This window comes from Xanthomonas sp. DAR 80977 (assembly GCF_041240605.1).
Taxonomy (GTDB): Bacteria; Pseudomonadota; Gammaproteobacteria; order Xanthomonadales; family Xanthomonadaceae; genus Xanthomonas_A; species Xanthomonas_A bundabergensis.
This window is the reverse complement of record NZ_CP162487.1, coordinates 794,402-909,744: the sequence shown is the minus strand read 5'-3', so window position 1 is coordinate 909,744 and position 115,343 is coordinate 794,402. Positions and strand designations below refer to the sequence as shown.

Annotated in this window: 90 protein-coding genes and 1 pseudogene (2 of these 91 running past the window's edge); 25 read left to right on the top strand and 66 right to left on the bottom strand. The window is 70.6% G+C overall.

The window, feature by feature from the left end:
- A protein-coding gene (locus tag AB3X10_RS03905; RefSeq protein ID WP_369979243.1) for a lipid A deacylase LpxR family protein crosses the window boundary here: on the top strand, positions 1-447 show its 3' portion. Its footprint begins 612 nt before the window's first position; the window shows 447 of its 1,059 coding nt (coding positions 613-1,059); its start codon lies beyond the left edge, outside the window; its stop codon occupies positions 445-447.
- A 104-nt stretch (positions 448-551) separates the two neighbouring features.
- On the opposite strand, the gene AB3X10_RS03900 is transcribed toward AB3X10_RS03905, so the two are convergent.
- From AB3X10_RS03900 to AB3X10_RS03835, 14 genes are all read right to left on the bottom strand, one after another.
- Positions 552-1,757, bottom strand: a complete 1,206-nt coding sequence (locus AB3X10_RS03900) for a D-alanyl-D-alanine carboxypeptidase family protein (protein WP_369979241.1) — start codon at positions 1,755-1,757, stop codon at positions 552-554.
- Between the two features lie 182 nt (positions 1,758-1,939).
- Positions 1,940-3,403, bottom strand: coding sequence for a septal ring lytic transglycosylase RlpA family protein (locus AB3X10_RS03895; protein WP_369979239.1), 1,464 nt, complete (start codon positions 3,401-3,403; stop codon positions 1,940-1,942).
- Positions 3,400-4,536: a lytic murein transglycosylase B gene (gene mltB, locus AB3X10_RS03890; protein WP_369979237.1), complete on the bottom strand. Its 1,137-nt coding sequence runs from the start codon at positions 4,534-4,536 to the stop codon at positions 3,400-3,402. The genes AB3X10_RS03895 and mltB overlap by 4 nt, the downstream gene beginning before the upstream one ends.
- A gap of 219 nt (positions 4,537-4,755) precedes the next feature.
- Positions 4,756-6,147 carry an NAD-dependent succinate-semialdehyde dehydrogenase gene (locus tag AB3X10_RS03885; RefSeq protein ID WP_369979235.1) on the bottom strand — a complete coding sequence of 464 codons (1,392 nt, stop codon included), beginning with the start codon at positions 6,145-6,147 and terminating at the stop codon, positions 4,756-4,758.
- 68 nt (positions 6,148-6,215) lie between these two features.
- Positions 6,216-7,622 (bottom strand): NAD(P)(+) transhydrogenase (Re/Si-specific) subunit beta, encoded by a 1,407-nt coding sequence (locus tag AB3X10_RS03880; protein ID WP_369979233.1) that lies wholly within the window; start codon positions 7,620-7,622, stop codon positions 6,216-6,218.
- Between the two features lie 4 nt (positions 7,623-7,626).
- The gene (locus tag AB3X10_RS03875; RefSeq protein WP_369979231.1) at positions 7,627-7,962 is read right to left on the bottom strand and encodes an NAD(P) transhydrogenase subunit alpha; all 336 of its coding nucleotides are present in this window, start codon (positions 7,960-7,962) and stop codon (positions 7,627-7,629) included.
- Positions 7,963-7,965: 3 nt separating this feature from the next.
- Positions 7,966-9,108: an NAD(P) transhydrogenase subunit alpha gene (locus AB3X10_RS03870; protein ID WP_369979229.1), complete on the bottom strand. Its 1,143-nt coding sequence runs from the start codon at positions 9,106-9,108 to the stop codon at positions 7,966-7,968.
- A 176-nt stretch (positions 9,109-9,284) separates the two neighbouring features.
- Entirely contained in the window at positions 9,285-10,703 is a 1,419-nt protein-coding gene (locus tag AB3X10_RS03865) for a glycoside hydrolase family 28 protein (RefSeq protein ID WP_369979228.1), read from the bottom strand.
- Positions 10,700-12,052 carry a virulence factor family protein gene (locus AB3X10_RS03860; protein WP_369979226.1) on the bottom strand — a complete coding sequence of 451 codons (1,353 nt, stop codon included), beginning with the start codon at positions 12,050-12,052 and terminating at the stop codon, positions 10,700-10,702. Before AB3X10_RS03860 ends, AB3X10_RS03865 begins: the two co-directional genes overlap by 4 nt.
- A 336-nt stretch (positions 12,053-12,388) precedes the next feature.
- Entirely contained in the window at positions 12,389-13,507 is a 1,119-nt protein-coding gene (gene rodA, locus AB3X10_RS03855; protein WP_369979225.1) for a rod shape-determining protein RodA, read from the bottom strand.
- Positions 13,504-15,564: a penicillin-binding protein 2 gene (gene mrdA, locus AB3X10_RS03850; protein ID WP_369979223.1), complete on the bottom strand. Its 2,061-nt coding sequence runs from the start codon at positions 15,562-15,564 to the stop codon at positions 13,504-13,506. The genes rodA and mrdA overlap by 4 nt, the downstream gene beginning before the upstream one ends.
- Position 15,565: 1 nt before the next feature.
- Positions 15,566-16,051: a rod shape-determining protein MreD gene (gene mreD, locus AB3X10_RS03845; RefSeq protein ID WP_145703047.1), complete on the bottom strand. Its 486-nt coding sequence runs from the start codon at positions 16,049-16,051 to the stop codon at positions 15,566-15,568.
- Positions 16,048-17,136 (bottom strand): rod shape-determining protein MreC, encoded by a 1,089-nt coding sequence (gene mreC / locus AB3X10_RS03840; protein WP_369979221.1) that lies wholly within the window; start codon positions 17,134-17,136, stop codon positions 16,048-16,050. The genes mreD and mreC overlap by 4 nt, the downstream gene beginning before the upstream one ends.
- Positions 17,137-17,305: 169 nt before the next feature.
- Positions 17,306-18,352, bottom strand: coding sequence for a rod shape-determining protein (locus tag AB3X10_RS03835; protein WP_128419354.1), 1,047 nt, complete (start codon positions 18,350-18,352; stop codon positions 17,306-17,308).
- Positions 18,353-18,612: 260 nt separating this feature from the next.
- Between AB3X10_RS03835 and AB3X10_RS03830 the strand changes: the two genes are divergently transcribed.
- Both AB3X10_RS03830 and AB3X10_RS03825 read left to right on the top strand, forming a co-directional pair.
- Positions 18,613-19,545 carry a carbohydrate kinase family protein gene (locus AB3X10_RS03830; RefSeq protein ID WP_369979218.1) on the top strand — a complete coding sequence of 311 codons (933 nt, stop codon included), beginning with the start codon at positions 18,613-18,615 and terminating at the stop codon, positions 19,543-19,545.
- A gap of 295 nt (positions 19,546-19,840) precedes the next feature.
- Entirely contained in the window at positions 19,841-21,826 is a 1,986-nt protein-coding gene (locus AB3X10_RS03825; protein ID WP_369979216.1) for a sigma-54-dependent Fis family transcriptional regulator, read from the top strand.
- Positions 21,827-22,228: 402 nt separating this feature from the next.
- Here AB3X10_RS03825 and AB3X10_RS03820 read toward each other — a convergent pair whose 3' ends face one another.
- The 12 genes from AB3X10_RS03820 to AB3X10_RS03765 all read right to left on the bottom strand — a co-directional run bounded on the left by AB3X10_RS03820 (position 22,229) and on the right by AB3X10_RS03765 (position 39,036).
- Entirely contained in the window at positions 22,229-24,625 is a 2,397-nt protein-coding gene (locus AB3X10_RS03820; protein WP_369979214.1) for a TonB-dependent receptor, read from the bottom strand.
- Positions 24,626-24,640: 15 nt separating this feature from the next.
- Complete coding sequence (locus AB3X10_RS03815) at positions 24,641-25,750, bottom strand: S-(hydroxymethyl)glutathione dehydrogenase/class III alcohol dehydrogenase (protein ID WP_145703057.1); 1,110 nt, start codon at positions 25,748-25,750, stop codon at positions 24,641-24,643.
- Positions 25,751-25,796: 46 nt separating this feature from the next.
- The gene (locus AB3X10_RS03810) at positions 25,797-26,825 is read right to left on the bottom strand and encodes a beta-propeller fold lactonase family protein (protein WP_369979212.1); all 1,029 of its coding nucleotides are present in this window, start codon (positions 26,823-26,825) and stop codon (positions 25,797-25,799) included.
- The gene (locus AB3X10_RS03805; protein WP_369979210.1) at positions 26,822-27,406 is read right to left on the bottom strand and encodes a c-type cytochrome; all 585 of its coding nucleotides are present in this window, start codon (positions 27,404-27,406) and stop codon (positions 26,822-26,824) included. Before AB3X10_RS03805 ends, AB3X10_RS03810 begins: the two co-directional genes overlap by 4 nt.
- A gap of 76 nt (positions 27,407-27,482) precedes the next feature.
- Positions 27,483-29,234: a quinoprotein dehydrogenase-associated putative ABC transporter substrate-binding protein gene (locus AB3X10_RS03800; RefSeq protein WP_369979208.1), complete on the bottom strand. Its 1,752-nt coding sequence runs from the start codon at positions 29,232-29,234 to the stop codon at positions 27,483-27,485.
- Positions 29,231-31,240, bottom strand: coding sequence for a methanol/ethanol family PQQ-dependent dehydrogenase (locus AB3X10_RS03795; protein ID WP_369979206.1), 2,010 nt, complete (start codon positions 31,238-31,240; stop codon positions 29,231-29,233). Before AB3X10_RS03795 ends, AB3X10_RS03800 begins: the two co-directional genes overlap by 4 nt.
- 1,119 nt (positions 31,241-32,359) lie before the next feature.
- Positions 32,360-32,986, bottom strand: a complete 627-nt coding sequence (locus AB3X10_RS03790) for an HAD family hydrolase (RefSeq protein ID WP_369979205.1) — start codon at positions 32,984-32,986, stop codon at positions 32,360-32,362.
- Complete coding sequence (locus AB3X10_RS03785) at positions 32,977-33,696, bottom strand: hypothetical protein (RefSeq protein WP_369979203.1); 720 nt, start codon at positions 33,694-33,696, stop codon at positions 32,977-32,979. The genes AB3X10_RS03790 and AB3X10_RS03785 overlap by 10 nt, the downstream gene beginning before the upstream one ends.
- Complete coding sequence (locus tag AB3X10_RS03780) at positions 33,693-34,682, bottom strand: alpha/beta fold hydrolase (protein ID WP_369979201.1); 990 nt, start codon at positions 34,680-34,682, stop codon at positions 33,693-33,695. The genes AB3X10_RS03785 and AB3X10_RS03780 overlap by 4 nt, the downstream gene beginning before the upstream one ends.
- Positions 34,683-34,887: 205 nt before the next feature.
- Positions 34,888-36,828: a M1 family metallopeptidase gene (locus tag AB3X10_RS03775; RefSeq protein ID WP_369979199.1), complete on the bottom strand. Its 1,941-nt coding sequence runs from the start codon at positions 36,826-36,828 to the stop codon at positions 34,888-34,890.
- Between the two features lie 134 nt (positions 36,829-36,962).
- Complete coding sequence (gene ubiE, locus AB3X10_RS03770; protein ID WP_369979197.1) at positions 36,963-37,724, bottom strand: bifunctional demethylmenaquinone methyltransferase/2-methoxy-6-polyprenyl-1,4-benzoquinol methylase UbiE; 762 nt, start codon at positions 37,722-37,724, stop codon at positions 36,963-36,965.
- Between the two features lie 163 nt (positions 37,725-37,887).
- The gene (locus AB3X10_RS03765) at positions 37,888-39,036 is read right to left on the bottom strand and encodes a porin (RefSeq protein WP_369979195.1); all 1,149 of its coding nucleotides are present in this window, start codon (positions 39,034-39,036) and stop codon (positions 37,888-37,890) included.
- A gap of 270 nt (positions 39,037-39,306) precedes the next feature.
- Between AB3X10_RS03765 and AB3X10_RS03760 the strand changes: the two genes are divergently transcribed.
- On the top strand, positions 39,307-39,762 hold the full coding sequence (locus AB3X10_RS03760; protein WP_369979193.1) for a nucleoside deaminase: 456 nt from the start codon (positions 39,307-39,309) through the stop codon (positions 39,760-39,762).
- A 20-nt stretch (positions 39,763-39,782) separates the two neighbouring features.
- Here AB3X10_RS03760 and AB3X10_RS03755 read toward each other — a convergent pair whose 3' ends face one another.
- Positions 39,783-41,969 (bottom strand): TonB-dependent siderophore receptor, encoded by a 2,187-nt coding sequence (locus AB3X10_RS03755; RefSeq protein WP_369979191.1) that lies wholly within the window; start codon positions 41,967-41,969, stop codon positions 39,783-39,785.
- 60 nt (positions 41,970-42,029) lie between these two features.
- On the opposite strand from AB3X10_RS03755, the gene AB3X10_RS03750 reads away from it, so the two are divergent.
- Both AB3X10_RS03750 and AB3X10_RS03745 read left to right on the top strand, forming a co-directional pair.
- Positions 42,030-43,196 carry a DUF1624 domain-containing protein gene (locus AB3X10_RS03750; protein ID WP_369979189.1) on the top strand — a complete coding sequence of 389 codons (1,167 nt, stop codon included), beginning with the start codon at positions 42,030-42,032 and terminating at the stop codon, positions 43,194-43,196.
- A gap of 81 nt (positions 43,197-43,277) precedes the next feature.
- A complete protein-coding gene (locus AB3X10_RS03745; protein ID WP_369979187.1) occupies positions 43,278-44,642 on the top strand; it encodes a DUF2252 domain-containing protein in 1,365 nt (454 codons plus the stop codon).
- Between the two features lie 237 nt (positions 44,643-44,879).
- On the opposite strand, the gene hslU is transcribed toward AB3X10_RS03745, so the two are convergent.
- The 9 genes from hslU to AB3X10_RS03700 form a co-directional block, all read right to left on the bottom strand.
- A complete protein-coding gene (gene hslU, locus AB3X10_RS03740) occupies positions 44,880-46,247 on the bottom strand; it encodes an ATP-dependent protease ATPase subunit HslU (protein WP_369979185.1) in 1,368 nt (455 codons plus the stop codon).
- Positions 46,248-46,347: 100 nt separating this feature from the next.
- The gene (gene hslV, locus AB3X10_RS03735; RefSeq protein WP_003465879.1) at positions 46,348-46,899 is read right to left on the bottom strand and encodes an ATP-dependent protease subunit HslV; all 552 of its coding nucleotides are present in this window, start codon (positions 46,897-46,899) and stop codon (positions 46,348-46,350) included.
- A 48-nt stretch (positions 46,900-46,947) separates the two neighbouring features.
- Positions 46,948-47,244, bottom strand: coding sequence for a DUF3079 domain-containing protein (locus AB3X10_RS03730; protein WP_369979183.1), 297 nt, complete (start codon positions 47,242-47,244; stop codon positions 46,948-46,950).
- A 39-nt stretch (positions 47,245-47,283) separates the two neighbouring features.
- Complete coding sequence (gene xerC, locus AB3X10_RS03725) at positions 47,284-48,114, bottom strand: tyrosine recombinase XerC (protein WP_369979182.1); 831 nt, start codon at positions 48,112-48,114, stop codon at positions 47,284-47,286.
- 140 nt (positions 48,115-48,254) lie between these two features.
- Positions 48,255-48,926 carry a DUF484 family protein gene (locus AB3X10_RS03720; RefSeq protein ID WP_369979180.1) on the bottom strand — a complete coding sequence of 224 codons (672 nt, stop codon included), beginning with the start codon at positions 48,924-48,926 and terminating at the stop codon, positions 48,255-48,257.
- Complete coding sequence (gene dapF, locus AB3X10_RS03715) at positions 48,923-49,777, bottom strand: diaminopimelate epimerase (protein WP_369979178.1); 855 nt, start codon at positions 49,775-49,777, stop codon at positions 48,923-48,925. The genes AB3X10_RS03720 and dapF overlap by 4 nt, the downstream gene beginning before the upstream one ends.
- Positions 49,770-50,021, bottom strand: coding sequence for an LPS translocon maturation chaperone LptM (gene lptM / locus AB3X10_RS03710; RefSeq protein WP_369979176.1), 252 nt, complete (start codon positions 50,019-50,021; stop codon positions 49,770-49,772). Before lptM ends, dapF begins: the two co-directional genes overlap by 8 nt.
- Before the next feature lie 84 nt (positions 50,022-50,105).
- Positions 50,106-50,489, bottom strand: coding sequence for a YbaN family protein (locus AB3X10_RS03705; protein ID WP_369979174.1), 384 nt, complete (start codon positions 50,487-50,489; stop codon positions 50,106-50,108).
- A 614-nt stretch (positions 50,490-51,103) separates the two neighbouring features.
- Positions 51,104-53,230, bottom strand: a complete 2,127-nt coding sequence (locus AB3X10_RS03700) for a S9 family peptidase (protein ID WP_369979172.1) — start codon at positions 53,228-53,230, stop codon at positions 51,104-51,106.
- A 170-nt stretch (positions 53,231-53,400) separates the two neighbouring features.
- On the opposite strand from AB3X10_RS03700, the gene AB3X10_RS03695 reads away from it, so the two are divergent.
- Entirely contained in the window at positions 53,401-54,624 is a 1,224-nt protein-coding gene (locus AB3X10_RS03695; RefSeq protein ID WP_369979170.1) for a pyridoxal phosphate-dependent aminotransferase, read from the top strand.
- Positions 54,625-55,149: 525 nt separating this feature from the next.
- On the opposite strand, the gene AB3X10_RS03690 is transcribed toward AB3X10_RS03695, so the two are convergent.
- Positions 55,150-57,255, bottom strand: a complete 2,106-nt coding sequence (locus tag AB3X10_RS03690; protein ID WP_369979168.1) for a prolyl oligopeptidase family serine peptidase — start codon at positions 57,253-57,255, stop codon at positions 55,150-55,152.
- A gap of 66 nt (positions 57,256-57,321) precedes the next feature.
- Positions 57,322-57,624 (bottom strand): hypothetical protein, encoded by a 303-nt coding sequence (locus AB3X10_RS03685; RefSeq protein WP_369979166.1) that lies wholly within the window; start codon positions 57,622-57,624, stop codon positions 57,322-57,324.
- Between the two features lie 132 nt (positions 57,625-57,756).
- On the opposite strand from AB3X10_RS03685, the gene AB3X10_RS03680 reads away from it, so the two are divergent.
- Positions 57,757-58,341, top strand: coding sequence for a lipocalin family protein (locus AB3X10_RS03680; RefSeq protein WP_369979165.1), 585 nt, complete (start codon positions 57,757-57,759; stop codon positions 58,339-58,341).
- 321 nt (positions 58,342-58,662) lie between these two features.
- Positions 58,663-59,079, top strand: a complete 417-nt coding sequence (locus AB3X10_RS03675; RefSeq protein WP_369979164.1) for a winged helix-turn-helix transcriptional regulator — start codon at positions 58,663-58,665, stop codon at positions 59,077-59,079.
- 92 nt (positions 59,080-59,171) lie between these two features.
- Here AB3X10_RS03675 and AB3X10_RS03670 read toward each other — a convergent pair whose 3' ends face one another.
- Positions 59,172-60,143, bottom strand: coding sequence for a helix-turn-helix transcriptional regulator (locus AB3X10_RS03670; protein ID WP_145703111.1), 972 nt, complete (start codon positions 60,141-60,143; stop codon positions 59,172-59,174).
- Positions 60,144-60,335: 192 nt separating this feature from the next.
- On the opposite strand from AB3X10_RS03670, the gene AB3X10_RS03665 reads away from it, so the two are divergent.
- Positions 60,336-61,124, top strand: coding sequence for a DUF481 domain-containing protein (locus tag AB3X10_RS03665; protein ID WP_369979162.1), 789 nt, complete (start codon positions 60,336-60,338; stop codon positions 61,122-61,124).
- A 215-nt stretch (positions 61,125-61,339) separates the two neighbouring features.
- Here the strand turns inward: AB3X10_RS03665 and hemC are convergent, their stop codons facing one another.
- The 5 genes from hemC to AB3X10_RS03640 form a co-directional block, all read right to left on the bottom strand.
- Positions 61,340-62,263, bottom strand: a complete 924-nt coding sequence (gene hemC, locus AB3X10_RS03660) for a hydroxymethylbilane synthase (protein ID WP_369979160.1) — start codon at positions 62,261-62,263, stop codon at positions 61,340-61,342.
- 157 nt (positions 62,264-62,420) lie between these two features.
- On the bottom strand, positions 62,421-63,149 hold the full coding sequence (locus tag AB3X10_RS03655; RefSeq protein WP_369981635.1) for a LytR/AlgR family response regulator transcription factor: 729 nt from the start codon (positions 63,147-63,149) through the stop codon (positions 62,421-62,423).
- 123 nt (positions 63,150-63,272) lie between these two features.
- Entirely contained in the window at positions 63,273-63,938 is a 666-nt protein-coding gene (locus tag AB3X10_RS03650; RefSeq protein ID WP_369979158.1) for an alpha/beta hydrolase, read from the bottom strand.
- A gap of 55 nt (positions 63,939-63,993) precedes the next feature.
- A complete protein-coding gene (mdoH, locus tag AB3X10_RS03645; protein ID WP_369979156.1) occupies positions 63,994-65,925 on the bottom strand; it encodes a glucans biosynthesis glucosyltransferase MdoH in 1,932 nt (643 codons plus the stop codon).
- 631 nt (positions 65,926-66,556) lie between these two features.
- A complete protein-coding gene (locus AB3X10_RS03640) occupies positions 66,557-67,855 on the bottom strand; it encodes a two-component system sensor histidine kinase NtrB (protein ID WP_369979155.1) in 1,299 nt (432 codons plus the stop codon).
- Positions 67,856-67,967: 112 nt separating this feature from the next.
- On the opposite strand from AB3X10_RS03640, the gene AB3X10_RS03635 reads away from it, so the two are divergent.
- A complete protein-coding gene (locus AB3X10_RS03635; RefSeq protein ID WP_369979154.1) occupies positions 67,968-68,342 on the top strand; it encodes a response regulator in 375 nt (124 codons plus the stop codon).
- Positions 68,343-68,406: 64 nt separating this feature from the next.
- Here the strand turns inward: AB3X10_RS03635 and AB3X10_RS03630 are convergent, their stop codons facing one another.
- On the bottom strand, positions 68,407-68,631 hold the full coding sequence (locus AB3X10_RS03630) for a hypothetical protein (protein ID WP_369979152.1): 225 nt from the start codon (positions 68,629-68,631) through the stop codon (positions 68,407-68,409).
- A gap of 372 nt (positions 68,632-69,003) precedes the next feature.
- Between AB3X10_RS03630 and glgA the strand changes: the two genes are divergently transcribed.
- The 7 genes from glgA to glgX all read left to right on the top strand — a co-directional run bounded on the left by glgA (position 69,004) and on the right by glgX (position 81,764).
- Positions 69,004-70,578 carry a glycogen synthase GlgA gene (glgA, locus tag AB3X10_RS03625; RefSeq protein WP_369979151.1) on the top strand — a complete coding sequence of 525 codons (1,575 nt, stop codon included), beginning with the start codon at positions 69,004-69,006 and terminating at the stop codon, positions 70,576-70,578.
- The gene (locus tag AB3X10_RS03620; protein WP_369979150.1) at positions 70,575-72,824 is read left to right on the top strand and encodes a 1,4-alpha-glucan branching enzyme; all 2,250 of its coding nucleotides are present in this window, start codon (positions 70,575-70,577) and stop codon (positions 72,822-72,824) included. The genes glgA and AB3X10_RS03620 overlap by 4 nt, the downstream gene beginning before the upstream one ends.
- A gap of 61 nt (positions 72,825-72,885) precedes the next feature.
- A complete protein-coding gene (treZ, locus tag AB3X10_RS03615) occupies positions 72,886-74,622 on the top strand; it encodes a malto-oligosyltrehalose trehalohydrolase (protein WP_369981633.1) in 1,737 nt (578 codons plus the stop codon).
- Between the two features lie 154 nt (positions 74,623-74,776).
- A complete protein-coding gene (malQ, locus tag AB3X10_RS03610) occupies positions 74,777-76,729 on the top strand; it encodes a 4-alpha-glucanotransferase (RefSeq protein WP_369979148.1) in 1,953 nt (650 codons plus the stop codon).
- Positions 76,726-79,347, top strand: coding sequence for a malto-oligosyltrehalose synthase (gene treY, locus AB3X10_RS03605; protein WP_369979146.1), 2,622 nt, complete (start codon positions 76,726-76,728; stop codon positions 79,345-79,347). Before malQ ends, treY begins: the two co-directional genes overlap by 4 nt.
- Before the next feature lie 44 nt (positions 79,348-79,391).
- Entirely contained in the window at positions 79,392-79,580 is a 189-nt protein-coding gene (locus AB3X10_RS03600) for a DUF2934 domain-containing protein (protein WP_145703133.1), read from the top strand.
- A gap of 9 nt (positions 79,581-79,589) precedes the next feature.
- The gene (glgX, locus tag AB3X10_RS03595) at positions 79,590-81,764 is read left to right on the top strand and encodes a glycogen debranching protein GlgX (protein ID WP_369979144.1); all 2,175 of its coding nucleotides are present in this window, start codon (positions 79,590-79,592) and stop codon (positions 81,762-81,764) included.
- 701 nt (positions 81,765-82,465) lie between these two features.
- Here the strand turns inward: glgX and cobA are convergent.
- The 6 genes from cobA to AB3X10_RS03565 form a co-directional block, all read right to left on the bottom strand.
- Positions 82,466-83,206: a uroporphyrinogen-III C-methyltransferase gene (gene cobA, locus AB3X10_RS03590; protein ID WP_369981631.1), complete on the bottom strand. Its 741-nt coding sequence runs from the start codon at positions 83,204-83,206 to the stop codon at positions 82,466-82,468.
- Between the two features lie 256 nt (positions 83,207-83,462).
- Positions 83,463-86,255, bottom strand: a complete 2,793-nt coding sequence (locus AB3X10_RS03585) for a molybdopterin-dependent oxidoreductase (protein WP_369979143.1) — start codon at positions 86,253-86,255, stop codon at positions 83,463-83,465.
- Entirely contained in the window at positions 86,255-86,635 is a 381-nt protein-coding gene (nirD, locus tag AB3X10_RS03580; protein WP_369979141.1) for a nitrite reductase small subunit NirD, read from the bottom strand. The genes AB3X10_RS03585 and nirD overlap by 1 nt, the downstream gene beginning before the upstream one ends.
- Positions 86,636-86,638: 3 nt before the next feature.
- Entirely contained in the window at positions 86,639-89,056 is a 2,418-nt protein-coding gene (nirB, locus tag AB3X10_RS03575) for a nitrite reductase large subunit NirB (RefSeq protein ID WP_369981630.1), read from the bottom strand.
- Between the two features lie 61 nt (positions 89,057-89,117).
- A complete protein-coding gene (locus AB3X10_RS03570) occupies positions 89,118-90,287 on the bottom strand; it encodes a nitrate/nitrite transporter (RefSeq protein ID WP_369981628.1) in 1,170 nt (389 codons plus the stop codon).
- Positions 90,288-90,738: 451 nt separating this feature from the next.
- The gene (locus AB3X10_RS03565) at positions 90,739-91,572 is read right to left on the bottom strand and encodes an oxidoreductase (protein ID WP_369979139.1); all 834 of its coding nucleotides are present in this window, start codon (positions 91,570-91,572) and stop codon (positions 90,739-90,741) included.
- Between the two features lie 91 nt (positions 91,573-91,663).
- Between AB3X10_RS03565 and AB3X10_RS03560 the strand changes: the two genes are divergently transcribed.
- Positions 91,664-92,626 (top strand): AraC family transcriptional regulator, encoded by a 963-nt coding sequence (locus AB3X10_RS03560; protein WP_369979137.1) that lies wholly within the window; start codon positions 91,664-91,666, stop codon positions 92,624-92,626.
- A 145-nt stretch (positions 92,627-92,771) separates the two neighbouring features.
- Here the strand turns inward: AB3X10_RS03560 and AB3X10_RS03555 are convergent, their stop codons facing one another.
- The 6 genes from AB3X10_RS03555 to AB3X10_RS03530 all read right to left on the bottom strand — a co-directional run bounded on the left by AB3X10_RS03555 (position 92,772) and on the right by AB3X10_RS03530 (position 98,152).
- A complete protein-coding gene (locus tag AB3X10_RS03555; protein ID WP_369979135.1) occupies positions 92,772-94,718 on the bottom strand; it encodes a PEP/pyruvate-binding domain-containing protein in 1,947 nt (648 codons plus the stop codon).
- A 189-nt stretch (positions 94,719-94,907) separates the two neighbouring features.
- Positions 94,908-95,423, bottom strand: coding sequence for a hypothetical protein (locus tag AB3X10_RS03550; RefSeq protein ID WP_369979134.1), 516 nt, complete (start codon positions 95,421-95,423; stop codon positions 94,908-94,910).
- A 124-nt stretch (positions 95,424-95,547) separates the two neighbouring features.
- On the bottom strand, positions 95,548-96,024 hold the full coding sequence (locus AB3X10_RS03545; protein ID WP_369979132.1) for a GNAT family N-acetyltransferase: 477 nt from the start codon (positions 96,022-96,024) through the stop codon (positions 95,548-95,550).
- A 3-nt stretch (positions 96,025-96,027) separates the two neighbouring features.
- On the bottom strand, positions 96,028-96,300 hold the full coding sequence (locus tag AB3X10_RS03540) for a DUF1778 domain-containing protein (protein ID WP_369979130.1): 273 nt from the start codon (positions 96,298-96,300) through the stop codon (positions 96,028-96,030).
- A gap of 162 nt (positions 96,301-96,462) precedes the next feature.
- Positions 96,463-97,572, bottom strand: a complete 1,110-nt coding sequence (locus tag AB3X10_RS03535) for a CmpA/NrtA family ABC transporter substrate-binding protein (protein ID WP_369979128.1) — start codon at positions 97,570-97,572, stop codon at positions 96,463-96,465.
- Positions 97,573-97,579: 7 nt separating this feature from the next.
- Positions 97,580-98,152, bottom strand: a complete 573-nt coding sequence (locus AB3X10_RS03530) for an ANTAR domain-containing response regulator (protein WP_369981626.1) — start codon at positions 98,150-98,152, stop codon at positions 97,580-97,582.
- Positions 98,153-98,245: 93 nt separating this feature from the next.
- On the opposite strand from AB3X10_RS03530, the gene AB3X10_RS03525 reads away from it, so the two are divergent.
- The gene (locus AB3X10_RS03525) at positions 98,246-99,232 is read left to right on the top strand and encodes an NAD(P)-dependent oxidoreductase (RefSeq protein WP_369979126.1); all 987 of its coding nucleotides are present in this window, start codon (positions 98,246-98,248) and stop codon (positions 99,230-99,232) included.
- Between the two features lie 33 nt (positions 99,233-99,265).
- Here AB3X10_RS03525 and AB3X10_RS03520 read toward each other — a convergent pair whose 3' ends face one another.
- The 9 genes and pseudogenes from AB3X10_RS03520 to AB3X10_RS03480 all read right to left on the bottom strand — a co-directional run bounded on the left by AB3X10_RS03520 (position 99,266) and on the right by AB3X10_RS03480 (position 110,252).
- Positions 99,266-100,534, bottom strand: coding sequence for an MFS transporter (locus AB3X10_RS03520; protein ID WP_369979125.1), 1,269 nt, complete (start codon positions 100,532-100,534; stop codon positions 99,266-99,268).
- Positions 100,535-100,705: 171 nt separating this feature from the next.
- The gene (locus AB3X10_RS03515; RefSeq protein ID WP_369979124.1) at positions 100,706-101,356 is read right to left on the bottom strand and encodes a hypothetical protein; all 651 of its coding nucleotides are present in this window, start codon (positions 101,354-101,356) and stop codon (positions 100,706-100,708) included.
- Between the two features lie 225 nt (positions 101,357-101,581).
- A pseudogene (locus AB3X10_RS03510) lies at positions 101,582-102,337 on the bottom strand (hypothetical protein); the annotation flags it as partial.
- A gap of 380 nt (positions 102,338-102,717) precedes the next feature.
- Entirely contained in the window at positions 102,718-104,055 is a 1,338-nt protein-coding gene (locus tag AB3X10_RS03505) for a sigma-54-dependent transcriptional regulator (protein WP_369979122.1), read from the bottom strand.
- The gene (locus AB3X10_RS03500) at positions 104,040-105,479 is read right to left on the bottom strand and encodes an ATP-binding protein (RefSeq protein WP_369979120.1); all 1,440 of its coding nucleotides are present in this window, start codon (positions 105,477-105,479) and stop codon (positions 104,040-104,042) included. Before AB3X10_RS03500 ends, AB3X10_RS03505 begins: the two co-directional genes overlap by 16 nt.
- An 83-nt stretch (positions 105,480-105,562) precedes the next feature.
- Positions 105,563-107,272 (bottom strand): ubiquinone-dependent pyruvate dehydrogenase, encoded by a 1,710-nt coding sequence (poxB, locus tag AB3X10_RS03495; protein WP_369981625.1) that lies wholly within the window; start codon positions 107,270-107,272, stop codon positions 105,563-105,565.
- 123 nt (positions 107,273-107,395) lie between these two features.
- The gene (locus AB3X10_RS03490; protein ID WP_369979118.1) at positions 107,396-107,836 is read right to left on the bottom strand and encodes a low affinity iron permease family protein; all 441 of its coding nucleotides are present in this window, start codon (positions 107,834-107,836) and stop codon (positions 107,396-107,398) included.
- Between the two features lie 200 nt (positions 107,837-108,036).
- Positions 108,037-109,164, bottom strand: a complete 1,128-nt coding sequence (locus tag AB3X10_RS03485) for a fatty acid desaturase family protein (RefSeq protein ID WP_369979116.1) — start codon at positions 109,162-109,164, stop codon at positions 108,037-108,039.
- Between the two features lie 11 nt (positions 109,165-109,175).
- Positions 109,176-110,252 (bottom strand): ferredoxin reductase, encoded by a 1,077-nt coding sequence (locus tag AB3X10_RS03480; RefSeq protein ID WP_369979114.1) that lies wholly within the window; start codon positions 110,250-110,252, stop codon positions 109,176-109,178.
- 95 nt (positions 110,253-110,347) lie between these two features.
- Between AB3X10_RS03480 and fabR the strand changes: the two genes are divergently transcribed.
- The 5 genes from fabR to AB3X10_RS03455 form a co-directional block, all read left to right on the top strand.
- Positions 110,348-110,995 (top strand): HTH-type transcriptional repressor FabR, encoded by a 648-nt coding sequence (fabR, locus tag AB3X10_RS03475; RefSeq protein ID WP_369979112.1) that lies wholly within the window; start codon positions 110,348-110,350, stop codon positions 110,993-110,995.
- A 298-nt stretch (positions 110,996-111,293) separates the two neighbouring features.
- Complete coding sequence (locus AB3X10_RS03470; protein WP_369979110.1) at positions 111,294-111,731, top strand: hypothetical protein; 438 nt, start codon at positions 111,294-111,296, stop codon at positions 111,729-111,731.
- On the top strand, positions 111,728-113,197 hold the full coding sequence (locus AB3X10_RS03465) for an RAD55 family ATPase (protein WP_369979108.1): 1,470 nt from the start codon (positions 111,728-111,730) through the stop codon (positions 113,195-113,197). The genes AB3X10_RS03470 and AB3X10_RS03465 overlap by 4 nt, the downstream gene beginning before the upstream one ends.
- 5 nt (positions 113,198-113,202) lie before the next feature.
- Positions 113,203-114,804: a diguanylate cyclase domain-containing protein gene (locus AB3X10_RS03460; protein ID WP_369979106.1), complete on the top strand. Its 1,602-nt coding sequence runs from the start codon at positions 113,203-113,205 to the stop codon at positions 114,802-114,804.
- Positions 114,805-114,930: 126 nt separating this feature from the next.
- A protein-coding gene (locus AB3X10_RS03455) for an SDR family oxidoreductase (RefSeq protein WP_369979104.1) crosses the window boundary here: on the top strand, positions 114,931-115,343 show its beginning. It continues 454 nt past the right edge of the window; 413 of the gene's 867 nt are visible here — the first part of the coding sequence; the start codon lies at positions 114,931-114,933; its stop codon lies beyond the right edge, outside the window.

The window sequence follows — 115,343 nt, the reverse complement described above, 5'->3', positions numbered from 1 at the left end:
GACGCGGCGGTCAACGCCGACGGCTGGGGCTGGGACGCGATCAGCCACTGGGGCGGCGCGGTCGGCACCCTGCAGACCCACGCCAACGCCGGCGGCGAAGTGCGCTTCGGCTGGAAGCTGCCCGACGATTTCGGCAGCTCGCCGCTGCGCCCGGCCGGCGAGAACACCGCCCCGCCGCGCTACGGCCTGGGCCGCGGCTGGTCGGCGCACCTGTTCCTGACCACCGACGCGAGCTGGGTGCTGCGCGACATCACCCTGGACGGCAACACCTTCCGCGACAGCCACAGCGTGAAGAAGCGTCCCTTCGTCGGCGAAGCCGGCTTCGGCCTGGCGGTGATGCGCGGCAAGTGGAAGTTCGCGCTGGCGCGCTACTGGAGCACGCGCGAATTCGACCTGCAGAAACAGACGCCGGTGTTCGGCAGCTTCACGATCAGCAGGCGGCTCTGAAAGGCCGGGATTGGGGATTGGGGATTGGAAAAGCGCTCCCGCTTCGGCGAATCCCCAATCCCCAATCCCAAGAAAAAGCCGGCGCAAGCCGGCTTTTTTTCAACTCACTCGGCTTCCCACCACATCCAGAAGCTGTCCCACAGGCGCTTGAAGAAACCGGCCTCGTCGACCGCCTTCAGCGCCACCAGCGGCGCCTGCGCGATCACCTTGCCGTCCAGCGAGACCTTCACCGTGCCGATCGCCTGGCCCTGCTTGATCGGCGCTTCCAGGGTCTTGGGCACGTCGATCGACGGCTTCAGTTCGTTGTAGCGGCCGCGCGGCACGCCGACCAGCAGCGGCTGCGCCACGCCCAGCAGCACTTCCTTCTCGGTGCCCTTCCACACGCGCTGCTGCGCGACCTGCTTGCCCGGCTCGTACAGGCGGTGGGTCTCGAAGAAGCGGAAGCCCCAGTTCAGCAGCGCCAGGCTGTCCTCGGCGCGCTGCTTCTCGGAGCTGTCGCCCATCACCACCGCGATCAGGCGCTGGTCGCCGCGCTGCGCGGAGCTGAGCAGGCAATAGCCGGCCTCGGAGGTGTGGCCGGTCTTGATGCCGTCCACGCTGGGGTCGCGCCACAGCAGCAGGTTGCGGTTCTGCTGGGTGATGTCGCCGACCCGGAATTCCTTGATCTTGTTGTAGGCGTAGGTTTCCGGATAGTCGCGCACCATCGCCCGGCCCAGCAGCGCCAGGTCGTAGGCAGTGGTGTGGTGGCCTTCGGCGGACAGGCCGTGGGCATTGACGAAGTGCGAACCGGTCATGCCGAGCTTGGACGCATAGTTGTTCATCAGCGCGGCGAAGGCTTCCTCGCTGCCGGCGGTGTGCTCGGCCAGCGCGATCGCCGCGTCGTTGCCGGACTGGATCGCCATGCCCTTTTCCATGTCCTCCAGGCGCGCGGTCTGGTTGACCGGGAAACCGCTGTAGCTGCCGTCGGTGCCGGCGCCGCCCTCGCGCCAGGCGCGTTCGCTGAGCATGACCTGGTCGTCGCGCTTGATCTTGCCCAGCTTCAGCTCGGCGGCGACCACATAGGAGGTCATCACCTTGGTGATGCTGGCCGGGGCCACCTGCACGTGCTCGTTCTCGCCGGCCAGCACCTGGCCGGTGGCGTAGTCCATCAGCACCCAGGACTTGGACACGGCCGGCTTGGGCGCCGGCGGGATCGCCACGGCGGCGGGCGCGGCAGCGGCAGGCGGTGCCGGCACCGGGCCGGGGGTCTGCGCGGAAACCAGGCCGACGGCGAAGGTCGCCACGGCGGCGACGGCGAAGCGGAATTTCATCTAAAACGACTCCTGGCGGGCCCGAGGGCCGATGGTAAACGAGGCATTGTAGGGCCAGCCGGCGCCCGCCCGGCCGCCATCGCGGCGCAGGCGGAAGGCGGCGTTAAGCGGAAGGCACGGAAAACGCGATTGCGTCGAGCGCACGCTGGCGCCTGCCGCAGGCCGCGCTGCCGCCCGCGGGCTCAGTCCTTGACGATCTGCGGGCGGCCGAAGCCCAGGCCGGCGATGCGGCTGGCCAGTTCGGCGGCGCGGCCATGGTCCTCGGCCGCGACCCGCAGCCGCCACAGCGTGCGCCCGCCGGACACGATGTCGCTGACGCTGGCGCCGACGATGCCGGCCGAGGCCAGTTGCGACAGCGCGCGGTTGGCGTTCTCGCGGCTGGCGAAGCTGGCCACCTGCAGCAGGATGCCGAGCGGGCCGCGCGCCGCGGCGTTGTCGGCGGCGGCGCGGGCCGCCGACGCGACCGGCGCGGCGGGCACCACAGCCGCCGGCGCCGCGCTGGCGACAGCAGCCGGTGTGGCGGCGGGCGGCGTCGCGCCGCGCCTAGTCTGGACCGGGGCGGCGGCCACGGGTGCGGCGACCTTGGCCGGCTTGCCGGTGGCCACGCGCACGCCGCGCGATTTCATCCAGTCGTCGAAATGATCGGCATTGGCCGCGGTATCGGCATCGGCCTGCACCCGGTAGCGCCAGCGCTCGCCTTCCGGCAAGGCGGCGGCCGCGGCGGTCGCGGTGGCGGCGCTGGGCGCGGCAGCAGTGGACGTCGCGGTGCCGCGTGCCGGCACGCTGGCCGCGGCGACGGTGGTGGCCGGTTTGGCCGGCAAGGCCTTGACCAGGTTGTCCATGTCGGTGGCGCGGCGCGCCGCGGCGGACTGCGCGGCGGCGCCCGCGCCCGCTGCGCTGGCCAGCGCGGTGCCGGTCGCGACCTGCTTGCCGGTGCGGCGCGACGCGAGCAGGTTGCCGTTGTCGGCCGGGGTCAGCCCGCGCACCTCGACCCGGCCGGTGCCCTTGCCGGTGATGCCGAGCTTGACCGCCGCCGCGTAGCTCAGGTCGATGACCCGGTCGTCGTGGAACGGGCCGCGGTCGTTGACCCGCACCACCACCGATTCGCCGTTGTCCAGGTTGGTGACCAGGGCGAAGCTCGGCAGCGGCAGGGTCTTGTGCGCGGCGGTGAACGCGTACATGTCGTAGACCTCGCGGTTGGAGGTCAGGCGGCCATGGAACTTGCTGCCGTAGTACGAGGCGGTGCCGCGTTCGACGTAGCTGTGCGGGTCGTCGATGATCTTGTACTCGCGGCCCAGCACCATGTACGGCGAACGGTTGCCGATCGCCGAGCGCGGCTCGTCGGTGACCAGCGGCTCGGGAATGCAGGCTACGTTGGGCACGTAGTCCGGGGTGCTGTCGCTGACGCCGGGCGCGTACAGGCCGCCGGCGGTGTAGTTGCCGCGCGTGGACGGGTCCTCCTTGGCCGGTGCGTACGGCGAGGTGGACGGGCAGCCGGTGGCGACGTGCGCCGGTCCGCGGCCTTCCACCCGGACCCCGGGCGCTGCGGCGGCGCCGCCGGCGGTCTTCTTCGGGGCGCTGCTGCAGGCGGCCAGCGCCAGCAGTGCGACGACGGGGACGATCCGGAGCAGCGCGTTCGGGTTCATGCCGGGGGTAACTCCTTGCCGGCGATGGCCTGGGACAGTTGGTACACGGCCATCGCGTACATCTTGGAAATGTTGTAACGGGTGATCGCGTAGTAGTTCTGGAAGCCCAGCCAGTACTGCTTGCCGGCGCTGCCGTCGAGCGTGATCGGGGTGGCGGTGGCGCCGGCCGCGACCGGTGCGGCCGGCTGGTAGCCGCGCGCGGCCAGGTCGGCCAGCGAGTAGCTCGGGGTCCAGTCGGTGGGATTGAATTCCTCGGCGCCGGGACGCAGCGTGGCCGGCACCGCCACCGCGCCGTCGCGCACCCAGCCGCCCTTCTTGACGAAGTAGTTGGCGATCGAGGAGAACATGTCGTCGTAGTCGGTGAACAGGTTGCGCTTGCCGTCGCCATTGCCGTCCACCGCGAACTGGCGGTAGCTGGACGGCATGAACTGGCCCAGGCCCATCGCGCCGGCGTAGCTGCCGACCAGGCTGGCGATGTCCAGGTTCTCCTCGCGGCCGAGCGCGAACAGCTGGCCCAGTTCGTCGCGGAAGAACAGTTCGCGGCGCACCTCGCGCTCGAGCTTGGCCGGGTCGCCGCTGCGCGGGTAGCGGAAGGCCAGCGTGTACAGCGCGTCGAGCACGCGGTAGCTGCCCGCGTTCTTGCCGTAGCTGGTCTCCACGCCGATGATCGCGACGATGATCTCGGGCGGCACGCCGGTGCGCGCCTGCACCCGCATGAGTTCTTCGCGATGCGTGGCCAGGAACGCGCGGCCGCCGTCGATGCGCGCCTGGCTGATGAACATCGGCCGGTATTCGTTCCACGGCTTGACCCGCTCGGCCGGGCGCGACATCGCCGCCACGATCGCGTCCTTGAACTGCGCCTGCGCCAGGGTCGCCTCGATCTGCGCCGGGTCCAGGCCGTACTTGGCCGCGGTGTCGCGGACGAAGTTGGCGCGGGCGATCTCGAACGGCACCGGGGTCAGATCGACCGGCGGCGCGGGCACCGCCTCGGGCGCCGTCCCGGCAGGCAGCGCCGGGCGCGGCGCGGTCTGCGGCAGCGCATTGGCCTGCGGCGGCGGCGGCGGTGCCTTGGGCTGGGTCGCGCATGCGACCAGGCCAAGCGTGATCAGGCAAATCAGCGAGCGTCGAATCATGCCGGCAGGTTAACAGAGTCCAGATGAATTTCCACCAATAACGCCATGAAACAAAAGAACTTTGCCGCCAGTCAAGCGTGCCATCGCATTCATCCGGTCCAGGCGCGGTGGCAAGCCGCGGCCTGAAGCCGCCACCGGCGGCGCCATCGCCAGCCGCACAACGCAAAGGCCGCCGCTGGTTGCCCAGCGGCGGCCCGGGGTCGCGCGCGGCAGCGACGCTCAGAACGGCGCGTCGATGTCCACCACGTCGATCAGCTTGTGGTTGACGAACTCCTTGATGCCCAGCCCGATCAGCTCGCGGCCGTAGCCGGAGCGGCGCACGCCGCCGAACGGCAGGTCGGCCTTGACCATGGTCGGATGGTTGACGAACACCATGCCGGTGGAGATGCGCCTGGCCACCGCCACGCCGCGCGCGGTGTCGGCGGTGAACACCGAGCCGCCCAGCCCGAACGGCGAGTCGTTGGCGATGCGCACCGCATCGTCCTCGTCGGCGGCCTCGAACAGCATCGACACCGGGCCGAAGAACTCCTGGTGGTAGGCCGGGTTGTCCGGGGTCACATTGGTCAGGATGGTCGGCTGCACGAACGCGCCCTGCGTCGGCACCGGCGGCCCGACCTCGGTGGCGGTGGCGCCGTGTTCGACCGCCGCGGCGATCTGCAGCTTGAGTTCGTCGGCCGCGCCCTGCGAGGACAGCGGCGCCAGCGTGGTCGCCGGATCCATCGGATCGCCGGCCTTCAGCGCCGCCACGCCCGCGCGGTAGCGACGCAGGAATTCCGCGTACACCTCCCGCACCACGATCATGCGCTTGGACGACACGCACACTTGGCCGCCGTTCCAGTGGCGGCCGAACACCGCCCACTTCACCGTCTTGTCCAGTTCGGCGTCGGCCAGCACCACGAACGCGTCGGCGCCGCCCAGTTCCATGGTCGACTTCTTCAGCGCCTTGGCCGCCTGCGCGGCGACGATGGCGCCGGCGCCCTCCGAGCCGGTCAGCGCCACGCCGTGCACGCGCGGATCGTTGAGGATCGTCTCCACCTGGGTGCGGGTGGCGTAGAGGTTGGCGAACGCGCCGGCCGGCAGGCCCGCCTCGGCCATCAGCGCCTCGAACCTGGCCGCGCACTGCGGCACGTTGGAGGCGTGCTTGAGCAGCACCGTGTTGCCCGCCGACAGCTGCGGGGCGATGATCCGCGCGATCTGGTAGTACGGGAAATTCCACGGCTCGATCGCCAGCAGCACGCCCAGCGGGTCGTGCACCACGATCGCCTCGCCCTCGGCCGGATCGGCCACCGGCAGCGCTTCCGGCGCCAGCAGGCGCTCGGCGTTGACCGCGTAGTACTCGAAGATGTCGGCCGACAAGGTCACCTCGGCCTCGGCCTCGCCGATCAGCTTGCCCATTTCCAGGGTCAGCAACTGGGCATAGCCGCGCACATCGGCGCGCAACAGCTGCGCCGCCGCGTGCATGACCTTGGCGCGCTCGGCGAAGGAGGCGTGCCTCCACTGCTGGAAGGCGGCATCGGCGGCGCCGATCGCGGCGAGCACCTGCGCGTCGGTGGCCTCGGGAAAGCTGGCGAGCAGTTCGCCGGTGTAGGGATTGCGGGTCGCATAAGCCATGGTGATGTCCTCGTGGGATGTGTCGGGAAGCGCAGGCGCGTCGCGCCACGCCGGATCGGATGGTTCGGTCAGACGGCCAGTTCCTTGACCGCCTGCACCATGCGGTTGAGCACCGCGGCGGCATCGCCGTAGACCATGTCGCAGTTGTCGCCGTAGAACAGCAGGTTCTCCACGCCGGCGTAGCCCTTGCCCTGGCCGCGCTTGATCACGTAGACCTGGTGCGCCTGGTCGGCGTTGAGGATCGGCATGCCGTAGATCGGCGAGGCCTTGTCGGTGCGCGCGGCCGGGTTGACCACGTCGTTGGCGCCGATCACCAGCGCCACGTCGGTGCTGGCGAAGCTGTCGTTGATGTCTTCCATGTCGAAGATCAGGTCGTAGGGCACGCCGGCTTCGGCGAGCAGCACGTTCATGTGCCCGGGCATGCGCCCGGCGACCGGGTGGATCGCGAACTTCACGTCCACGTCGGCGGCCTGCAGCAGCTTGACCAGTTCGTACAGCCGCGCCTGCGCCTGCGCCACCGCCAGGCCGTAGCCGGGCACGATGATCACGCTGGAGGCATAGCGCATCGCCACCGCCGCATCGCCGGCATCGACCGCGGTCATGCGCCCCTGCACGTCGCCCTGCGCCACCGCCGCGCCGTCGCCGAAATTACTGAACAGCACATTGGCCAGCGAGCGGTTCATCGCCTTGGCCATCAGCACGGTCAGCAACGTGCCGGCCGAGCCGACCACCATGCCGGCGATCATCAGCGCCGGGTTCTGCAGCGCGAAGCCTTCCAGGCCCACCGCCAGGCCGGTGAAGGCGTTGTACAGCGAGATCACCACCGGCATGTCGGCGCCGCCGATCGGCAGCGTCATCAGCACGCCGAAGCCGAGCGCGGCGACGAAGAACGCCAGCGCCGCCCAGCCGCCGCCGACCTGCGCCACGACCAGCGCGCCGAGCGCCAGCGCGGCGACGAACACGCCCGCGTTGAACGCGCTCTGGCCCTTGAAGCGCCAGGCGCTGTCGATGCGGCCGTCGAGCTTGGCCCAGGCGATCACCGAACCGGACAGCGAGATCGATCCGATCAACGCGCCGAGCACGGTCACCGCCAGGTGCAGGCCGCCGTGCTGCGGCTGCCGCGAGGTCAGCGCGACCGCGGCGACCGCCGCCGCGGCGCCGCCGCCCATGCCGTTGTACAGCGCCACCATCTGCGGCATCGCGGTCACCGCGACCTTGCGCCCGCTGCGCCAGGCCCAGGCGCCGCCCAGCGCCAGCGCCAGCAACGCCAGGGCGAGATTGGTCAGCGCATGCGGCCGCGCGCCCGGCTGCAGGTCGGCCAGATAGCCGAACGCGGCGGCGACCGCGACCAGCATGCCGATGCCGGCCAGCACGATGCCGCGCAGCGCGGTCACCGGCGAGGACATGCGCTTGAGGCCGAGGATGAACAACAGGGCGGCGGCGAACCCGCTCAGTTCCACCAGTAACTGCAGCATGGCGCTATTCCTTCGGGGTGGCGGAGGCGGAGGCGGAGGCGGGCTTGGCGCTGGGCTTGAACATCGCCAGCATGCGGTCGGTGACCACGTAGCCGCCGGCGGCGTTGCCGGCGCCGAGCAGCACGCCGACGAAGCCGATCGCCTGGCCGGCGACGCTGTCGGCGTTGAACAGCGCGTGCATCGCGCCGACCACGACGATGCCGTGGATGAAGTTGGAACCGGACATCAGCGGCGTGTGCAGGATCGACGGCACCTTGCCGATCACTTCGTAGCCGGTGAACGCGGCGAGCATGAACACGTACAACGCGATCATCCAGCTCATCGACAGGTCGAGATTCATCGCTCAGGACTCCTTGGCGGCGGGTGCAGGCGCGACGGCCTGCACGCTGGGGTGGCAGACGCGGCCGTCGCGGGTCAGCAAGGTGCCGGCCACGACCTCGTCGTCGAAATCCGGCGCCAGCGCGCCGTCGCGCACCAGCAGCTCGAGCAGGTTCAGCAGGTTCTTCGCGTACAGCTCGCTGGCGTGCTGGGCCAGCGCCGAGGGCACGTTGAACGGCGCGACGATGGTCACCGGCCCCACCTCGACGGTCTGCCCGGGCACGCCGCCCTCGCAGTTGCCGCCGCTGTCGGCGGCCAGGTCCACGATCACCGCGCCGGGCTTCATGCCGGCGATCTGCGCGCGGTCGATCAGGATCGGCGCGGTGCGGCCGGGCACGTTGGCGGTGGTGACGATCAGGTCGGCCTGCTGGATGTGCTGGGTCAGCACCGCGGCGGCCTTGGCGCGTTCGTCGGCGGTGAGTTCGCGCGCATAGCCGCCCTCGCCGCGCGCGTCGATGCCGGTGTCGACGAATCTGGCGCCGACCGATTGCGCCTGCTCGCGCGTCTCCGGACGCACGTCGTAGCCTTCGGTGACCGCGCCGAGCCGGTGCGCGGTGGCCAGCGCCTGCAGGCCGGCCACGCCCAGGCCCATCACCAGCACGCGCGCGGCGCGCAGCGAGCCGACCGCGGTGGTCATCATCGGCAGGATCCGCGGCAGGTGCACCGCGCCCAGCAGCGGCGCGTAGTAGCCGGCCAGCGCGGCCTGGCTGGACAGCACGTCCAGCGCCTGCGCGCGGCTGATCCGCGGCACGGTCTCCATCGCGAACGCGGTGATGCGGCGTTCGCACAACACGTCCAGCAAGCCCGGCACCTTGGCCGGATACAGCATCGCCACCAGCATGCTGCCCGGCCGCATCGCCGCCAGCGTCCGCAGCGAGGGCGCCTGCACCGCCAGCACCAGGTCGGCGCCGGCGACGACCTCCTGCGCGTCGTCGAGCACGGTGGCGCCGGCATAGGCCGCGTCGGCCAGGCGCGAGGCCATGCCGGCACCGGACTGCAGGCGCAGCTGCGCGCCCAGTTTCGCCAGCTTCGGCAGCACCGCGGGCACCATCGCCACGCGGCGCTCGCCGGCCTGCTCTTCCTTCACTACCGCTACGGTGAACGCCATGGATCGGTGCCTGTGGGGAACTGCAGGCACGGTGCGCTCGCGGCCAGGCGCGAACATTGATTGCGATCAATTGCGGCCGCCGCATTGGCCTGCGGTACAGGCGCTGGACGACGCCGGCGGCGACCAGGCCGGCCGGGGCCGGGGCCGGGGCGGCGCCGGCGTCGCGGCAACGGACCCTACAGCGCGGGAAACACCGGCTTGGCGCTGCACGCCGGCACCGCGCCGGACACCGAGGTCGCATAGGTGCTGGCCGTGCTGTCGGCGGTCAGTTGCAGGTTGGAGCGGTCCACGCCGATGCGCGCGTTGCTGGCCTTCAATGCGGTGACGTCCGCGGACACGTTGGCCAGCACCAGGTCCAGCGGCGCCGACGCGTTGTAGCCCTGCACCGCATTGCCCTTGCCCTTCGGCGAGCCCTGCGCCTTCAGGCCGTTGACCACGATCTTGGTGAAGGTCGGCACGGTGCCGCTGCTGCCGCCGCTGTACAGCGGGTTGATCACCAATGCATTGGCCACGCCGAACAGGCAGGTGTTGCGGTAGGTCACGTCGTTGACCGCGCCGCCCTTGGCCAGGCCGGTCTTGATCCGCAGGCCGTTGTTGTCGGTGCTGGGCGTGCCGTTGGCATCGCTGCCGACCACGCTGTTGCCGTCGACCAGGACATTGTCCACGCCGTACATCACCTCGCTGCCGATGGAGAGGCCGTGGGTGCCGTAGAAGCGCGAATTGCGCACGCTGATGTTGGCCGACCTGGAGGCGATGGTCTTGATCGCCACGCCGTCGTCGCCGCCCATCACGTCGTTGTCGTACAGGGTGGCGTTGCTGACGCTGTCCAGGTCCAGGCCGTCGGTGTTCGGGCTGCTGGCCGGCGCCTTGACCCGCACGCCCCAGATGGTGAGACCGTCGGCGATGTGCGCGAACAGGTGGAAGTACGGCGCGTTGATCAGATTGACGTGGTAGAAGCTCACGTCGCTGGAATTCTGCACCTTGATCAGGTCGGGGCTGTTCTGGGTCAGGTTGCTCGCCTTGGCCTTCTCGCCGAACTGCCACCAGCTGTCGCTGCCGCCGAGCATCGGCAGGTCGCCGCGGCCATCGATGGTGCCCTGGCGGCCGGCGCTGTTGCGCAGGCCCATCACCCCCAGCGACTTGCCCTTGAGGTTGATCAGCGCGCGGCAGCCGCCGCTGGAACCGGCGGCCTTGCCGCAGGCGTTGGCGCCGGCGACCTGGTAGTCCGACGGCTTGCGCGAGCCGAACAGGGTGACGCCGGCGTCGATCACCAGGGTCACGTTGCTGCCGATGGTCAGCGGCCCGCTGAGGAAGGCGTTGCCGGCGCCGGCACGCAACAGCACCGCCGTGCGGCCGCCGGCGGCCGCGCAGGTGTCCAACGCGGCCTGGATGCGCGCGGTATCCGGCGGGCTCTGTTCCTGTGCGGCGCTGAAGGTGCGATCGCCCGTCTGCAGCGCGGCGACGAGCGGCTGCCCGCAGACGCTGGGGACGGTCGGCTCGGCGACCATGCGCGTATCGCCGGTGGCGGCGGATGCGTCGAGCGTCGCCAGCGCCAGCAGGCAGCCGAGGACCGGGAAAGTTGTACGGGACGTCATTGCAGGGCTCCAGGTGGGGTACGCAGCGGCACGGGCTGTACCGCGGCTGCGCGAGAGTGCCTGAAATCGATTGCAGCAACAGGACGACCGGCGTCTTCCGCGAGTCGCCGCCAGCGATCGTCTACGATCGTCGCCAAGCCGGCCGGATGCTGGTCGAAATGGTGGCCGCCATGCAGCGCGACGATCTGCGCGCCGCTGTCGCGCAGCTCCGGGCACACCGTGTCCTTCTCCTTGTCGCCGTACACGCACAGCAGCTGCGACGGCGCGATGCGCGCGATCTCCGGCAGCACCGGCCTGGCGTCGTCGGCATCGCCCAGGTCCAGCCAGTTGCGCACGCGGATCTGGAAATCGGCCTTGTGGTCCACGCCGAACAAGGCCAGCAGGCCGACCTGCGCGCGCTGCGCCGGCGGCAGGCGGTTGTACATGAACGGCATCGCGGTGGCGCCGAAGGAATAGCCCACCAGCAGCACGCGTTGCGGGTGCCAGCGCTGCTGGTAGTGGTCGATGACCCGCGCCAGGTCGGCGCTGGCCTGCGCCGGCGGCTTGCTGCGCCAGAAGTAGCGCAGGCTGTCCCAGCCGACCACCGCGATGCCGCGCCGCTGCAAGGCCTCGGCCATGCCCTTGTCGATATCGCGCCAGCCGCCGTCGCCGGACAGCACGATCGCCAGCGGCGCGCCCGGCACGCGCACCGGCAGTTCGGTCAACGGCAGGTCGTCGAGCGCACCGCCGCTGCCCGGCACGTGCAGGTGCGCGGCCACGCGTGCGGCCAGCGCCGCCTCCGCCGCCGCTGCCGCAGAGGCCCCCGGTGCCGCCGGTGCCGCGGCGACATCGACGAAGCCCTGCGCGGCGTTGGGGTGTGCGGTGCCGGCGCAGACCCCGGTCGGCGCCGGCGCGACGCCGATCGCGCCGCCCAGGGTGGCCGCCGGCGCGGCGCCGACGATGCGCTCGGCCAGGGTCGCGCTGGCGCCGGTCCCGGCCAGCATCGGCAGGAAGTAGCGGTCGCCGCGCAGGTCGCGCTGCAGGTGCCGGCTCAGTTGCTCGGCATCGTGCCAGGCATGGCCGCATCCGCTGCCGGCGCGCTGCAGGCGCGCCAGGTAGCGGTCGCCATCGACCGTCGCCACCACCGCGCCGGTCGCGGCGATGCGCGCTGCCGCCGCCTGGCGCTGCGCGCGGTTGCCGCTGGCGAACAGGATCACCATGCCCTGCGGCGGCCCGGCCGGCTGGGTCAGCGCGACCCGTCCGTAGCCGTGGCTGTGCATGGCGCCCTTGGGAAAGTAGTAACGGATCAGCGCGTAGCCGCCCAGGCCCAGCACCACGCTCAGCAGCAACAGGTATCGCAGGAATTTCATCAACGCACATCCATGTCGGCAGGGCCGAGCGGACAGGAACCACAGGGGAGACGAGAGAGGGAATGACGCAGACGGACGCGGGGGAGCGAAACGGGCCGGGCCCGGATCGACGATGCGCTGCGTTGGCTCCCCTCGATGGACGCGGGCCGGCTGGGCGGCATCGACGCCGCGCATGGCTCACCCGGAACAGATCCTGCGCTCGCAGCGGGCCGGCACCAGCGGCGCCGCGACGTGGCATCGACGCGAATTGTGCGCAGCGCCGACACACGCCGCAATCGTTTGCCACATCACCGCATACTTGCGGTTAAGCCTGCGCGCGCCGGCCGCCGCCGCGGCTCAGTAGCCGTGCACCGGGCGGTGCGCCTTGACCGCCATGACCAGGCCCAGCCCCGCCAGCAGCGACACCGCGGAGGTGCCGCCATAGCTCATCAGCGGCATCGGCACCCCGACCACCGGCAGCAGCCCGGAGATCATGCCGCCGTTGACCAGCACGTAGACGAAGAACGCCAGGCCGGTGGCGCCGGCGAGCAGGCGCGAGAAGGTGTCGCGCGCCTGCGCGGCGATCCACAGGCAGCGCCCGATCACCACCAGGTACAGGGTCAGCACCGTGGCCACGCCGATCCAGCCGAATTCCTCGCTGAGCACCGAGAACGCGAAGTCGGTGGTCTGTTCGGGAATGAAGTTCAGGTGCGACTGCGAGCCCAGGCCCCAGCCCTTGCCGTGCAGGCCGCCGGAGCCGATCGCGATCTTGGACTGGATGATGTTCCAGCCCGCGCCCAGCGCGTCGTTCTCCGGATTGAGGAACATCATGATCCGGTCCTTCTGGTAAGGCCGCAGCAGCCACAGCCAGGCCACCGGCGCGGCCGCGGCGACGCCGCCCACCGCGATGCCCACCCACCACCACGGCAACCCGGCCAGCAGCAGCACGAAACCGCCGCTGGCGGCGATCAGCACGCCGGTGCCGAAGTCCGGCTGCAGCATGATCAGCGCGGTGGGAATGCCGATGATGACCGCGCTGACCAGCACCGTGGGCACGCGCGGCGGCAGTGGCACGCGGTGCAGGTACCAGGCCACCATCATCGGCATGCTGATCTTCAGCAGCTCGGCCGGCTGCAGGTAGAACACCTTCAGGTCCAGCCACTGCCGGCCGTACTTGCCGGTGCCCAGCGCGAACACCGCCAGCAGCGGCAGCATCGACAGCGCATAGATCAGCGGCGTCCAGGCGCGCAGGCGCAGCGCCGAGACCCGCGACAGGCCCCACATCGCCGCCGCGCCGATCGCGAAGCGGATCGCCTGCGCCAGCATCAGGTGGTTGCCGCCGGCCTGGCCGCCGGCGCTCTTGAGCACCGCCAGGCCGATCACCATCAGCGCGCCCAGGGCCAGGCACATCGGCCAGTCCAGGGTGCGGGCGAAGCGGCCGCCGAGATCGGCCAGCCAGCGCAGGAAATCCTTCATCGCTCGTCCGGGATCTCGTCGGGAATCGGTGGCGGCGCCGCCGGCAGCGGCACCGCGGCGGCCTCCACTTCGACCGGGCCGATCAGCACCGGGCGCTCGCCGGCGGCCAGCGCCACCGCGTCGGCGGCGCCGCGCGAGCCCGGGTCCTCGGCGTAGTACAGCTGGCTGCCGAACGCGGTGGCGCCGCGCAGGCTGTCCAGCGGCTCGATGCCGGCGGGCAGGCGCCCGAGCAGCCAGGCATCGAAGATCTTGCGCGCGATCGGCGCGGCGGTGCTGGCGCCGTAGCCGCCGCCCTCCACCGCCACCGCCAGCGCGATGGTCGGCTGCGCGGCCGGGGCGAAGCCTTCGAACAGCGAGCGGTGGCGCAGGTGCATCGGCAGGCTGCGCGGGTCCACCGCGGCCAGGCCCTTGCGGCTGACCACCTGCGCGGTGCCGGTCTTGCCGCCCATCTCGTACGGCGCACCGACGGCGATCGCATGCCCGCTGCCGCCCGGACGCATGGTGTCCATCATGCCCTCGCGCACCGCCATCAGGTTGCCGGGATTGTCGCTGATCGGCTTGCCCGGGCCGAGCGCGACCGGCGCCCACGGCTGGTCGAACGCGGCGCGCTGGGCCATCACCAGGTGCGGCGTGCGCAGCTGGCCATCGGCGATGCCGGCCACCGCGCGCACCAGCTGCAGCGGCGTCACCTTCCAGTCGCCCTGGCCGATGGCGATGTTGACCGTGTCGCCGGGATACCACGCTTCCTTGCGGCTTTTCGCCTTGTAGGCCGGCGACGGCACGATGCCGCCGATCTCGCCCATCAGGTCGATGCCGGTGGGCGCGCCGAAGCCGTAGCGGTTCATGTACTGGTCGACCTTGCCGATGCCCATGTCGACGGCCAGCTTGTAGTAGTACGTGTTGACCGACTGCGCGATCGACTTGCGCAGGTCGGTCCAGCCGTGCCCGCCGCGGTGCGAGTCGCCCCAGCCGCGGCTGACCCCGGGCAGGTAGAACATGCCGGTGGACAGGATCTTGTCCTCCGGCCGGCGCGTGCCGCTGTCCAGCCCGGCCAGGCCCATGAACGGCTTGATGGTCGAGCCGGGCGCCACCCCGCCCAGCACCAGGCGGTTGAACTGCGGCCGCGACGGATCGCTGTTGAGCGCCTGGAAGTCGGCATGGGAGATGCCGTTGACGAACAGGTTGGGGTCGTAGGACGGCAGGCTGACCATCGCCAGGATCTCGCCGGTGCGCGGATCGATTGCGATCGCCGCGCCCTGGTAGTCGCCGAACGCGGCGACCATCGCGCGCTGCAGGTCGGCGTCGATGGACAGGCGCAGGTCGGCGCCGGACTGCGCCGGGACCCGGCCGACGGTGCGGATCGCGCGGCCCTGCACGTTGGTCTCGACCTGCTCGTAGCCGACCTTGCCGCGCAATTCCTCTTCGTAATAGCGCTCCAGCCCGGACTTGCCGATGTGGGTCAGCGCGGCGTTGCCCTCGCCGAGCATCTCCAGGTCCTTCTCGTCGATGCGGCCGACGTAGCCGATGATGTGCGCGAACAGGTCGCCGTAGGGATAGTGGCGGGTCAGGTACGGCTCCAGCTCCACGCCCGGGAAGCGCCAGCGGTCCACCGCGAAGCGCGCGCGCTCCTCCTCGCTGACCCGCAGCTTCAGGGTCACCGGGCGGAAGCTGCGGCTGGCCTTGCGCGCGGCCTGGAAGCGTTCGATGTCCTCGGCCGACAGCGCGATGACCTTGCCCAGCTCGGCCAGCAGCGCGTCCATGTCGGCGACCTTGTCCGGGGTCACGTCGAGCCGGAACGCGGGCACGTTCTCGGCCAGCAGGCGGCCGTTGCGGTCGTAGATCATGCCGCGCCCCGGCACCACCGGCCGCGGCTTGATGCGGTTGGCGTCCGAGCGCGTGGCGTAGACGTCGTGGTCCAGCACCTGCAGCTTGAAGTACCAGGCGCCCAGGCCGATCAGCGCCACCAGCACGCCGAAGAAGCCCAGCGCCGCGCGGCGCCGGAACTGCTCGGCCTCGGCGTGCGGGTTCTTCTGCGTGCGGCGGGCGGTGAAGGCCACGCTACTTGCTCCGCCGGCCCAGCCGCAGCGCGTCCAGCAGCACGAACAGCGGCGGCCACAGCGCCATGCCCAGCAGCGGCGCCCACCAGTAGTTCCACGGCAGGGTCGGCTCGCCCACCGCCAGGTGCACGGCCGCGGCGACGATGCGGTCGTTGAGCAGCAGCCCGCCGATCGCCAGCGCCTGCTGCGACATCGGGAAGAAGCGGATGCGCGCGCGGAAGCGTTGCAGGATGAAGCTCAGGATCACCAGCCGCAGCGCCTGTTCGCCGAGCACCCCGCCGTACAGCAGGTCGGCGACCACGCCGATGGCGAAGGCGAAGCCCAGCCCGACCTTGTCCGGGGTCTCGATCACCCAGTACGCCACCACCAGCGCCAGCCAGTACGGGCGCAGCGGCTGCAGCACCAGCGGCAACGGCAGCAGGCCCAGCAACAGCGCCAGGATCACGCTGACCGGGAGCACCCAGCCTTTGCTGCGGGGGCGGCTCATTGGGTGGGCTCCTTCGGAGCCGGGATTGGGGATTGGGGATTGGGGATTGGGGAAGGCACTGGCTGCCTGGGGGCTGCGGACGTGGCCGCAGGCCGTGGACGCTGCTGGTCGCTGGTGGCCCGCGAAGGCGTCGCCTGCTGAGGGGAGGACACAGGCTGCGTGGTCGCCGCTGGCATTCCATGACCATCACCGACGCCATTGGCGCCGCTTTTCACCAATCCCGACTCCCGAATCCCCAATCCCGCTGCGGCGACCGAAGGTCGCAGCAGCAGCACATCCCGCCCCCGGTCCAGCTTCGCCGCCGGCTTCAGTGCGCCGACCAGGAAGGCGTGGGTGTCGTCCGGGCGCAGCGTGGCCACCGTGCCGACCGGGAAGCCGGCCGGGAAGCGCCCGCCCAGGCCGGAGGTGACGATCTCGTCGCCCACCTCGACCCCGGCGCTGAGCGGCACGTCGCGCAGTTCCAGGGTGTCGCCGCGGCCGTAGACGATCAGGCGCACGCCGTTGCGCGCCACGGTCACCGGCACCGCGTGGTCCGGGTCGGTCAGCAGCAGCACGGTGGAATGCAGCGGGGTCACCTCGATCACCTGGCCCATCAGGCCGCCGGCGTCGATCACCGCCTGGCCGACGTGCACCCCGTCGCGGCCGCCGGCGTCGAGCACCAGGCGCTGCCGGGTCGGGTCCAGGTCGATGTCCAGGATCGGCGCCAGCTGCACGTCCAGGCCGCGGCGCTCGGCCACGCCCAGCAGCTCGCGCAGCTGCGCGTTGTCCAGCGCCGCGGTCTGCAGCCGGGTCAGCCGCGCCTTGGCGATCAGCAGCTCGTTGCGCAGCGCGCGGTTGTCCTTGACCAGCTGCGCATGGCTGGCCGCGTTCTCCTGCACCTGCGAGCCGAGCCGGCCGGGCAACCCGGCCAGCGCCCACAGCGGCTGCACCAGCAGGTTGGTCTGGCTGCGCACCTGGGCCAGCCAGCCGGCCTGCGCGTCGAGCACGATCAGCACCACCGCCAGGGCCAGGTACGCCAGCAGGCGCGGCGTGCTGGCGGCTTCGCCCGGGCGGGCAGTGACGGGAGGACCGGCGTAGGGAGGCACAGTTAAAGCCGGGATTGGGGAATCGGGAATGGGGAATCGGAAAGCAACAGCGCATCCCCGGCTTGATCAGGCCGGGCCGCAGGCAAGGTAGCGGCGGCGGAGCCGGCAATGTCGGTGCGGAGGGGCCGTTCGATTCCCCATTCCCCACTCCCCATTCCCGGCTTCACGATCACTCCGGCGCGAAGAACTCGTTGCCGTGCATGTCCACCAGCTCCAGCGCACGGCCGCCGCCGCGGGCCACGCAGGTCAGCGGGTCGTCGGCGACCTGCACGTGCAGGCCGGTCTCCTCGGAGATCAGCCGGTCCAGGTCGCGCAGCAGCGCGCCGCCGCCGGTCAGCACGATGCCGCGCTCGGCCACGTCGGCGCACAGCTCCGGCGGGGTCTGCTCCAGCGCCAGCTTGACCGCCGAGACGATGCCCGACAGCGGCTCGTGCAGGGCCTCGAGCACCTCGTTGGAGTTGATCTTGATCATCTTCGGCACGCCCTCGGCGAGGTTGCGGCCGGAGATCTCCATTTCCTGCACCTCCGCCTGCGGATAGGCGCAGCCGATCTCCAGCTTGATCCGCTCGGCGGTGGCCTCGCCGATCAGCATGCCGTGGTTGCGGCGCACGTAGTTGGTGATCGACTCGTCGAAGCGGTCGCCGCCGATGCGCACCGACTGCGAGTAGACGATGCCGTTCAGCGAGATCACCGCCACCTCGGTGGTGCCGCCGCCGATGTCGATGACCATCGAGCCGCGCGCCTCGGTGACCGGCATGCCGGCGCCGATCGCCGCGGCCATCGGCTCCTCGATCAGGTACACGTCGCGCGCGCCGGCCTCCTCGGCCGATTCCTTGATCGCGCGGCGCTCGACCTGGGTCGAGCCGGCCGGCACGCACACCAGCACGCGCGGGCTCGGGCGCAGGAAGCGCGACTTGTGCACCTTCTTGATGAAGTGCTTCAGCATCGCCTCGGTGTAGGTGAAGTCGGCGATGACGCCGTCCTTCATCGGGCGGATGGTGGTGATGTGGCCCGGGGTGCGGCCGAGCATCTGCTTGGCCTCGGCGCCGACCGCGGCCACCGACCGGGTACCGCCGATCGCCCGGTCCTGGCGCACCGCGACCACCGACGGTTCGTTCAGCACGATGCCCTGGCCACGCACGTAGATGAGGGTGTTGGCCGTGCCCAGATCGATGGACAGGTCGTTGGAGAACATGCCGCGGAGTTTCTTGAACATCGGGGGATTGGGTCCTGGGGAGTCGCGTGCCGTCGCCGAATGGCGAAAAAATGGGCAGAAAACGAAGTCTGCTAGCGTAACAACCCACCTGGGTGCGAGCAAGGAAAATTCTCGCTAAAACCGCGCGTTGCGCGCCGCGCGCGACCGCCGCGCGTCGTGCGTCTGGCCCTGTCCGGCCGCAGCCGTTACCCTTTGCGCCGCGGCGACCCCGCACGCTGCCCGCCTGAATGCGGGCTCATCCCTCCGCCAAGGCCTGCCCGATGTCCGCACTGATCTGTGGTTCCCTCGCTTTCGACACCATCATGGTGTTCCCGGACCAGTTCAAGAACCACATCCTGCCGGACAAGGTGCACATCCTGAACGTGTCGTTCCTGGTGCCGCGGATGCGCCGCGAGTTCGGCGGCTGCGCCGGCAACATCGCCTACAACCTGCACCTGCTGGGCGGCGACCCGATCCCGATGGGCACGGTGGGCCAGGACTTCGGCCCGTACCGCGAGCATTTCGAGACGCTGGGCATCGACCTGTCGCGGGTCAAGGTGATCGAGGAGCTGTTCACCCCGCAGGCGTTCATCACCACCGACCACGACAACAACCAGATCACCGCGTTCCACCCGGGCGCGATGATGCGCAGCTACGAGAACCACGTGAAGGACGTGCCGGGCGTGACCCTGGGCCTGGTCGGCCCGGACGGGCGCGAGGGCATGATCCAGAACGCGGAGGAATTCGCCGCCGGCGGCATCCCCTTCATCTTCGACCCCGGCCAGGCGATGCCGCTGTTCAACGGGCCGGAACTGCGCACCTTCATCGAACAGGCCGACTACGTGGTGGTCAACGACTACGAGTCCAACCTGCTGCAGGAGCGCACCGGCTGGAACGAGCAGGACATCGTCTCGCGGGTGCAGGCCTACATCACCACCCAGGGCCCGAAGGGCGCGCTGGTGTACACCCCGGAGAAGACCTACGACATCCCGCCGGCGCACGAGCGCCGCGTGGTCGACCCGACCGGCTGCGGCGACGCGTTCCGCGCCGGCCTGATCTTCGGCATCCAGCGCGGCTGCGACTGGCTGACGATCGGGCGGATGGGCAACCTGATGGGCGCCTTGAAGGTGGAACACCCGGGCACGCAGAACCAGCGCTTCGACTTCGAAGAGTTCAACGACCAGTTCAAGCAGCAGTTCGGCTATGCGCTGTAAGGCCGGGATTGGGGATTGGGGATTGGGGATTCGTTGAAGGGCCGGGATTCGGGAGTCGGGATTGGGGATTCGTAAAAGCGGGGATCTGGTGCTTTGAGGCCACGGCTAACCGCGCGATCGCGCGGTTTTTTCGTTTTGGACCCAGCGCGGAAAGGGATCCGCCGCAGGCAAGCCGCTCTTGCCAATCCCCAATCCCGACTCCCCAATCCCGACTTTTGCTGCACTGCGGTTTGAGCCAAGGCCCGGTTTGTGCGTCACTGGCCGCCTGGTCCCGGGTGGGACCGAGGATGCGCACGTGTCGGAGTTGACTGTCGCCAACCTCTCCCAGGCCACGACCGGAGCGTCGTCCGCCGCCGAGGCCGAATCCGCGTTGCTGGCGCGGATGCGCCATTTCCGCCAGATCGAACCGCTGCCGCCGGCGCTGGCGCGCTCGTGGCAGCGCTGCCTGAACGAGTACGGGCTGACCCCGGAGACCACGCCGTCGCCGATGGTCCACGACGGCAGCGGCCTGCGCGAGCGCCAGCAGCGGCTGGAAGAGGTGCTGCGCATCGCCAAGGTGGAGATGGAGAACCTCTACGAGCAGATCGCCGGCGGCGGCTATGCGGTGGTGTTCGCCGACGCCGAGGCGACCTTGCTGCACAGCGTGCAGGACCCGGCGCTGCTGCGCGAGTTCCGCGAGACCGGGCTGTTCTGCGGCGCCAGCTGGGCCGAGCGCTACCAGGGCACCAACGGCATCGGCACCTGCGCGGTGGAGCGCAGCGCGCTCGGCGTGCACCGCGGCGAGCACTACCTGGTCCGGCACCTGCCGCTGTCGTGCAGCGGCGCGCCGATCCTGGACCCGCACGGGCAACTGCTGGCGGTGCTGGACGCCTCCACCCCGGACGCGCGCGACACCAAGCTGGTGCAGCGCCACACCAGCGCGCTGGTGCGCATGTCGGCGGCGCAGATCGCGCGTTCGTATTTCCTGGAGCAGTACCGGCACGCATGGATCCTGCGTTTCCACAGCCGCCCCGAGTTCGCCGGCCTGCTGCACGAGGCGCTGATGGCGATCGGCGGCGACGGCCGCGTGCTCGCGGTCAACGAGGCGGCGCTGGAACAGCTCGGCAAGGCCGACCGCAGCCTGCTGGTCGGGCGCGACATCTCGCAGGTGATGCAGCTGGACTTCGACACGGTGGAGCAGCGCGCGCGCAACGACGCCAGCACGCTGTGGTCGATCCGCTGCGCCTGCCACGGGCGCCGTTTCTTCGCCCTGGCGCAGCCGCCGCGGCACAGCGGCGCCGACGGCCGCGCGCGCGCCGCCAGCGCTGACAGCGGCGAAGCCGCGTACGCGCGCGAACACGTCGGTTCCGATCCGCGCATGCGCCACAACCTGGACAACGCGCTGAAGCTGGCCGCGCACCGCGTGTCGATCCTGCTGTGCGGCGCCACCGGCACCGGCAAGGAGGAATTCGCCAAGGCGGTGCACCGCGGCTCGCCGTGGGCGGCGCGGCCGTTCGTGGCGGTGAACTGCGCGGCGATCCCGGAAGCCTTGATCGAGAGCGAGCTGTTCGGCTACGCCCGCGGCGCCTTCACCGATGCCGCGCGCGAGGGCCGCCACGGCAAGCTGCTGCAGGCCAGCGGCGGCACCCTGTTCCTGGACGAGATCGGCGACATGCCGCTGCCGTTGCAGACGCGCCTGCTGCGCGTGCTGGAGGAACAGAGCGTGACCCCGCTGGGCAGCGACCGGGCGATGCCGCTGGAACTGCACGTGATCAGCGCCAGCCACCGCGACCTGGGGCAGATGGTGGCCGCCGGCGAATTCCGCGAGGACCTGTACTACCGCCTCAACGGCGTGGTGCTGCACCTGCCGCCGCTGCGCGAGCGCAGCGACAAGGCCGAACTGATCCGCACCCTGCTGCGCGAGGAGAGCGGCGAGCAGCACGTGCGCATCAGCGAGGACGCGCTGCACAAGCTGCTCAGCTACGCCTGGCCGGGCAACCTGCGGCAGCTGCGCAACGTGCTGCGCACCGCCGCGGTGCTGTGCGCCGACGGCACGATCCGCATCTCCAACCTGCCGCAGGAGATCGTCGATGCCGACAGCGGCCCGTGCCTGGTCAACGGCGACGCGGTCGCCGCCGACGACATGCCCGGGCGCGTGGCCCTGGACAGCGCGGAGCGCAGCGTGCTGCAGCAGCAGCTCGAACGCCACCGCTGGAACGTCAGCCGCACCGCCGACGCGCTCGGCATCAGCCGCAACACCCTGTACCGCAAGCTGCGCAAGCATGGGTTGGCGACGGCCTGAGCGCGGACGCGGCGCCGGTCGATCGCGCCCTCTCCCTGTACGCCCTCTCCCTGTACGCCCTTTCCTGGCATACGCCATCTCCTGGCATACGCCACCTCCCTGTAGGAGCGGCTTCAGCCGCGACACCGAAGCCGGAGACATCTCGGCTTCGGCGTCGCGACTGAAGTCGCTTCCACAACACGCCTTGGCCCGGCATGCCACTGCCTGAGCGGCGGATCCGCTCTCGTGTTCGACACAACGGCCACGTCGACGGCGATCTGCACGGCTTTTGTGGGAGGGACTTCAGTCCCGACTGCCGCCGAAGCCTGACACCCTGCCGCTTCGATGTCGCGGCTGAAGCCTCCTGCAAAAAGCATCCGCCTGGAATTGGTGGCGCGGCGCCGCGCACGATCGCCGGCCCGGCTAGAAGCGCCAGCGCAAACCGACCTGGTACTGCCGTGGCGCGCCGGGGGCGACGAAGCGCGAGGGGCCGTCCTCGACCGCGGCGTCCTGCGGGCGCGCCAGCGCGCCGTCGGGGAACAGGTCCTCGGCGATCGCCGCATAGGTCTCGTAGCGGCGGTCGAACAGGTTGTTGATGCGCAGGTACAGCGACAGGCCCTCGGCGATCTGCCAGGTGCCGTGCACGTCGATCAGCGCGTAGCCGCCGGTGGACAGGTCGTGGCGCTGCGGCTCCTCGCCTGCTTCCGGATCCTCGACCAGGCCGTCCTCGTTGCCGCTGGCCACGCGCCGCGAGAACGCGCGCAGGTCCGCGCCCAGCGCCAGCTGCGCCAGCGCCTGCCACTCCAGGCCCAGCTTCAGCGTGTTGCGCGGCAGGCCGGCGATGCGCATGCCCGGATGCAGGGCGATGGTGCGTTCGCCGGACAGCAGTTCGCCGTCGCTGCGGTAGGTGGCGTCCAGGTAGCTGTAGCCGGCGAACCAGCGCAGCGCGCCGTGGCTGGCGCGCCAGCTCAGGTCCGCGCCCTGGTAGCGGGTGCGGTCGACGTTGTCGAAGTAGCCCAATTGGGTGTTGGGCGCGCGTAGGAACAGGATGTCGTCGCGGTTGTCGGCCCGGTACAGCGAGGCGTTGAAGGCCTGCTCCGGCGACGGGTTCCAGCGCACCCCGACCTCGTAGGTGCGCGAGACGATCTGCTCCAGGCGCGGGTCGGCCTGCAGCCCGGTCGGCAGCCGGCACGGCTGCTCCGGATCGGCGCAGCCCAGTTCGATCGCGGTCGGCGCGCGGCTGTTCTGCGAGGCCGAGGCGAAGGCGGTGAAGCCGCCGCCCAGGCGCTGGGTGATGCCCAGCGACGGGTTGGCCTTGGCGAACACGAAGCGCTCGCGCGGCAGCGCGCCGTCCTCGGCGGTGGACAGCACGTTGCTGACCTCGACCCGGTTCCAGCGCAGCGCGCCGGTCACGTGGGTGGCCTCGCTCACCTCCCAGGTATCGGCGGCGAACACGCCCAGCGTGCTGCTGCGGCCGCTGACCCCGGAAAAGAATTCGCGCTCCTCGTCGGGATCGGCCACGACGGAACGGTCGCCCTCCACGAAGCCCTCCTGTTCGTACTGCCGGTAGCGCACCCGGTTGCGGTCGTAGGTGGCGCCCAGGCTGAGCGCATGCGCGCCGGCCTGGTGGCTGAGGTTCAGCGCCACGCCGGCGGCGGACTGGCGCATCTGCGTGGTATTGAGCACGCCGCTGTGCAGCGCGTCGGCGTCGGCGCGCGACACCGTGCACTCGTCGTCCAGCGGCGTGCCGTCGGCGGCATAGCCGTCGGCGCAATCGTCGACGAATGCCTCGTAGTCCTCGTTGATGTCGCCGTTGACCGTGTCGCGGCGGCCTTCGCGGTAATAGGCCAGCAGGTGCAATGCGGTGTCGGCGTCGAAGCGATGGTCCAGTTGCCCGGTCAGCAGGGTGTTGCGGTTGCGGGTCAGGTCCGGTGAGGTATAGACCGCGTCGCGGTCGGCCTCGTACAGGCCGGGTTCGATGCCGTCGTCGGTGTAGCGGGCGCCGGGCAGCAGGCCGTTGCCGATCAGGCGGCTGCGCCCGTGCAGCAGCGACACGTCCCAGTCGGTGCTGTCGCCCTGCCGCCCGGCCTTCGCGAACACGGTGCCGAGGCGGCCCTCGGACGCGTCGCGCCAGCCGTCCTCGTCGAAGCCGGTGACCGCGACGAAGGCATGCAGGCCGTCGCGCCCGGCATAGCCGTAGGACGCGTCCAGGCGCTTGCGCGCGCCGCTGCCGAACGACAGGTCGGCGCGCAGGCCCGGCGCGGTCAGGCCCGACTGGGTGGTGAACGCCAGCGCGCCGCCGAGCGTGTTGGGGCCGAACAAGGGGTTGGAGCCGGGCATCAGCGCGACGCTGCGGATCGCCGCCTCCGGCATCATGTCCCAGCTGACGATGTCGGCGAACGGCTCGTTCATGCGCACCCCGTCCAGGTACACCGACACGCCCTGCGAGGCGCCGGGCAGCGCCGAGGCGCGGAAGCCGCGGAAGGTGAGATCGGTCTGGAACGGGCTGCCCTGCACTTCGTTGGTGTCCACGCCGTTCATCTGCCGCAGCAGGAAATCGGTGAGGTTGCCGGCCTGGCTGCGCGCGATGTCGTCGGCGTTGGCGATCTGCACCGTGTACGGCAGGTGGTCGGCATCGATCAGGGTGCCGGGAATCGGCGTGGCGGTGACCTCGACCCGGTCCAGCGCGGTGATCTGCGCATCGCCGGCATTGACCGTGGTCTGCGCGGCGGCCGGCGCGGCGGCCAGGCCCACGACGCCGGCGATGGCCAGCGCCAGCGCGCTCGCCTGCGGGGAAACGCGTCCTTTGTTACTCGGCATGCCTGCTCCTTCCGTTCAATACAGTACGACCGACTTGATGCCCCGACCCGCGCGGATCGCATCGAAGGCGCGGTTGATGTCCTGCAGCGGCAGCGTCTCGCTGATCAGTTCGTCGATGCGGATCTCGCCGGCGAGGTAGCGCTCGGCGTAGGCCGGCAGTTCGCTGCGGCCCTTGACCCCGCCGAACGCGCTGCCGCGCCAGGCGCGGCCGGTGACCAGTTGCAGCGGCCGCGTGCTGATCTCCTGCGCGCTCGGCGCCACGCCGAGGATGATGCTCTCGCCCCAGCCCTTGTGGCAGCACTCCAGCGCCGCGCGCATCGCGCGCACGTCGCCGACGCATTCGAAGCTGTGGTCGGCGCCGCCGTCGGTGAGATCGACGATCACCTGCTGCACCGGCGCGCCGAAGTCCTTCGGGTCCAGGCAATCGGTGGCGCCCAGCGCGCGCGCCAGTTCGAACTTGTCGCGGTTGATGTCGACCACGATGATGCGCCCGGCGCGCGCCATCACCGCGCCCTGCACCACCGACAGGCCGATGCCGCCGAGCCCGAACACCGCCACGCTGTCGCCGGGCCGCACCCGCGCGGTGTTGAGCACCGCACCGATGCCGGTGGTGACCGTGCAGCCGAGCAGGCAGACCTTGTCCAGCGGCGCGGACGGATGGATCTTGGCCACCGCGATCTCCGGCAGCACCGTGTACTCGGCGAAGGTGCTGGTGCCCATGTAGTGCAGGATCGGCCGCCCGCGCAGCGAGAAGCGGCTGCTGCCGTCGGGCATCAGCCCGCGGTCCTGGCTGGCGCGGATCGCCTGGCACAGGTTGGTGCGCCCGGAGCGGCAGAACTTGCACACGCCGCATTCGGGCATGTACAGCGGGATCACGTGGTCGCCGGGGCGCACGCTGCTCACGCCGATGCCGACCTCCTCGACCACGCCGGCGCCTTCCTGGCCCAGGATCACCGGGAACGCGGCATCGGGATCGGCGCCGGACAGGGTGCTGGCGTCGCTGTGGCAGACGCCGCTGGCGACCAGGCGCACCAGCACCTCGCCGGCCTTGGGCGGTTGCAGGTCCACTTCCTCGATGGCCAGCGGTTGGTTCGCCGCCCAGGCCACCGCGGCTCGCGTCTTCATTCACCTCTCCCCGCATCGTGTCGCCGTGCCGCATGCGTTCCTCGCCTCATTGCGCGATGACCACACCCCAGGGCATGTCGCCCACTGCGATCTGCTTGACCTCCTTCATCGTCGTCGTGTCGATGACGCTCACGCTGTTGGAGCGGCCGTTGGCCACGTACAGCTTCTTGCCGTCGGCGCTGAGCGCCGGATTCCACGGGCGCTGCCCGACCGCGATCTCGGCCAGCGTGCTGCGCGCCGCAGGATCGATCACGCTGACCGTGCCGGCGCCGCCGTTGGAGGCGTAGACGCGGCTGCCGTCGCGCGAGATGGCGATGCCGGCGGTGCGCTGCCCGGCCGGGATGCTGGCCACGCGCCGGCGCGCGACCAGGTCGATCACGTCGACCACGCTGGCCGCCTCCTGCGCCACGTACACGGTGTTGCCGTCCGGGGCGAAGGCCATGCCGCGCGGATGGCCGCTGGTGGCGATGACGCCGCTGGATTTGCCCGCCTTCAGGTCGATCACGTCCAGGTCGTCGGAGCCTTCGTTGCTGGTCAGCAGCAGCGCGCCGTCGGGGCTGTACACGCAATGCTCCGGCGCCTGCCCCTGGGTGGCGATGCGCGCGCCGATCGCGAAGCTGGCCGGATCGATCAGCATCACCTGGTTCTGCCCTTCCACGCACACCGCGAACTGGCGGCCATCGGGCGAGGCGGCGACGCCCTCGGCGTTCTCGCCGATGTCCACGCTGCGCAGCACCTTGTCCTGCACCGTATCCAGTTCCAGCAGCCGGTGGCCCTGCGCGTCGATCACGTACAGATGCCCGGACGGTCCGGGCAGGATCTGCTGCAGGCGCTTGCCGAGCTGGCCCTGCGCGGACAGCGTGCGCAGCACCGCGTCGGTGCCGGTGTCGATCACCGAGATGGTGCCGTCGCGCTGGTTGGGAACATAGGCCAACTGCGCCGGCGCGGCGGGCGGCTTGGCGAGCGCCGCCGTGTCCGCGCTGCCGGCAGGCGCCGGCGCGCGCTGGCAGGCCGCGGCGGCCAGCAGCAGCGCCAGCGCGGCGACTCCCAGCATGCGCCGTGCCGCTTGTGTCATGGAGCCGCACCCGCGGTCTTGTTGATCGAATGGATGAAGGCCAGCAGCTTCTCGGTGTCGCCGTCCTTGAGCACCGGCGCGAACGGCGGCATCTGCCCCACCACCTTCTCGTGGCCGATGCGGACCTTGCCGTGCGCGGTCATGCCGGCGGTGCCTTCGCTGATCAAGGCGCGCAGCGTGTCGTCGTCGTGGCCGTAGACCCAGATGTCGTTGGTCAGCGGCGGGCACATGCCGCCGCCGCCGGTGCCGCCGTGGCAGGCGCTGCAGCCGGCCGACAGGAAGATCTTCTTGCCTTCGGCGGCGAGCTCCGGGGTCACCTTCACCGGCGGGCCTTTCGGAATCGGAGTGACCGCGGCCGGCGGCGGGGTCGCGGCAGCGGCGGCCGGTGCAGCCGCCGGCGCGGCGCCGGGTGCGGGTGCGGGTGCGGGTGCGGCGGGTGCGGCCGCAGCGGGCGCTGGAGCGGCAGCGGGCGCGGCAGGCGGCGCCTCCTTGCCGCAGGCGGCCAGGGCCAGGGTCAACGCGAGCAGGGACAGGTGCAGCAGTTTCGGGACGACGCAGGAACGGACGACGGCATTGCGCATGGAGAAGAACCTTTACGGGACGGTCTGTGGGGACATGCATGCCGCGGACGCGGCATGCGCAGGACGGGAACGGCGGTCATTGCGTGCGTCGGCGTTCGGCCTCCGTCAGCAGTTGCGCCAGCGGCGCATCGCCGCGCTGCCGCGCCAGCGCCGCCGGGGTCTTGCCGTCGGCGTCGCGGGTGCCGGCGTTGGCGCCGGCGGCGAGCAGGCGGCGGGTGGCGTCCTCGCGGCCGGCGGCGGCGGCCAGCATCAGCGGGGTCACGCCGGCGCGGTTGGGCCGGTCGGCCTCGGCGCCGCGCGCCAGCAGCGCGTCGAGCATCTTCGGATCGTTGCGCGCCACCGCGAACATCACCGGGGTGAAGCCGGCCGGATTGCTGCGGCGCACGTCGGCGCCGGCGCCGAGCAACGCCTGCACCAGATCGACATCGGCGTAGGAGATCGCCAGGTCCAGCGCGGTCCAGCCGTCCTTGGACACCGTGTCGACCTTGGCCCGGCGCGCCAGCAGTTGCTTGAGGCTCTGCGCGTCGTTGCCCCAGGCCGCCTTCATCAGCGGCGTCCAGCCGTTGCCGTCGCGGCTGTCGGCGTTGGCGCCGGCCGCCAGCAACTCGCCGACCAGCAGCGGCGCCTGGTTGCGGATCGCCTGGTGCAGCGGCGGTTCGCCGAGCAGGTTGGGCCGGTCGGCGCTGGCGCCGTGGCGCAGCAGCCAGGCCACGCGCACGCCGTCGCCGGCATCCAGCGCATGCGCCAGCTCCTGGTTGGGATCGGCGCCGCCGGCGATGCGCAGCTGCAGTTGCGCCAGCATCTCCGACGACGCCTGCGCGCTCGGCGTGGTGGCATCGTCGGCCGGCGCGGCGTAGCTGCCGTGCGAACGCAGATCGCCGTCGACGATGCAGTCGGCGCAGGCCACCAGCGGCACGTGGTACTCGCGCAGGATCGCGCCGATCTTGCCGGCATTGCGCTGCATCGCCGCGTCCAGCGCATCGCGCAGCGCGGCGTTCTTGCGCGACACCGCCCATGCCATCGAATACTCCAGCACTTCGTCGTCGATGACGTTCAGCGGCACCACGCCCAGGCCGCCGCGCGCGGCGTAGTAGCCGGCGACCGGGCCCCAGGATTCGGCGGCATCGAGCTGGCCGCCGGCGACGCGTTCGGCCAGCTTGCCCGGGTGGTCCTGCGGCGAGGTCGCCGAGTCGTAGAACAGGTACTGCACGTCGCCGGACACGCCGTGGTCGAACAGCGCCTGCCGCGCCGGCGAACTCTGGAACACGCCGATCTTCAGTTTCTTCAGCGCCGGATCGTCCAGCGACGCCGGCCGCAGCGCCAGGCCCTTGCGGGTCACCAGCACATAGGTGGAGCGGTACAGCGGGCGGGTGGGCAGGCCCATCTCGAAATCGCTGTTCATGTCCATCAGCACGTCGCAGCGCCCGGCGTTGATCGTGCTGCGCGCCAACCCACGTTGGTAGTAGGTGCGCCATTCGTATTCCAGGCGCCGGCCCATCGCCTCGGCGAGGACCTGCGCGATCTTGTTCTGGAAGCCTTCGCCGGCGCGATTGGACAACGGCATGTTGCCCGGATCGGCGCAGACCCGCAGCACCGCCGCATCGGCGGCGAGTGCGGGAGCGGGCGTGCCCGCAACTGGCTTGGCGGCCGCGGTGGAAGCGGCCTCAGGAGCGCGAGCCGTCGCGGACGACGGCTCGCGCGTGCAACCTGCGGCGACGAGTCCGAGGCTGCAAAGCAGCAACACGGCGCGCGCGCCCAGGTACAGGCGCCGCGAAACGCGCGTCTGCCGACGCGCGTCCGCAACCTGGGCGCGGCGCCGCCGGCTCATCGCGCGGTCTTGGCCGCGGCGGCCGGTGCGCCACCCGCCGCCGCCGTGGCGGTCGCGCTGGCGGTGACGGTCTTGCCGGTGCCGTCGATGCGGAAGGTATGCACCATGCCGCCCAACGGGATCTTGTCGAAGCCGTTGCTGAAGGCCAGCCCGGCCGCACCCAACGCGCCGTACGGATCGCCCGGATCCAGGCCGCCGGCGACCGGCAGGCCGATCCAGCCGCCGATGCCGGAGAACACCGCCACGTACTGGTGGCCGTTGGCCTTGTAGGCGATCGGGTTGCCGATGATGCCCGACGGCAGCTTGGTCTCCCACAGCTTCTTGCCGGTGTCCTTGTCGACCGCGCGGAACCAGCCGTCGAGCGTGCCGTAGAACACCAGCCCGCCGTCGGTGACCAGGGTGCCGCTCCACACCGGGAACTTCTCCTTGATCTCCCACTTGGACTTGCCTTCGACCACGTCGAACGCCTTGACGATGCCCAGCGCACCGGGTTCGTTCGGCTTCATCATCACGTTGGCGAACACGTACGGCAGGCCCATCATGGTGTTGCCGCGCTCCTGCGGTTCCAGCTCCATGTGCCAGTTGTTGGTGCCGCAGAAGAACACCGCCGAATTGGCCGGATCCACCGAGCACGGCTGCTGGTCCTTGCCGCCCATCGCCGACGGGAACGCCTCGACCTTCTTGCCGCGCTCCAGCGGCGAATGCGCGGCGACCTTGATCGGGCGGCCGGTCTTCATGTCGATGCTCTCGGCCCAGTTGGCCGGCACGAACTTGTGCGCGCGCAGCAGGGTACCGTCGCGGCGGTCGAGCACGTAGGCGAAGCCGTTGCGGTCGAACTGCACCACCGACGGCACCTGCTTGCCGTCGATGGTCAGGTCGACCAGGATCGGCTCGTTGATGCCGTCGTAGTCCCACTGGTCGAACGGCGTCTTCTGGTAGCCCCACACTGCTTCGCCGGTATCGATCTTGCGCGCGAACAGGGTCATCGACCACTTGTTGTCGTATTCGCCGGTATCGCATTCCTTCTGCGTGGTCTTGCCGCAGCGGTACGACGGGCTCCACAGGCCGGGATTGCCGGTGCCGTAGTAGACCAGCTTCAGTTTCGGGTCGTAGCTGTACCAGCCCCACGCCGCGCCGCCGCCGCGCTTCCAGCCTTCCTCCGGGAAGGTCTTCACGCCCAGGTCGCCGAGCTGGCCGTGCTGCGGATTGGCCTTGTTGAAATCCGGACCCAGGCAGATGTCCTTGTCGGTGCCGGTGGCTTCGCACGACCAGGCCTGCTTGCCGTCGGCCAGCGCATACGCGGCGACGCGGCCGCGCACGCCGAACTCGTTGCCGCTGATGCCGGCCACGACCTTGCCGTCGGCGATGATCGGCGCCATGGTGATGGTCTCGCCCTTCTCGGGATAGGCGAGCTTCTGCTTCCACACTTCCTTGCCGGTCTTGGCATCGAGCGCGATCACGTCGCCGCTGAGGCTGCCGAACACCAGCTTGCCGTCGGCATAGGAGGCGCCGCGGTTGACCGTGTCGCAGCACGCCACCGCCACCGAGCGCTCGTCCTGCTGCGGGGTGTATTTCCACAGCACCTTGCCGCCGTCTTCCTGCGCCAGGTCGATCGCGAACACGTTGTTCGGATACGCGCTGACCATGTACATGATGCTGCCGATCACCAGCGGCTGGCCTTCGTGGCCGCGGGTGGCGTCGGTCTTCATTTCCCACGACATCTTCAGGTTCTTGACGTTGTCGCGGTTGATCTCGGCCAGCGGGCTGTGCCGGGTCAGGCCGAAGTCGCGGCCGATGCCGCCCCAGTTGTCGGGGTTGCTGGCGGTGGTGGTGAACTCGCTGTCGGTGTCGGCCACCGCGGCCGGCGCGGCCGGGGCCGGCTGTTGCGCGGCGGCAGGCGCGGCCGGCGCGGCGGTTTCTTCCTGCTTCTTGCAACCTGCCAGCACCAGCGCGGTAGCCAGCGCGAGCAGCGTCCAGGCACGGGTACGACATGGATGACTGTGCATCGTTCTACTCCCCTCGTTGAAGAGCCGTGGCGCTCGCCGTCGGACGGCCCGCGCGGCGGGATGTGGAAACATCGGGGAATAGAGAGCAACCCACGTGCCAGCGCGCTGCTGCAGTGCGCCATCGCAGGCGCAGCAGGCATCTGATGTCGCGCCAGAACCCGCGCGGCCGTCCGTGACGATGGCGCTGTATCGACAACGCGACACTTTGTGCCACTCGCTTGTATCGCGGTTGGCGCAACCGGGAGTGAAGGGGTTGCCAGGCGGACGCGACCGGCGTGCCTTGCGCAAGCCAGCACGGGCACCCGATCGATCCCTCGCCGCGCTGCCTGCACGCCTCTGGCGGCACGCGCCCAGGCTTCTTGCGGCAGGAACTCAAGTCTCGACACTGTCACACCGCGCAGCCGTTGCTGGAGATGCGGCGCCGTAGATCGCCGGTGCGGGGCGGCAAACCGCTGCACCCGAGGCATGAAGCTCTCCAGCGCAAGCTCTTGCTTCTGCTCTTGCTTCTGCGGCTGCGGCTGCTGTTGCTTTGGACTTTCCGGGTTCCCTTGCGTAGCGGCGAGTAGGCCGGGAAAAACCCCGAAGGGGCGGCGCACAGGGATGTGCGCCGTTCGCGGCAGGGGCAGGGCTCGCCGGAAAAAGGCGAAGCACTGCTTCGCCCGGCGGGCGGGCTGGCGCCGCGAGGCGAGGCGACTGCCCCGGACTTGGCCGCGAAGCGGACAAGCCCCTTCCGCGAATCCCCGTCATGGACGCGGACCCGGAGCGCGCAGCGCGGAGGGCGCGTAGGCAGGGCGCGCTTGACCAGCCTTCGGCTGCGGTGAAGCGCTTCTTTTGGTTACTTTTCTTTGCGCAAGCAAAGAAAAGTGACTCGCCCCAAGGCGAAAGCTCTTGCTCTTGCTCTTGCCTCCCCTGTTGCGACGGCGATAACAGGGCGAATGCGAAGGATGCAAAGATTGGCAATCCGCCAAGCGACACCTGGGCACCGGAAGCCGGATCTACATGGCGGTGGCAACGACCGCGCCTGGCACGCTTTTCGCTCTTTGTGGAAGGGACGCCAGTCCCGACGAGGCTTCACCGAAAAAGCGTCGGGACTGAAGTCCCTCCCACAAAGAAGCCGCCCTATTCGGCCGCGTGCTGCCACCACGCCAGCAGCGCGGCGCAATCGGCGAAGTGCAGGTCGGCCAGCCCCGGCCACGGATTGTCCGCATGCAGCAGCACCGTCGTGGCGCCGGCGTGGCGCCCGCACTGCAGGTCGTATTCGTGGTCGCCGATCATCGCCAGCGACTGCGGCGCCACGCCCCAGTGCGCGGCCAGCTGCTGCAGCCCGCCGGGATGCGGCTTGGGCGGCGCCTCGTCGCGGCCAAGGATGGCGACGTCCTCGAACAGGTCCTCGACCCCGATCTCGCGCAGGGTCAGCCGCGCCAGTTCCTGCGCATTGCGGGTCAGCAGCGCCAGCCGGCAACCGGCCGCGTGCAGCGCGCGCAGCAGCGCCGGCGCGCCGGGTGCGGCGACGGCGTCCAGGGCCAGCGCGCGTTCGTGCTCGAGCAGCCAGGCGTGCTTGGCCGCGCCCTGCGCGGCCGGCAGCGCGGCCAGGTGCTGCAGGATGTCGGCCTGTTCCGGAATCTGCAGCTCGCGGCGGATCAGCGCGAAATCGTGCACGGCGCGGGTCAGCGTGCCGTCCATGTCGAACACCCAGTGCCGCACCTGGCGCAGGCGCGCGCCGGGTGCCGCCACGTTCAATCCCATCCCGGCATCTTTGATCCGTCCAGGCCGCCGGTCTCGAACACCGCGGTACGGGTGCCGCCGGCCTTCACCGGGAATTCGATCTGCAGCACGGTGGTCTTGCGCGCCAGCTTCCACAACGCCTTGTCGTCGCTGATGAACATCGCGATCGCCTCGTCGGTGTTCGGGCGCCAGGCCGCGGCCGCGCGCGGCGCGGCATCGTCGGCCTTGAGCTGCACCTTGCAGCCGGCGGCGCAACGGAAATCGCCGGCCTGCAGCACCAGGTAGGCGCTGCGCTTCCACTCCGGGTGGTCGCGGAACACCAGCTGCACCGGCTTGGGACCGCTGCCGTCCACGTCGACCTTGTCGCGGCTGTACAGCATCGCCGAGCGCTGCATGCCCTTGCCGGCCGGCACCTGCGAATACTCCCAGGCGGCCTGCATGCGCCGCAGCTCGCGCGCCGCCTCGCCCTTGGCCTTGACCTCGCCATAGCCGGGCTCGATGCGCGCCGCCGCGTCCGAGCCGGGGTACTGCTGCAGCAGCGCCGCGCCATGGATGCGCGCCAGGTCCCAGTTGCCGGACTTCGCCGCGGCGTCGTATTGCTTGGCCAGGTCGTCGGCGGCCTGCGCCTTGGCCTGCGCCTCGGCCGCGGCCTGCGCCTTGCGCTCGGCCTCGTGATCGCCGCAACCGGCCAGGGCGACGGCGCACAGCGCGCCGAGCAGAATGCGTTTCATCGGGGAACTCCTCGTTGGATCAGATGCTCGATCGCCTGCGCGACCTCGTCGGGTTTCTCGACGATGGACATGTGGCCGCTGCCGTCGAGCAGCACCTGCAGCGCCTGCGGCACGCGCTCGGCATACAGCGCCAGCGCGCTGGCATCGATCACCATGTCCTGCAGGCAGTTCAGCAGCAGCGCCGGCTGGCGGATGCGCGCGGCCTCTTCGAACGGCAGGAAGGCCTCCTCGCTGCGTCCGATCCGCGCCAGCACCTGCTGCTCGAAACCGGCCTCGCTGCGGCGCCAGGCGACGACCGACGGCACCGCCCAGGACGGGATGCGCGGCTTGCTCGGCTCCAGCAGGAACACGGTGTCGATGTAGCGGCGCAGCGAGTCGGCGTCGTGCACCGCGAACGGGTTGTCGCCGTCCAGCACCGCCTGGCCGAAGGCGTTGTCGGCGAAGCGCACGCCGGCGGCGTTGAGCAGGCCGACCCGGTCGAACAGCTCGGGATGGCGCGCGGCGGCGAGCGCGGCGATGCCGCCGCCCATCGAATGCCCGACCAGCACGCATTCGCCGCCGGCACCGCGCACGCACTGCGCGGCGAACGCGGCCACGCGCTCGGCCTGCGCGACGAAGCCGTAGTCCTGCCCGTCGATGCGCTGGCTCTCGGCCCAGCCGGGCAGATCGGGAATGAACAGGTGGTAGCGATCGCCGAGCGCGCGCGCCAGCGGCAGCCAGTTCTCCTTGCTGCCGGTGAAGCCGTGCACCAGCAGCAGACTCGGCGCGGCGGGATCGGCCGCGGCGCGGTGCAGGTAGGTCCAGCGATGCCCGGCGACCTGCGCGTGGCGGCGTTGCAGGCCGCTGCCCCGGCGCAGGCGCTGGCCTTCCAGGCGCACCAGCAGGAACGGCTTGCTGCGCAGCAGCCACAGGCCGCCCAGCAGCAGTACCAGCACCACGGCCAGCACGGTGAACGCCACCAGCAGCAACAACGTCAGCAGCAACATGAAAGGGCCGGGAAGCGGAAACGTGCCATGCGCCTACCTTCGCATGCGGCCCGGCTTGCGCCAAGTCCTGCACGCCAGCGCATTGCGCCCGGGCAGGCATGCCGCAGGCGTTGCGCGGCGGCAGTCGCCATTGCGCAAAAGACAACGGCGCCGGGACTGCTCCCGGCGCCGCGATCCAACGCCTGCGTTTGCGCGCAGCGCCGCCTCAGTGCGCGGCGGCGCCCTTGTCGGCCTTGGCCAGCATGTCTTCCACCGACACCGTGGTGATCGGGTGGTAGCCGGGCTTGGCCTGGGCGAAGACCTGCCTGGCGAAGGCCAGGCCGTCCGGGGTCTTCACCAGCTCGGCGTAGATCGGCAGGATCAGCTTGCGCCGGCCGACGCGGGCGATGAACTCGCCGGCGGCCGGGCGCGCCTCGACATAGCCGCTGCGGATCGCCAGCGGATACCAGCGCATGGCGATCTCGCCGTTGGCGGTGCCGGTGAAATGGTAGGCGGCATCGAGCTGCTTGAGCTGCTCGGGCTTCAGCGTGGCGCCCAGGCCGCTGAGGAAGCGCGTCCACTCCTGCGTGCTCCAGGCGTCGGTGACCTGCTTGCCCGGCAGGGTACCGCTGCCGGCCCAGGCGATGCGCGCGGTATCGACCATCGCGAAGTTGCGCGAACGCGCCTTCTGCGCGAAGGCCGGGATGCCCGGCTCGTCCAGCCATGCGTGCAGTTCCTGCTCGCTGACCGCATCGGGCTTCTTGGCCAGCAGGTTCTTCTTCAGGTAGGCGACGAACTGGTCGGTGTTGGCGCTCTGGAACGCATGGTCGTCGAACCAGCCGCGCAGGAACGGATCGAAGGTGGCGCGGCCGAAGCGCTGCTCCAGGAACTGCAGGAACCAGGCGCCCTTGACGTAGGCGACCTGGCTCAGCGCGTCGTCCGGATCGCGCTCGGTCAGCGCCGGCAGCGCCAGCGCCTGGTCGGCCGGGCTCATGTCCTTGACCTCGGCGAGCAGGTCGGTCTGGTCGATCTCGCGCTCCATCTCCGCCGCTTCGGCGCCGTACAGCGCCTCGGTGATGCGCGCCTGCACGTAGGTGGTGAAGCCTTCGTTGAGCCAGATGTCCTTCCAGCTGGCATTGGTCACCAGGTTGCCGGACCAGCTGTGCGCCAGCTCGTGCGCGATCAGCGACACCAGCGACTTGTCGCCGACGATCACGGTCGGGGTGGCGAAGGTCAGGCGCGGGTTCTCCATGCCGCCGAACGGGAACGACGGCGGCAGCACCAGCATGTCGTAGCGGCCCCAGCGGTACGGGCCGTACAGCGTCTCGGCGGCGACGATCATCTTCTCGGTGTCCTCGAACTCCTTGGCCGCCTTGTCGGCCATGGCCGGCTCGGCCCACACGCCGGAGCGCTCGGAGATCGGCTTGAACACCAGGTCGCCGGCGGCGATGGCCAGCAGGTAGGACGGAATCGGCTGCGGCATCTTGAACGTGTAGTCGCCGTCGCGCGGCGCCTTCGGATCGTTGTCGGCGCTCATCAGCACCATCACGTCCGGACGCGAGGTCACGTGCGCGCTGTAGGTGAAGCGCACGCTCGGCGTGTCCTGCAGCGGCACCCAGCTGCGCGCGTGGATCGCCTGCGACTGGCTGAACATGAAGGGCAGTTGCTTGCCCTCGGTCATCGACGGCTCCAGCCACTGCAGGCCCGAGGCGGTCGGCGCGGTGTGGTAGGCGATGGTGACCTTCTGCGGCTGGTTCGGCGCCTCGATGGTCAGCTTGCTGCCGTAGATCTTGTCGGCCGGGGCCAGCGCGTACTGCAGCGGCGCCAGGTTGCCCTTGCCGTCGTCGCCCTGCACCTGCTCGATGGTCAGCTCGCGCGTGTCCAGCAGCAGCTGCTTGGCGTTCTTGTCCTTCCAGTCCAGCGTATAGGTGGCGGTGCCGCCGATCTGCTTGCTGTCGAAATCCAGCTTCAGGTCCAGCGCCAGGTCCTTGATCACGACCTTGCCCGGCTCGGCGTAGGAGCTTTCGTCGTGGCTGCGGTCGGCGGGTTTCACGGCGGCGGCGGGCGCGGGCTTGGCGGCGGGAGCGGCGGCCTCGGTGGGCGCTTCGCGGGAACAACCGGTCGCGATGACCGCGGCCAGGGACAGCAACAGGAACGGGGAACGCATGGCGGACAGCACCGGTTCGGGGAAACCGGAAGTTTACCTTGAAGGCTGGGATTGGGGATTCGGGATTGGGGATTCGTAAAAGCGTGTGCTGCGCTGCTGTTGCGAATCCCGAATCCCCAATCCCGGCACTTCGACTAGATTTTGTAGCCCGAATGGATCGCCACGATGCCGCCGGTCAGGTTCTTGTAGTGGCTGCGGGCGAAGCCGGCCTCGGCCATCATGCCCTTCAGCGCCTCCTGCGGCGGATGCTTGCGGATGCTCTCGGCCAGGTACTGGTAGCTGTCGGCGTCCTTGGCGAACAGCTGGCCCAGCCGCGGCAGGATCTTGAACGAATGGAAATCGTAGATCGGCTTGAACCAGTCGGCGGTGACCTCGGAGAACTCCAGCACCCGCGCCTGCCCGCCGACCTTCAGCACCCGGTACATCTCGCGCAGCGCCGCGTCCTTGTCGGTGACGTTGCGCAGGCCGAAGGCGATGGTGACCAGGTCGAAGCTCTGGTCCGGGAACGGCAGCGCCTCGGCGTTGCACTGCACGTAGTCCAGGCCCGCGACCAGGCCGCGGTTGGTCAGCCGGTCGCGGCCCACCGACAGCATGCCGGCGTTGATGTCGCCCAGCACCACCGCGCCCTCGTCGCCGACCCGCTCCTTCAGCAGCGCGGCGATGTCGCCGGTGCCGCCGGCCAGGTCGAGCACGCGGTCGCCCGGCTTGACCTGCGCGGTGGCCACGAAATAGCGCTTCCAGGCCCGGTGGATGCCCAGGCTCATCAGGTCGTTCATCAGGTCGTAGTTGCCGGCGACCGAGGTGAAGACCTCGCCGACCAGCTTCTGCTTGTCCTTGGCGGCGACGTCGCGGAAGCCGAAATGGGTGGTGCCTGACTTGTAGGGGGATTCGCTCATGGCGGGATTATCGCACTGCCGGCGCCGTCGTGGTCTGCCGCCGGCGTCGCAGCCGCCGCTGAGCCGCCGGCCGGCGCCCAGGCCGGCGCATGCCGCGACCCGGCCGCCGATGCGACCCGCCGGCGGCCGGGCACGGCGCCAGGCGCTGCGTGCCGGACAGCGCTCAGAACTTCAGCACCAGGCCGACATCCAGGCCCTCGATGCCGTAGCCACCCGCATCGCCCTGGCCGAGGTCGGCCGAGGTCTGTTCGTTGCTGTAGGCGATCGTGCAGGTGCCGCCGGCGCCGTTGTCGATCCGCGCGTAGTCGGCGTAGAGATAGGCCTTGGGCGACAGCGCGTGCTGGTAGCCCACGCCCCACTTGTTGCAGGTGTTGTCCACGTAGGACGAATCGCGCCGGCTCCAGGCCGCCTTCCACAGGCCGTTGGCGCCCATCGGCGCGGTGAAGCCCAGCAGATAGCCCTTGTGCTCGTGGTAGAAGCCGAGCGCGGCGACGTCGAACGGCTGCTGGATGTCGATGCGTTCGTAGAACCCGTACAGCTTGAACGGGCCGACGTCGTAGCTGGCCCCGAACAGATTGATCTTGAGCCGGGTCAGCCCGGGCACGTCCTCCCACCATTCCTCTTCGTGGTCGTAGCCGAGGCTCAGCGGTCCGTTGCTGTAGCCCAGGATCACCGCGTACAGCGGACTGCGGCTGTCGCGGTCGCTCACGCCGAGCAGGTTGGGCGTATAGGCGAAGGTGGCGTTGAGTCCGCGCCAGGTGGGCGTGACGTAGACGATCGCGTCCTTGGCCCGGGAGACCACCACCTGCAGGGAACCGGCGCTGGCGACCGAGCGACCCTTGAACGGATCGTACTGCTTGAGTACCGCGGCGCGCCCGCCGTCGACGGTGCCGCCGAGCAGCGTCCCCCAGCCGCCGGTCGCGCCCAGCCAGGCATGCCGGGTGTAGAACGTGTCGCCGCCGCTGCCGGCCTCCTCGTCCCCGGTCAGATTGACGCCGACCTCGACTTCGCCGATCAAGCGGGTACCGTTGCCCAGGTCGTAGCCGAGCTTGAGGCCGACATTGCTGCCGTCGGAGCCGGCGGCGCTCTGCAGGTCGTTCTGGGTGCCCATATCGGCGACCGCGCCGTTGCCGCCGCGGCGGCCGACGTAGCCGATGTCCAGCGTGCCGTAGAGCGAGGCGCTGGCCGCGCCGTCGCTCCATTGCAGTCCCTGCGCCTTTTCCTGGTCCTGGGCCTGCGCCTGCGCGCCGGTCGCCACCCCTGCCGCGGCCACGGCCAGCCCGCCGAGCCCTTTCCACATCGTGGTGCGCATCGCGTGTCTCCTGCAATCGGACAACAGCGTCTCTGCGGCAAGGCCTGCGCCTAGCCGGTGATGCGGGGGATGGGGGTAGAGCGTTCATAGCCCCATTTGCGCGGCAAGTAAAGCCGCATGCGCGCGCCGTCGGGAACGCTGATGCGGCGCGCCCGGGCCGGCGCGCGCAAAGACGCCGCCGCGGGCGCCCTGCGCCGCGCCCGGCTTGCGGTGGTGACAGCCCGCGCCGCCATGCGCACTATGGCGCTCTCCCGCTACGGAACGCATCCGATGATCGCCACGCCCGACTACCGCGCCCTGCTCGACACCGCCATCGCCGAGGCCCGCCAGGGCCTGGCCGAGGGCGGCATCCCGATCGGCGCGGCGCTGTACCACAACGACGGCCGCCTGCTCGGCTGCGGCCACAACCGCCGCGTGCAGGAAGGCGACCCGTCGGTGCACGGCGAGACCGATGCGTTCCGCAAGGCCGGCCGCCAGCGCCGCTACCAGGACACCATCATGGTCACCACGCTGGCGCCGTGCTGGTACTGCAGCGGCCTGGTGCGGCAGTTCAACATCGGCACCGTGGTGGTCGGCGAGTCGGTGACCTTCCAGGGCGGCATCGACTGGCTGCGCGAGCATGGCGTCGAGGTGATCGACCTGCACAGCCAGGAATGCATCGACCTGCTCGGCGGCTACATCGCCGCCAACCCGGACGTGTGGAACGAGGACATCGGCGAGGACTGACGCGGCGCCGCGCGGCCGGCTCAGAACCGGTACTGCACGCCGGCGGTGACCGTGCGCGCCGCGCCCACCGCCACCCACGGCGTGGCCGCGACCGAGCTGGTGTAGTAGCTGCGGTCGAACACGTTGTCCACGTCCAGCGACACGCGCAGGCGCTCGTCGATGCGCCAGTACGCCAGCAGCTTGGCCACGGTATAGGCCGGCAGCCGCGCCGGCGCGATGCCGGCGTCGGCCTGCGCCTGGGTGTAGGCCTCGGCCAGCCGCGCGCCGGTATGGGTGATGCCGCCGCCGAGGCCGAGCAGGCCGCCGCCGCGCAGCGGCGTCTCGTGCACCGCCAGCACGCTGCCGTTGAGCTTCGGCACGTTGATCAGGCTGCCGCCGACCTGCAGCGTGTTGTCGCGCAGCACCTGCACCCGGTTCCACGAGGCGCTGGCGTTGAGCCGCCAGTGCGCGCTCAACTGGCCGGAAACGTCGGCCTCGGCGCCGCGGCTGCGCACGCGGCCGGCGGCGATCTGGTTGCCCGGATCGAGCGGATCGCCGGTGAGCACGTTGTCCTTGACGATCTCGTACAGCGCCAGGGTGCCGCCGAGGCGGCCGTCGCTGGCCTGCCACTTGCCGCCCAGCTCCAGCGCGCGGCCGCTCTCCGGCGCCGGCGTGGTGCTGGTGCCGGTGCCGTACCAGACGTCGGAGCCGTTGTTGGGGCGGAACGAGCGCCCGGCATTGAGGTACCACGACCAATGCTCGCCCGGCGCATAGCTCAACCCGATCCGCGGCGTGGTCCTGGCCGGGGTCTGCGCGTAGCGGCCGCCGCTGCGCGCGTCGTGCAGCGTCTGCCGGTAGCGGTCGTGGCGCAGGCCGAGCAGCAGCGTCCACTGCGCGTTCAGCGCCACCGCGTCCTGCAGGTACAGCGCCAGGTTGCGCTGGCGTTCGTGGGTATCGACGAACGGCAGCGGCGTCGGCGGCGCCTGCCCGTAGACCGGCGCGAACAGGTCCAGCGCGTACGGCGCGGCCGCGCTGGGGCGGACCCGCAGCATGCGCTGGTCGAGCACGAAGTCGTAGCCTTCCGCGCCGACCAGCAGATCGTGGCGCCAGGCGCCGCTGTGCGCCTGGCCGCGCAGCTCGGCCTGCAGCGCGCTGTCGTGCGAGGCGAAGTCGCGCCAGCGCCGCTGCCGCCACAGCGTGCGCGCATCGGCCTGCACCGCGCCGGGTTCGGTGGAATAGCCGCGCAGCGTGCCGTCGCGGCGCGAGGCGGCGAGCAGCCCGCTCCATGCCGCGGAGAAGTCGTGCTGCAGCAGCAGCTGGTGATTGCGGTTCTCGACCTGCACGTCGCCGTCGCCCGGTTCGCCGAGGAAGCGCGAACGCGGCAGCGCGCGCAGGTCGCCGCGCACCGCGACCACGCCGCGGTCCAGCGGCGCGCGATGGCGCAGCCATTCGCCGTTGTACTGCAGCGTGGTGGCCTCGCCCAGGCGCCAGGTCAGCGCCGGCGCGAGGAACCGGCGCCGGGTGTGCACGAAATCGCGGAAGCTGCGCCGGTCCTCGGCGGCGAGGTTGAGCCGGTAGGCGACGCTGTCGCCCAGCGGGCCGGTGCTGTCGGCCGCGACGCGGTAGGCGTCGTGGCTGCCGGCGGACAGTTCCAGCGCGGTCGCCGGCCGCCACTGCGGCAGCTTGGTGACGATGTTGAGGGTGCCGCCGGGTTCGCTGCTGCCGTACAGCGCGGCGGCAGGTCCTTTCAGGAACTCGATCGCCTCGATGTTGGCGGTGTCGCGCGGCGCGTTGTAGCCGCGGTTGCCGGACAGGCCGTTGAGCAGGGTCGCGCTGCCGGTGTTCTCGTTGCCGGGCAGGCCGCGCACCGCGAAGTTGTCCCACAGCCCGCCGAAGCCGTTCTGCCGCGAGATGCCGCCGACGTAGTCCAGCGTGCCGTCCAGGCGCGTCGCGCCGAGGTCGTCGATCGCCTGCCGCGGCAGCACCCGCACCGATTGCGGCAACTGGCGCAGGCTCAGGCCGGTCTTGCTGCCCTGGGTGGCGTCGGCGTAGTAGGTGCCCGAGTCGCGGCGCCCGACCACGCGCACCGTGTCCAGTTCGGCCGGTTCGGACCCGGCGGCAGGATCGGACGTCGCATCGAGGACGGGGTCGGCATCGGCCGGACCGGCGCTCAGGCCGGCCAGCAAGGCGGCGACGAAGGACAGGGACTGCGGCGAACGTGACGGCATGGAGCGAAGCACCCAAAAAGAAATGTTATATTATTTCAATATTGGCACGAACCGCTGCGCATGTCTTCCGCGTCCCTCGCTTCTCCCCCGCCCTCCTCGCGCCTGGCCTCGATCGACCTGCTGCGCGGCACCGTGATGTCGCTGATGCTGCTCGACCACGTGCGCGAGACGTTCTATCTGCAGCACCAGATCGGCGATCCGGTGGACGTGGAAACCACCGCGCCGGCGCTGTTCGCGGCGCGCCTGCTGGCGCATCTGTGCGCGCCGGTGTTCGTGTTCCTGACCGGCCTGTCGGCGTGGCTGTACGCGGCGCGGCAACCGCATGGCCGCAAGGCCGCGGCGGCGTTCCTGCTCAAGCGCGGGCTGTTCCTGATCGTGCTGGAACTGACCCTGGTCAACTTCGCCTGGACCTTCGCCTTCCCGCCGCAGGTGCTGTACCTGCAGGTGATCTGGGCGATCGGGTTGAGCATGCTCGCGCTGGCCGCCTTGCTGTGGCTGCCGCGGCCGCTGCTGGCGCTGCTCGGCGCGGCGCTGGTGGCCGGGCACAACCTGCTCGACGGCGTGCACGTGCCCGGCGACGGTCCGCTGGCCGCGGCCTGGGCGGTGCTGCACGACCGTGGTTGGCTGCAACTGGGCGAACTGCGCCTGCGCACCTCGTATCCGCTGCTGCCGTGGATCGGGGTGATCGCGCTGGGCTATGCGGCCGGCCCCTGGTACGGCGCCGGCACCGCGCCGGCGCAACGGCAGCAGCGTCTGCTGGCCAGCGGGTTCGGCGCGCTGGCGCTGTTCCATCTGCTGCGCTGGCACAACGGCTACGGCGACGCGCCATGGCGCGAGCAGGCCGACGTGGCGCACACCGCGATGAGCTTCTTCAACCTGACCAAGTACCCGCCGTCGCTGCTGTTCCTGCTGCTGACCCTGGGCGTGGGCCTGTTGCTGCTGCGCCTGTACGAGCAGCCGCGGCTGGCACGGGCGCTGGCGCCGCTGGCCGCGATCGGCGCGGCGCCGATGTTCTTCTACCTGCTGCACCTGTACGTGCTGAAGCTGCTGTACCTGGCGGCGCTGGCGTACTGGGGCGCCAACCACGGCGCGCTGTTCGGCGTGGACCGCGTGGCGACGCTGTGGGCGATCGCCGTGGTGCTGGGCGTGGCGCTGTACTGGCCGGTGGCGGCGTTCGCGCGGCTGAAGGCACGGCGCCGCGACCTGGCCTGGCTGCGCTATCTCTAGAAGATCCATCGCCTGGGGATTCATCGCCGTGCAATGCCGGCATGCTCGACTGGTCGCCCTGTCCGCGCCTGGAGACCTGCGATGCCCACCCGCCTGCCGCGCCTGTTGCTGATCGGCCTGATCCTCGCCGCCACCGCCGGCTGCGCCACCGCCGCGAGCCAGCGCGACGCCTGGGTGGTGCAGCAGATCCGCGACTACAACCATCCCTACGCGGCGCAGCAGGCCGAGCTGGACACCAAGATGGCGACGATGGCCGGCAGCGCCTACGCGTTCTACCGCGGCACCGACCATCTGTTCTACCAGGACATGAAGACCCTGCCGGCCTCGCTGTGGACCAGCCCGCAGACCGGCTACACCTGGCTCGGCGGCGACACCCACCTCGGCAACTTCGACGCCGCGCGCGACAGCAGCGGCAAGGCGGTGTTCAAGGTCGCCGACTTCGACGAGAGCCATCTCGGACAGTACGTGTGGGACCTGCGCCGGCTGGCGGCGAGCATGGTCCTGGCCGGGCGCGACAACGGCCTGTCCGACAGCGACATCGGCAGCGCGATCGAGACCATGGTCGGCGCCTACCTGGACAAGATCGGCGACTTCAAGGGCAGCGATGCCGAGAAGAGTTTCCAGCTCGGCAAGAGCAACACCAGCGGCGTGGTGGCCAAGGCCATCGACAGCGCCGACGGCAAGAGCCGCAGTAGCCTGCTGGGCAAATACACCGCGGTCAGCGGCGGCAAGCGCACGTTCCAGAATCTGGACAACCTGGTCGCGGTGGACAGCGCCACCTATGCGGCGGTCGCCAACGCGATGAACGGCTATGTGGCGTCGATCGCGGCATCCAAGCGCTATGCGTCGAGTTACTACACGATCAAGGACGTGCGCCAGAAGCTCGGCTCCGGCACCGGCAGCCTCGGCCGCCAGCGCCTGTACGTGCTGGTCGAAGGCGCGAGCAGCGCGACCGGCGACGACGTGATCCTGGAATGGAAGCAGGAAGCGGCCAGCGTGGTCGCCGTCGCCGCGCCGTCGCAGATGCCTGCTTCCAGCTACGACAACCACGAAGGCGAGCGCGTGGCGCGCACCGCCAAGGCGCAGACCCTGGATGCCGACGTGCTGATCGGCTACGCCAGCGTCGCCGGCGTGCCGTTCTACGTGCACGAGAAATCGCCGTTCCAGGAAGACCTGGACCCGACCGCGCTGAGCAGCGCCGGCAAGCTGGCCACCGCCGCCACCTACCTGGGCCAGGCGCTGGCCTCGGCGCATGCGCTGTCCGACCAGGACTACGACCCGGCGGTGGTGAGCTACAGCATCGACAAGCAGATCGACGCGGCGGCCAGCAGCAAGAGCGGGCTGAAGTCGGAACTGCGCCAGTTCGCGTTCGACTACGCCGCGCAGGTGCAGCTGGACTGGCAGGGATTCGTGGCCGCGTACCAGGCGGGGACGCCGCTCTACTGAGCAGGGTTCACCACTGGCGAACCCTGTAGGAGCGGCTTCAGCCGCGACCGGGCTCCACCGGTAATGCCAGGTCGCGGCCGAAGCCGCTCCTACAGGTTCCATGGAAGTTCTGTGGGAGCGAGTTCAGTCGCGACGGGCTTTCCCGGTAACGCCTCGTCGCGACTGAAGTCGCTCCCACAAGGATATCGGCGCGCCTGCTGCGCATCGGCATGCAAGCCGGCGCAGCAGGCACAGCGGCTACAGGATGTAGCGGCTCAGGTCCGGATCCTGCACCAGCTCGCCCAGGTGCGTGTTCACGTACGCGGCATCGACGACGACGCTCTGCCCGTCGCGGTCCGGCGCCTCGAAGCTCAGCGTGTCGAGCAGGCGCTCGAGCACCGTGTGCAGGCGCCGCGCGCCGATGTTCTCCTGGCGCTCGTTGACCAGGAACGCGATCTCGGCGAGGCGGTCGATCGCATCGTCGGTGAAGCTCAGGGTCACCCCCTCGGTCAGCAACAGCGCTTCGTACTGCTTGCTCAGCGCCGCCTTCGGCTCGGTGAGGATGCGGATGAAATCGTCCTTGGACAGCGCCGACAGCTCGACCCGGATCGGGAAACGGCCCTGCAACTCGGGGATCAGGTCGCTGGGCTTGGCCAGGTGGAACGCGCCGGAAGCGATGAACAGGATGTGGTCGGTCTTGACCGTGCCGTACTTGGTGCTGACGTTGGAGCCTTCGACCAGCGGCAGCAGGTCGCGCTGCACGCCTTCGCGCGACACGTCGCCGCCGGACGAGCCGGCCTCGCCGCGCTTGGCGACCTTGTCGATCTCGTCGATGAACACGATGCCGTGCTGCTCGCAGGCCTCGATCGCCGCGGCGCGCACGTCTTCCTCGTTGACCAGCTTGCCGGCCTCTTCCTCGATCAGCAGCGGCCGCGCCGCCCTGATCGTCAGCTTGCGCGACTGCGACTTGCTGCCGCCCAGGTTGGAGAACATCTGCCGCAGCTGCTGGCCCATTTCCTCCATGCCCGGCGGGGTCATGATGTCCATGCTGACGTTGACCGCCACGTCCAGCTCGATCTCGCGCTCGTCCAGTTCGCCGGCGCGCAGCATGCGCCGGAACTTGCTGCGGGTGTCGTTGTCCTGCGCCGAGGGTTCGTTGCGCGCGGCTTCCGGATCGAAGCCGATGCCGGCGCTGCGCCGCGGCAGCAGCGCGTCGAGGATGCGGTCCTCGGCGCGCTCCTCGGCCTGGGTGCGCACGCGCACCTTGGCCTGCTCGCGGTACAGCTTGACCGCGGTGTCGGCCAGGTCGCGCACGATCTGCTCCACGTCCTTGCCGACGTAGCCGACCTCGGTGAAGCGCGTGGCCTCGACCTTGACGAACGGCGCGTTGGCCAGCGTCGCCAGGCGCCGCGCGATCTCGGTCTTGCCGACGCCGGTGGGGCCGATCATCAGGATGTTCTTGGGCATCACTTCGTTGCGCAGCGCATCGGGCAGCTGCATGCGCCGCCAACGGTTGCGCAGCGCGATCGCCACCGCGCGCTTGGCGTCGTGCTGGCCGACGATGTGGCGGTCCAGCTCCTGCACGATCTCGCGCGGGGTCATGGTTGAGGTGTCGGGATTGGGCATTGGGGATTCGGGATTCGTAAGAGCGGAGTAGGAACGATCGAGGCGTGTCCGGGCACAGGGAAAGGAGCGCTTTTGCGAATCCCCAATCCCGACTCCCGAATCACAGCTCCTCGACCACCACGTTGCGATTGGTGTAGATGCAGATGTCGCCGGCGATGTTCAGCGCCTCGACCGCGATGGTCTTGGCGTCCAGCTCGGTGTGGCCGAGCAGCGCGCGCGCCGCCGACAGCGCGTAGGAACCGCCGGAGCCGATCGCGATGATGCCGTCCTCCGGCTCGATCACGTCGCCGGTGCCGCTGATGATCAGCGAGGTTTCCTTGTCGGCCACCGCCAGCAGCGCCTCGAGCTTGCCCAGGCGGCGCTCGGTGCGCCAATCCTTGGCCAGTTCCACCGCCGCGCGGGTCAGCTGGCCGTGCTTCTCCAGCTTGGCCTCGAACAGTTCGAACAGGGTGAACGCATCGGCGGCGGCGCCGGCGAAGCCGGCCAGCACCTGGCCGTCGCGGCCGAGCCGGCGCACCTTGCGCGCATTGCCCTTCATCACGGTATGGCCCAGCGTCACCTGGCCATCGCCGGCCACGGCGACATGGCCGTTGCGGCGCACCGACAGGATCGTGGTGGCGTGGAAAACGTTGGGGTTCTGACTGGGGTCCATGCGGCCTCCTGAGCGATGCTTCAGGTGTGGGGGCAGGCCGCGGCCGGTTCAAGCATCGGCTTGCCGATCGCCGCCGATCTTCGCGCGGCCCGGGTGCGCGGAGTCGGGCTCCACGCCCCACAGCAGGTACCAGTCCTCGCCCTGCAGCTCCAGCGGGTGCATGACGCGTCCGCTGCCGTTGCCGCAGGCCAGATCCTCCGCCGCGCAGTAGCGGTCGCAGCCCCAGCAGATCCGCTCGGGATGCGCGGGTTGCAACGGAAAGGGTTTTGCCATCGACCTGCCTCGCTTCGCGCTCCGGCGGACAGTGTCCGCGCCCGCGGCGGCGCGCGCCTTGATCCAGAACAAGCGCGCGAACGTGCGGACGCAGCGCGCCCGTTCAGCCGGTCACGACTTGCGCTTGGCGCGCGGATGCGCGGCGTCGTAGACCTTGGCCAGGTGCTGGAAATCCAGGTGGGTGTAGATCTGCGTGGTGGCGATGTCGGCGTGGCCGAGCAATTCCTGCACGCCGCGCAGGTCGCCGGAGGATTCGAGGATGTGGCTGGCGAAGCTGTGCCGCAGCATGTGCGGATGCACGTGCTTGAACAGGCCCTGGCGCCCGGCCAGCTGCTTGATCCGGATCTGCACCGCGCGCGCGCCGATCGGCGCACCGCCGCGGCCCGGGAACACCGGCGCCTCGGCGGCGGCCCTGGTCTCCGCCTGCCATTCCAGCAGCGCCTTGCGCGCGTGCGAGCCGACCGGCACCAGCCGCTGCTTGTTGCCCTTGCCGAGCACGCGGACCAGGCCGCTGGCGAAATCCAGATCGCGCCAGCGCAGCGCGCACAGCTCGCTCAGGCGCAGGCCGGAGGAATAGAACAGTTCCAGCAGCGCGCGGTCGCGCAGGCCCAGCGGCACGTCGGTCGGCACCTCGACCAGGCGCACCGCCTCATCCGCGTCCAGCACCTGCGGCAGCTTGCGCGGCGCCTTCGGCGCACGCAACGCCGCGGCCGGGCTGGCGGCGATCTGGCCGTGCTTGAGCAACCAGGCATAGAAACTGCGGCACGCCGACAGGCGCCGCTGCAGGCTCTTCGGCGACAGCCCGCGGCGGTGCTCGGCGGCGATGAAATGGCGCAGCTGGTCGGCGCCGAGCGCCGCCACCTCGCCGCCGGCATTGTCCGCCGCCCACGCCGCCAGCGCGGCCAGGTCGCGGCGGTACGCGTCCAGGGTATGCGCGGACATGCGGCGTTCGACGTGCAGGTAGCTGAGGAACCGGGATTGGGGATTCGGGATTGGGGATTCGGCATCGACAGCCGACGCATCGGCGCGCGCGTCGGCCCGCTTTTTTCGGGTCCCGAGTCCCGCGTCCCGCGTCCCGGCCTTCATGCGAAGCGTTGCAACGCCACCACCAGCGACTCGCCCATCATGCGCAGGAACAAGGTGCCCATGCCGGGATAGAAGCGGTTCGGATCGTGGCTGCCGACCGCGATCAGGCCCACGCCCGGCAGCGGCAGCAGCGCGGTGGACTGCACTTCCTCGATGCGCGCGGCGTACAGCAGCGCCTGCTTCTCCGGCTGCAGGCGGCCGCAGATCGGCTCGCCGTCCTTCAGGCAGTCGCGGAACGGCGCCAGCCGCGGATCGTCCTGCGCCAGGATCTGCAGCCACGGCGCCTGCTCCAGCCCGGGCAGCGGCCGCAGCAGCACGATGCTGACCAGGTCGCCCTGGAAGTCTTCCTGCAGCGAGGCGGCCATCGCGCGCACGCTGTCGGCGGCGCTGGTCTGGCGCATCAGCGCCAGGGTCAGCTGGTGGGTGCGCACCGCCAGGCGTTCGTTGACCTGGGCATTGGCGGCCAGCTCGGACAGGCGCCGCGACAGTTCGCGGTTCTTGTCGCGCAGCACTTCCAGCTGGTAGCTGGCCAGCGACGCGGTCGGGCCGTCGTCGCGCGGCACCACCAGGGTCAGCGCCAGGTCGGGGAACTGTTTCAGGAAGGTCGGGTGGCGGCGCAGCCATGCGGCGATTTCGTGCGCGCCGATCTTTTCCTGGGTCTCGCTCATCGGATCCACTCCCCATCGAAGACGAAGGCCGCCGGCCCGGACATCACCACCTGCTCCGCGTCGTGCAGCCAGCGGATGCGCAGCTCGCCGCCGGGCAGGACCACGCGCACGTCGCGCTCCACGCGGCCGCGCTGGATCAGCACCGCCGCGGCCGCGCAGGCGCCGCTGCCGCAGGCCAGGGTCTCGCCGACGCCGCGCTCGTACACGCGCAGGCGCACGTGGCCGCGGTCGATCACCTGGGCGAAGCCGACGTTGACCGAATCGGGGAAGGACGCATGCTGCTGCAGCAACGGCCCCAGCCGCTCGACCGGCGCCGCGTCGACCAGGCCCACTTCCAGCACCGCGTGCGGGTTGCCCATCGACACCGCGCCGAAGCGCACGCTGCCGCCCTGCAGCGGCAGCACGTATTCCTCGCGCGCGCGCGGGAAACCGACCAGCGGCACGTCCTCCGGCGCGAAGCGCGGCACGCCCATCGCCACCGCGAACTGGCCGTCGGCGCCGCGCTCGATGCGGTGCGAGGCGAACGGACTGTCGATGACGAACGGATCGCTGCCGGCGGCGCCGTCGCGCACCAGCCAGGCGGCCACGCAGCGCGCGCCGTTGCCGCACTGCCCGGCCAGGCTGCCATCGGTGTTCCAGATGCGGTAGCTGGCCACCGCCTCCGCGGTGCGCGGCGCCTCGATGGTCAGCAGTTGATCGCAACCGACGCCGAAATGGCGATCGGCCATGCGCACCGCCAGCTCGGCGTCCGGTGGCGGCGTGCCGTCGCGCAGGTCGAGCACCACGAAATCGTTGCCCGCGCCCTGCATCTTGGAAAAGCGCAGGCGCGCCGCGGCGCTGGCCTCACTCATTCCCATCGGTGGGCGTGGTGGTGCTGTCGTCGACCGGCTGCTGCTGGCCATCGACCGGCTGCGCCTGGCCGGCGGGATCGGTGGTTGCCGGCGGCGTCGCGTCGGGCGCGGTGGCCGGCGCGGCCTCCACCGGGACCGGCTTCTGCGGCATCACCAGCGGGCCTTTGTTGCCGCACCCGGACAGCGCCAGCAAAGCGGCGCCGAACAGGGCGATACGGATCGGATGACGGGACGATGTGCTCATGCGCCGAGTATAGCCAGAAGGGCATGAACCGGCTGTGCCGCATGCGGCGTTGCGGCCCGGCGCGATGGCGGCCGGGCAAAGGCCTCAATCGCGCGGCGGCGGCTCCGGGCGCAGCCACAGCCACAGCGCCACGCAGCTCATGCAGCCGATCGCCAGCACCTGCACCCACGGTTTGTGCACGAACAGCAGCAGCACCAGCGCGCATACCGCCATGGTCAGCGTGGCCATCCACTTGCCGCGGCGGCTGACCGCGCCGTGCGCTTCCCAGTCGCGGATGCTGGGACCGAAACGCGGATCCTCCAGCAACCGGCGGCGCAGGCGCTCGGAGCCGCGCGAGGCGGCGTAGGCCGAGATCAGCACGAACACCGTGGTCGGCAAGCCCGGCACGAAGATGCCGACGATGCCCGTGGCCAGGCTGACGTAGGCCAGCAGCCACCAGGCCCAGCGGAAACGGGAAGGGGGTTCCATCGGCGCATGATAAAGCCGCGGCCGGATGCCGATGCGGACCTCGCGTCGCCGGGCGCCCTCGCTTCGTGCGCAGCGACTCCGCAACGACGCAGCGCGCTGGCCGAAGCTGGATGCAGTCGGGACTGAAGTCCCTCCCACAGTGCGCCCAGCCAGCCGAGCGCTCGCCTTGTAGGAGCGGCTTCAGCCGCGACGAACGAAGCCGGAAACCTCGCCGGCTCCGGAACCCGTCGGTCGGGGCTCAAGCCCCTCCCACAGTGCACCCAGCCAGCCGAGCGCACGCCTTTGTAGGAGCGGCTTCAGCCGCGACGAACGAAGCCGGAAACCTCGCCGGCTCCGGAACCCGTCGGTCGGGGCTCAAGCCCCTCCTACAGTGCACCCAGCCAACCGAGCGCACGCCTTTGTAGGAGCGGCTCCAGCCGCGACGAACGAAGCTGGAAACCTCGCCGGCTCCGGAACCCGTCGGTCGGGGCTGAAGCCCTCCCACAGTGCACCCAGCCAGCCGAGCGCATGCCACTGTGGGAGCGGCTTCAGCCGCGACGAGCGAAGCCGGAAACCGGGCCGATTTCGGAACCTGTCGCGGCTGAAGCCGCGACAGGATGCCAGGCCAGCCGGCGCTACTGCGCCGCGTGCTCCACGCCCAGCTGGTCGAGCATGAACGCGTACGACTCGGCCTGCTCGCGGTAGCGGCGGAAACGCCCGGACTTGCCGCCGTGGCCGGCTTCCATGTTGACCCGGAACACGATCGGCCGCGTGCCGGTGTTGTCCTCGCGCAGCTTGGCCACCCACTTCGCCGGCTCCCAGTACTGCACCTGCGAATCCCACAGGCCGGTGCCGACGAACAGCGCCGGATACGCCTGGCGCGTGACGTTGTCGTAGGGCGAGTAGCCGAGCATGTAGTCGTAGTAGGTCTTCTGCTCGGGATTGCCCCACTCGTCGTATTCGTTGGTGGTCAGCGGAATGCTCGGGTCGAGCATGGTGGTGACCACGTCGACGAACGGCACCTGCGCCACCAGCACCCGGTAGTCCTGCGGCGCCATGTTCGCCACCGCGCCCATCAGCAGCCCGCCGGCGCTGCCGCCGGCCGCGGCGACGCGGTCCGGCGCCGCGTAGCCCAGCTTGACCAGGCCGCGGGTCACGTCGATGAAGTCGGTGAAGGTGTTCTTCTTGTTGAGCAGCTTGCCCTGGTCGTACCAGTCGCGGCCCATCTCCTGGCCGCCGCGGATGTGCGCGATGGCGTAGACCACGCCGCGGTCGAGCAGGCTGACCACCGGCAGGTTGAAATTGGGATCGGTGGACATGCCGTAGCTGCCGTAGGCGTACTGGTACAGCGCCGCGGTGCCGTCCTTCTTGAAGCCCTTCTTGTACACCAGCGACACCGGCACCTTGACCCCGTCGCGCGCGGTCACCCACACGCGCTCGGTCTGGTACTTGCTCGCGTCGTAGCCGATCACCGGCTGCTGCTTGAGCAGCTTGCGCTCGCCGGTGCGGGTATTGAGTTCGTAGGTGGTGCCCGGCGTGGTCAGCGAGGTGTAGCTGTAGCGCAGCCACGGCGTATCCGGTTCGGGATTGACCGACAGGCCCATCGAGTACGCCGGCTCGTCGGCCTTGACGTAGTCCTCCCTGCCGTCGGCGAAGTGCAGGCGGATCCGCTCCAGGCCGTCGGAACGCTCGGCGATCGCGGTGAAGCCGTCGAACAGCTCGAAGCCGTCGATGAACACCTTCTCGTCGTAGGGCAGCCAGGCCTGCCATTGCGCGCGCCTGGTGGCGCCGTCGGGCGCGGTCATCAGCGCGTAGTTCTTGGCCTTCCAGTTGGTGCGGATCACCCAGCGCCCGTCGAAATGGTCGGCGCTGTACTCGACGTCGCGCTCGCGCGGCGCCAGCACGGTGAAGCGCTGCGGATCGGCGGCCGGCGCATAGCGCTGCTCGGAGGACACCGTGCTCTCCACGCCGATGACGATGTACTTGTCGTCGCGGGTACGGCCCACGCCCATGTAGAAGCTGTCGTCCTTCTCCTCGTAGACCAGCGCGTCCTGCGCGGCCGGCGTGCCCAGCACGTGCTTCTTGACGCGCACGGTGAGCAGCGTTTCCGGATCGTTCTCGACGTAGAACAGGGTCTTGTTGTCGTCGGCCCAGACCACCTCCGGCGACACGCCGGGCACGCGGTCGGCGTAGACCTCGCCGGTGCCCAGGTTCTTGAAGCGCACCACGTACTGGCGGCGGCCGACGTCGTCCTCGGTCCAGGCCAGGATGCGGTTGTCCTGGCTGACCACCGCATCGCCCAGGCTGAAATAGCCCTTGCCGGCGGCCATCGCGTTGACGTCGAGCAGGATTTCCTCGGCCGCGTCCATGCTGCCCTTGCGCCGCGCGTGCACCGGGTAGTCCTTGCCGCTCTCGAAGCGGGTGTAGTACCAGTAGCCGCGCTCGCGGTACGGCACGCTGCTGTCGTCCTGCTTGATGCGGCCGACGATCTCCTTGTACAGCGTGTCCTCCAGCGGCTTGAGCGGCTTCAGCACCTGGTCGGCATAGGCGTTCTCGGCGTTGAGATAGGCCAGCATCTGCGGGTTTTCGCGCTTGTCGTCGCGCAGCCAGTAATAGTCGTCCTGGCGGGCGGCGCCGAACGGCGCGGTGACCGTGTGCGGCTGCTTGGCCGGGTGCGGCGGGGTGGCGTCGGTGGCGAGGGCGGAAGCGAAGGGCGAAGTCATGAGCAGGAGGAAGCTCGCTAGCAAGGGACGGTGATGCATCTAATGGGGCTCCGGCGGCGGCAACGCAACGAAGGATGCGCCACCCGGACCGGGAGGCGGCAGGCGTGCGGCGCGGCGCCGCACGGTGCCGGCCGAGTCTCCGCGCAACGCCGCATCCTGGCAAGCGCGCGCAACGTTTTTGTGCGCCGCGCTCCTCTATGATCGGCCCCATGAACCCGCTTCCGCTCCAATCCCCCGCCGCGCCGCACGCACAGCCCGCCTACAGCCAACGCAGCCGCGACATCGAGCCGTTCCATGTGATGGCGCTGCTGGCCCGCGCCAACGAGCTGCAACAGGCCGGCCACGACGTGATCCACCTGGAGATCGGCGAGCCGGACTTCACCACCGCCGCGCCGATCGTCGCCGCCGGCCAGGCCGCATTGGCGGCCGGGCATACCCGCTACACCGCCGCGCGCGGGCTGCCGGCGCTGCGCGAGGCCTTGGCCGGCTTCTACCGGCAGCGCCACGACGTGGACCTGGACCCGGCGCGGATCCTGATCACCCCCGGCGGTTCCGGTGCGCTGCTGCTGGCCAGCGCGCTACTGGTCGATCCGGGCAAGCGCTGGCTGCTGGCCGACCCCGGCTATCCGTGCAACCGCCACTTCCTGCGCCTGGTCGAAGGCGGCGCGCAGCTGGTGCCGGTCGGCCCGGACAGCCGCTACCAGCTGACCCCGGCCCTGTTGGACGCGCACTGGAACGCCGACAGCGTCGGCGCGCTGGTGGCCTCGCCGGCCAACCCGACCGGCACCCTGCTCGACCGCGCCGAACTGGCCGCGCTGGCGCAGGCGCTGCGCGCGCGCGGCGGCCACCTGGTGGTCGACGAGATCTACCACGGCCTCAGCTACGGCATCGACGCGCCCAGCGTGCTCGAGGTCGACGACGACGCCTACGTGCTCAACAGCTTCTCCAAGTATTTCGGCATGACCGGCTGGCGCCTGGGCTGGCTGGTGGCGCCGCGCGCGGCGGTGGCGTCGCTGGAGAAGCTGGCGCAGAACCTGTACATCAGCGCCTCCAGCATCGCCCAGCATGCGGCGCTGGCCTGTTTCCTGCCGGAAACCCTGCAGATCCTGGAAGCGCGCCGCGCCGAATTCGGCCAGCGCCGCGACTACCTGCTGCCGGCGCTGCGCGCGCTCGGCCTGCGCATCGAAGTCGAGCCGCAAGGCGCGTTCTACCTGTACGCCGACGTGAGCGCGTTCACCGACGACGCGCAGGCGTTCTGCGCGCACTTCCTGGAAACCGAGCACGTGGCGTTCACCCCCGGCGTGGATTTCGGCCAGCACCGCGCGCGCCAGCACGTGCGCATCGCCTACACGCAGAGCCTGCCGCGGCTGCAGGAAGCGGTGGCGCGGATCGCGCGCGGGCTGGCGCGCTGGGATCGCCACGCCCAACCGTAAGCGCCTTCAGGCGCTGCCGATCGCAATGACCTTGCAGACCGAAACCAAGCCCAAGATCGCCAGCGGCCACATCGCGTGACCAACGCTGCCATGGCTTTCTTTGGCTTTGGCTTTGGCTTTTGATTGTCTTCGCCTTAAAGCGAGCCGAGCACCGCAGGCGCAAGCGGCCGAAGAGGCGCCCTTGTTTGAGCGAAGCGAGTTTGGGCGCCGTCCCGAAAAAGGGATAAATGCCGCTTGCGCCGAGGAGCGCAGGGAACCGATGCGGCTTTATCGCATCGGCTCGCGTCGGCGACAGCGGTTTTGGTTACTTTTGCCAAGACAAAAGTAACTCGCGCCAAGGGCGCGAAAGCCTTTGCAGTTGCTCCGGCCTTTGCAGTTGCTCCGGCCTTTGCAGTTGCTCCGGCCTTTGCAGTTGCTCCGGCCTTTGCAGTTGCTCCGGCCCTGGGGTTACCCCGCCCTGCCAGACCTGCAAACGCCCGCACCAGAGCGCACGGGCATCCGCTGCGACTGGCCGCTACCGGGCCTTCAATCCTTCAGCCGTTCCCACAGGAAGCCATACGCCAGCGCCTGCATGTGCGCGGCCTGCGCGTTGTTGGCCGCGCCGCCGTGGCCGCCTTCGGTGTTCTCGTAGTAGCTCACGTCCTTGCCGGCGTCGATCATCTTCGCCGCCATCTTGCGCGCGTGGCCCGGGTGCACGCGGTCGTCGCGGGTGGAGGTCAGGAAGATCACCGGCGGATAGGTCTTCTTCGGGTCGAACAGGTGGTACGGGGAGAAGGACTGGATGTATTTCCAGTCGTCGGTGTCCGGGTTGCCGTACTCGGCCATCCACGAGGCGCCGGCCAGCAGGTGGCTGTAGCGCTTCATGTCCAGCAACGGCACCTGCACCACCACCGCGCCGAACAGCTGCGGGTACTGCACCAGCATGTTGCCGGCCATCAGTCCGCCATTGCTGCCGCCCTGCACGCCCAGGTGCTTGGCCGAGGTGATCTTGCGCGCGGCCAGGTCCTGCGCCACCGCGGCCATGTCCTCGTAGGCCTTGTGCCGGTTCTGCTTCAGCGCCGCCTGGTGCCAGCGCGGGCCGTACTCGCCGCCGCCGCGGATGTTGGCCAGCGCGTACACGCCGCCCTGGTCGAGCCAGGCGCGGCCGAGGCCGCCGGAATAGAACGGGGTCATCGAGATCTCGAAGCCGCCGTAGGCGTACAGCAGGGTCGGATGGCTGCCATCCAGCTTCAGTTGTTTCGGCCGGACCAGGAAGTACGGCACCTTGGTGCCGTCCTTGGACACGGCGAAGTGCTGCTCGATCTCGTCCTTGGACGCATCGAAGAAGCTCGGCATCGCCTTCAGCGCCTCGATGCTCTGCGGGCCGCGCTGCACGTCGGCCAGCATCAGCGTGGTCGGGGTCAGGAAGTCGGTGGAGGTCAGCCACACCTGCTCGCTGTCGTCGGCGTCGACCGCATCGACGCTGATGCTGCCGAAGGCCAGGTCGCCGACCGGGAACGGCGCGCGCGCCCACTCGCCCTCGCCCGGGGTCAGCACCCACAGCCGGCTCTTGACGTCGTCGAGCACGTTCAGCACCAGGTGCGACTTGGTCCACGCGAACGCCTCCAGCGAGGTGCTGTCGGTCGGCGCGAACAGCACCTGGAACGCCGGCTTGCCGGCCATGAAGTCGTCGAACCTGGCGGCCAGCAGCGCGCCGGCGGGATAGGTGGTGCCGCCCACGGTCCACGGGTCGCGCAGCTGCACGGTCAGCCATTCGCGGTGCACGCGCTTGCTGGCCGAGTTGGGCACGTCGACCTTGCGCAGGCTGCCGTCGGCGCCACGCAGGTACAGCTCGTCGTTGTAGAAGGCCAGCGTGCGGCTGACGAAATCGCGCTCGTAGCCGGGCGTGTCGTCGTGCATCGCGGCGATGTACATGTCCTCCGGCTTGCCTTCGTAGACCGGCGTGGCGCTCTGCAGCGCGGTGCCGCGCTTCCACTGCTTGACCACGCGCGGGTAGCCGGAGCTGGTCAGCGAGCCGGCGCCGAAATCGGTGTAGAGGTAGACGGTGTCGGCGTCGATCCAGCCCAGGCCGCCCTTGGCCTCGGGGCGGAAGAAGCCGTCCTTGACCCACTGCTTGCTGCCCAGGTCGAACTCGCGGGTGACGTCGGCATCGGCGCCGCCGCGCGACAGCGCGATCAGGCAGCGGCGGTAGTCCGGGCGCAGGCAGTCGGCGCCGTGCCACACCCAGTTCTCGCCCTCGGCCTTGTTCAGCGCGTCCAGGTCCAGCACCGTCTCCCACTTCGGCTCGGGCTTGCGGTACTCCTCCAGGGTGGTGCGCCGCCACAGCCCGCGCTCGTGCTCGCGGTCCTTCCACAGGTTGTAGTAGTACGGGCCGATCTTCTGCACCGCCGGGATCTTCGCGTCCGAGTCCAGCACCTCGCGGATGCCGGCCTCGCGCGCCTGGAAGCCCGGTTCCGCGGTCAGCCGCGCCTCGGTCTTGGCGTTCTGCGCCTTGACCCACTCCAGCGGCTTGGCGCCGGTGACGTCTTCGAGCCAGGCGTAGGGATCTTGGGGCATCGCGGTTTCCTTCGCCGCGGCGGTGCCGGAGACGATCAGTCCGGCGAGCAGGCAGGCATGGGCAAGAGAGGGCATGGGGCAGGTCCAGGAGAACAGCCTGGAACCGTAGCACGCAGGGCTGCGGCCCTCCCCTGCCGAAGGTCAGGCCGCGCGGCTGACCCGCCACGCCGGCGCACGCCGCCGCCGCGCCTGCACCCGGGGCCGCACCCGCGCCAGGATCCGGCGCAACGGCCGCAGCGGCAACGGGAAGCGGTGCAGCGCCCACCACGCGCTCAGCGGCATGCCCAGCAGCCACAGCGGCCGCCAGCCCAGCCATTCGCTGTGGCCGCGCGCGGCCGGCCAGACCAGGACCAGGGCCAGGCCGGCGAGCAGCGCCTGCCGCACCAGGCGGCGCAGGCCGGGGTGCGGCGCAGGGGCGGGGCGGGACGAACGGGCGATCGGCATGGCGGCGACTCCGGAGCAGGGCTGAGGCGTGCAGCCTGCCGCGCGCCCATCTCAACGGCTGCGACCCACTATTGACATCACTTTCGCCCGATACTGAGTAGCGTGTCTCTTCGAGCCTCCGGATCCTGCCATATGCGCCTGCTTTCCCTGTTCGCCTCCGTGATGTTGCTCGGCATGGCCGTTCCCCTGCCGGCGGCGCGGGCGAAATCCCCGGAGCAAGAACCCTCGCAGCAACCGCCGATCGACCTGCAGCGCTTCATGGGCCGCTGGTACGTGATCGCGCACGTGCCCTACTTCGCCGAGCGCGGCCATGTCGCCAGCAGCGACGAGTACACGCTCAAGGAGGACGGCAAGATCGCCGTGCGCTACCAGTACCGCGAGGGCTTCGACGAACCGGTCAAGGAGGTCACCTCGCGCGCCACGGTCAAGGACGGCACCGGCGACCGCCGCTGGACCACCTGGTTCTTCGCCGTGGTCCCGACCAAGTACCGCATCCTCGAGGTGGCGCCGGACTATTCCTGGGCGCTGATCGACTATCCCGGCCGCGACCTGGCCTGGGTGTTCGCGCGCAGCCCGGACATGGACCACAAGCAGTACCGCGAACTGGTCGGCAAGCTGGACCGCGACTACGGCGTCAACGTGGACAAGCTCAAGCGCGTGGCGCAGCGCCGCGATCAGGTCGGCAAGCTCGGCTTCGAAGTGCCGAGCAAGCCCTAGGGCCTGCCACTGATTCCAGAGCGGCTCGCGCCGCTCCTGCGCATGCGTCCCCACGTCGGCGCGAACACGGCAGCATGCACGTGCAGGCGTGGCCCTGCGGGTTGGGCCTGTCGGGCCGCCAGCCGGCACCGCGCGGCTCGACCCGACCGCCGGTCAGGCGCTGCGCCACACCGCGCCGGCTGGCGGCCTGGCAGACCCGACGCGACCCGCCCGGGAATCGAGGACACGGCCTGGCCGCAGCGCCGATCACCTTCCGCTCAGGGAAGCGCCGGCCGCTCCACGTATGATCGGGCCGGTCCGTCCCCCAGACAGGTGCACCGCTTGGCCAGCGTTCCTTCCGACATTCTCTGCACGGCGCCGCACGTTGCCGCCGCCGACATCCCGCGCGGCCAGGTGTTCGCGCAGAACTGCCCCTCGCGCGCCGTCCTCAGCCATGTGACCAGCCGCTGGGGCGTGCTGGTGCTGGTGGCGCTGCGCAAGGGCACGCACCGCTTCGGCGACCTGCGCCGGCGCCTGGAAGGGGTCAGCGAGAAGATGCTGTCGCAGACCCTGCAGGCGCTGGAGGCCGACGGCCTGGTGCAGCGCACCGCCTACCCCGTGGTGCCGCCGCACGTGGAATACGCGCTGACCCCGCTGGGCGAGGACGCGGCCGTGCATGTGCAGGCGCTGGTGGACTGGATCGAGACCAACATCGGCGCCATCCTGAGCGGCGGCGGCGTGCCGCTGGACCCGTTGTAGGAGCGGCTTCAGCCGCGACGGGCCATACCGATGGCGTCTGTCGCGGCTGAAGCCGCTCCTACAACGGCAGCATCGCGCCCGATGCGGGCGCGTCAGTCGTCGCTGTAGTTGCTCAGCGCCAGCGACAGCAGCGCCTTGGCCTGTTCGCGCAGCGAGCGCGGCTCGACGATTTCCGCATCCGAGCCGTAGTGCAGCACGTCCATCAGCAGCTCGCGCGAGACGCTGTACGGCACCTTCAGTTCGTAGCGGCCGTCGGCCAGGAAGCGCCCCTGCTGCTTGGAATGCCAGTGCTCGTCGGCGACCCAGCGCGCCGCCTTGGGGCTGAACACGATCGTCGCCCAGCCCTTGGGCGCGCCGGAGAAGATGCCGTAGCTGGCCGCCAGCTGCGAATCCAGTTCCTCGTCGGCCACGTCCTGCGCCGGCTGGTCGAGCAGCCGCGCCTGGTTGATGCGGTCCACCGCGAAGCTGCGCACCGCGTCGCGGCCGTGGTCCCAGGCGTCCAGGTACCAGTTGTCGCGGTAGTGGGTGATGCGCTGCGGCGACACCGTGCGCTTGGTCGACTCGTCGGTGGAGCGCGCGCGGTAATCGAACGACAGCCGCTTGCGCTCCAGCACCGCCGAGGCGACGGTGCGGAAGCTGGCCTCGTCGAGCTTGCGCCCGCGGTGCGGGATCACCCGCACCCGCTCCACCGGCCAGTGGGTGGCCCCGGCCTGCGCCGCCAGCAGGCTCTCGATGCGCTGCTGCAGCGGCGCCAGCACCGAGGACAGCACCCCGCCGCCGGTGCGCGCCAGCAATTGCTGCGAGGCCAGCAGCGCGTGCAGTTCCTCGGAACTGAGCCACAGCCCGGGCAGTTCGAAGCGGTCGCTCTCGCCGGACTCGTAGCGGAACCCGGCCTCGCCGTCGCCCTCGACCGGGGCCATCAGCGCATCGCGCAGGAACGCCAGGTCGCGGTAGACGGTGGCGCGGGAGCAGCTCAATTCGTCCTGCAGGCGCGCCACCGTGACCGGGTAGCGGGCGGACTTGAGCAGCCGGTGCAAGGCGTTGATGCGTTCGTAGCGGTCCATGGTCCCGATTATGTCCGAAGTCCGTGGCGGAAACGCGCCGCGGCCGGGCATGCGGCCGCGGCCGCGGCCGCGCGCCCGAACCGGCGATGAAGCCGGGGTCGGCGTGCGGCCGGGGCGTCATGTAGATCCGGTATGATGAAATCGTTTCCATTTCGTTAGCCGAAGGCTGCGTCCTCAACCGGAGAGAAAGCCATGCCCCGCCGCGCCACCGTAGTATCCGCCATCACCTCGTTGCTGCTGTGCACGTCTGCGGCCTGGGCCGCCGACGCGCCCGCCCCGCCGGCGGAACCGGGCAGTTCACCGTGGAGCGGCTCCGGCGAGCTGGGCTTCGCCTCTTCGCGCGGCAACAGTTCCAACGAGAGCTTCAACGGCCGGCTCAAGGGCCAGTACCTGGACGGCGACTGGATCCACAGCCTGGACCTGTTCGCGTTGCGCGCCAGCGCCGAGTACACCAACACCAACGACGACGGCAGCACCGAGCGCGTGCGCCAGACCACCTCCAACCGCTACACCGGCAGCGCCGGCAGCGCGCTGCAGCTGGGCGAACACCGCCAGCTGACCGCCTCGCTGCGCTACGAGCGCGACGATTTCGCCACCTACGACCGGCTGGCCACGATCGGCATCGGCTACGGCACGCGGATCATGGACGGCGATCACAAGAGCCTGGACGTACAGATCGGCCCCGGCGTGCGCCGCGCCCACGACGTTGAAGAGGACCGCACCGAGACCGGGCTGATCGGCCGCGGCCTGGTCGACTTCAAGTACGGCCTGACCGCCAACACCGAGCTGGCCAACACCCTGCTGGTCGAATCGGGCTCGTACAACACCTTCGCGCAGAACGACCTGGGCATCTCGGTCAGCATGAACTCGCGGCTGGCGCTGAAGGCCGGCTGGCAGGCGCGCCACAACAGCGATGTCAGCGACGACAAGAAGAAGACCGATACGCTGACCACGATGAACGTGGTCTACAAGTTCAAGTAGCCGGGATTGGGGATTCGGGATTGGGGATTCGCCACGGCGCTGCCGCTCGGGGCCGGGATTGGATTCGACCCGCGCGTTTCGGATGACCGCGTTTTGTAGGAGCGGCTTCAGCCGCGACAGGCCTTACCGATAGGTTCTGTCGCGGCTGAAGCCGCTCCTACAGGTTTGCTGCCTGCGGATTTGTCCGAAGGCAACGGCCGCCCGGGCCGGGCCGCTCACGCCGGCAGGTGCAGCTCCAGCAGTTCGCGCGCGCCGGCGCCCAGCAGCGCGTCGGCCACCTCCTGGCCCAGCGCCTGCGGGTCCTGCGCGCTGCGCTGCAGGTCGGCGCGCACCAGGCGGCCGTCGGCGACCCCGCCGACCATGCCCTGCAGCAGCAGGTCGTCGCCCTGCCATTGCGCGAACGCGGCCACCGGCACGTGGCAGCTGCCGTGCAGCGCGCGGTTCATCGCCCGCTCGGCTTCCACGCAGCGGCGGGTCGGCGCATCGTCGAGCGCGGCGAACAGGCCCAGCGCCGCCGCGTCGTCGCCACGGCACTCCACCGCGATGGCGCCCTGCGCCGGCGCCGGCAGCCAGTCCGGGGCGTGCAGGCGCTGGGTGATGCGCGCCTCCAGGCCCAGCCGCTGCAGCCCGGCGCAGGCCAGCACGATGCCGTCGTAGCCGCCGTTGTCGAGCTTGGCCAGGCGCGTGTTGACGTTGCCGCGCAGGTCCAGCAGCTGCAGGTCCGGGCGCCGCGCGCGCAGTTGCGCCTGCCGGCGCAGCGACGAGGTGCCGACCCGCGCGCCCAGCGGCAGCGCCTCCAGCGACGCATACAGATTGGACACCAGCGCGTCGGCCGGGTCGGCACGGGCCAGGATCGCCGGCAGCACGAACGGCGGGTCCAGCTCCATCGGCACGTCCTTGAGCGAATGCACCGCGCAGTCGGCCTCGCCGCGCAGCATCGCCAGCTCCAGTTCCTTCAGGAACAGGCCCTTGCCGCCGATCGCCGCCAGCGAGCGGTCCAGCACCTCGTCGCCGCGGGTGCTCATCGGCACCAGCACCACGTCCAGCTGCGGATGCGCCTGGCGCAGGCGTTCGGCGACATGCTCGCTCTGCCACAGGGCGAGCGGACTCTTGCGGGTAGCGATGCGCAGGATCTTCATGCGCCCATTATCGCGGAAAGCGCCGCCACCGGCCGCTGCCGCGAAGGCCTACGGCCGCGGCCAGTCGCCCCGCTTCCACAGGCGCACGCCCATGCACTCCACATCCCAAAGCCGAACGGCGACGCATCCCCAATCCCGAATCCCGAATCCCGGCCCCTCAGAGATGACGGATCTCCTGCCGCAACTGCGCCACGCAGCGCCGGCTCACTTCCAGCGGCTGCTTGGCATGGCGCAGGACCGCATGCACCTGGCCCTCGCCGAGGCGCCGCAGCTCGACCAGTTCGTGGCGCGCGACCAGGCAGTTGCGGTGGATGCGCACGAAGCGTTCGGCGAATTCCTCTTCCAGCGACTTCAGCGACTCCTCGATCAGGTCCTCGCCGCGCGCATGGTGCACCACCACGTACTTTTCCTCGGCCTGCAGGTAGTGGATGTCGTCGACCGGGATCAGGCGCAGGCTGCCGCGCAGCCGCGCGCACAGATGGCTGCGGCGCTGCGCCGGCGGCAGCGCCGCGGCGCTGCCGCGGCCGGCCATGAAGGTGCGCGCGCGTTCCAGCGCCGCCGCCAGCCGCTCGGCGCGCACCGGTTTCATCAGGTAGTCGATCGCCGCGGCCTCGAACGCGGACAGCGCGTGCGCATCGTAGGCGGTGCAGAACACCACCGCCGGCCGCGGCTCGAAGCTGGCCAGGTGGCGCGCGGTCTCCAGGCCGTCGACGCCGGGCATGGCGATGTCCAGCAGCACCAGATCCGGGCGCAATTCGGCGCAGGCGCGCAGCGTCTCCAGGCCGTTGCCGGCCTCGGCCACCACCTCGACGCCGGCATGCTCGGCCAGCAGCGCGCGCAGGCGCTCGCGTGCCAAGGGTTCGTCGTCGGCGATCACCACCTTCACGTACGTCACCTCAGTGGGCTGGAGCGCGGTCTCGCCGCATAGTAGCCCCGCTGCCGGCGGGCCGTCATCCGCGCCGCCGCGTGGACCGCCCCGGACCCGGCACGCGCGGCGAAGCGCCGCGGCTCAGCCGGCGGCGAAGCGCGCGCTCATCCACTCGCGCAGATCGGCGATCTCCTCGGCGCAGACCTGGTGCGCCATCGGATAGCGCCGCCACTGCACCGGCATGCCCAATGCCTGCAGCGCCTGCGCGGTCTGCTCGGCGTACGGCTGCGGGATCACCGGATCGCCCTGGCCATGGGCCATGAACAGCGGCTGCGACAGCGCCGCCGGCGCATGCCAGCGGGCGACGTCGGCCACCTCCGGCAGGTAGGTGGACAGGGCGATCAACCCGGCCAGCGGCCGTTCGCGGCGCAGGCCGGTGGCCAGGGCGATGGCGCCGCCCTGCGAGAAACCGGCCAGCAGCAGGCGCTCGGCGGGCACGCCGCGCGCGTGCTCGCGCGCGATCAGTTCCTCGATCTGCGCGACCGAGGCGGCGACGCCGGCGCTGTCGGCGCGGTTGGCGAAATCCGGGCTGACGATGTCGTACCAGGCACGCATGCGCACGCCGTTGTTGATCGTCACCGCGCGCACCGGCGCATGCGGGAACACGAAACGCAACGCCGGCCAGTCCGGCCGCGCCAGTTCCGGCACCAGCGGCGCGAAGTCGTGGCCGTCGGCGCCGAGCCCGTGCAGCCACAGGACGGTCCAGGCCGGCGAGGCGGCGGTTTCGTGTTCTACGGTTTCCAGCATGCGCGGCGTCCCCATCGAGATGGGGCGCATTATGCCTGCCGCGTCCGCCGCCGGGTCAGCTCGCGGCGCGGCGCGCAGCGGCGGCGCGGCGCAATTCGCCCGCACGCAGCAACACCGCCGGCGGCTTCTGTTCTTCGGGGATGGCCAGGATGCGCAGCTGGCGCAGCCACAACCCGGCCGCGCGCGAGGAACTCACCGCGACCACCGGGATCGCCAGCGCCATGCCGATCACCACCGGCGCCATCCACGCCGCCAGCGACGGCGACACCACATACGCCATCGCGCCCATCATCAGCCCGAACGCGCTGAGTCCGCCGTAGCTGCGCGCCAACGCCAGCCACGACAGGCGGCCGTCGTCGCGCTGCTGCGCATCCCAGCCCGAATCCTTGCCGGCCAGCACTTCGGCCACGCCGCGCGACTGCACGTACATCACCACCGGCGCCATCAGCGCCGCCAGCACGGTTTCCAGCAGCATGCTCAGCAGCGCGCGCAGCGCACCGCCGCAGCCGCGCCGCTCCTCCGGCTTCAGCAACATGGCGAAGTAGCCCAGCACCTTCGGCGCCAGCAGCACGAACATGGTCACCGCGAACACCCAGAACACCCGGGTCGAGTCCTGCTGGTGCCAGTAGCGCGCCGGCGAGAACGGGGACACCACCGAGGCGACCAGGTCGAAGCCATCGCCCTGCAGCGGGATCGCGATGCCGATCAGCATCAGCAAGCCCCACATCGGCGCGGTGAAGTAATGGCCGATGCCGATCATCATGTGCATGCGGCTGATCCAGTGCAGGCCGCGCGCGAAGACCACCTTGGAATGCTGCAGGTTGCCCTGGCACCAGCGGCGGTCGCGCACCAGCAGGTCGGTCAGCGTCGGCGGGCCTTCTTCGTAGCTGCCCTGCAGGTACGGCACCATGTGCGTGGCCCAGCCGCCGCGGCGCATCAGCGCGGCCTCGACGAAATCGTGGCTGAGCACGTGGCCGCCGAACGGCTTGCGCCCGCGCAACGCCGGCAGGCCGGCCTGTTCGGCGAAGGCCTGGGTGCGGATCACCGCGTTGTGGCCCCAGTAGTTGCTTTCCGCGCCATGCCACCAGGCCACGCCGTAGGCGATCACCGGGCCGTAGACGCGGCCGCCGAACTGCTGCATGCGCGCGAACACGCTGTTGCCGTTGACCACTTCCGGCAAGGTCTGGATCAGGCCGACATCGGGATTGGCTTCCATCCCCGCGACCAGGCGCACGATGGTCTCGCCGGTCATCAGGCTGTCGGCGTCCAGGATCAGCATCTGCGGGTAGGCGCCGCCGAACCGGCGCACCCAGTCGGCGATGTTGCCGGCCTTGCGCTCGGCGTTGTCGGCACGGCGCCGGTAGTAGATGCGGCCGTGGCCGCCGGTGCGCGCGACCAGGTCGGCGTAGACCTGTTCCTCCTCGGCGCCGACCGCGGCGCGGGTGGTGTCGCTGAGGATGAAGAAATCGAAGTGCTCGAGCTGGCCGGTGGCCTCGACCGATTCGTAGATCGCCTGCAGGCCGGCCATCAGTCGGTGCGGGTCCTCGTTGTAGGTGGGCATCAGCAACGCGGTGCGGCTGCGCACGTTCGGCAGCGGCGCGTCCGGATCGATGCCGAGCTTGCGCCCGCCGCCGAACACCAGGGTCACGAATCCGGCCAGCGCGCTGACGAACGAAAACGCGATCCACGCGAACAGCGGAATGAACAAGGCCATCAGGCAGCCTTCGAGCACGCTGACGCCGCCGATCAGCAACACCTTGCCGATCAGCACGCTGGCGTAGGCGGTCATCAGCGCGGTGCTGCCGAACACGTACAGCCGCCGCCAGAACATGCCGGGCGGCGTGGTGGGCAGGCGCTTGTTGCGCAGCCTGCCTTCGCGCAGCGACTGCACCGGCATCGGCAATGGCGCCTCGGGCGGCAGCACCGCGTGACCGGCATCGAGGGAAGCGGATTCGGGCAGGGCCGGTGTGGGGGCGACCATGCTCATGCGTTCCGCCAGCCTCGTCGGACAGCGCACCGCCGCGACCTGGACTGTCCGCACGGGCGCGCCAGCGCGCGCCCTGGCGCCATTGCCGGCGCCGTGTTGCTGTGATTGCCACTCGTACCCACGTTCTCTCCTGTCGGGCGGGCAAAATACGGCCGCCACTGTAAACCCTAAATAGTAAGCTTTCGCGAAGATCGCCGAGCGCGCGACGGCGACCGCGGCGGCAGGTTCGTTCAGTCATTCGGCAACGCCGATCCGCGTGCGCGGCGCACGGCAAACATGCATTGCGCTCCGCAACGAGGCGGAGCGACGGCGCGCATCGCCCCGGCTGCCGGCGATGCGCCGCCCATCCAGCGGCCCTCGCGCACCGAAGGTCGCGTTACCTCACCGCTGCGGGCGCCATGCCTGCACCGACGTCCCGATACCGACGCGAGACCGCGATGGAGGACGGTGAAGCCCTGGCCCGGTCCATTGCCCGGGAACGCCGGTTGCCGGTTTCGACGCGCCGCCGCCGCGGATGGCCGACCGCATGCAGCGCGCAGCGCCCTGCGCGATTGCAGCCGTTGCGACGGCTACGCCATGCGTGCGCGGTCAGCCCGCGCGGGCTGTGCTGCCGACACGCCAGGCCGCCGGCTCAGGCCGGCGACGGCAGCGCCGCGCTGTCGCCGGACTCGCCCGGCGGCGCCTCGGCGACATAGGGGAACGCCAGGGTGATGGTGGTGCCGCGCCCCAGCTCGGAGTCCACGTCGACGAAGCCGCCAGCCTGGCGCACCAGGCCATAGACCTGGGCCAGGCCCAGGCCGGTGCCCTTGCCCTCGGGCTTGGTGGTGAAGTACGCCTCGAACAGCCGCGACTTGGTGTCCTCGGACATGCCCTCGCCCTGATCGCTGACCGACAGGGTCACGTAGCGGCCCGGCTGGCGCATCGCCACGGCCTGCGCCGGCGGCACCTGCAGGTTGCCGCAGCGGATCGAGACCAGGTCGCCGGGGCGGCAGGCGTCGCGCGCGTTCAAGGCCAGGTTGAGCACCGCCTGCTCGACCGAGCTGCGGTCGGCATAGGTGGTGGCGCCGCCGGCGAGGTTGGTCAGCTGCAGCTTCATTTCTCCGCCCAGCGCCTGCGCCAGCAACGGCTGCATCTGCGCGACCACCTCGCACAGGTCCAGCCACTGCGGCTTGACCGGATGCGCGCGGGCGAAGCCGAGCAGGCGCCGGGTCATCCGCGCGCCATGCTGCAGGGCATCGCCGGCGATGCCGAGCAGCTTGCGCTGGTCCGGCTGCAGCCGCTGCGGATGCTCGGCCACCATGCTCACCGAGGTCATCGCGGTCTGCAGCATGTTGTTGAAGTCGTGGACGATGCCGGCCAGCATCTGCCCGATCGCCTCGCCTTTCTGCGCCTGGGTCATCGCCCGCTCGGCGACGCGTTGCGCGGCCAGGGCGATGTCCAGTTGCCCGCGCAGCTGGGTATGTTCGGCCTGCAATTGCTGCCGTCCCAGCGCCTCGCTGGCGGCCGGCGGCGAGACGGCGACGGCGGCTTGCGGCAAGTCGCCCAGGGTGCGCAGGGCTTCCTCGATCTGGCGGTGCTGGGTGACGTCGCGGCTGATCACCAGCACGCTTTCCACTTCGGCCTCGGCGTTGGTCAGCGGGCTGGCCAGCACGTGCCACCAGCGCGGCCGGCCATCGAGGGTGGCGCAATGCGCCCAGAATTCGTACTGCTCGTTGCGCAGCGCGGTGGCCAGCGCCATTTCCGCCAGCGGCCGCGTGTCCTCCGGCCACAGCGCCACCCACTCGCGGCCGACGATGCACTTGGGCTCGGTCACGCCCAGCAGGCCCAGGCCGCGGGTGTTGATCGAACGCACGACGCCGTCGCGGCCGATCTCCTTGATGCAGTCGTGCGAGAGTTCGACGACCTGTCGATAGCGGGCGTGGGTGGACAAGCTGCGTCTCGCGATGGGTAGGCTCAGCATATCGGCATCACTGCAGCGTCACCAGCGCTTCACTGCCGAATCGTGAAGCTGCAGGCACTGGAAACAAGGCGGTATCAGCATTATGCGTCGCAGTTGCGATTTCACCACCATTCTTCTGGTGGAGGACGACCAGACGATCCGCGAACTGGCCAGAATGATGCTCGACGCCGACGGCTACCGCGTGCTGTCCGCCGGCAACGCACAGGAAGCACTGGCCGTGCTCGAGCGGCATCCCGATGTGGACCTGATCTTCAGCGACGTGCAGATGCCCGGCGGCGACGGCATGACCATGGTGCGCGAACTGCGCCGCCGCGCGGTCACCATCCCCGCCCTGCTCACCTCCGGCATGAAGAACCCCGACACCGGGACGCTGCCGGCGCACACCGACTTCCTGTCCAAACCCTACAGCCATGCCGGCCTGCTGGCGGCGCTGCAACGCCTGCAGCCAACGCACTAGCGCGCCCGGCCACGCGGCTCGGCGCACCGCCTGCACGCGCGGGCGTGCGGCAGCACGTGGCGGCTCAGCCGAACACCAATTTTCCGTACTGCACCGAACGGATCGCCGCCAGGCGCGTGGCGACGAAGTGTTCGCCGGCGCGGACATCGCCGAAGTACACCCCGTCGAACGCATGCCGGCCCAGCACCGCGCCATCGCCGTCGGAGATGCGGATCTGCGGCAGCAGCATGCCGTCCGCGGCCGCGGCCAGGACCGCGTCCAGCACGAAGCCGTCCAGTTCGCGTCGCATCCGTTGTGCCGATTGATCCATGCCGGCATTGCAGCACAGGCCCGATGAAGACAGCACAACCTGCGCATTCACGCGGTCGGGCGCGGCGGACGGCGGGATCGGAAACGAAGCTAAACGGTTCATGGGCGCCTGCGGCGTGATGCCGCCTGGATTGCGGCCAAATCACTATGCGGTAACCGTCGCGGCGCAACGTAGACAAGGCATCCGCTTCACGCCCCTTTTATTGCCTCGTTCGTACATTATTGAACAGGCGCTGACCCGCCGGTTCAGCTTCACTTCTTCGCATTTGGTTTCACGTCGCGCGCCCGTTACGGATGCGCGACGGCAATCGCTTTCCGTGTGCCCCGTCCCCCCCTCCCCGACGGAACCGCCATGTCGCCCCCAACGCTCGCCGATCTGCCCGATAGACAACGCGATACCCACCCGGTCCTGCTGCGCGCGCCCCGGCGCCGCCACCGCGACGCGCGCGGACGCTTCATCCGCAGCGCCGAGGTCACCGTCAAGCTGCAACCGGCGCCGCGCCGCGCCAGCCTGTTCGTGACCTCGGAGATGGCCGACTTCATCAAGGCCGGCGGCCTCGGCGACGTGGCCGCGGCGCTGCCGCGCGCGCTGCGCGACAGCTGCGACATCCGCGTGCTGATCCCCGGCTACCCGGCGGTGCTGCGCAAGACCGGCCCGCTGCAGATCGTCGGCCAGATCGCCGCGCATGCCGGCCTGCCGGCCTGCGCGCTGGGCCGCGCCGACCGCCCCGACGGCCTGTGCGTGTACGTGCTGCTGTGCCCGCAGCTGTTCGAGCGCCAGGGTTCGCCGTACGTGTCCAGCGAAGGCCGCGACTGGGAAGACAACGCGCTGCGCTTCGCCACGCTGTCGCACGCCGCCGCGCAGATCGCCGGCGGCCGCGCCGGGCTGGACTGGAATCCGGACCTGCTGCACCTCAACGACTGGCCGTGCGCGCTGGCCGCCGCCTACGTGCGCTGGTCGGGTGGCCGCACGCCGTGCCTGCTGACCATCCACAACCTGGCCTACCAGGGCTTGTTCCCGTATGCGATGGCGGGCGCGCTGGGCATCCCGGGCGAAGGCCTGCAGGACCTGGAGTTCTACGGGCAGATGTCGTTCCTGCGCGCCGGCATCGTCCACGCCGACCACATCAACACGGTCAGCGTCAGCTACGCCGCGCAGATCACCGGCCCGGCGCAGGGCTGCGGCCTGGACGCGCTGCTCGCCCGGCATGCCGCCAGCGGCCGCCTCAGCGGCATCGTCAACGGCATCGACGCCAGCTGGGATCCGCGCACCGACGATCACCTGCATACCCATTTCGGCATCGACCAGGTCCAGGGCAAGCGCGACAACGCCGCCCAGGTGCGCCGCGCGTTCGGCCTGATCGACAGCGACGGCCCGCTGTTCGCGGTGGTGTCGCGGCTGGTGCACCAGAAAGGCCTGGACATGATCTGCGAGGTGGCGCCGCAGATCGTCGCCGCCGGCGGCCAGATCGTGGTGATCGGCGGCGGCGAGCCGCAGATCGAGCAGGCGGTGGCGGCGCTGGCGCGGCGCTTCCCCGGCCACGTCGGCGCCTACATCGGCTTCGAGGAGCGGCTGGCGCGGCGCATGTTCGCCGGCTCGGACTTCCTGCTGATGCCCTCGCGCTTCGAGCCCTGCGGGCTGAGCCAGATGTACGCGCAGCGCTTCGGCAGCCTGCCGATCGCGCACGCCACCGGCGGCCTGATCGACACCGTGGACGACGGCGTGACCGGCTTCCTGTTCGAGGAGCCGTCCGCCGACGGCCTGCGCCGCTGCCTGCAGCGGGTGTTCCGCACCTTCCGCCTGCCCGGCCTGCTGCAGGCGATGCGCCGCGCGGCGATGCTGCGGCCCAGCGGCTGGGATCTGGCCGGGCGCAAGTACATGGCCCTGTACGACCGCACTGCGACCCCGTCTCCGGCGGTGGCATGAGCGAACGGGAACAGGCGCCGGACGCGATCCCGGTGTGGGACGCGCCGCTGGAAGCGGCGAACGACGAACGCGAGCGGCTGGCGCTGCAGGCGCTGGCCCGCGGCGAGGCGGTGGACGCCTTCGCCTGGCTGGGTCCGCATGCCGATGCGCACGGCGCGGTCCGGGTGCGCGCGCTGGTGCCGGGCGCCGACGCGCTGGGCCTGCTCGACGGCAACGGCAAGCTGGTGGCGCGGATGCGCCCCCACGCGCAGGCCGAGGGCCTGTTCGAAGGCGAACTGAAGACAGACACCGGGTACCGGCTGCGCATCGTGTGGCCGGATTCCGTGCAGGAAATCGACGATCCCTACGCGTTCGGCCCGGTGCTGGACGAGGCCTGGCTGCAAGGCATGGCCGAGGGCGACGGCGCCGCATTGCGCACCGCGCTGGGCGCGCACCACGCGCGCGTCGGCAACGTCGACGGGGTGCGCTTCGCGGTGTGGGCGCCGCATGCGCGGCGGGTCGCGCTGGTCGGCGATTTCAACGGCTGGGACGGCCGCCGCCATCCGCTGCGCCTGCATCGCGAGGCCGGCGTGTGGGAACTGTTCGTGCCCGGGCTGCGCGGCGGCGAGCACTACCAGTACGAGATCCTCGACGCCGACGGCACGCCGCTGCCGCGCAAGGCCGACCCGGTCGCGCGGCACAGCACGCGCGCGCCGGACACCGCCTCGGTGGTGCCCGGCGCCGCCGACGTCGCCTGGCACGATTCAGAATGGCTGGCGCAGCGCGAGGCGCGCGCCGGCGCCGCGCAGCCGATGAGCATCTACGAGCTGCACGCAGGTTCCTGGCGCCACGACGCGCACGGCCAGCCGCTGCAGTGGGATGCGCTGGCCGCGCAGCTGATTCCCTACGTGCAGGAACTGGGCTTCACCCATATCGAGCTGTTGCCGATCACCGAGTACCCGTTCGGCGGCTCCTGGGGCTACCAGCCGCTGGGCCTGTACGCGCCGACCGCGCGGCATGGCGACGCGGACGGGTTCGCGCGCTTCGTCGATGCCTGCCACCAGGCCGGGATCGGGGTGATCCTGGACTGGGTCAGCGCGCACTTCCCCGACGACGCGCACGGCCTGCAGCGCTTCGACGGCACCGCGCTGTACGAGCATGCCGATCCGCGCGAAGGCGTGCACCGCGAGTGGAACACGCTGATCTACAACTACGGCCGCGCCGAAGTGGTCGCCTACCTGATCGGCAGCGCGCTGGAATGGATCGAGCGCTTCCACGTCGACGGCCTGCGCGTGGATGCGGTGGCCTCGATGCTGTACCGCGACTACGGCCGCAACGAAGGCGAGTGGGTGCCCAACGCGCAGGGCGGGCGCGAGAACCTGGAGGCGATCGCGTTCCTGCGCCGGCTCAACGCCGAGATCGCGCAGCGCTTTCCCGGGGTGCGGGTGATCGCCGAGGAATCCACCGCCTGGCCGGGCGTGACCGCGCCGCCGGAACAGGGCGGACTGGGCTTCAGCCACAAGTGGAACATGGGCTGGATGCACGACACGCTGAGCTACATGCGGCGCGACCCGATCCACCGCCAGCACCACCACAGCGAGATGAGCTTCGGCCTGGTGTACGCGTTCTCCGAGCACTTCGTGCTGCCGCTGTCGCACGACGAGGTCGTGCACGGCAAGGGTTCGCTGCTGGCGAAGATGCCCGGCGACACCTGGCAGCGCTTCGCCAACCTGCGCGCCTACCTGGCCTTCATGTGGGCGCACCCGGGACGCAAGCTGCTGTTCATGGGCGGCGAATTCGCGCAGTGGCAGGAATGGGACCACGACCGCGCGCTGGACTGGGCGCAGGCGCAACGCCCGGAGCACCGCGGCGTGGCGCGGCTGGTCGGCGACCTCAACCGCCAGCTGCGCGCGCTGCCGGCGCTGTACCGCGGCGACCGCGCCGCGGACGGCTTCGAATGGAGCGTGGCCGACGACCATCGCAACAGCGTGTTCGCCTTCGTGCGCCACGACCGCGCCGGCGGCGCGCCGCCACTGCTGGCGGTGAGCAACTTCACCCCGACCGTGCACCACGACTACCGCCTCGGCGTACCACGGGGCGGACAGTGGCGCGAGATCCTCAACACCGACAGCGGCCATTACGGCGGCTCCAACCAGGGCAACGGCGGCGCCTTGCGCAGCATTGCGCAGCCGATGCACGGGCATGCGCAATCGCTGGCGCTGACCCTGCCGCCGCTGTCCACCCTCTGGTTGCAAGCGGAGCATTGAATTGAACATCGCCACGACCGCCACACCGACCGGCACCGCGACAGCGACGCCGCCCGCAGCGCTGCGCCAGGGGGCCTGGCCGACCGCCAACGGCGAGGTCGCCTTCGCGTTGTGGGCGCCGGACGCGACCCGCGTGGACCTCGTGTTCGACGACGGCAGCCGGCAGCCGCTGGCCGCGGCGGCGGACGGCCATTTCGCCGCGACCCTCGCCTGCGCCGCCGGCACCCGCTACCGCTACGCGATCGACGGCGGCGAGCCGGTGCCCGATCCCGCTTCGCGCTGGCAGCCCGACGGCGTGCACGGCGCCAGCGCGGTGCTGGCCAGCGACGGCTACCACTGGAAGCACGACGCCTGGCGCGGCCGGCCGTGGTCCGAGACGGTGTTCTACGAACTGCACGTGGGCGCCTGCGGCGGCTACGCCGGGCTGCGCGCGCAGTTGCAGACGCTGGCGGCGCTGGGCGTCACCGCGATCGAGCTGATGCCGCTTGCCGCCTTCCCCGGCCGCCACAACTGGGGCTACGACGGCGTGCTGCCGTACGCGCCGGCCGCCGCCTACGGCCATCCGGACGAACTCAAGGCGCTGATCGACGAGGCCCACGGCCTGGGCCTGAGCGTGTTCCTGGACGTGGTCTACAACCACTTCGGCCCGGACGGCAACTACATCGGCCAGTACGCCTCGGCCTTCTTCCGCGAGGACGCGCCGACGCCGTGGGGCGCGGCGATCGACTTCCGGCTGGCGCCGGTGCAGCGCTACTTCATCGACAACGCGCTGATGTGGCTGCACGAATACCGCTTCGACGGCCTGCGCCTGGACGCGGTGCACGCGATCGTGCCGAACGCGTTCCTGGACACCTTGCGCGAGGCGATCATGGCCAGCGTGCAAGACGGGCGCCACGTGCACCTGGTGCTGGAGAACGAGGCCAACCAGGCCGGCGTGCTGGAGCGCGGCTACAGCGCGCAATGGGACGACGACTTCCACAACAGCCTGCACGTGCTGCTGACCGGCGAGCACGAGGGCTATTACGCCGGCTTCGCCGATGCGCCGGCGCAGCACCTGGCGCGGGTGCTGGGCGAAGGCTTCGCCTACCAGGGCCAGGCCGACCACCGCGGGCATGCGCGCGGCGAGCCGAGCGCGCAGCTGCCGCCGCACAAGTTCGTGATCTTCGCGCAGAACCACGACCAGATCGGCAACCGCGCGCGCGGCGACCGGCTCATCACCCAGGTGGCCGAGCCGGCGCTGCGCGCGGCGCTGGCGCTGACCGCGCTGACCCCGATGATCCCGCTGTTCTTCATGGGCGAACCGTGGGGCAGCCGCACCCCGTTCCTGTTCTTCACCGACTTCGCGCCGCCGCTGGACGAGGCGGTGCGCGAGGGCCGGCGCCGCGAGTTCGCGCATTTCGCCGCGTTCGCCGATCCGCAGCAGCGCGCGACCATTCCCGACCCGAACGCGCCGAGCACGTTCCAGGCGTCCATCGCCGACATCAGCGATGCCACCCACGACGACGGCGCGCGCTGGCGCGACTGGTTCGCGGCGCTGATGGCGCTGCGCCGCGAGCGGCTGGTGCCTGCGCTGATCCAGGCGCGCGCGCTGGGCGCACGCACGCTCGGGCCGAAGGCGGTGGCTGCCGGCTGGCAGCTGGGCGACGGCGAATGGCACGTGGCCGCCAACTTCGGCGATGCGCCGGTGGCGCTGGACCTGCCCGGCGCCACCGCGCACGCCGAGAACGCCGGCGACGACCCGGCGCAGCTGCCGCCGAACGCCTTCGTCGCCCGCTACCGGCCCGGTTCCGCCGCGTGAGCGCACGCTGTCGCGACGCCATCGCGACAGCGCCTCCGGCAAGCTGGCCATTCCGTTCGTCGCCCGCGACCGCGTGCCTGCCCCTCCGGCGCGCGGCCAGCGCGGCGGCGGCCGGGTGTGCTCCTTCCCTCACTGCCGCGGCCCCGACTCGTCCATGACCGATACCCCCCTGCACACCCTGGCGTCGGCCGCCGGCCTGCTGGTCGACTGGATCGACGCGTCCGACACGCCGCGCACGGTCGGCGACGACTCCCTGCGCAGCGCGCTCGGCGCGCTCGGCCTGGACGCGCACGACGCCGCCGCCTGCCGCGACAGCCTGCGCCAGCTGCAGGCCAGCAGCACCGCCGCACCGTTGCTGACCGCCGACCTCGGCACCCCGATCGACGCCGCCGGCACGCCCGGCGCGGCGTACCGGCTCGAGCACGAGGACGGCCGCCGCCGCGACGGCCGCTTCGATGCGCAGGGCCGCGTCGCCGCGCTCGACGCGCACGGCTACTGGACGCTGCAACACGGCGACCGCCATACCACGCTGGCGCTGGCGCCGGCGCGCTGCTACGGCGTCGCCGAGGTGGTCGGCGAATCTGCGCCGCGGCGCTGGGGCCTGTCGCTGCAGGTGTATTCGGCGCAAGGCCCGCGCGACGCCGGCATCGGCGATGCGGATGGCGTGGCCGCCTGGGCCGATCGCATCGCCGCGGCCGGGGGCGATGCGATCGCGCTGAGCCCGGTGCACGCGGCGCGGCCGATCGGCGCGCACTACAGCCCGTATTCGCCCGGCGATCGCCGCTTCCTGGATCCGCTGCAGGCCGCACCGGCGCGCGTGCTCGGCGCCGCCGCGGCGCAACGCGCCATGCACGCGGCCGGGCTGGAACAGGCCTTCGCCGAGGCGCAAACGCGGCCGTTGATCGACTGGCCGGCCTCGGCCGCGGCGAAGTGGCAGTGGCTGCGCCAGCTGCACGCCGACTTCGCCCAGGCCGACGCCGCGCTGCATGCCGATTTGGCCGCGTTCCAGCACGAGCGCGGCGCCGCGCTGCGCGACTACGCCGCGTTCGCCGCGCGCGATTTCGGCGATGCCGATCCGGCCCTGCACAGCTTCGCGCAATGGCTGGCCGCGCGCAGCTGGGCCGGCGTGCAGCAACAGGCGCGCGCTGCCGGCATGGGCATCGGCCTGATCGCCGACCTGGCGGTGGGTTTCGATCCCGGCGGCGCCGAAGCCGCGGCCTGGCCGCAGGCGGTGCTGGCCGGGCTGGAGCTCGGCGCGCCGCCGGATGCGTTCAACGGCGACGGCCAGGCCTGGGGCATCGGCGGCTATTCGCCGAACGGCCTGCGCGCCAGCGGCTTCGCGCCGTTCATCGACCTGCTGCGCGCGGTGCTGCGCGACCGCGGCGGCGTGCGCATCGACCATATCCTCGGCCTGCTGCGGCTGTGGACGATCCCGCGCGGCGCCAGCTCCGCCGACGGCGTGTACCTGCGCTATCCGCTGCACGACCTGCTGCGCCTGCTGGCGCTGGAATCGTGGCGGCATCGCGCGATCGTGATCGGCGAAGACCTGGGCGTGGTGCCGGACGGCATCCGCGCCGAGCTGTCGCAGCGCGGGGTCATGGGCATCGACGTGCTGCTGTTCACCCGCGACGCACAGGGCGCGTTCCTGGCGCCGTCGCGCTGGCGCGGCGATGCGATCGCCACCACCACCACCCACGACCTGCCGACGCTGCGCGGCTGGCGCCGCGGCGAGGACATCGACTGGCGCCGCCGCCTGCAGCTGTCCGACGCCGCGCAGCAACGCGCCGATCACCTGACCCGCGCCGCCGACGTGGCGCGCATGGACGCCGCTGTCGCCGCGGCGCTGCCGCAGGCGCACGACCCCGAACTGGACGCGCTGCGCTTCGTCGCCGCCACGCCTTCGCCGCTGGCGCTGCTGCCGGCCGAGGACGCGCTGGGCCTGGAACAGCAACCCAATCTGCCCGGCACCGTCGACGGCCACCCGAACTGGCGCCGGCGCCTGCCGGCGCCGGACGCGGCGGCCGCCAGCGCGCCGCTCGCCACCCGCCTGGACGCGTTCGCGCATGCGCGCCGCACCGCCACCACTGCGCAAGGAACCGACGCATGAGCTTCACTCCGCTGCGCGCCACCGCCCGCCTGCAACTGCACGCCGGATTCACCCTGCTCGACGCCGCCGCGCAGGTGCCGTACTACGCCGGCCTGGGCATCAGCCACCTGTACCTGTCGCCGATCGGCACCGCCGTGCCCGGCTCCACCCACGGCTACGACGTCACCGATCCGCGCCAGGTCAATCCCGAACTCGGTGGCGAGCCGGCGCTGCTGCACCTGTCCGAGCGCGTGCGCGCCCACGGCATGGGCCTGATCCTGGACATCGTGCCCAACCACATGGCCGCGCACGCCGCCAATCCGTGGTGGTGGGACGTGCTCAAGCATGGCCGGCGCAGCCGCCACGCCGGCTGGTTCGACATCGACTGGCGCGCCCCTGGGCGCGACGGCAAGCTGTGGCTGCCGGTGCTGGACCGCGCGTACGCGCAGGCGCTGAGCGAGGGCGTGCTGCAGTTGCAGGTGGCCGAGGACGGCGAGGTGCAACTGGAGCACCACGACCAGCGTTTCCCGATCCGCCTGGAAGGCGCCATCGCCCAGGATCCGCCGGCCGCGCGCCGCGCCTGGGCGGCACGGCTCAACGAGGCCGCGCGGCTGGGCGACGACGCCCTGCACCGGCTGATCGAGCGCCAGTGCTACCGGCTGGCCTGGTGGCGGGTCGGCAACGACATGCTCAACTACCGCCGCTTCTTCGACATCACCTCGCTGGCGGCGTTGCGCGTGGAACAGAACGAGGTCTTCGCCGCGGTGCACGAGCTGCCGCTGCGGCTGGTCGCCGACGGCCACCTCGACGGCGTGCGCGTGGACCATGTCGACGGCCTGGCCGATCCCACCGGCTACGTGCAGCGGCTGCGCGCGCAGCTGGACCGCGCCGGGCGCCGCCGCGGCATCGCCGCCGGCGGCATCGCGCTGTACATCGAGAAGATCCTGGCGCCGCAGGAAACCCTGCGCGGCGACTGGCCCTGCGACGGCAGCACCGGCTACGACTTCATGGACCAGGTCGCCGGCGTGCTGCACGACCCGGCCGGTCTCGCGCCGCTGACCGCGCTGTGGCGCCGCGAGACCGGCCGCAGCGGCGACTTCGGCCAGGAGCAGCGCGCCGCGCGCGACGAGATCCTGCAAGGCTCGCTGCAGACCGAGTTCGTCCGCACCGTGCAGGCGCTGGCGGCCGCCGCGCACCTGGACCCGGCCACCCGCGAATTCAGCCCGCAGATGCTGGCGCACGGCCTGATGGCGCTGTTGCGGCAGTTCGAGGTGTACCGCACCTACGCCGGGCCGGATGGCCTGGACGAGACCGATGCCGCGCGCCTGGCGCATGCCGCGCAGCGCGCGCGCGACGGCGCCGAGCCGCGGGTGTGCGCGGCGATCGACGCGATCGAGCGCTGGAGCCGCGACGGCCGCGGCACCGGCAACGCGCAGGTGGCGCTGCGGCGCATCGTGCGCCGGCGCATCGAGCAACTGTCTGCACCGCTCAACGCCAAGTCGGTCGAGGACACCGCGTTCTACCGCCACGGCGTGCTGCTGTCGCGCAACGAGGTGGGCAGCGACCCGGACGTGTTCGCGCTGGCGCCGGACGCCTTCCACGCCGCCAACGCCGCGCGCGCGCAACACCACCCGCGGGCGCTGCTGGCCACCGCCACCCACGACCACAAGCGCGGCGAAGACCTGCGCATGCGCCTGACCGCGCTCAGCGCGCAGGCGCCGTGGTGGGGCGAGCAGGTGGCGCGCTTCCAGGCCTTGTCCGCCGACCTGCTGCCGGCCGGCAGCGCCGCGCCGCTGCCCGGCGACGTGCTGATGCTGTGGCAGATGCTGGTCGCCGCCTGGCCGCTGGAACTGGCCAGCGACGACGCCGCCGGCCTGGCCGACTACGCCGAGCGCATCGGTGCCTGGCAGCTGAAAGCGGCCCGCGAGGCCAAGCTGCGCACCTACTGGACCTGGCCGGACGAGGCCTACGAACGCGGCGCGCGCGCCCTGCTGGACGCGGCGCTGCTGGCACCGGCCGGCGTGCCGCTGCGCGAGGCGCTGGCGCAGACCGCGGCCGCCGTGGCGCCGGCCGGCGCGCTCAACAGCCTGGTGCAGACCACGCTGCGCCTGAGCGTGCCCGGCGTCCCCGACCTGTACCAGGGCAGCGAAGGCTGGGATCTGTCGCTGGTCGATCCGGACAACCGCCGCCCGGTGGACTACGCGCTGCGCCAGGCCTGGCTGCACGACGACACGGCGCCGTCCGCGCTGCTGCGCGACTGGCACAGCGGCCACATCAAGGCCTGGTTGACCGCGCAGCTGCTGCGACTGCGCGGCGCGCATCCGGCGCTGTTCGCGCACGGCAGCTACCGGCCGCTGCAGGCGCAGGGCGCGCATGCGCAGCACGTGCTCGGCTTCGTGCGCGAACACGAGGGCAAGACCCTGCTGGTGGTGGTACCGCGCCTGAGCGCCGCGGCGCAGCCGCTGGATGCAGCGGCGCCGCTGCGCGCGCAACTGGATTGGCGTAACACCTTTCTGACGCTGCCCGCGGCACAGTACCGTCATGTGCTGAGCGGGCGCGACCTCGCGGCATCGGCCTCGATGCCGGTCGCGGACCTGCTCGCCGACTTCCCGGTGGCCATACTGGTCGCCGTTCCCTGACCCGCCGGTGGCCGTGCCCGCCGCCATCCCCTGACAAGACCGCCATGGACGCAGAAACGCGCAAGCGCCGCATCGAACAACTCGCACACGAAATCTGGGAAGCCGAAGGCCGGCCCGACGGCCGCGCCGCCCGCCACTGGGCCATGGCCGAACGCCTGGTCGACGCCGAAGCCCGCGCCGATCCGCAAGACCACCCGCTTTCCCCGGCCGGCAACGGCCCCGCCACGTCGTAAGGATTCCGCATGCCGCTTCGCAAGCTCGCCCGCCGCTCCCGCATCCGCGAAGGCCGCTCGTTTCCGCTCGGCGCCACCTGGGACGGCCTTGGGGTCAATTTCGCGCTGTACTCGAGCAACGCCACCAAGGTGGAGCTGTGCCTGTTCGACGAGCGCGGCCGCGAAGTCGAGCGCATCGCGCTGCCCGAGTACACCGACGAGATCTGGCACGGCTACCTGCCCGATGCGCGTCCCGGCCAGCTGTACGGCTACCGCGTGTACGGCCCGTACGCGCCCGACGCCGGGCACCGCTTCAATCCCAACAAGCTGCTGCTCGATCCCTACGCCAAGCAGCTGGTCGGCGAACTGAAATGGGCGCCCGCCCTGTTCGGCTACACCATCGGCCACAAGGACGCCGACCTGAGCTTCGATCGCCGCGACAGCGCCGCCTACGTGCCCAAGTGCGCGGTGATCGATCCGGCCTTCACCTGGGGCAAGGACCAGCGCCTGCAGACGCCGTGGGACCGCACGGTGATCTACGAGACCCACGTGCGCGGCACCACCATGCGCCATCCGTCGGTGCCCGAGGCCTGGCGCGGCACCTTCTCCGGGCTGAAGGTGGACGAGGTGGTGGAGCACATCAAGCGGCTCGGCATGACCGCGGTGGAACTGCTGCCGGTGCATGCCTTCGTCGACGACGAATACCTGCTCAAGCAGGGCCTGCGCAACTACTGGGGCTACAACACCATCGGCTTCTTCGCGCCGCAGCCGCGCTACATGGCCACGCGCACCGTGGCCGAGTTCAAGCAGATGGTGGCGCGGCTGCACCACGCCGGGCTGGAGGTGATCCTGGACGTGGTCTACAACCACACCGCCGAAGGCAACGAACTGGGGCCGACGCTGTCGTTCAAGGGCATCGACAACGCCAGCTACTACCGGCTCGCCGAGGATCGCCGTTTCTACGTCAACGACACCGGCACCGGCAACACCTTCGACCTGACCAACGCCGGCGCGCTGCGCATGGTCAACGACTCGCTGCGCTACTGGGTGTCGGAGATGCACGTGGACGGGTTCCGCTTCGACCTGGCCACCATCCTCGGCCGCGAGCACCACGGTTTCGATCCGAAGGGCGGCTTCCTCGACGCCTGCCGCCAGGATCCGCTGCTGAGCCAGGTCAAGCTGATCGCCGAACCATGGGACGTGGGCCCCGGCGGCTACCAGGTCGGCGGCTTCCCGCCCGGCTGGTCGGAATGGAACGACAAGTTCCGCGACAACGTGCGCGCGTTCTGGCGCGGCGACGAGGGCCAGCTGGCGGAACTGGCCACGCGCCTGACCGGCTCGGCCGACCTGTTCAACCACCGCGGCCGCCGCCCCACCGCCTCGGTCAACTTCGTCACCGCCCACGACGGCTTCACCCTGCACGACCTGGTCAGCTACGAGCACAAGCACAACGAGGCCAACGGCGAAGACAACCGCGACGGCTCGGACAACAACATCTCGGCCAACTACGGGGTGGAAGGCGAGAGCGACGACGAGCAGATCAACGCGCTGCGCCTGCGGCAGATGCGCAACATGCTGGCCACGCTGCTGCTGTCGCAGGGCACGCCGATGCTGCTGGCCGGCGACGAGTTCGGGCGCAGCAAGGGCGGCAACAACAACACCTACTGCCAGGACAACGAACTGACCTGGCTGAACTGGGAAAGCGGCGAGCGCGCGCAGCGGCTGACCGCGTTCGTGGCGCGCCTGACCCATCTGCGCGCGCACTATCCGCTGCTGCACCGCGCACGCTTCTTCGACGGCGTCTACGACGAAGAGCTGGGCATCAAGGACGTGAGCTGGCTGGCGCCGGACGGCGAGGAGATGACCGAAGCGTCCTGGCACGACCCGCACGCGCGGGCGCTGATGATGCGCCTGGACGGCAAGGCGCCGTCCAGCGGCCTGCGCCAGGCGGCCTCGAACGTGACCTTGCTGATGATCGTCAACGGCGCCGCCGAGGACGTGGGCTTCACCCTGCCGATGGTCGAGGGCGAGCACTGGCGCGTGCTGATCGACACCGCCGAACGCGACCACGAACACGGCCTGCCGGGCGGCTCGCAATGGCACGGCATCGGCCGCTCGCTGACCCTGCTGGCGGCGGAACGCGACGGCAAGGTGGCCGCGTCCCAGCACCAGAATGCGGCGCCGCCGCCGGCACCGGTGGCGTGAGCGTGGTGCCAGCGAGAGCGCTGTAGCGGCAGTCGATGATCCGGGTAGGGGCTAGGGCCTCTCCGCAAGGAAAGCCCGCCCGTGTAGGAGCGGCTTCAGCCGCGACCGTGTCCGCAGCCAGCGGCCTGTCCAGGCTCAGGATGCCGCGATGGCTCGGGATCATCGGCTTCGAAGCGTCATGCGATGCCGCGATATTTCGACTTCGCTCGTCGCGGCTGAAGCCGCTCCTGCACAGGAGCGCGGCGCATTGCATGCGTGCAATGTAGGAGCGGCTTCAGCCGCGACCGTATCCGCAGCCAGCGGCCTGTCCAGGCTCAAGATGCCGCGATGGCTCGGGATCATCGGCTTCGAAGCATCATGCGATGCCGCGACATTACGACCTCGCCTGTCGCGGCTGAAGCCGCTCCTACACCGGATCGCGTCATGCTGGATGCCCTCCCTGTAGGAGCGGCTTCAGCCGCGACCGTATCCGCAGCCAGCGGCGCATCCAGGTTCAAGATGCCGCGATGGCTCGGGATCATCGGCTTCGAAGCGTCATGCGATGCCGCGATATTTCGACTTCGCTCGTCGCGGCTGAAGCCGTTCCTACAGGAAGCGCTGGCGCGCTTTCGATGCCGATGCTGTCACTTGTGGGAGCGACTTCAGTCGCGACGGGCTTTACCGGTGAGGCCCGTCGCGACTGAACTCGCTCCCACAGGAGATCATGCCGTCGCCTGCATTGCGTGCGACTGCGCGAACTGCTGCACCTGCGCTTCGCCCACCGCGCCGCCGATCAGGATCACCCCTGGCGCACCGAGGCCCAGGCCCTCCACATCGATCGACAGGCGCCCGAGCGTGGTCAACAGCTGCGCCTGCTGCGGCAGGCTCGCCGACTGCACCACCGCCGCCGGCGTGTCGCCTGGCAGGTGGCGCAGCAGGGCGCCGCTCAGCGCGGCGATGCGGCCCATGCCCATATAGATGGCCAGCGTGGTGCGGGTGGCGCACAACGCCGCCCAGTCCGGCTCGCCATGGTCCTGGGTGTGCGCGGTGATGAAAGTGATGCCATGGCAGTGGTCGCGATGGGTCAGCGACATGCCCAGCCCCGCCGCCGCGGCGAACCCGGCGCTGACGCCATTGACGATGCGCACCGCCACGCCGGAGGCGCGCAGGAACGCGATCTCCTCGCCGGCGCGGCCGAACAGCAGCGCCTCGCCGCCCTTGGCCCGCACCACGTTGGCGCCCTGCAGCGCATAGCGCCGCATCAGCCGGCAGATGAAATCCTGCGGCGTGGAGCGGCAGCCACCACGCTTGCCGACGCGGATCACCCGCGCCCGCGGCGCGAACCGCGCGATGTCGGGATTGACCAGATCGTCGAGCAGCAGCACCTGCGCCGCGGCCAAGGCCTTGACCGCCTTCAGCGTCAACAGCTCCAGGTCGCCGGGACCGGCCGACAGCAACACCACTTCGCCGCCACTGCGGCGCATGCCGGACACGTGTGCATCGTTCATCGCAGACTCCGCAGGGGAAGAAGGAACAGGGAGGACACCGCGCTCATGCGCGCATCGCCGTGACGCACACACGCGACAGCGGCGGCACGCGCGCGCCGCAAACGCGGCCGCACCACTTCGCCAGCGCCGCCACAGCCACCGCAGATGCGGACGTGGATGCCGCGCTCGCCGCAACAGCAACGCAGCGACGGTACGGAGGACCACAGCGCCGTCATGCGCTTGCCGCCGTGGCGCACAGCCGCAGCACCTGCGGCATGCACGAGCCGCACACGCTGCCGCAGCCCAACCGGGTGCGGATCTCGGCCGGCGCGGTGCCGCGCGCGGCTTCGGCGCGGATCGCCGACTCGCGCACCTGGGTGCACTGGCACACCACCGGATCGCGCGCAGCGCCGCCGGCCTGCGCGAACGCGGCCAGGCGCGCGCCGTGCCAGGCCTCGCCGCGCAGCGCGCGCTCCAGCAGCGCCTCGCCGCCGGCATCGCGCTGCGCGCCGGCCAGCAGCAGGCCATCGAGATGGCTGATCGGCGCGGCGCCGCGCCAGGCCACGCGCTTGAGCAGGCCGCGGCGCGCATCGCGGTATTCGAGGGTGTCGGCATCGCCGCCGGCCAGCGCCAGCGCCGCGGCCAGCGCGTCCAGCTGCGCGGGCGCCGGCGCCTGCTCGGCGGCGGCGCGCAGCACCAGCCAGGCCTGATCCTGCTCGCCGGCCTCGGCCTGAAGGCTCAACGCGGCATAGCCGAAGTCGCGCAGCCACGGTTGCGCCGCGGCCTGCAGCGCGAGCGCATCGCCGCGCCGGGCCAGCAGCAGGTGCCAGCCGAACTCAGCCTTCTCCACACGCACTGCCGCGTGCTTGAGCTCGGGCTGCTGCGAACGCGCGTCCACCGTCCCCAGGCTGAGTTCGTTGATGCCGCCGCTGTGCAGGAACTGCGCGTTCCAGTGCATCGCCGCGAACACGTCGCCCGAACGCGTTTCCTCGCACGCTTCCAGCGGCAACACCAGGCTGCCGCGCTTGCTGACGATGCGCACCAGGTCGCCGGCGCGCAGTCCGCGCCGCGCCGCGTCCTGCGGATGCATGCGCAGGCCCGGCTGCGGGCTGTGCGCGAACAGGCCCGGCACCCTGCCGCTGCGCGACATGCCATGCCACTGGTCGCGCAGGCGCCCGGTCAGCAGGCGCAGCGGAAAGCGCGCCGAGGTCGGCTCGGCGACCGGCCGGTACGGCGTGGGATGGAAGCGCGCACGGCCGTCGGCGGTGGCGAACACGCCGTCGGCGTAGCGCCGCGCCTGGCCGTGCGCGGCGCCGGCCGGCAGCGGCCACTGCTGCGGGCCTTGCGCGTCCAGCCGCGCGTAGTCGAGCCCGCCGATGTCCAAGTCGCGGCCGACGCTCAACGCGCGATGCTCGTCGAACACCGCCGCGGTATCGGCAAAGCCGAAGCGCGAGCCGGCGGCCGGCGCATCCAGCCGCGCTTCCAGCCGCCGCGCCACCTCGTTGGCGATCCACCAGTCCGGCCTGGCCGCGCCCGGTGCCGGCAGCGCCTGCCGCACGCGCGAGATGCGGCGCTCGGAATTGGTCACCGTGCCGTCCTTTTCGCCCCAGCTCGCCGCCGGCAGCAGCACGTCGGCATAGGGCACCGTGTCGGTGTGCACGAAGGCTTCCTGCACGATCACCAACTCGGCCTGGCGCAGTGCGTCGCGCACGTTCGCGATGTCCGGCATCGAGTGCACGGGATTGGTGCAGGCGATCCACACCGCCTTGACCTCGCCGCGGCGCAGCGCGTCGAACAGCGCCACCGCCGGCAGGCCCGGACGCGCCGACAGCCGCTCGGCCGGCAATCGCCACAGCCCTTCCAACTCGGCGCGATCGCTGGCGCTGCCGATCTCGCGGTGCGCGGCCAGCATCGTCGCCATGCCGCCGACCTCGCGCCCGCCCATCGCGTTCGGTTGCCCGGTCAGCGAGAACGGACCGGCACCGGGCTTGCCGATCTGCGCGGTAGCCAGATGCAGGTGGATCAGCGCGAGGTTCTTGTCGGTGCCGTGCGCGGACTGGTTCAGGCCCATGCAGTACAGCGACAGCGCCGGCGCATCGCGGCCGAACCATTCCGCCGCCTGCACCAGGTCGGCGACCGGGATGCCGCAGATGTCCGCGGCCATCGCCGGGGTGTATTCGCGCAAGGTCTGCCGCAGTTCGGCGAAGCCGTCGGTGTGCGCGGCGATGAATGCGCGGTCGATACGGTCTTCCCAGATCAGGTGGTGCAGCATGCCGTTGAACAGCGCCACGTCGGTGCCGGGCTGGATCGGCAGATGCAGGTCGGCCATCGCCGCGGTGTCGGTGCGGCGCGGATCGACCACGATCCAGCGCACCTGCGGATCGCGTGCGCGCGCCTCCTCGAGCCGGCGGAACAGCACCGGATGCGCGTAGGCCATGTTGCTGCCGGCCAGCAACACGGTCCTGGCCAGTTCCAGGTCCTCGTAGCAGGTCGGCGGGCCGTCCGCGCCCAGCGCCAGCTTGTAGCCGCTGACCGCGCTGGACATGCACAGCCGCGAATTGGTGTCGATGTTGTTGGTGCCGAGCAGGCCCTTGGCCAGTTTGTTGAAGACGTAGTAGTCCTCGGTCAGCAGCTGCCCGGACAGGTAGAACGCCACCGCGTCCGGCCCGTGCCGTTCGACGATGCCGGCCAGGCGCTCGGCCACGCTGTCCAGCGCCACCGCCCAGTCCACCGGGCGCCGCGGGGCGTCGCGGTGGGTGCGCAGTTCCGGCTGCAGCGCGCGGCCGTGCAGGCTGCGCATCGTCTCCGGCAAGGTGCGACCCTTGCTGCACAGGCGGCCGTAGTTGGCCGGATGGTCTGGATCGCCTTCGATGCCGACGATGCGCGCGGCGCCGTCGGCGGCAAGCTCGGTCTCGATCAGCACGCCGCAACCGACCCCGCAATAGCAGCAGGTGGAACGGGTCAGCGTGCGCCGCGCCGCGGTGTCCGCGGCCGCGCTCGCGCCGGGCACGTGGGCGCCGTCCATCACGCGGCGCCCTGCAGCGACAGCCACACGTCGCCGTCGTCCACCCGCACCGGATAGCGGCGCGCGCAACCCACGTCCGGCGCGCAGGCCTGGCCGCTGTCCAGGGCGATGTTCCAGTTGTGCAGCGGGCAGGTGACGCTGTCGCCGGCGACGATGCCCTGCGACAGCGGCCCGCCTTTGTGCGGGCAACGGTCGACCAGCGCGAACACGCGGTCGCCGGCGGTGCGGAACAGCGCGATCGGGTCGGTGCCGGCGATCTCCAGCACGCGCGCGCCGAGCGTGGGGATGTCGTCGAGCCGGCAGATGCGGATCCAGTGGCGGGCGCCGCTGTCGGCGGCGCTGCTGTTGGCGGCGATGAGGTCGGAAGCGGCTGCGTTCATCGCTCAGTCCTCCACCAGCGCCAGCGGCGCGGCCACGCGCAACGGCTGGAATTCGCGCTGCCTGGCCCCGGCGATACGCTCGGCCCACGGATCGGGCAGGCCTTCCAGCGCGTACAGCAGCCGCTCGTACAGCGCGCGCCGGTTGGCCGCGTCCTCGATCACGCGCTGGCGGATGTAGTCCATGCCCACCCGCTCGATGTAGTGCACGGTGCGGTCCAGGTAGTAGGCCTCCTCGCGGTACAGCTGCAGGAACGCGCCGGTGTACTCCTTCACTTCCTCGGCGCTCTTGACCTTGACCAGGAACTTGGCGACCTCGGTCTTCATGCCGCCGTTGCCGCCGATATGCAGTTCCCAACCCGACTCCACCGCGATGATGCCCACGTCCTTGATCCCGGACTCGGCGCAGTTGCGCGGGCAGCCGGACACCGCCAGCTTCACCTTGTGCGGGCTCCACATGTTGGCCAGCATGGTCTCCAGGTCGATGCCCATCTGCGTGCTGTTCTGCGTGCCGAAGCGGCAGAACTCGCTGCCCACGCAGGTCTTCACCGTGCGGATCGACTTGCCGTAGGCATGCCCGGAGTTCATTCCCAGGTCCTTCCACACCCCGACCAGATCTTCCTTGCGGATGCCGAGCAGGTCGATGCGCTGGCCGCCGGTGACCTTGACCATCGGCACCGCGTACTTGTCGGCCACGTCGGCGATGCGGCGCAGTTCAGAGGCATTGGTCACCCCGCCCTTCATCTGCGGGATCACCGAGAAGGTGCCGTCCTTCTGGATGTTGGCGTGGGCGCGCTCGTTGATGAAGCGCGACTGCGGATCGTCCACCGCCTCGCGCGGCCAGGTCGACAGCAGGTAGTAGTTGATCGCCGGGCGGCAGCTCGCGCAGCCGTTCGGGCTGCGCCATTGCAGTTGCGCGTACACCGCGGCGTGGGTGAACAGGCGGCCCTCGCGGATCGCCTGGCGCACCTCGCCGTGGCTGAGGTCGGTGCAGCCGCACACCGCCTTGGTCTTCGGCGTCTGCTGGAAGTTGGAGCCCAGGCAGTTCATCAGGATCTGCTCGACCAGGCCGGTGCACGAGCCGCAGGAACTGGCCGCCTTGGTCTGCTTCTTGACCTCGTCGACGGTGAACAGGCCCTGCGCGTTGATCGCCTTGACGATGGTGCCCTTGCACACGCCGTTGCAGCCGCACACCTCGTCGCTGTCGCGCATCGCGCTGGCGCGGTCCTGGCCGGCGGTGCCGGCGTCGCCGAGCGCGCTCTCGCCGAACATCAGCCGCTCGCGGCGCTCGCCGATCGGGCTGGCATCCTTGAGCAACTGGAAATACCAGGCGCCGTCGTTGGTGTCGCCGTACAGGCAGGCGCCGACCAGCCTGTCGTCCTTCAGCACCAGCTTCTTGTAGACGCCGCCGGCCGGATCGGACAGCACGATCTCCTCGCTGCCCTCCCCGCCCATGAAATCGCCGGCCGAGAACAGGTCGATGCCGGTGACCTTGAGCTTGGTCGAGGCCACCGAACCGCGGTAGATGCCGATGCCGAACCCGGCCAGGTGGTTGGCGCAGATCTTGGCCTGCTCGAACAGCGGCGCGACCAGGCCGTAGGCGATCCCGCGGTGGCTGGCGCATTCGCCGACCGCATACACGCGCGGATCGAAGGTCTGCAGCGTGTCGTTGACCACGATGCCGCGCGTGCAATGGATGCCGGCGGCCTGCGCCAGCGCGATGTTGGGGCGGATGCCGGCGGCCATCACCACCAGGTCGGCCGGCACTTCGCTGCCGTCGGAGAACTTCACCGCCACCACCTCGCCATCGGTGTTGCCGACCAGTTCGGTGGTGGAGGTGCCGAGGCGGAAGTCCAGGCCGCGTTCGCTGAGCGAGCGCTGCAGCAGCTGCCCGGCGACCGGATCGAGCTGGCGCTCCAGCAGCCAGTCGGCCAGGTGCACCACGGTCACCTGCATGCCACGCTGCTTCAGCCCGTTGGCCGCCTCCAGGCCGAGCAGGCCGCCGCCGATCACCACCGCGTGGCGCTTGCGCGTGGCGGTGTCGATCATCGTCTGCGTGTCGTGCATGTCGCGGTAGCCGATCACGCCCTTCAGCTCCTTGCCCGGCACCGGCAGCACGATCGGCAGCGAACCGGTGGCCAGCAGCAGGCGGTCGTAGGGCGCCTCGGTGCCATCGGCGGCGATCACCTTGCGCCTGATCCGGTCGATGCGGGTCACTTCCTTGCCCACGTGCAGGCGGATGCCGTGCTCGGCGTACCACGCCAGCGGATTGAGCACGATCTCGTCGAACTGCTGTTCGCCGGCCAGCACCGGCGAGAGCAGGATGCGGTTGTAGTTCGGATGCGGCTCGGCGCCGAACACGGTGATGTCGTACATCCCCGGCATCAGCTTGAGCAGTTCTTCCACGGTGCGGATGCCGGCCATGCCGTTGCCCACCACCACCAGTCTTGGCTTGTTCATGCGCGTCTCGCTTCGGTGGAGGGGATCAGACGCGCGCCGCGCCGGCCGCGGCCCATTGGCTGCGCCAGTGCTGCTTGACGTTGGACAGCAGGCCCCAGGCCAGCAGCGCGCAGCCGGCGAACAGCCACAGCCCCAGCGCATAGCTGCCGGTGTGCTGCTTGACGATGCCCAGCCCCGCGGCGAGCAGGAAGCCGCCGATGCCGCCGGCCATGCCGATCAGCCCGGTCATCAGCCCGATGTCGCGGCCGAAGCGCTGCGGCACCAGCTGGAACACCGCACCGTTGCCGGTGCCAAGGCACAGCAGGGTCAGCACGAACAGCGCCACCGTCGCCGCCGGGCCGCCGACGCCGACCGCCGCGGCGGCGACCAGCAGCGCCACCAGCAGATAGATCGACAGCAGCGTGCGGGTGCCGCCGATGCGGTCGGCCAGCGCGCCGCCCAGCGGCCGCATCACCGAGCCGGCCAGCACGCAGGCCGCGGTGGCCCAGCCGGCGAGCTTGGGCGAGAAGTCGAATTGATCGTGGAAGTAGCCCGGCAAGGCGCTGGCGAACCCGGCGAAGCCGCCGAAGGTGATCGCGTAGAACAGCATGAACCACCACGAATCGCGATTGCCAACCAGCACCCGCGCGTAGTCGCCCAGGTACTTGCGCGGCACCTCCACCGGCGCGTCCTTGGCGCACAGCGCGAACACCAGCAAGGTCAGCGCCAGCGGAATGCAGGCCAGCCCGAACACCGCCTGGTAGCCAAACGCGGTGGCCAACACCGGCGCGAACAGCGCCGCGAACACCGTGCCGGAATTGCCGGCGCCGGCGATGCCCATTGCCGTGCCCTGGTGCTGCGGCGGATACCAGCGCGAGGCCAGCGGCAGCGCCACCGCGAACGAGGCCCCGGCCACGCCCAGCATCAGCCCCAGCAGCAGCACCTGCGCAAAACTGTGCACGCCCAGTTGCCACGCCACCGCCAGCGCCACGATCACCAGCACCTGCGCCAGCACGCCCGCGCGCTTTGCGCCGATCACGTCGGCAAGCATGCCCAGGAACAACCGCAGCACCGCCCCGCACAGGATCGGCACCGCCACCATCAGCGCGCGCTGCTGCGTGTCCAGCTGCAGCGCCGCGGCGATCTGCACCTGCAGCGGGCCGAGCAGGTACCAGACCATGAAGCTCAGGTCGAAGTACAGGAACGCCGACAACAGCGTGGGCGTATGCCCGGCTTGCCAGAACGATCGATTCATCCGCGCCATCTCCGAGAAACGTTGGGCCGCAGCGCTGCAAACCACCCGCAGCGCGCGGTAGTCGAGGGGAGGGAAAAACGAAAACGGCGCCGTCCGGTTCGCACCGGAAGACGCCGTTGTCTGGGCAGGCGGACCGCCGTTGGCCCGCCTGCCGAATCGAGTTGGTGCGGACACCCCGTTGCATCCGCGCTGGAGCTATCGCAATCGGCGTGCCAAGTGTTCGCGGTGGCGGCGGCGAAGCCGAATCATCCGAAAATTCAAGGCGTTGGCTAGTTCATCAGCAAGTTGCGGCGCTGCAGACCGCTGACCGCGTCGCGCGCCGACGAACACAAGTGGTGCGCAGCGCACCTTTATCGTGCGTCGCGGCAAGCGTGAGGAGATCGATTGCAATTGCTTAGGCCACTGTCGCCCCTCAGCCGTCGGTTGATCGCGTCAGGTGCTCCCACTGCACAAGTTCTTCCTGAAGGCGGGTCACCTTCTCGCGAACCAAGGTCAATGCATCGCTTCCCAGCAGCAGATGGGCAGGGGGTGCGTCACTTTCGATGATCTGGAGCATGGCCCGCGCCGCCTTGTCCGGATCGCCCAGTTGCTTTCCGCTGATCTCTCGCCGCCGCTCGCGGATGGGATCGAACAGCGTGTCGTAATCGCGAATGGAGCGCGGGGTGCGCACCATGGAGCGGCCCGCCCAGTCGGTGCGGAAAGAACCCGGCGCCACAGCGGTCACATGGATGCCCAGTTCACGGACTTCCTTGCCCATTGCCTCGCTGATGCCCTCCAGCGCGAATTTGCTGCCGCAGTAGTAAGCGATGCCCGGCATCGTGATGAATCCTCCCATCGAGGTGATGTTGAGGATCCTGCCGACACGGCGCGCACGCATGCCGGGAAGCACCGCTTTCATCATCGCCACCGCGCCGAACACGTTGACGTCGAACTGCCGCCTCAGCTCCGCCAGTGGCGACTCCTCCATCACGCCCTCATGGCCATAGCCGGCGTTGTTCACCAGGACGTCGATCGGCCCGAGGGTGGCCTCGACCTCGCCCACCACCGCATCGATCGCCTCGACGTCGGTGACATCGAGAAGGCGCGCATGGGCTCGCGCCGGGGCCAGTGTCTGGAAGGCGTCCGCGGCTTCGGCGTTGCGCACCGTGCCGACGACCCGGTGTCCTGCCGCCAGCGCCTCCCGTGCGAGCGCCCGGCCGAAGCCGCTGCCGACGCCCGTGATTAGGATCAGTTTCGAGTGGTCCATTTCGCGCTCCGGGAGACTTGAGGGAGGTGCACAATACGCAAGCCATCTCCACCAGATAAGGCGTGAACCCCTCCCAGAGTTGCCTATTCCTATGCACTCGTCGGTTACCCCGCCTCACCCGCAGGCCGCGGAGCCCGCGCCGCTGGCCGCCCTTGTCCTGCCGTTGGCGCCGCAGGAGGGCTATAACCTGACCGCCCTCCCCAGTGTCCGGCTGCTGAGGTCGAACCGCCCGTTGGCCCGTACCCCGGTGCTCTACGATCCGGGCATCGTGATCGTCTGCCAGGGGCAAAAACGCGGCTACTTCGGCCGGCGCACCTACATCTACGACGCGAACCAGTATCTGGCAGTCTCGGTGCCGGTGCCGTTCACCATGGAAACGGATGCCTCGGCGAAAGCGCCGCTTCTGGCGCTGTATCTGCACCTGGAACTCCCGCTGGCCGCCGAGCTCATGCTGGAGATCAACCGCCATGGGAGCGTTGCAAACGACACCGAGCCGCAGAGCATGATGTCCAGCCCGATGGACACCGCCATGCACCTGTCCGTGCAGCGCCTGCTGCAGGCACTTGCGGATCCGATGGAGGCCGCGATTCTCGGCCCCCACCTTTTGCGCGAACTGTACTACCGGATCCTGACAGGTCCGCAGGGCGCCACCCTGCGCGCCGCCCTGTCCATGCAGGGCCGGTTTGGAAGGATCGGCAAGGCACTGCGGCTCATCCACGCGTCATACGCCCAGGCGCTGGATGTGGCACGGCTGGCAGAAGAAGCCGGCATGAGTGCGCCTTCCTTCCATAGCCACTTCAAGGCCGTGACCTGTACCTCGCCCATGCAGTACCTCAAGTCGACGCGGCTGCATCAGGCGCGCCTGCTCATGGTCCAGGAGGGGATGACGGCGGTGCGGGCCTGCCATGCCGTGGGATTCGAAAGCACGTCGCAGTTCAGTCGCGAATTCAAGCGCCTCTTCGGGCTCACCCCAGCCAAGGAAGTGCAGCGCATGCGCGAGAGCTTCGCACTACCGCAGAGGCAGCCGGAGGCCGTGTACGTTTCCTCTCACTAGCAAACGCATCCTGCCTGCAGTTCGGTATCCGCCGTGGGCCGAAAGCTACCGTTGCCTGCTCCCTTCCTGCTCCCGATGAGCGCTTTCGGCCGGAAGCGGACCTTGGCATGCGGCAGGCGACCGCCAAGGGCACGGCAACGGCCCGCTATCGCGCGCTTCTGTCCACATACGGCCGCGACTGCAGGATCACCACCTCGTCGCCGACCACGGCCCACTCGATGTCCTGGTCCGCGCCACCCAGCGCCTGCTTGGTCGCGGCGCCCACCTTCGCCAGCCGCGCGATGAGCGCGTCGGTCAGCACCTGGCGCGAGCCGGTGATGGGCACCTCGCGGACGCCGCCGCTTGCATCGGCCACGAGCTGCGTGTCCTCGGCCGAGCGGCTCAGGACCTGCACCGCCTTGGACCAGCTCGAGTACATCACCTGTTCGGCCTGGCGCTTGCCCTCCACCACGCGGATGCCGAGCCCGCGCTTGGCCGAGATGTAGGTGATGTGGCGGCGGGCCGCATCGAACGGATCGCGGGTGATCATCACGCCCGAACTGTCGGAGGGCGCGGCGAGTTGCACCAGCACCGCCATGGCCACCGCATCCTGTTGCAGCGCTGCCGCCGTGCGCGCCTCGTACGCCTCGAAGTTGTAGACCGACGCCCACACCGTCTGCACGGCCTTGGCCAGGGCATCGGCACGGGTCACGTTGGGGACGGTGGTGTACAGGCCGGCACCGCTGAAACCCGGCAGGTCCTCGGAGTTGGACGAACTGCGCACGAACACCGCGCCAGCGTGCAACTGGCCCTGCCATTGCGCGTCGAGGGCGCGAACGAAGGCGGGATCGGGCGCGGCATCGGCGATCTCGGCACGCAATGCCGCCAACGCGTCGCGGCGGACGTTCGGGTCGGTCGCGAAGCCCGGGCGACGCTGCAGCGCGCGCAGACGCTCGGCGACCTGTAGCCGCTGCATCGTCGCCTGATAGTAGGAGAACGGGATGCAGAAGCCGTCCGGCACGCGCGCGGCAGGCGGCAGCGCCGCCTTCAGCGTGCCGAGGTTGGCCGCCTTCACCCCGCAGTGGCCGCTGTCGCGCGCGCGCAGCGCCGTCAGGGGCTTGAGCGCGACCACCGTCAGGTCCGGGCGCGGCAGAGCGCCGGTCGCTGCGCGGGACGCCTTGGAGGACGGCGCTCGTGCCGGGCGCGCCAGCAGCGTCACCCGGTAGTCGTTGTGGGTGACGTCCAGCGCCACCCACTGTCCGTCGTACTGGCGCAGCGCATCCTGGGCGTCGCGCACATAGACATTCGGAATGCCCCAACCCTTGGCCAGCAGGTTGACGTGGGACAGCAGGGTGGACGGACGCTGGGTCACCAGGCCTGCGACCGGCGACAGCGCGATGGGTACCTCGTCCAGCACCGGGATGTCGCGCGGCGACAGCGTGCGCAGCTGCTCCTCGGAGCGCACGATGCGCAGCCGCCCCTCGGCGCGGCCGGTGTTCAACGGCAGGAAGCGCTGCTCGCGCAGCAGCGCTTCCTGGCTGACGTAAGCCAGCCCCATGGAGCTGGCCAGCTGCTCGTGCTGGGTGGAATTGGTCTTGAAGCGGATCGGCTCGCGGAACGAGGCGCGCACCACGTCGTCGGTCTGCCGCAGCAAGGGCACGGTGAGCTTGTCGCCCTCCCAGAACTCGTAGGTGTAGCCGGGCAGGTCCTGCTGCCAGCTGATGGTGCCGAACAGGAACCGCCGCTGCGGGTCGCGGTACTGCGCGTTGCGCGCCGCCTTGTCCATGCCGCGCAGCAGCCGCTGGCGCTGCACGAACTGCTCGTGCAACGGATAGCGCGGCGTATTGATGTAGTAGATGCGTGCGGCATCCTGCCGGTCGATCACGAAGATCAGATGCGGCATCTCCAGCGCGGTGCCGGCGTTGTAGACGCGGGCGAGCTGCATGAACTGCGCGCGGCTGTCGATGCGGGGCAGGAAATCCGGTCCCTTGGTCGGCTGGAGCGCAGGATTGCTGCCTGGCCGGTATTCGTAGGAGGACGGCTTGCGTGCGGTCTGTGCCATCGCTGGCGCGATGTACCACAGCAGCGCGAGTGCGGCGAGCCACGCCGACACGCGCGATCGCCAGGCAGGGTGCATGCGGGCTCGGTCCATGATGCCGGTGCTGGATTTGAGAAGGCGGATCATAAGCCAGTCCGGACGGCGTTGGATCACCTGACCGCGCTGCCGGACACGCCGCCGCGGCACCGGCATCACCGGGCTTGGAGCCTCGCGATCGCCAGCGCGAGCGTTCGCATCCAGTGATCACCCATCGATCCGCCGCTCCGGCTTGCAGTGCATCATCAGCCTGCGCACCGCCGAATCGACGGCCACGAACCTGTGCCGTTGCACGAGATAGTTCCCACCGAGCAGCACTGCGACGATCGGCACCGCGGCGGGCTTCTCCGCGAGCGCCAGGACCAGCGTGGCGACGACAAACAGCACCGCCCAGCTACACAAGCCGACCACGCGGATCTCGCTGCGTTGCCGGTCGATCACGATCAGCCCGCGCATGATCGGCGGATAGCGCCAGCCGAAGTGGATCCCGAAGCTTTCGCGGAACGCCCAGGTGCGTTTGCACAGCGGGCGGAACACCAGTGCGGGCCATTTCTCGGCCGCGACTTCGCCTTCCAACCGCTCGAAAGGAAAGTGCAGCAGTGCGGAGGTCGGCACCGCGATGCGCCGGCTGAACAATGGCAGCCCCCACGACCAATAGGTGCGGCTCCATAAAACCAGCAGGGCAGCTTCGATCAGCGCCAGAGCAACGAGTGCATTGGCCATTCGTCATCCATTGGCGAGCGTTTGCGTCAAGCCGCACTGCAAGGCGACGTCGAATGCAGCGAGTGTTCCGTCCAGCCCTGCTCCCATGCGACCTGGACAAGAGTCTGGACAAGAGTATCGAGCATCACCTAAGCGGCAACATCACCGTCAAGTCGTGGATGGGCGAGACGATGAAACCGTGTTTGAGATAGAACGCCTTCGCCGCTTCATCGAAGGCGTGACACAGCAGCGCACGCGCACCCACCTGCTCGCACACCTGCAGCGTTCGTTGTACGGCGTCCTTGAGCAACCCCTTGCCGATTCCTTGGCCAACCCAGTCGACGTGCACGGCCAGACGCCCCAGCACGATGACTGGAACCGGGTTGGGCATGTTGCGACGGATGCGGCCAGGCGCATCTTCATGCGCCACCACACCGGCCGCCAGCGCGTAGTAGCCCACGACGCGCTGCTGCTCGTCGCAGACGACGAAGCACCTCGATGCGCCAGACACCTGATTCTGACGCGCGCGCTGCAACAACCACCTGGTCAGTTCCGGCGCACTGCATGCGAAGTCGTCCAGCCGATGCCCATCGTTGAGCGGGCCGGGCGCAGTGAGCGGCAAGACTCAGCGCTCCCAAGGCGCTGGAGTACTCAATAGGCGCCGGATCGCCGCATTGCTCTCCAGCGGGGCATCGAGCAGCGCATTGAAACGCCGCAGGTTCTGCTCGCTCAGGGCGAATCGGGTCTGGTCGGCCAGCATCTCGCGCGCCTTCTCGCAGGCGGCCTCCAGAATGAACTCGGTGCGATTCATGCCGCTGACTTCCACGGCATGGTCGATCAGGGCCTGTTTGGCGGCAGGCGCCCGAAAATTGATGACTTTGCTGGTAGGGGCGCCCATCGCAGATTCTCCTGTCTGTACACACAATGTACATACACAGGCAGAATTACTCAACCGCCCCCCGGATGGCATTCATGGTGGGCACGTCCCCACACTCGACTGCCTGTTCGAGGTCGACAATAGTCGACGCGACCCCATCCAACAGCGCGTCGTCGAAGCGCTTCATCGCTGTCCAGCGCTCCAATCCGGCAACCCATCCTCGCGCCCGTCGCGTGCCGGCACCGCAACCCCCACCTGCGCCGCCGCCGCACGATACGTCTCCAACCGATGCACCCGCGCCACGATCTGCGCATCGTGCGCCGCATCCTGTCCGGCGCCCGCCCCGCTCGCCGGCAACCATCCCCAGCGCCGGAACTGCTGCAGGAACCAACGCCCGTCCGACAGCCACGGCATGTTCGCCAGGCCGCCGGCGTGGAAACGCAGATCCTGCGGATCGGCGCCAGCGTCGGCGGCGCCGCCCGGCAGCAGGCACGCCGCGATGCGTTCGGCCGGCAAGCCGATCACGTCCGGATCGGCCAGCCACGCCACCGCCTCGCGACGATGCGCTGCATCGTCGAGCCAGCGGCAGGCCTCGAGCAGCGTGGCGGTCAGCGCGGTCGCCAGTTCCGGCTGCAGCGCGGCCCAGGCGCGGCGGCAGGCCAGCACTTTCTCCGGATGGCCGGGCCACAGTTCGCCGCTGCGGATCACCCGCCGGCCCGTGCCCATCGCTTCGGCCTGCGCCGCCCACGGTTCGCCGGCGCAGTAGCCGTCCAGTTCGCCGCGCGCCAGCGCGTCGGGCATCTGCGGCGGCGGCAGGGTCACCGCCTGGATGGCACCGATCGGGTCCACGCCCTGCGCCGCCAGCCAGTAGTACAGCCACATCGCGTGGGTACCGGTGGGGAAGGTCTGCGCGAACACCGGCGCGCGGCCGAGCGCGGCCAGCGCGCTGCGCAGCGGCGTGCCTTGCGCCAGCGCATCGGCCAGCGCCGGCGCCAGGGTGATGGCCTGGCCGTTCTGGTTGAGGGTCAACAGGATCGCCAGGTCGGCCTGCGGTCCGCCGATGCCGCATTCCACGCCGTAGACCAGGCCGGCCAGGGCGTGCGCCGCGTCCAGTTCGCCGGACAGCAGCTTGTCGCGTACCGCCGCCCACGAGGCCTGCCGTTGCAGCTCCAGGCGCAGGCCGTGGCGGCGGTCCAGGCCCAGCCGCACCGCCACGATCAACGGCGCGCAGTCGATCAGCGGCAGGTAGCCCAGGCGCAGCGTGCGCGGTTCGGGGTGCAGTGGTGCGCTCATCGCTTCCTCATCCCAGCAGATCGGCCATCGCGAGGATGCGCTGGGCGACCTCGGCCAGCTTCAGTCCCTGCTTCATCGCCTGCTGCCGCAATGCGGCGTAGGCCTCGTTCTCGCTCATGCCGCGCTTGTCCATCAGCAGGCGCTTGGCGCGGTCGATCCGTTCGCGGTCGCGCAGCTTGCCCTGCACTTCGTCCAGTTGCCGGCGCATGCCCGCTTCCTGCTCGAAGCGCGCCAGCGCCACCTGCACGATCGGCGCCAGCCGCGCCGGCGCCAGGCCGTCGACCACGTAGGTGGTGACGCCGGCGCCCACCGCGGCGCGGATCAGCTGGTCGTCGCCGTCGGCGGAGAACATCACCACCGGGCGCGGCGCCTGGCGGTGGATCAGCGCCAGTTGCTCGAGGGTGTCGCGCGAGGGCGAATCGACATCGATGATGACCACATCCGGCTGCTGCGTGGACACCGCCTTGAGCAGCGCCGGCGCCGCGGCGACCTCGTCCAACACCTCGTACCCTGCATCGAGCAGTGCCTGGCGCAGCTGCCCGATCGGCTTTTCGGTATCGTTGACCAGCAGGACGCGCAGCATTCGGTCGTGGCTAACGGAAGTTGGCTGAGCCGCATGGTGCCATGCAACACGCGTCCGCCGCGAGCCGTCCCCCACCCCGCAGGAGTCCGCATGCCGCTGTATCCCTTGTTCGCCGATCTGGCCGGGCGCCGCGTGCTGGTGGTCGGCGGCGGCGAGGTGGCGATGCGCAAGATCGAGGCGTTGCTGCACGCCGGCGCGCAGGTGCTGGTGTACGCGCACGCGCTCAACCCCACGGTGGCGCAGTGGCTGGCGCAGGGCCGCCTGCAGCGGGTCGACGGCGAGTTCGATGCGCAGTGGCTGGACGCCGCCTGGCTGGTGGTCGCGGCCACCGACGACAACGCCTTCAACCGCGAACTGGCCGCACAGGCCGGGCAGCGCCGCAAGCTGGTCAACGTGGTCGACGATGCCGAGCTGTCCACGTTCCAGGTGCCGGCGATCATCGACCGCGATCCGCTGCTGGTGGCGATCTCCTCCAGCGGCGCGGCGCCGATGCTGGCGCGGCGCCTGCGCGAGCGCTGGGAGACCGAGCTGGACCATTCCTATGCGCAGCTGGCGCAGCTGTTCGCGCGCCACCGCGAGGCGATCCGCGCGCGCCTGCCGCAGCTGGCGCAGCGCCGGCGCTGGTTCGAACAGGTGCTGGAAGGCCCGGTGCAGGCGCTGCTGCAGAGCGGGCAGGCGCAGGCCGCCGAGCAGGCCTTCCACGACGCCCTGCAGCGCAGCGACGAGGACGTGCCGCGCCGCGGCAGCGTGTGGCTGGTCGGCACCGGCAACGGCGATCCCGGCGCGTTGACGCTGAAGGCATTGCGCGCGTTGAACCAGGCCGACCTGTTGCTGTGCGATCCGGCAGTGGGCACGGTGGTACTGAGCCTGGCGCGACGCGATGCGGCGCGGCAGCCGCTGCCGGCCGACGACGCCGCGCACTTCGCGCTGCTGGTCGAACAGGTGCAGGCCGGGCAGCGCGTGGTCAGCCTGAAGCCGGGCGATGCGTTCCGGCGGGCGCCGCACGCGCAACTGGCCGCGCAGTTGGCCGCCGCCGGCATCGCCTGCGACGTGGTGGCGGGCGTGGCGCCGGACTGATCCAGCGCGACGCGGCGCGACCACGGCGGCCGATCAAGCCGGCGCCGGCGCCACCGCCGCGTCCGCCGCCGGCACCCCGGCCACCTGCAGCAACTGCTTGCGGAAACCCACCCACAGCGCCAGCGACAGCAGCGACACGCCGCCCAGCAGCAGGAACGCGGTGCGGTATCCGAAGTCCTGCGCGATCCAGCCGCCCAGCGCCGGGCTCAGCGCCGCGCCGATGCCCTGCACCGTCATCACCGCGCCCTGGCCGACGTTGACCCGGCCGGTGCCCTGCAGCAGCCGCGCCACCAGCGCCGGCACCACCACGCTCTGCAGGCCGGCGCCGACGCCGTCGAGGATCTGCACCGGGAACACGCCCCAGCTGTGGATCAGGCTGGCCGCGATCAGGCCGCGCAACGGCAGCGCCAGGAAGGTCAGCAGCATCACCCACCAGTGCCCGCGCACGCGGATCAGGCGCATCGCCAGCAGCGAGGCCACCACCATGGTCGCCTGCGCGACGATGATCGTGGTGGCGGTCAGCGCGCTGGGATCGCTCTGGTGCGCGGCGACCACGGCCATGCCGTACAGCGGCAGCATCGCCGCATTGCCCAGGTGGAACAGCGCCAGCGCCAATGCCAGCACCAGCAGCGGCTTGCAGGTCAGCAACACCGACCAGCCGCTGGCGTGATCGGCGCCGTGCGCGCCGGCGTCGGCCAGGCCGCGCGCGGCGCGATGGTCGATCGCATCGCGCGGAATCAGCAGCACCGAGACGATCGCCAGGATGCCGAAGCCTGCGGTCAGCGCGAACACCGCGCCGAAACCGAATTTCCAGCCGAGCAGGCCGGCCAGCGCCGCCGCGACCACGTTGCCGGCGTGGCTGCCGACCTGGTTGCGCGCGATCTGGTGATCGAACCCGGCCTGCCGCACCAGGCCCAGGGTGATGCCCGACAGCGCCGGTCCCAGCGCCGCGGCGGCGAGCGCGGTCATCACCTGCGCGGTGACCACGCCGGCGAAGCTCGGCGCCCACCACAGCAGCGCCGAGGCCAGCAGGATCAGGCTGCAACCGACCACCACGATGCTGCGCTTGCGTTTGGTCGCATCGACCAGCGCACCGCCCGGGGTGGTCGCGAGCATGCCGGCGATGCCGCCGACGCTCATCACCGAGCCGATCGCCGCCACCGACCAGCCCTTGGATTGCAGGAACACGCTCAGGAACGGGCCGAGCCCGTCCTGCACGTCGGCCATGGTGAAGTTCAGCGCCTCCAGCGCCCGCGTGCCGCGCGGGCGTGCGCCGGGCGCGGCGGCCGCCGGCGCGCTCATCGCCGCACCATGGCGCGGGCGGAAAGGAACCGACAAACGTCTCGATGCGCACAGCGGAAAAGCGACATGGCGAGGTCCTGGAAGCGCCGCCGCGAACACCGCGGCGAACTCGAAAACGAGATGCGGTGCAGGGATGGCCGCGTCGCCGCGGCCATCCCCGCCCTGCCCGGTTCAGTGCTTGGGTTTGGGTTTGGGCTTGCCGGCGGCGTGCGGCTTGGGCGGATGCGGCTTGGGCGCGATCGGCTGCAGGCTCGACGCCTTCGCGCCCAGTGCCTGCGCGTGGATCACCGTGCCGTGCGGCGATGCCAGCGCGTGGCCTTCCACCGCCAGCGGCTTGCCCACCGCCAGCCATTTCGCCAAGGGCGCGGCGGCGTGCGGCGGGAAGCGCACGGTGCTGTCGTCCTCGAGCAGCGCACCGTGCACCTGCCCGTGCGGGCCGTGCAGCAGCCGCGCGACGACGCCGCTGTGCTGGGTCCTGGCCGGCTTTTCGTGCTTCTCGGGTTTCGCGGATGTCTCGGGCTTCTTGGCCGGCTTGTGCTCGGCGTGCGGCCCATGCGGCCCGCGGTCGGCGATGCGCTTGCCGCCGTCGGGATCGATCGCCAGCGCGACCAGCATGTCCACGCCGTAGGGCTTGAGCCCGCGCACGCCGAGCGCGATGCCCGGCTTGAGCGTCTTCAACAACTGCGCCGACAGGTGCGGCGCGGTGTGCACCTCGGTACCGTCGTCGAGCAGCAGGCCATCGACCTCGGCCTTGGGGTTGAGCAGGAAACGGGCGAGCGTGCCGCGGGTTTCCGGCAGGTAATCGGGATCGACCCAATGCATGGCGTTACTCCAAATAAATAAAAAGTGGGGGCCGGCGTGGTGCCGGTGGCGGCGCCCGCCGCGGCAGGCAGCGGGCGCCGCAATCACAGGACCGCGTGCAGGCGATCAGCGCGGCGCGGGCGGCGGCACCGGCGGTGCGGCAGGCGCGGCGGGACCGGCCGGCGCCGGCGGTGCGGCAGGCGCGGCGGGACCGGCCGGCGCCGGCGGTGCGGCAGGCGCGGCGGGACCGGCCGGCGGCGGCGGCGCGGCCGGCGGCACCGGCGGTGCGGGCGGCGCGAACAGGGTGCGCAGCGAGGCACGGTCGCGGCCGAGCTGGGTCGCTTCCAGCGAGCGGCCGGCCGCGGTGGCCACGCCGAAACCGCTGACGCTCAGCGGCGCGCCGACGCGCAACAGCGCGCCGTTCTGCACGGCCACGTGCGGCGGCATCCGCACGACGGTGCCGTCGCTGAGCAGCACGCCGGCGGTGTCGCCGCCCGGGCCGTAGACCAGGCGTTCGATGCGGCCGTCGGCCTGCATCGGATTCAGTGCCGGCGGGGTCGGCGGCGCAGGCGGGCCGGCCAGCGGGTTCGGCGGGCGGTCCACCACCTGCTTGCCGCTGCGCCGCGCGCTGATCGCGCTGGCCTGCAGCAACGGCAGCGTGCCCAGGCGATAGCCCTGCACGGTCACCGCGTCGCCGCGGCGCACCGCGGCCTGCAGTTCGGCCGACAGATGCGGCGGGAACCCGACCTGGGTGCCGTCGCGCAGCCACAGCCCATCGACGTCGCCGTTGGGATTGAGCATGAAGCGTTCGACCGTGCCCTCGACGCTGACCGGTGCGGCCGCGATCGGCGCAGGAGGCGCGGGCGGCGCCGGCGGCGCGGGCGGCGGCGGCGCGATACCGGCCGCGGCGGCGGGGACGGCCGCGGGGGGAGCCGGCACCTGCGCGGCGGCGGTGGCGGTGGCGATGGCCAGCGAGAAGGCGAGTGCGCTGCGACGGATCATCGGAAGTTCTCCAGGGCGGCGAGGGAGGCCGCCTGTGTGGATGTCATCGCAGTATCCATGCCAAGTTCCAAGCCATTGATTCCAAACGACATGGCCCGTGCGAACGGCCACGATGGGTGTCTGCGTTTCATCCACCGTCGTCCGCTTTGCGGACAGCCATGGTGTCTGCGATCGGTCGCTTGGGGCGGTTGCTTCATTCGCTGCTAGTGGCCGTTGGGGAGAGCTTGTCTGGCGGTCGGGGTTGTTCGGTTTGAAAGGCGCGTTGCGGTGGGGTGTCTGTCGCGGCTGAAGCCGCTCCTACAAGGGCGTCGCAGCTGCGATTGCGCCTGGTGCCTTGGACTCGCATCCAGCCGCGTTGTAGTCGGCCGGTGGCGATCCGCCTAGCCCAGCCCGTACTCGTCGAGCTTGCGATACAGCAGCTGGCGATGGATGCCGAGCCGGCGCGCGGCCTCGGCGCGGTTGCCCTGGGCCTGCGCCAGCGCCGCCTGGATCATCCGCTTCTCCAGTTGCGCGACCGCATCGGGCAGGGTCAGCGCGGGCGTGTCGGCCGCCGCCGCGTCGCCCTCGCCGACCAGCACCTCGTCCAGGTCGTGCGCCTCGATCGCCGGCGTGCGCACCAGCACCTGGCAGCGCTGCATCGCGTTGCGCAGTTCGCGCACGTTGCCCGGCCACGCGTAGGCGAGCAGCCGCGCCTGCGCCGCCGCGGACAGCGTCCGTGCCGCGCTGGCGCCGTCCTCGAGGAAATGCCGGGCCAGCAGCACGATGTCGTCGCCGCGCTCGCGCAGCGGCGGCAATTCGATCGGCACCACGTTGAGCCGGTAGCGCAGGTCGCTGCGGAAGCGGCCGTCGGCGACCAGCTGCGCCAGTTCGCGATGGGTGGCGGCGACCACGCGCACGTCCACCTTCTGCGCGCCGCGTCCGCCCAGCGGCGAGACCTCGCCCTCCTGCAGGAAACGCAGCAGCTTGGCCTGCATCGGCAGCGGCATGTCGCCGATCTCGTCCAGGAACAAGGTGCCGCCGTCGGCCTCGCGGATCAGCCCGGCGCGATCGGCGCTGGCGCCGGAGAACGCGCCCTTGCGGTAGCCGAACAGCTCGCTCTCCATCAGCTCGGTCGGGATCGCCGCACAATTGACCGCGACGAACGCCGCCCCCGCGCGGGCGCTGGCGCGATGCAGCGCGCGCGCCACCAGTTCCTTGCCGGTGCCGGTCTCGCCACTGATCAGCACCGGCAGGTCCGAGGCGGCGGCCAGGCCGATGCGCTTGTGCACGGTGCGCATCGCCGCGCTGTGGCCGAGCAGCGCGCCGGCGTCCTCGGCCGGTGCCGGCGGCGGCGCCGCGCTGTCGGCGCCGGCATGCGCCTGCAGCGCGCGCTCCACCACCGCGACGATGTCGGCGCGGCCCACCGGCTTGACCAGGTGGTCGAACGCGCCGAGCTTCATCGCCTCGATGGTGTTGCCGCTGGACGCATGCGCGGTAAGCATCACCAGCGGCACCGCGGCGGCCTGCGCATGGGCCTGGCGCGCGCGCATCAGCGCGATGCCGTCCATGCCGGGCATGCGGAAATCGACGAAGGCCAGGTCGATGCCGCCTTCGCGCAATCGCGCCAGGCCCGCCTCGCCATCGGCGGCGGCGACCACCTCGTGGCCGAACGAACGCAGCGTGGCCTGCAGCGTACTCGAGAAGGCGGTGTCGTCGTCGACGATCAGGATGCGCGCCATGGCAGTTCCAGGATGAAGGAGGTGACGCCGTCGCGGTGCGCGTAGCGCACGTCGCCGCCATGCGCGCGGGCGATCTCGCGCACCAGCGCCAGGCCCAGGCCGTTGCCGTCGCTGCGGCCGCTGGCGAAGGGTTCGAACAGGTGCGCGGCCACCGGCGCCGGCACCGGTGGGCCCTGATTGGCCACGGTCAGCCGCAGCAGGTCGGCGTCGGCCTGGACGGTCAACATCACCGCGGTGCCGGGCGTGGCGTGCTGCAACGCGTTGCGCAGCAGGTTGTGCAGTGCCCGCGCGGCCTGCTGCGGATCCAGCATCCACTCGTTCGGCGCGTCCGCCAGCTGCAGCGCGATCGGCGCGGCCAGGGGCCCCCATTCGGCCGGATCCAGCAACGCCTGCAGCCACGGCTGCAGCGCCACCGTCTGCCGTTGCAGGCGGATCGGCTGGACCATGCCGAGCAGGCTTTCGACCACGCCGTCCAGGCGCTGGATCTGCGCCAGCATCAGTTGCGCCTGGGCCTCGTCGAAGCCGCCCTCGCCGGCGGCGATCTGGTTTTCCAGGGCCAGGCGCAGGGTCGCGATCGGGTTGCGGATCTCGTGGGCCACGGTGGCGGTCATGCGCCCGAGCGCGGCCAGCCGCTCGTGCCGCGACAGTTCCTGGCCGAGCCGGCGCGCCTCGGCCAGGGCCAGCGCGCTGCGCTGCGCATACTCGGTGACCGCGGCGCCGAGGCGGTCCAGCTCCAGCGCGCCGGTCGCCGGAATCGACGGCACCTCCGCCGGCGTCGCCAGGGCCTGCTGGATGCGCTGCAGGCGCTGGCTCCAGCGCCGCACCACCCAGCCCAGCGCCACCGCCGACACCACCACCAGCGCCAGGATCAGCGCCACGCCCACCGCCAGCGGACGGCTGGCCGAGGCCTCGCCGGTGGCGGCGACTCGGGCCATCGTCCACGCCGCGGTCGTGCGATCCAGCGGGCAGGCGGCGATCAGCAGCGTCTCGCGCTGGCCGTCGCGGCGGTAGTGCACCGGCTGCTGCCTGGCGACGCCGCGCTGCGCGGTGGCGACGATGGCGTTCTGCTCGGCGGTGGGCACGTCGGTCTTGTGCTCGCTGCCGTCGTAGGTGGGATAGGCATAGGCGACGAAGCCGCGCTGCCGTTCCCACACCCCGCCTTCCACGCCCGCGGCGTCGGCCAGCACCAGCTGCACCACCACCGCGGCCAGGCCGGCGCCGTCGCTGCCGCGCGCGGCGGCGCTGGCGCCGTTGTAGCGCTGCACGATGCGCGCGCATTCGCCCTGCAGCCGCACCTGCGCCTCGCTCACGCGCACGCCTTCGCTGTGCCGGTACAGGCCGAACAGCACCACCGCCATGCCCAGGCATGCGGCGAGGATCACGATCCAGATCAGCAGCAGTTGCCGCAACAGCGAACGAGGCATGATCCACCGGGGACGCGGAAGATGGAAATGTAGCAGCGCGCCGCGCCGCAACCGCGATGCGCGCCGCCGCCGCCGTTGATCGCTCAGCGCAGGTTGGTCTTGACCAGTTCGACGACCTCGTCGCCACGCCCGCTCATCACCGCGCGCAGCAGGTACAGGCCCATGCCCTTGGCCTGTTCCAGCTTGATCGCCGGCGGAATCACCAGCTCCTGGGTGGCCACGCGCACGTCCACCAGGGCCGGCCCGGGATGCGCGAACGCCTCGCGCAAGGCCGGTTCCAGCTGCGCCGATTCGTCCACGCGCAGGCCGAGGATGCCCATCGCGTTGCTCATCGCCGCGAAGTCCGGGTTGCTCAGGTCGGTACCGGTGTCCAGGTACCCGGCCGACTTCATCTCCATCGCCACGAAACCGAGCGAGGCGTTGTTGTAGACCACCACCTTCACCGGCAGGCCGAGCTGCGCCAGGGAGATGAAATCGCCCATCAGCATGCTGAAGCCGCCGTCGCCGGACAGCGAGATCACCTGCCGGCGCGGGAACTGCGCCTGCGCGCCCAGCGCCTGCGGCATGGCGTTGGCCATCGAGCCGTGGTTGAACGAGCCCAGCAGGCGGCGCTTGCCGTTCATGCTCAGGTAGCGCGCCGCCCACACCGTGGGCGTGCCGACGTCGCAGCTGAAGATCGCGTCCTCGTCGGCCAGCATGTCGATCAGCCGGGTCACGAACTGCGGGTGCAGCGGCTCGCCGGGCGCGGCGGCCACGGCCAGGTCGTCGAGCCCGGCGCGGGCCTTGCGGTAGTGCGCCAGCGACTTGTCCAGGAAGCCGCGCTGATCGCGCCGCTGCAGCTTCGGCAGCAGCGCGGCGAGGGTCTCGCGCACGTCGGCGGCGATGCCCAGTTGCAGCGGCGTGCGCCGGCCCAGCGCGGCCGGGTCGCGATCCACCTGCACGATCGCCGCGTCTTTCGGATAGAACTGGCGGTACGGGAAATCGGTGCCGAGCATCAGCAACGTGTCGCAGTTGAGCATGGCCTGGTAGCCGGAACTGAAACCGATCAGCCCGGTCATGCCGACGTCGAACGGGTTGTCCCACTCCACGTGCTCCTTGCCGCGCAGCGCGTGCACGATCGGCGCGCCGAGCAGGTCGGCCAGCGCCACCAGTTCGTCGTGTGCGCCGGCGCAGCCGCTGCCGCACAGCAGCGTGGTCGCCTCGCTGGCCTGCAGCAACTCGGCCAGGCGCGCCACGTCCGCATCGGCCGGCAGGATCCGCGGCGGCGCCAGCGCCGGCCAGGCGGTCGGCGTGCCCTTGGGCAGCTCCTGCAGCGCCACGTCGCCGGGAATCACCACCACCGCCACGCCCTGCCTGAGGATCGCGGTGCGCATCGCCCGGTGCAGCACCTCCGGCATCTGCGCCGGGTTGGTGACCAGCTCGACGTAGTGGCTGCACTCGCGGAACAGTTCCTGCGGATGGGTTTCCTGGAAATAGCCCAGGCCGATCTCGGAGGAGGGGATGTGCGCGGCGATCGCCAGCACCGGCTGGTGGCTGCGGTGGCAGTCGAACAGGCCGTTGATCAGGTGTAGGTTGCCCGGGCCGCAGCTGCCGGCGCAGACCGCGAGCTTGCCGCTCAGCGCGGCCTCGGCGCCGGCGGCGAACGCGGCCACTTCCTCGTGGCGCACGTGCATCCACTCGATGCTGTCCATCTGCCGCAGCGCGTCGGTGAGCCCGTTGAGGCTGTCGCCGGTCACTCCCCAGATGCGTTCGACGCCGGCGCTGTGCAGGGTTTCGGCCAGATGCCGGGCGATGCTGAGGTTCGACACGTGCGCTGCTCCGCGGGAGGGGGAGCGGCAGCGTCCCACGCGAGGCGTAAGTCCGGCGTCACGGCGCCGCCGCGCGGCGCCCGGTCGCGACGCGCCGCGCCAGGCCGTTCACTCGGTGTTGTCGACATCCGGCGCGGCCGTCGCCGCCTGCGGTCCGCCCTTGCCGGCGCGCGCCCGCTGTTCGCGGCCGGCCGCGCGCGCCAGCGCTTCGTACTGCCTGCGGATCTGTTCCAGGCGCTTCTCGTCCAGCTCCTCCAGGCTCAGCAGTTCGTTGTTGGCCTCGCCGGTGGCGCGGATCAGTTCGTCGAGCTTGATCTGCATCGCCGCGGTGTCGGCGTTCTGGGTGTGCTGGATCAGGAACACCATCAGGAAGGTGATGATAGTGGTGCCGGTGTTGATCACCAGCTGCCAGGTGTCGTTGAAGCCGAACACCGGGCCGCTGGCGCCCCATATCGCCACGATGCCGAGCGCGATGCAGAACGTCCACGGCGTGCCGGCCGCGTACGACGCCTTCTTGGCGACGGCATTGAACAGGTTTGCAGGTTTCATCGCAGACCTCGTGCAGTCGAATGGACCGAGCACCAGGCACGATGCGCGGGCAGCGCGGATGATCGGCGCCGCGGCGTGAGCGATGCGTGGATGGCGCGGCACCCCACCCCGTTTCCGGCGCATAAAAAAAGACAGGCGGGAAACCCGCCTGTCCGCTGTATCGCGTCGTTGCCGCTGCAGCGAGCGTGCGCCGCTGGCGCTCAGCCCGCCTGCTGCGCCGCCTGCGCCCGGACCTGCCGCACCGGCCGAGGCCGGCTCGGGAAGGCGTGGCGCACGATCCGCCACATCACCTGGCCGAACTGGCGCGGCAGCGAGCCGGTGTTGTAGTGCTGGCCGTAGCGCGCGCAGATCTGCTTCACCTCCACCGCCAGCGCCGCGTAGCGGTTGGCCGGGATGTCCGGGTAGAAGTGGTGCTCGATCTGGTGGCTCAGGTTGCCCGACAGCACGTTCAGCAGCTTGCCGCCGGCCAGGTTGGAGGAACCGCGCAGCTGGCGCAGGTACCAGTGGCCGCGCGACTCGCCCTTGATCGACTCCTTCGGGAACGTCTCCGCATCGGCGGTGAAGTGGCCGCAGAAGATGATCACGAAGGTCCAGATGCTGCGCAGCACGTTGGCGGCCAGGTTGCCCAGCAGCACGGTCAGGAAGAACGGGCCGGCCAGCGCCGGGAAGATCACGTAGTCCTTGAGGATCTGCCGGCCCATCTTGCGCCCGACCGGGGCGAAGCTGCGGCGCAGCTCGCCGCGCTTCATCTTGCCGGCGAACCAGCGGCCCAGGCGCAGGTCCTGGATCGCCACGCCCCATTCGAACAGCAGCGCGAACACCACCGCGATGAACGGCTGCGCCAGGTAGAACGGGCGCCAGCGCTGCTCGGGGAAGATCCGCAGCAGGCCGTAGCCGATGTCGTCGTCCATGCCCCGCACGTTGGTGTAGGTGTGGTGCTTGAAGTTGTGCGTCTTGCGCCAGTTGTCGCCGGTGGCGACGATGTCCCATTCGTAGGTGTTGCCGTTGAGCTGCGCATCGCCCATCCAGTCGTACTGGCCGTGCATCACGTTGTGGCCCAGCTCCATGTTCTCCAGGATCTTGGACAGGGTCAGCAGCGCCACGCCGGCGATCCACGCCGGCCACAGCACGCTGTGCACGAACGCGCCCAGGAACAGCAGCGCGCGCCCGGCCAGGCCGGTGTAGCGCACCGCGGCGACGATGCGGCGGATGTAGCGCGCGTCGGCCTCGCCCAGGGTGGCGACGGTGCGCACGCGCAGCGCGTCGAGTTCGTCGCCGAAGGCCTGCAGTTCGGCCGGGGTCAGTGCGCGGTTGCGGGGAGCAGCCATGGGGAAGTCCTTCAAAGGTCCAGGATCAGGTCGCTGCTGGCGCTGTTGATGCACAGCTTCAGCATCGACCCCGGTTCGGTGGCGTGCGCGCCGGTGAGCAGGTCGCGGGTGGCGCCGGATTGCTTGCCGCAGGCGCAACTGTTGCAGATGCCCATGCGGCAGCCGTGCTTCGGGCGCAGGCCTTCGGCTTCCAGCGCGGTGAGCAGCGACTGCCCGCGCGGCAGCTGCAGCACACGGCCGCTGCGCGCCAGCGTCACCGCGACCGTGCCGTGCTCGGCATCGGCCAGCGGCGGCGCGCTGAACGCCTCGGCCTGGAAGCGCGCGACGCGGCCTTCCAGGCGCGCGCGCGCGGCCTGCACGAAACCGCCGGGGCCGCAGGCCAGCACCTGCGCCTGTTCCAGCCCGGCCAGGTGCGCCAGCGGCAGGGTGTCCACGCGCGATGCCGGCGCGGCGCCTTCGCCGGTGACCGCCAGTTGCAGGCGGAAACGCGGATGCGCGGCGGCCAGCGCCTGCAGTTCGTCGACGAAGCACAGTTGCTCGTGGCGCCGCGCCCAATAGATCAGGTCCACGTCGGCCGGCATGCCGGCGTCGGCCAGCTGCCGCAGCAGCGCGCGCATCGGGGTGATGCCGCTGCCGGCGGCCAGCAGCAGCCAGCGCCCCTGCGGCGCGGCCGGCAGCACCATGTCGCCGAACGCCTGGCCCAGTTCGAAGGTTTCGCCGATCCGCGCCGCGCTGGCCAGGTACTGGCTGACGCGGCCGCCGTCGATCGCCTTGACCGTGATCGCCAGGCGCCCGCCCGGCAGCGGCGTGGGGCTGTAGCTGCGGCTCAGGCGGCGCCCGTCGATCTCCACGCCCAGCTGCACGTGCTGGCCGGCGCGCAGGCCGCGCCAGTGGCGGTTGGCCTTGAGGATCAGGGTCACCGCGTCGCTGCTGGCGCGCTCGCGCTGCAGCAGCCGCGCGCGCGGGCGCTGCCAGGTCCACAGCGGATGGATGCGCGTGGACCAGAAATCGAACACCTCCGGCTGCACCCAGGCGCGCAGGGCGCGGGTGGTGGAGCGGGTGGAGGCGGGACGGCGGGCAGCGTTCATGGCTGCCACTATACAGGTGCAGATACAGATGTCTATACAGTTGTATAGTCATCGAAGGAGGGTATGATCCGCCTCTTGCCTGGCCCGCGTCGCCCATGACCTCCACTCCCCTGCCCCTGCCCGAGGACGCGCTGCCCGCGCGCAAGAGCGCGATCTCGCGCGAAGACCTGCTGGCGGCGGCGCTGAAGCTGATCGGGCCGCACCGCAGCGTGTCCACCCTGAGCCTGCGCGAAGTGACCCGCGAGGCCGGCATCGCCCCGAACAGTTTCTACCGCCAGTTCCGCGACATGGACGAACTGGCGGTGGCGCTGATCGACCTGGCCGGCAGCTCGCTGCGCACCATCATCGGCCAGGCCCGGCAGCGCGCGGCCGGCAGCAACCGCAGCGTGATCCTCAGCTCGGTGGAAACCTTCATGGAGCAGCTGCGCGCCGACGACAAGCTGCTGCACGTGCTGCTGCGCGAGGGCACGGTCGGTTCGGACGCGTTCAAGCGCGCGGTGGACCGCGAGCTGAACTATTTCGAGGAAGAGCTGCGCGTGGACCTGATCCGCCTGGCCGCGATCGACGAGGCGCCGCTGCACGAGCCGGCGCTGGTGTCCAAGGCGATCACCCGGCTGGTGTTCGCGATGGGCGCCACCGCGATGGACCTGCCGCCGGAGAAGGATCCGGAACTGATCCGGCAGATCAGCGCGATGCTGCGCATGATCATCCTCGGCTCGCGCACGATCGCCGCCTCGGCTTGAGCGCCTGCCGCCGCGCCCGGGTTGTGCCCGCGCCGGCACAAGCGCCGAACGCGCCCGCGGCCTGAACTGGTTTATCCCTATACCGCCATGCCGCGTCCGGATCGCCACCGCGCGGATCGACGCGGATCGGCATGGCATGGCGCCCGGGACTGCCGCGCGATCTCCCTGCCGAGCCTGGCCGGCGACAGCGCCATAGCGTGCGTGCGATCCCATGCCGGACGCGTGAGCAAAGCAGCACACGCTTTGCCGGCGGAGGGTATACAGTGGAAACACATATTTCGCAGGTAAGCGCAAGGCAATGGAGAACCCCGCGCTATCTGCGACGGTCGCCGCGCTCGCACGACAGGCAGCCAACGGCGCGGAAGCATCGGCGATCGCGGCGTCCATCACCTCGACATGGCGTCAGATCGAACAGGCGCTGACGCCGATCCTCGGCGCGCGCGGCGTCGCCGCCCTGTTCAAGCGCGCCCTGTTCCTGACCAAGGACCGCTTCCCATGGCTGGAAGCGGCCTTTGCCGCGGTCGAGGCGTCCGGCGAACACGGCGCGCTCGACAGCTTTGGCCTGGTGCTGAGCCGGCAAAGCGCCGCCGCCGCGGCCGCAGGCGGCGGCGCATTCCTTTCGACCTTTCATGGCGTGCTGGTCAGCATGATCGGCGCAACCCTCACCGAGCGGCTGTTGCAGTCGGTGTGGGGCACCTTTTCCAGCGGACCTCCCGCGCAGGACACCACTTCATGAGCAGCAAAGTCGCCATTCACTGCCTGCAGACCGGCGTTCCCGGACTCGACGCGGTCTTGGGTGGAGGATTGCCCGAATTCTCGTTCAACCTGATCGCCGGACCGCCCGGCTGCGGCAAGACCACGCTGGCGCACCAGATGATGTTCGCGCTGGCCACGCCCGAGCGGCCGGCGCTGTACTTCACCGTGCTCGGCGAGCCGTCGCTGAAGATGCTGCGCTACCAGCAGCAGTTCGATTTCTTCGATGCCGCCGCGATCAACGCCACCATCCACTTCGTCAACCTCTCCGAGGAAACCCTGGCCGGCGATCTGGACCGGGTGCTGGCGCGCATCGTCGCCGAGGTGGAGGCGCACGGCCCGTCGCTGGTGTTCGTCGATTCGTTCCGCTCGGTGTCCCTGGCCAGCACCGCCGACGGCAACCTGCACAACAACCTGCAGCGCTTCATCCAGCAGCTGGGCATGTTGATGACCAGTTGGCAGGCGACCACGTTCCTGATCGGCGAATACTTCGTGGACTCCGATCCCAACCCGGTGTTCACCGTGGCCGATGGGCTGATCTGGTTGCGGCAGAGCGTGCAGCGCAACTCGATGGTGCGCAAGATGGAGATCATGAAGATGCGCGGCAAGCCGTCGCTGCCGGGACTGCATACGTTCCGCATCGACGGTTCCGGCGTACGCGTGTTCGCGCCGGTGCCGGCGCTGCCGACGGGCACGCCGGAACCGCGTCGCGGCGCGCGCCTGCCGATGGGCGTACCGGAACTGGACGCGATGCTCGGCGGCGGCCTGCCGCAAGGCTATTCGCTGCTGGTCGCAGGCCCCTCCGGCTCCGGCAAGAGCCTGCTCGCCGCCGCGTTCCTGGCCGAAGGCGCGCGCCTTGGCGACAACGGCGTGCTGGTCGCGTTCGAGCGACAGCCGCAGCGTTCGCGCATCCCGGCGCTGGCGTCGCTGATCGCCAGCGGCCAGGTCGGCGTGGTCGACAGCCGTGCGCCGGACCTGTCGATCGACGAGATCCTGCTGTTGCTGGTCGCGGAGATCGAACGGCTCGGCGCCACCCGCGTGGTGATCGATTCGCTGTCGGCGTTCGAGCTGGCGCTGGCGCCGACGTTCCGCGAAGACTTCCGCGAATCGCTGTCGCGCATGGTGGTGGCGTTGGCCGCGACCGGCGTCACCGTGCTGATGACCTCCGAACTGGAGGACCGCTACACCGACCTGCGCTTCAGTCCCTACGGCACCGCGTTCATGACCGATGCGATCATCGTGCAGCGCTACATCGAGGTGGGCAGCCGCCTGCGCCGGGTCATGGCGGTGGTCAAGGTCCGCGCCAGCGCGCACTCGGACGCGCTGCGGGAATTCCGCATCGACGACGGCGGCATCCGCATCGGCGCGGCGCTGCCGCAACAGGAAGGCCTGCTCGGCGGCCGGCCGACGCGCAAGTCCGGCGTGCACGACGCCCTCGACACGGGCTGACCGCGATGCACACGCCCTCCGATCAGCCCGCGATCGACGCGGCCCGGCTCGAACTCTCGCACCTGCGCCGCCAGTCGCTGGTGGCGCGGCTCGAACTGGACCGGTTGCAGGCGGACCTGAGCACGCTGAAGGAGCATGCGCCGCTCGGCCTTGCGACCGACCTGCAGGCGGCCAACGAACGCCTGGTGTTGTCCACGCTGCGCGCCCAGGCGCAAGTGGCGAGCTACGAAACGGCGCTGCAGGACGCCACGCGCCAGGCCAAGCGCGACGCGTTGACCGGCCTGCCGAACCGCGAACTGTTGTTCGAACGGCTCAACCTGGCCATCACCACCGCGCACACCCAGCACAGCCGGATCGCGGTGCTGTTCCTGGATCTGAACGATTTCAAGCAGGTCAACGACCTGCTCGGACACGCCACCGGCGACCAGTTCCTGCGCCTGGCGGCGGAACGCATCAGCAGCATCGTCGATGCGCGGGTCACGGTGGCGCGCTACGGCGGCGACGAGTTCGTCGTGGTGCTGACCGGATTGAGCGCCAATGCCTATGCCGCGGCGACGGCGACGGCGCTGGTCGAGGCCTTCGAGCGGCCGGCGGTCGCCGGCGAGGACGCGCTGCGGCTGGGCGTGAGCATCGGCATCAGTTTGTACCCGGACGATGCCGACAGCGCCGAGGCCTTGCTGTCGCATGCCGACGATGCCATGTATTGCGCCAAGCGCCTGTCGACCGCGCGCGTGACGTTCTACGATCCGCGCCTGGTCGGCGAATTGCATGCGCATCGCAACGCCCTGGGCGCGAAGGCGCGGGCGATGGGCGCTGCGGCGGCGGAGGCCGCGCAGGAGAGCGAGCAGCATGCGCAACTGCGCCAGGCCAACGAACATCTGGTGCTGGCCGCGCTGAGCGCGCAGGAGCTGCAGGCCGGCGCCGAGAAGGCCTATCGGCGGCAGAGCGAATTCCTGGCCTTCGTGGCCCACGAACTGCGCAATCCGCTGACCCCGATCCGCATCGCCGGATCGATGCTGCCCACCCTGTCGCCAGAGGATCTGCTGCGCATGCAGCAGATCATCGAGCATGAGGTCGTGCACATGACCCGCCTGATCGGCGACCTGCTGGACCTGTCGCGGGTCCGCACCGGCAAGCTGCGCCTGATCCAGCAAGCGATGGATCTGTGCGACATCATCCAGGAAGCGGTCAATGCCTGCCGCCCGGCGATCGACGCGCGCCAGCAGACGCTGGCGTTGACCGTGCCGGAGCACGCGCTGTGGATGCACGGCGACCGCGTCCGCCTGTCGCAGGTGGTGCGCAACCTGCTCGACAACGCCTCCAAGTACACCCCCGAGCACGGCCGCGTGGTGCTGGAGTTGCAACGGGTCGAGGGCCAGGCGCGGCTGACCGTCTCCGACACCGGCATCGGCATCACCGCGCAGGCCTTGCCGCTGGTGTTCGAGCCGTTCGTGCAGGACACGCATGCGATCGGCTTCCACAGCGGCGGCATGGGCATCGGGCTGACCGTGGTGCGCGAGATCGTGACCGCGCACGGCGGCACCGTGGTCGCCAGCAGCGCCGGACTGAACGGCGGCAGCACGTTCAGCGTGTCGCTGCCGCTGTAGCGCCGCGCGGCGAGGCCCGCAGCGGCAGGCGCTGGCGCCGCCGCACACGCGACGACGACGCGATCTTGGCCGATCCTTTACCCGCGCATGCGCAAGGTGGTGCTTCCCCCGAAGCAGGACCTCGTCATGCCAGTCCCGAACTATCCCTATCCGCCGTTCAAGCCGCAGCAGCAGTCGTTCCCGGGCCTGACCGACAAGATGGATCCGAAACCCGACCACGGCGAGGACAGCTACGTCGGCCACGGCCTGCTGCAGGGCAAGCGCACGCTGATCACCGGCGGCGACAGCGGCATCGGCGCGGCGGTGGCGATCGCCTATGCACGCGAAGGCGCGGATGTGGCCATCGCCTATCTGCCCAGCGAACAGCACGATGCCGAGCGCATCGGCAAACTCATCGAGGCCGCCGGCGTGCGCGTGCTGCTGCAGCCCTGCGACGTCAGCGACCGCGCGCAGGCGCAGGCGCTGGTCGCCAGCGTCGTCGAGCGCTTCGGCGGACTCGACGTGCTGGTCAACAACGCCGCCTACCAGCGCTATTTCCA

What these genes read in the sequence shown, in the direction of transcription:
- AB3X10_RS03900 (WP_369979241.1), bottom strand. Translation starts at nt 1,757, where the DNA reads ATGAAATTCCGCTTCGCCGTCGCCGCCGTGGCGACCTTCGCCGTCGGC.
- AB3X10_RS03895 (WP_369979239.1), bottom strand. Translation starts at nt 3,403, where the DNA reads ATGAACCCGAACGCGCTGCTCCGGATCGTCCCCGTCGTCGCACTGCTG.
- mltB (WP_369979237.1), bottom strand. Translation starts at nt 4,536, where the DNA reads ATGATTCGACGCTCGCTGATTTGCCTGATCACGCTTGGCCTGGTCGCA.
- AB3X10_RS03885 (WP_369979235.1), bottom strand. Translation starts at nt 6,147, where the DNA reads ATGGCTTATGCGACCCGCAATCCCTACACCGGCGAACTGCTCGCCAGC.
- AB3X10_RS03880 (WP_369979233.1), bottom strand. Translation starts at nt 7,622, where the DNA reads ATGCTGCAGTTACTGGTGGAACTGAGCGGGTTCGCCGCCGCCCTGTTG.
- AB3X10_RS03875 (WP_369979231.1), bottom strand. Translation starts at nt 7,962, where the DNA reads ATGAATCTCGACCTGTCGATGAGCTGGATGATCGCGTTGTACGTGTTC.
- AB3X10_RS03870 (WP_369979229.1), bottom strand. Translation starts at nt 9,108, where the DNA reads ATGGCGTTCACCGTAGCGGTAGTGAAGGAAGAGCAGGCCGGCGAGCGC.
- AB3X10_RS03865 (WP_369979228.1), bottom strand. Translation starts at nt 10,703, where the DNA reads ATGACGTCCCGTACAACTTTCCCGGTCCTCGGCTGCCTGCTGGCGCTG.
- AB3X10_RS03860 (WP_369979226.1), bottom strand. Translation starts at nt 12,052, where the DNA reads ATGAAATTCCTGCGATACCTGTTGCTGCTGAGCGTGGTGCTGGGCCTG.
- rodA (WP_369979225.1), bottom strand. Translation starts at nt 13,507, where the DNA reads ATGAAGGATTTCCTGCGCTGGCTGGCCGATCTCGGCGGCCGCTTCGCC.
- mreD (WP_145703047.1), bottom strand. Translation starts at nt 16,051, where the DNA reads ATGAGCCGCCCCCGCAGCAAAGGCTGGGTGCTCCCGGTCAGCGTGATC.
- AB3X10_RS03835 (WP_128419354.1), bottom strand. Translation starts at nt 18,352, where the DNA reads ATGTTCAAGAAACTCCGCGGCATGTTCTCCAACGACCTGTCCATCGAT.
- AB3X10_RS03830 (WP_369979218.1), top strand. Translation starts at nt 18,613, where the DNA reads ATGTCCGCACTGATCTGTGGTTCCCTCGCTTTCGACACCATCATGGTG.
- AB3X10_RS03820 (WP_369979214.1), bottom strand. Translation starts at nt 24,625, where the DNA reads ATGCCGAGTAACAAAGGACGCGTTTCCCCGCAGGCGAGCGCGCTGGCG.
- AB3X10_RS03815 (WP_145703057.1), bottom strand. Translation starts at nt 25,750, where the DNA reads ATGAAGACGCGAGCCGCGGTGGCCTGGGCGGCGAACCAACCGCTGGCC.
- AB3X10_RS03810 (WP_369979212.1), bottom strand. Translation starts at nt 26,825, where the DNA reads ATGACACAAGCGGCACGGCGCATGCTGGGAGTCGCCGCGCTGGCGCTG.
- AB3X10_RS03805 (WP_369979210.1), bottom strand. Translation starts at nt 27,406, where the DNA reads ATGCGCAATGCCGTCGTCCGTTCCTGCGTCGTCCCGAAACTGCTGCAC.
- AB3X10_RS03800 (WP_369979208.1), bottom strand. Translation starts at nt 29,234, where the DNA reads ATGAGCCGGCGGCGCCGCGCCCAGGTTGCGGACGCGCGTCGGCAGACG.
- AB3X10_RS03795 (WP_369979206.1), bottom strand. Translation starts at nt 31,240, where the DNA reads ATGCACAGTCATCCATGTCGTACCCGTGCCTGGACGCTGCTCGCGCTG.
- AB3X10_RS03790 (WP_369979205.1), bottom strand. Translation starts at nt 32,986, where the DNA reads ATGGGATTGAACGTGGCGGCACCCGGCGCGCGCCTGCGCCAGGTGCGG.
- AB3X10_RS03785 (WP_369979203.1), bottom strand. Translation starts at nt 33,696, where the DNA reads ATGAAACGCATTCTGCTCGGCGCGCTGTGCGCCGTCGCCCTGGCCGGT.
- AB3X10_RS03780 (WP_369979201.1), bottom strand. Translation starts at nt 34,682, where the DNA reads ATGTTGCTGCTGACGTTGTTGCTGCTGGTGGCGTTCACCGTGCTGGCC.
- AB3X10_RS03775 (WP_369979199.1), bottom strand. Translation starts at nt 36,828, where the DNA reads ATGCGTTCCCCGTTCCTGTTGCTGTCCCTGGCCGCGGTCATCGCGACC.
- ubiE (WP_369979197.1), bottom strand. Translation starts at nt 37,724, where the DNA reads ATGAGCGAATCCCCCTACAAGTCAGGCACCACCCATTTCGGCTTCCGC.
- AB3X10_RS03765 (WP_369979195.1), bottom strand. Translation starts at nt 39,036, where the DNA reads ATGCGCACCACGATGTGGAAAGGGCTCGGCGGGCTGGCCGTGGCCGCG.
- AB3X10_RS03760 (WP_369979193.1), top strand. Translation starts at nt 39,307, where the DNA reads ATGATCGCCACGCCCGACTACCGCGCCCTGCTCGACACCGCCATCGCC.
- AB3X10_RS03755 (WP_369979191.1), bottom strand. Translation starts at nt 41,969, where the DNA reads ATGCCGTCACGTTCGCCGCAGTCCCTGTCCTTCGTCGCCGCCTTGCTG.
- AB3X10_RS03750 (WP_369979189.1), top strand. Translation starts at nt 42,030, where the DNA reads ATGTCTTCCGCGTCCCTCGCTTCTCCCCCGCCCTCCTCGCGCCTGGCC.
- AB3X10_RS03745 (WP_369979187.1), top strand. Translation starts at nt 43,278, where the DNA reads ATGCCCACCCGCCTGCCGCGCCTGTTGCTGATCGGCCTGATCCTCGCC.
- hslU (WP_369979185.1), bottom strand. Translation starts at nt 46,247, where the DNA reads ATGCCCAATCCCGACACCTCAACCATGACCCCGCGCGAGATCGTGCAG.
- hslV (WP_003465879.1), bottom strand. Translation starts at nt 46,899, where the DNA reads ATGGACCCCAGTCAGAACCCCAACGTTTTCCACGCCACCACGATCCTG.
- xerC (WP_369979182.1), bottom strand. Translation starts at nt 48,114, where the DNA reads ATGTCCGCGCATACCCTGGACGCGTACCGCCGCGACCTGGCCGCGCTG.
- AB3X10_RS03720 (WP_369979180.1), bottom strand. Translation starts at nt 48,926, where the DNA reads ATGAGCGAGACCCAGGAAAAGATCGGCGCGCACGAAATCGCCGCATGG.
- dapF (WP_369979178.1), bottom strand. Translation starts at nt 49,777, where the DNA reads ATGAGTGAGGCCAGCGCCGCGGCGCGCCTGCGCTTTTCCAAGATGCAG.
- lptM (WP_369979176.1), bottom strand. Translation starts at nt 50,021, where the DNA reads ATGAGCACATCGTCCCGTCATCCGATCCGTATCGCCCTGTTCGGCGCC.
- AB3X10_RS03705 (WP_369979174.1), bottom strand. Translation starts at nt 50,489, where the DNA reads ATGGAACCCCCTTCCCGTTTCCGCTGGGCCTGGTGGCTGCTGGCCTAC.
- AB3X10_RS03700 (WP_369979172.1), bottom strand. Translation starts at nt 53,230, where the DNA reads ATGCATCACCGTCCCTTGCTAGCGAGCTTCCTCCTGCTCATGACTTCG.
- AB3X10_RS03695 (WP_369979170.1), top strand. Translation starts at nt 53,401, where the DNA reads ATGAACCCGCTTCCGCTCCAATCCCCCGCCGCGCCGCACGCACAGCCC.
- AB3X10_RS03690 (WP_369979168.1), bottom strand. Translation starts at nt 57,255, where the DNA reads ATGCCCTCTCTTGCCCATGCCTGCCTGCTCGCCGGACTGATCGTCTCC.
- AB3X10_RS03685 (WP_369979166.1), bottom strand. Translation starts at nt 57,624, where the DNA reads ATGCCGATCGCCCGTTCGTCCCGCCCCGCCCCTGCGCCGCACCCCGGC.
- AB3X10_RS03680 (WP_369979165.1), top strand. Translation starts at nt 57,757, where the DNA reads ATGCGCCTGCTTTCCCTGTTCGCCTCCGTGATGTTGCTCGGCATGGCC.
- AB3X10_RS03670 (WP_145703111.1), bottom strand. Translation starts at nt 60,143, where the DNA reads ATGGACCGCTACGAACGCATCAACGCCTTGCACCGGCTGCTCAAGTCC.
- AB3X10_RS03665 (WP_369979162.1), top strand. Translation starts at nt 60,336, where the DNA reads ATGCCCCGCCGCGCCACCGTAGTATCCGCCATCACCTCGTTGCTGCTG.
- hemC (WP_369979160.1), bottom strand. Translation starts at nt 62,263, where the DNA reads ATGAAGATCCTGCGCATCGCTACCCGCAAGAGTCCGCTCGCCCTGTGG.
- AB3X10_RS03650 (WP_369979158.1), bottom strand. Translation starts at nt 63,938, where the DNA reads ATGCTGGAAACCGTAGAACACGAAACCGCCGCCTCGCCGGCCTGGACC.
- mdoH (WP_369979156.1), bottom strand. Translation starts at nt 65,925, where the DNA reads ATGAGCATGGTCGCCCCCACACCGGCCCTGCCCGAATCCGCTTCCCTC.
- AB3X10_RS03635 (WP_369979154.1), top strand. Translation starts at nt 67,968, where the DNA reads ATGCGTCGCAGTTGCGATTTCACCACCATTCTTCTGGTGGAGGACGAC.
- AB3X10_RS03630 (WP_369979152.1), bottom strand. Translation starts at nt 68,631, where the DNA reads ATGCGACGCGAACTGGACGGCTTCGTGCTGGACGCGGTCCTGGCCGCG.
- glgA (WP_369979151.1), top strand. Translation starts at nt 69,004, where the DNA reads ATGTCGCCCCCAACGCTCGCCGATCTGCCCGATAGACAACGCGATACC.
- AB3X10_RS03620 (WP_369979150.1), top strand. Translation starts at nt 70,575, where the DNA reads ATGAGCGAACGGGAACAGGCGCCGGACGCGATCCCGGTGTGGGACGCG.
- malQ (WP_369979148.1), top strand. Translation starts at nt 74,777, where the DNA reads ATGACCGATACCCCCCTGCACACCCTGGCGTCGGCCGCCGGCCTGCTG.
- treY (WP_369979146.1), top strand. Translation starts at nt 76,726, where the DNA reads ATGAGCTTCACTCCGCTGCGCGCCACCGCCCGCCTGCAACTGCACGCC.
- AB3X10_RS03600 (WP_145703133.1), top strand. Translation starts at nt 79,392, where the DNA reads ATGGACGCAGAAACGCGCAAGCGCCGCATCGAACAACTCGCACACGAA.
- glgX (WP_369979144.1), top strand. Translation starts at nt 79,590, where the DNA reads ATGCCGCTTCGCAAGCTCGCCCGCCGCTCCCGCATCCGCGAAGGCCGC.
- AB3X10_RS03585 (WP_369979143.1), bottom strand. Translation starts at nt 86,255, where the DNA reads ATGGACGGCGCCCACGTGCCCGGCGCGAGCGCGGCCGCGGACACCGCG.
- nirD (WP_369979141.1), bottom strand. Translation starts at nt 86,635, where the DNA reads ATGAACGCAGCCGCTTCCGACCTCATCGCCGCCAACAGCAGCGCCGCC.
- nirB (WP_369981630.1), bottom strand. Translation starts at nt 89,056, where the DNA reads ATGGCCGGCATCCGCACCGTGGAAGAACTGCTCAAGCTGATGCCGGGG.
- AB3X10_RS03565 (WP_369979139.1), bottom strand. Translation starts at nt 91,572, where the DNA reads ATGGACCACTCGAAACTGATCCTAATCACGGGCGTCGGCAGCGGCTTC.
- AB3X10_RS03560 (WP_369979137.1), top strand. Translation starts at nt 91,664, where the DNA reads ATGCACTCGTCGGTTACCCCGCCTCACCCGCAGGCCGCGGAGCCCGCG.
- AB3X10_RS03550 (WP_369979134.1), bottom strand. Translation starts at nt 95,423, where the DNA reads ATGGCCAATGCACTCGTTGCTCTGGCGCTGATCGAAGCTGCCCTGCTG.
- AB3X10_RS03540 (WP_369979130.1), bottom strand. Translation starts at nt 96,300, where the DNA reads ATGGGCGCCCCTACCAGCAAAGTCATCAATTTTCGGGCGCCTGCCGCC.
- AB3X10_RS03535 (WP_369979128.1), bottom strand. Translation starts at nt 97,572, where the DNA reads ATGAGCGCACCACTGCACCCCGAACCGCGCACGCTGCGCCTGGGCTAC.
- AB3X10_RS03525 (WP_369979126.1), top strand. Translation starts at nt 98,246, where the DNA reads ATGCCGCTGTATCCCTTGTTCGCCGATCTGGCCGGGCGCCGCGTGCTG.
- AB3X10_RS03520 (WP_369979125.1), bottom strand. Translation starts at nt 100,534, where the DNA reads ATGAGCGCGCCGGCGGCCGCCGCGCCCGGCGCACGCCCGCGCGGCACG.
- AB3X10_RS03515 (WP_369979124.1), bottom strand. Translation starts at nt 101,356, where the DNA reads ATGCATTGGGTCGATCCCGATTACCTGCCGGAAACCCGCGGCACGCTC.
- AB3X10_RS03505 (WP_369979122.1), bottom strand. Translation starts at nt 104,055, where the DNA reads ATGGCGCGCATCCTGATCGTCGACGACGACACCGCCTTCTCGAGTACG.
- AB3X10_RS03500 (WP_369979120.1), bottom strand. Translation starts at nt 105,479, where the DNA reads ATGCCTCGTTCGCTGTTGCGGCAACTGCTGCTGATCTGGATCGTGATC.
- AB3X10_RS03490 (WP_369979118.1), bottom strand. Translation starts at nt 107,836, where the DNA reads ATGAAACCTGCAAACCTGTTCAATGCCGTCGCCAAGAAGGCGTCGTAC.
- AB3X10_RS03485 (WP_369979116.1), bottom strand. Translation starts at nt 109,164, where the DNA reads ATGGCTGCTCCCCGCAACCGCGCACTGACCCCGGCCGAACTGCAGGCC.
- AB3X10_RS03480 (WP_369979114.1), bottom strand. Translation starts at nt 110,252, where the DNA reads ATGAACGCTGCCCGCCGTCCCGCCTCCACCCGCTCCACCACCCGCGCC.
- fabR (WP_369979112.1), top strand. Translation starts at nt 110,348, where the DNA reads ATGACCTCCACTCCCCTGCCCCTGCCCGAGGACGCGCTGCCCGCGCGC.
- AB3X10_RS03470 (WP_369979110.1), top strand. Translation starts at nt 111,294, where the DNA reads ATGGAGAACCCCGCGCTATCTGCGACGGTCGCCGCGCTCGCACGACAG.
- AB3X10_RS03465 (WP_369979108.1), top strand. Translation starts at nt 111,728, where the DNA reads ATGAGCAGCAAAGTCGCCATTCACTGCCTGCAGACCGGCGTTCCCGGA.
- AB3X10_RS03460 (WP_369979106.1), top strand. Translation starts at nt 113,203, where the DNA reads ATGCACACGCCCTCCGATCAGCCCGCGATCGACGCGGCCCGGCTCGAA.